Genomic DNA, 111,238 nt, shown 5'->3' with positions numbered 1-111,238 from the left:
TCATGCACGACGAGATGTTCCAGGACGGCTTCGACGGCAAGACGCAACTGACCAAGCTGATCACCGCGCTGAAGCTGCGCCATTACGCCTTTGGAAAAATCCCAAGCTATGACGACTGAGCCATCAGGCCGGCACTCCTAGCTCTCCACATTCTCCCGCAATACGGCCAGCACCTGCGCAAACTCCGCCAGACGCTCGTCGGGCAGTCCTGTGCGCAGCCGCTTGTCGAAGACAAGTGCCGCTTGCCGCAATCTCTCGAACAGCGCTTCTCCAGCCTCCGTCAACTCGACCAGATGAACCCGGCGGTTGACGGGATCGCGCCGCCGCGTCAGCAGGCCCTGCGCCTCCATCGCATTGAGATGATGGGTCAGCGTCGCACCCTGGATGCCGATCAAGCCGGCAAGTTCGCGTTGATTGGCAAGCTCGCTCGACTTGACCGACAGCAGCGTGAGCCAGACCGGCAATGTGCCGCCTGCCTCGACCAAGGCGGCGTCGAAAGCCTGAGCGACAAGCTTTGCGGTGCGGCCGAGATTCATGCCGACCGGCGGGCGTTCAAAAGGCGTCATCGCCGGACAGTAGACGGTGTTTTCGCAGGATGGAACAAGCTTCGCTTTGTACATTGACATCTAATGATTAGATATCTAACAATTGCCTATGACGAGCGAGAGAGGATAGCCGGCATGCAGTATGTCTACATCGTCGTGATCGGCCTTCACGTCCTGGCCGGAGTGTTCTGGGCCGGCACCACCGTCACGCTCGCCCGCGATCCCGAGATCAAAGCGGAACGCTTCATCCGGCCGCAATTGGGCGCGGCCGGCATGGTTTTCCTGACCGGAGCGCTGCTGTGGTATTTCTTTCACGGCGCCTATTTCGGCTCGATGGAAATGGTGCTGGCGCTCGGCATCCTGGCCGCATTCGCCGCCGCCGGCGTGCTCGGCGCCATGGTCAGGGCGTCCAGCCGGCAGCTTGCCGGCGCCAGTGCGGATATCGAAACCCAACTGCGCGCCAGGATGGCCATGGGCGAACGCATTGCCGCAAGGCTGCTGGCGATCACCGTGCTGTGCATGGCGGTCGCCAGGATGGTTTGAGCACCAACCCACAAGATCGCACGTTGCCCGGCGACAAGCCGATAACGTGCGGGCGCGCGGCCAAGCCGGCATACAAGGGCTCTCGTAAGCAGGTCCGACCGCGCGCCACCATTTTCTTGACGAGTTTCAGATCCGCAGGCCGAACCTGATCCCATCATAGATGGCGGCGTGGATGTTGCGCGAGGCGACAGCATCGCCGATGCGCAACAGCACAAAAGATCCTTCGGGGTTGCGCGCCGGAAAAATGTCGCCGCCGCTGACAAGACGTTCGTAGTCGACCGCCCCACCGTTCTTCGAGAGGGGTTTCAGCGAGAGATAAAGATCGTCGAGCGGCGCCGTGCCGTGTTCGACCACCACCTGGTCGACACGTCGTTCGCCGCGCCAACCATCGGCAAAATCCGAAGCGAGTTCAGCGACCAGTTGATTGCCCTCGCGCCGCACCGAGCGCAGGCGCGTGTTGATGGTGACGGTCACGCCCTTCTCATGGAAGGCCCTGACATAGGGCACGTGGTTCATGCCGCCCATTTCGGGAGCGAAGAACCGCTCCGGCGAAACCAGTTCCAGTCTCGAGCCGCTGTTGGCGATCAACTCGGCCGCCCCCATGCCCTGATGGCCGCCATTGTCGTCATAGAGCAGGACATTCTCGGCCGGCTTGACGCTGCCGGCCATGATGTCCCAGCTCGACGTGACGAGATTGTCGCCGGACACCAGCGGCGGGTTCTGCGGCAGGCCGCCGGTTGCGACGACCACCACGTCGGGCGCCTGGGCCAGAACATCCTCCTGCTCCGCCCAGGTGTCGTAGCGGATCTCGACGCCGAGCCGGTCGAGTTCGGCCAGGCGCCAGTCGATGATGCCGATCAATTCCTTGCGGCGCGGGTTCTGGGTCGCCAGACGGACCTGGCCACCGGCCTGGCTAGACGCCTCCAGCACCGTCACCTGATGGCCGCGCTCGGCCGCGACCCGCGCAGCCTCCAGTCCGCCGGCCCCGGCGCCAACGATGACGACCTTCCGCTTGGGCCCTTCGGCCTTGACGATGATATGCGGAATATCGGCCTCGCGGCCGGTCGCCGCGTTGTGGACGCACAGCGCCTCGCCGCCTTCATAGATGCGGTCGAGACAATAGGTGGCGCCGACGCAGGGGCGGATCTCGTGCTCGCGGCCCTCCATCACCTTCTTGATGATGTGCGGATCGGCGATGTGAGCACGCGTCATGCCGACCATGTCGAGCTTGCCGGTGGCGATCGCATGGCGCGCGGTGGCGACGTCGGAAATGCGCGCCGCGTGGAAGGTCGGAAATTTTGTTGCCGCCCTCACCTCGCCGGCAAAATCGAGATGCGGCGAAGAGCGCATGCCGGCCACCGGGATGACCTTGGTCAGTGCCGCGTCGCTTTCGATGGAACCACGGATGATGTTGAGGAAATCGACCTTGCCGGACGACGCGAGCCGCCTGGCGATCTCGACGCCTTCCTCCTTCGACAGGCCTTTGTCGAAATCCTCGTCGGCGACCATGCGGATGCCGACGACGAATTTCTCGCCAACCGCCGACCGCACCGCATCGAGCACCATGTTGGTGAAACGCAGCCGGTTGTCGAGCGAACCGCCATACTCGTCGTCGCGATGATTGGTGGCGGGCGACCAGAAGCCGTCCATCAGATGGCCGTAGGATTCGAACTCGATGCCATCCAGCCCGGCCGCCTGGCAGCGCTGCGCGGCCGAAGCATAGTCGGCGACGATGCGCTCGATGTCCCACTCCTCGATGGTCTTGGGGAAGGCACGATGCGCCGGCTCGCGCACCGGCGAGGCTGAAAGCACCGGCAGCCAGTCAGCCTTGTTCCAGCCGGTGCGGCGGCCGAGATGGGTGATCTGGATCATCACCTTGCAGTCGTGTTCGTGGCAGGAATCCGCCAGTTTAGCCAGCCACGGCACGATGCGGTCGTCATAGACATGGAGATTGCCGAAAGCGGCCGGGCTGTCGCGCGACACGATGGCCGAGCCGGCGGTCATGGTCAGCGCCATACCGCCCCTGGCCTTTTCTGCATGGTAGAGCCGATAGCGTTCCTTCGGCATGCCGTCCTCCGAATAGGCCGGCTCGTGGCTGGTCGACATGACCCGGTTCTTCAGCGTCAGATGCTTGAGCTGGTAGGGTTGGAGAAGCGGGTCGTTGCTGGTCATCGTCTTCCTGCCGTTTTAATTTGTGCTAATGAGCGGCAAATCCAAGGAAACCGCTCATGATCGATACCAAAAACCTTACCCAGCTCGGCACCCACGTCGAGACGCCACAGAGCCCCGAAGTCGCGGTCCTGGAAACCGTGCCGTTTCAGCGCGGTGACGGATCGCCGGCGATCGTGCGTTTCACCGTTCCGGAATTCACCTCGCTCTGTCCGGTGACCGGACAGCCGGATTTCGCCCATATCGTCATCGACTACGCACCCGATGCGGCCCTGGTGGAATCGAAGTCGCTCAAGCTGTTCATGACCTCGTTTCGCAACCATGGCGCTTTCCATGAAGACTGCACGGTGATGATCGGCCGTCGCATTGTCGCCGCGACCAAGCCGCTCTGGTTGCGTATCGGCGGCTATTGGTATCCGCGCGGCGGCATTCCGATCGATGTCTTCTGGCAGACCGGCGCGCCGCCCGAAGGCGCCTGGCTGCCGGATACCGGCGTGGCTCCCTATCGCGGGCGGGGATAACTCGACGATCATTCGCACTGGTACTGGCTGAGCGCCCATTCGCCGGTCACCGACAACAGGTCCGATATCTTCCACTCGCCGCCAACCTTCTTGAACTTCCATTCGAGGCGATGCGGGTTGCCGGCGACGACGAAGGCGACGATGACCTTGGCCTGGTCGCCATTGATCGCCTCGAGCGTCTTCAGGCTCTTGTCGATCTCGGCCTTGTCGTAGTCCGCATTGTCGAGCGCCATGTTGGGGTCCAGGCATTCGCCTTGCCCGGACTTGCGCAAGGCATCGCTCTTGTCGAGCACGGTTTTTGCCGGATCGACGAAATGGCTGCGTTGCGACGGATCGATCTCCAGGTTGACCTGATCGTAAAACGGCCGCACGACCGCCGTCGGCGATCCCGGCTGAATGGGGGCGGCTGGTTCGCTTGGCGGCCATGCGACAGGTGGCGTTGCCGGTTCGGCGGCGCCGCCGGGTGCTGTTGCCGGCGGCGTCCCGCTCTCGGCAGGTGCTGCCTCGGCCGGAGCATTCGCCGGCGGTGGACCCAACAGCCCCTGGGCGGCCGCGCCGTTCAAGCCCGCGGCCAGCAGGCAGATGGCCGACAAGAGCAGGAACGCGCGACCGGCCATCGCCTTACTCCGGATCCTGGCCGGCCACGCATTCGAGCTTGCTCAGTGTCCAGTCGCTGGTCTTCGAGGCGATGTCCGATATCTTCCACTTGCCGTCGACCTTCTTCAGCGACCAGTGCATTTCGCGCTGCGCATCGTCGCCTTCCGGAAACAGACTGAAATTCGCCACCACCTGCGCCGTGTCGCCATCCACCGTCTCGGACAGTTTCAAGGTCTTGGAAATGGTCTTCTGGTCGAAATCCTGCGCGTCGAGGCCAGGATCGAAGTCGATACAGGCGACCTGGTCCGGGTTCTTCTTGGTTGCCTGGTCGTTGAGGTCGAACAGTTTCGTCACCGGCTCGGTGAAGCGATCGCGGTATTGCGCGTCGGCCTCGAACTTGACCTGCGGAACGTAGAAAAACTTCACGGCATCGGACGCCGGGCCGGCCCAGGCCGCCGCGGGCAAAGCTATCGAAAGGGCGGCAAGGAGCACTGTCAGTCGCATGCAGAATCTCCGGCTTTTTCATGGCTTGAGGCAACCAGTACCACGCATCCTGCATATCGGCTTTTTTGCGGTTCATGAAGCCCGCGAGCGCGTCACGGCTAATGCGTGACGTCTCGACGGGACGCCCGGGGAAGGCCTCGCAATCAAAGACCAAAGGCTGCCTTGCGTCCGTCGTGGATGGCGAAAGCCGCCTGTCTGGAAGCGGTGCAATCACCGATCGAAGTGTGTGCAACGCCGCGCCTTTCGAGTTCGATGGACAGCATGTCGGCAGCCATATTCGTCGTGGCGAAGACCAGCGTATCGGCTTCGATCTCCTGCTCGGTTCCATCGAGCAGGGAAGCGACCCTGGCCGCCCTGCCATCCCAATGAACGACGGCGCTCTCGGTGACGAACCGCACCTTGAGCTTGGCAAGCGCCCGACGCAGCGGCGCGTCGACGGCCATTCGCTGCAACTCTTTGCCAACCAGGGCGTCCGGGGTCACAAGCGTCACATTGTGCCCGTCCTCGGCGAGTTTCCAGGCGGTGCCGCAGCCTTTCCAATTGCCGCCGTCATCCAGCACAAGCACACGTTTGCCCGGCCTCGCTTCCCTTGCCATCACCGCTTCGGCGGAGAAAACCGGGCCGCCGCCTGGAATCGTTTCCCACTGCGGCAAGGCCCGTTGGAAAGCGCCGTCTGGCGGCATCGAGCCGGTCGCGACGATGACGTGATCGACCCCCTCGCGCTCGACATCGTCGGCTTCGACATACTGCCCGTAGCGGATGTCGACCTGAAGCTGGCCGAGCTGACGCTGGTACCAGTCGATCAGATCCAGGATCTGGGCGCGGCGCGGCTGCAAGCCGGCGAGACGGAACTGCCCGCCGAGCCGGTCGGACGCCTCGGCCAGCGTGACGCGGTGTCCACGCTCGGCCGCGGCGCGCGCCGCTTCGAGACCGGCCGGGCCGCCACCGACGACCAGCACGCGCTTCGGCTGGGCGGCCGGAGCAAAGCGATCGCCGCCCCACTCCCATTCCCGCCCCGCGGAGGGATTGATGACGCAGCTGATCCAGTAGTCGCGGCTGCGCCGGCCCCAGCACATCTGGTTGCAGGACAGACAGCCGCGAATGTCCTGCGGCCGCCCGTCGGCGGCCTTTGCCGCCAAATGCGGATCGGCGATCTGGCCGCGCACGATGGAAACGAGATCGGCGCGGCCTTCGCTCAGCACGCTCTCGGCGTTCTCGGGGGTGCGGATGTGGCTTTCGGCTGTGATCAACGCGTGACGCACGGTGGATTTGAGGACGGCCGCCAGGTCGGCACCGAGCTTCTCGGGATAAACAAAGGTCGGGATGATCTTGTAGAAATCGAAGTAGGAACCCGTTCCGCAGGTGACATAGTCCATCAAGGCATCGCGGTCGTGGAGGTCGACTATCTCGGCCAGTGCTTCGCGCTTGAGCGCCACTTCGACTTCCGGCTCGTCGTTGATCGCAAGACCGACGATGAAATCGTCGCCGCATTCCCGGCGAATCCGGGTCATCACCTCGCGGCTCATCCGGGTGCGGTTTTCAAGGCTGCCGCCCCATCGGTCGTCCCGGCGGTTCGACCAGGGCGTCCAGAACTGGTCCAGCATCGAATGATAGGCCGCCCAGACCTCGACGCCGTCGAAGCCTGCCTCACGGCAGCGGCGCGCCGCCTGGACAAAGCCGTCGATCGTTTCTTCGATCTGGCGCTCGGACATCCGATGCGAACCGTCGGAGTCGTGGTAGCTCGGCAGGCCGGAAGGTGACCAACCGGCATGGAACGAATTGTCGGCGTCGGCGTGCTGGCCGACATGGTAGAGCTGCTGGATGGCGACGGCGCCGTTGCCGCGGATGGCCTCGGTCACCTTGCGAAAATGCGGGATGACGCTGTCGTCGGAAGGCCGGAAGTTGCCGCGCGTCAGCACCGCGGCCTGATGCACCGGCATCGGCTCGACCACGACCATGGCCGCGCCGCCTATCGCGCGTTCGGCGTAGTAGCCGACATGGCGTTCGGTCGGCAGGCCGTCCTCGGCCATATTGGCGGTATGGGCTCCAAACACGATCCTGTTGCGCAATGTTTTGCCGCGCAAGGTGGCGGGTTCGAACAGACGCTTGAAGACCCGGCCGGACATGCGAATTCTCTCCCTCATCGGCGGCATTGCGCCGGCGCACGGGCGCCGGCGCTGTGTGGCTGGACTTCGGGTGTCAGGCGTCCAGCCAGACGTTCTGGAGATCCATTTCGAAGGTCTGGTGAACGCCGTAGTTCTTCACCTTCTTGTTGGTGTGGCTGTAGAGCTTTTGCCAGAACGGCTGGATGATGACGCCGGAGTCCTGCAGGATCTGCTCGACATCCTTCATCACCTCCTTGCGCTTGGCGACGTCGATCAGCGACAGCGCCTGCTTGAGCTTGGCGTCGAAATCGGGATTGGAATAGGCCGATTCATTCCAGGCCTCGCCGGTGCGGTAGCCCAGCGCCAGCACCTGGACGCCGAGGGGGCGCATGTACCAGATGGTCATCGAATAGGGATATTTCGTCCAGTCGTTCCAGAAGGTCGAGCCCGGCAGCACCGTGCGCTTGACCTTGATGCCGGCGTCACGCAACTGGCCGGCGATCGCGTCGCCAGTGTTCTTCTGCCAGTCGTCCTCGATGGTGATCAGCTCGTGCTCGAAGTCGGCCTGGCCGGCGTCCGCCATCAGCTTCTTGGCGCCGGCGGCATCGCGCTCCTTCTTGGGCAACGGATAATATTCAGGATGGATCGGGCTGACATGGTGGTTTTCACCGACGGTGCCGCGCCCATTGTAACCGAGCTGCAAGACGGCATTGTTGTCGACGGCCATTTGCAAGGCATTGCGAACGCGCTGGTCGTCATAAGGCTTGTGGGTGATGTTGGTGCGGGCAACCAGCGTGGTCGCGGTCGCGACCTCCGATTTCTGCAGCCCCATCTTGTCGAGAATGTCGATGAAGTCGGCGGGGCTCTCAAAGTTGAGGTCGATCTCACCGGAATCGAACGCGTTGACCGTGGCGTTGAAGTCGGTGCCGTAGTCGATGAATTCGACGCCGTCGAGCGGCGCTTCGCCACCCCACCATTTGCCGTTCTCGCGGCGCTTGACCACAGCCTTCTGGCCGACGTCATACGACACCAGCTCAAACGGTCCCGTGCCGATCGGCTTCTTGATCGGATCGGCGCCATCGGCGTCGAAATTGCGGTGCACGACGAGTGCCGGATAATCGGTGAAGTTTGGAATGAGCGAAATGTCTGGCTCCGAGAGCTTCAGCTTGACCGTGTTGTCGTCGACCTTGGTGATGGCGCCGTCCCTGGCCTTGCCGGTTTTGGCATCGATCAGCGCACCGACGCGCGCCGCCATGGAGTTGCCGGCGACGCCCTTCTCGCACCAGCGCGTCACATTGTGCACCACGTCATCGGCGTTGAAGGCGTCGCCATTGTTCCAGGTGACGCCCTTACGCACATGCAGCGTGTATTCCGTGGCGTCGTCGTTGATGTCCCAGCTTTCGAGCAGCACCGGCTCGAAGGTAAACTGCTTGGTGTAGCGCACCAGCGGCTCCAGCCAGCTGCGCGATATGTTGGCCAGCTCCACCCAGTCGTACGTGCGTGGATCCTTCTGCGCCTTGACCGCCATCGAGACGTGCAGCGTTCCACCTTTCTTCGGCTCCTCGGCAAGGGCCTGTCGTGGCGCGGCGAGACCGATCATGGCGTAGGCCAAAGCCGTCGATGCGCCAAAGGCGCTGGCCAGCGCCAGGAATTCGCGCCGGTCGATGCGGCCCGCACGCGCCTCCGTCGCCATCGCTTCGATAGCGGGCGGCACACGATCACCGTTGCTTCTGAAAACCGTCATGTCATTCTCCCCTTGTTGTTCCCGTGAGGTCTTTGTCTGTTGTTTTTCAACTAACGCTGTCGGGCAATTTCTCCTCGCGGCGCGCGATCAAATCCTTGAGACCGTCGGCGATGCCCTCGTCGAGCTTCGGCTCCTCATAGTCGGCGAGCATGTTGCGCGCCTTCTCGCGGCCGCGCGTGTCATGGTCCTTCGCCCCTTCGGCGTTCCACTGTTCGTAGGAGTTGAAGTCCATGATGCTCGGCATGAAGAAAGCCTTCTCGAAATGCTCGAGCGTGTGCTGGGTGCCGAGGAAATGGCCCTGCGGCCCGACCTCGCGGATCGCCGCCATCGCTTCCTTGAAATCGTCGAAAGGCAGGCCGCCGGCATATTTGTACCAGCCGACAAGCTGTTCGCAGTCAGTGGCGAATTTCGAGTAACCGCAGGTGAGACCCGCCTCCAGCCATCCGGCCGAGTGCCAGATATAATTGGCGCCGGAGAGAATGGCGGCATGCATCAGCATGTTCGCCTCATAGCCGGCCTGGGCATCGTTGAGCTTCGAGCCGACATGGAAGCCGGAGGTGCGCCACGGCAGCTTGTATTTCCGCGCCAGCGCACCCATCAGATACATCATCTGCGCGGCCTCCGGCGTACCGCCCATCGGCGCGCCGGTCTTCATGTCGACCGTGACCATGAACTGGCCGTAGATTTGCGGAGAGCCCGGGCGGATGAGCTGGGTCAGGGCCACGCCCGCGAGCGCCTCGGCGTTGACCTGCGCCACCGCGCCCACGGCGGAGGCCGAGGTCGATGCGCCGCAGAGCGCGAACGGCGCCAGGATCAGCGGCTGGTTGTGGCTCGCATAGACCCGCATCGCATCGATCATGGTGGCGTCCCAGACCAGCGGCGAATTGCAGTTTGTGATCGCCACCAGCACCGGGTTCTCTCTCACGAATTCCTCGCCGAAGACGATTGCAGCCATCGCCATCGTGTCCTCGGCGCGCTCCTTCGACGTCACGATGCCCATGAATGGCTTGTCGGAATGCTTCAGCGCCGAATGGATGATGTGCAGATGCCGCTTCGGCACGGCGATTTCCATCGGCTCGCAGATGACCGAACTCGACGAATGCAGAGCCGGCGCCATATAGGCGAGCTTGTGGAAATTGTTGAGGTCGGCAAGCGTGCCGTAGCGCCTGTTGTTGTCGAGGTCACGGATATAGGGCGCGCCGTACATCGGCACGAAGATCGAGTTCTTGCCGCCGACACGGACCGTGCGTTCGGGATTACGCGCGTTGAGCGTGAATTCCGATGGAACTTTCGAGACGAGCTCCATCAGCAGCGCGCGGTCGATACGCACGCGCGTTTCCCTCACATCGGCGCCAGCCGCCTTCCAAAGCTCGATGGCGCCGTCGTCGCGGAATTCGCAGCCCACTTCTTCGAGGATCTTGAGCGACTCCTCGTGGATCAGTTCCACCGCCTCATCAGGAACGATCTCATAGACCGGAATCTGGCGAACCAGCGTCGGAAACGAGGCGATCGGAGCCCCACGAAGCGCCTTGCGCCCGAGGCGGCCACCACCCCGGCGATGGGTCGGTTCGGTCAGTTCGGCGGCGGGTGCGTTCATGAGACCTCCAAGCGTCCGTTCCAGCCAAGTTAGCGAGGCGAAATATGGCTGTGACGCTGGAAAATCCTGATCTCTTGTATAAGCTCTGCTTATGCGAAGCCTGCGCCACCTCCTGCCCTCCGCCGGCAGCCTGATCGTCTTCGAGGCGGCCGGCCGGCTGTCGAGTTTCACAGCGGCCGGGCGCGAGCTCGGGATGACGCAGGCGGCCGTCTCCTACGCGGTGCGCGGGCTTGAAGAACAGCTCGGCGCCAAGCTGTTCCAGCGCCGCCACCGGCAGGTCAGCCTGACGGAAGCCGGCGAGCGGTTCCACGCGGATGTCTCGCTCGGCCTGTCGCATATTCGCAAATCCGCCGAGGACCTGCGCCTGCAAGCGACCGGCGGCCATGTGACGCTTGCCGCCTCGACCGCTTTCGGCTCGTTCTGGATGATGCCGCGCCTGCAGCAGTTCCGCGACGAATTGCCGGGCATCGACCTGCGCATCCAGACCGCCGACCGTGATCTCGACATCATCGCAGAGGGGATCCCGCTCGCCGTGCGCGGCGGTGAGCCGCGGGAATGGCCAGATTATTTTTCACTGCCCTTGGCCGACGAGGAGATCTTTCCGGTTGCAAGCGCCAGCTATCTCGCAAAAGTTGGCACGCCGGGGAGCGTCGAGGAACTGGCAAGGCACCGCCTCATTCACCTTGAGGAACCCTACCGCGAAGCCGCCAGCTGGGACGAATGGTTCCGATCGGCCGGAGGTCGGCTCGACGATACGGCGCGCGGCCTGCGCATCAATGACTATGGCCTGGTGATCCAGGGCGTCATGGAGGGACAAGGCATTGCGCTGGGTTGGCGGCACCTTGCCGAGCGGCTGCTGGCGACGGGCCTGCTGGTGCCGGTGACCGGTCATGTGCTTAAAACCGGCAAGGCCTTCTATGTCGTGTGGCCGAAGAACCGGGAATTGAGCGAGAATGCCCGCAAGGTCAGGGATTGGCTGGTGGCGCAGGCGTAGAGTCGTTTCATTGTTTCGGCCGCAGTTCGCCCTCGCCCGCACGATACGAATCCGCCTATACTGTCGTCATGCCCATCCGCCAGCTTTCCGAAACGATGATCAACCAGATCGCCGCCGGCGAAGTCATCGAGCGTCCGGCGAGCGTGGTCAAGGAACTGGTCGAGAACGCGCTCGATGCCGGCGCAAGCAAGGTGGAGGTCGTCACATCGGGCGGCGGGCTGAACCTGATCCGCGTCACGGATGACGGTTCCGGCATTCCCGAACGGGAATTGGCGCTGGCCATCGCGCGCCATTGCACCTCCAAGCTCACCGAGGACATCAACGACATCCGCTCGCTCGGTTTTCGTGGCGAGGCACTGCCGTCGATCGGCTCGGTGTCGCGGCTGTCGATCCGCTCGCGCACGGCTTCCGGCGACAGCGCCGCCGAGATCGGCATCGAGGGCGGTCGCGTCCTGCCCGTCAGGCCGGCGGCGGCCAATCGCGGCACCACGGTGGAGGTGCGCGACCTGTTCTTCGCCACGCCGGCACGGCTGAAATTCATGAAGGGCGAACGCGCCGAAAGCTCGGCCATCAGCGACGTGGTCAAGCGCATCGCCATCGCCTTCCCCACGGTGCGTTTCACGCTGGCCGGATCCGATCGCACGACGCTGGAACTGCCGGCGACCGAGGGCAGCGCAGAGGGCAGCCTGCGCCGCGTCGCGCAGGTGATGGGCGCCGACTTTCCCGACAATTCCATTGCCATCGATGCGATGCGCGAAGGCGTGCATCTGGCCGGCCATGTGTCGATCCCGTCCTTCACCCGCGCCAACGCGCTGCAGCAATATGCCTATGTCAACGGCCGCCCGGTGCGCGACAAGCTGATCGCCGGGGCCATTCGCGGCGCCTTTGCCGATGTCCTGCCGCGCGACCGCCACGCGGTGACGGTGCTGTTCCTGACGCTCGACCCGGCGATCGTCGACGTCAACGTCCATCCGGCCAAGGCCGATGTTCGCTTCCGCGATCCGGGCCTCGTGCGAGGGCTGATCGTCGGCGCGATCCGGCAGGCATTGGCCGAGGCCGGCATCCGCTCGGCCACCACGGGTGCCGCCGGCATGATGGCGGCGTTCCGCCCAGGCGCGGCCTCCTATGGTCATGGCGGCCCGACAAATGGCCATCGCAGCTACGACGCGGCTTTCCGTGCGTCCGGCCCGACGGGCTTCGACCCTTCGCGCTCGTCGCAGCGGCCGCTCGACATGCAATTCGACGGTGCCGGCTTTGAACGCGGCAACGCAGGAACCGGCGGCTTCGGCGAAAGCGACCAGGCGGCGTTCGATGCCGGCCCGCTTGCCAGCGCCGATGCGCGCGCCGGGCAAAAAGAAGCAACCGAGACGCTGCTTGGCGCGGTGCTGGGGGCCGCCCGCGCGCAGGTGCACGAGAACTACATCGTCGCCCAGACCCGGGATTCGCTCGTCATCGTCGACCAGCACGCGGCGCATGAGCGGCTGGTTTACGAGGCGCTGAAGAACGCCCTGCATTCGCGGCCGGTGCCCTCGCAAATGCTGCTTCTGCCCGAGATCATCGACCTGCCGGAAGAGGACGCCGAGCGGCTCGCCATGCATTCCGAAACGCTCGCCCGCTTTGGCCTCGGCATCGAGCGTTTCGGCCCGGGCGCGGTTGCCGTGCGCGAGACGCCGTCGATGCTGGGCGAGACCAATGTCGGTCAACTGGTACGCGATCTCGCCGACGAGATCGCCGACAACGACACGGTCGAAACGCTGAAGGAGCGGCTGGACAAGATCGCGGCGACCATGGCCTGCCATGGCTCGGTCCGGTCAGGCCGGCTGCTCAAGGCCGAGGAGATGAACGCGCTGCTGCGCCAGATGGAAGCGACGCCGGGCTGCGGCACCTGCAACCACGGCCGCCCAACCTATATCGAGCTCAAGCTGGCGGACATCGAGCGGCTGTTCGGGCGGCGGTGAATACGAAGTCCAGTCACGCAATAAGCTCAATTAACCAACAGGCGATAGTCCTTGAACCTATGAGAGAAAACGTAATCTCTGGAATAGCCAGCGCCACCGCCTCGAAAATTCACGGAGATTATCTCGAAGCTCCCACCAACCTGCTTTTGAACGTTCATGTAGATGGGCGTCATCAGCATGCCGGCACTGCATGAGCCGTCGTCCTTGAAGGCGATTTCCTGAACGACCTTCCCGCTGCGCTTTTTGATGACCTGCAGCTTCGCCATGCAAAGGCCGAGGCTGGTGTTGGTGTAAACGCCGGCGAACCTCTCACGGGCCGTCTGGGCCCAGAATGGAATTTCGACGGTTCCCTCGATCTTGCCCTCGCCCGTATCGTCGAGGCTCGCGACTTTTCGAAGGTTGACGGGATAGGTGTCCGCCCCCTTGCTCCAGCTTCCGGTCGCGCCGTCTTTGCCGACATCTAGGGAGAACGGGCACCCGGTGGTGTCGACCGGTGTCTTCGACCCCATCACCAGCACGCGTTCAAATTCCTTGTCGTCCGCGATCTCGCAAAGCATGATTCTGGCGCCGTCGGCCTTGCCGTAGATCGCGATGGGGCTTTGCTTGGCATCGTAGAAGTAGCTTCCCTCGACGGTAATGCCACTGCCGAAGCTGTCGTACCTCTGCAGGGAGAGATGGACCGGATTTTTTCCGATGGAGCCTTCGTAGTTCTCCACCTGATACCAGCCCGCGACTGCTTTCCCGCTCAGCATCAGCAAGCAGAAAACCACGGCTACAAAGCCTCTTCCCATCGCGTTCCCCCCATCAAGGCCGGCAAGATAGCCTGGCTGATGCCTGCATCACAGGCCCAAGGAACGCCACTTATCATTCTGAGTCGACAAACGACCCCAACTCTATGATTTATCGCTTCAAATTCACCACGATGACGCCGCCCAGCGCCAGCGCGCCGCCGAGGATTCCGAGCAGAGTCGGCACTTCGCCCAGCCAGAAGAAGCCGATCAGCGCCGACATCGGCGAGACCAGGTACAAGAAGTTCGATGCACGCGCCGCCGGGAGGCGCGACAGGGCAGTCGCCCATGCCGCATAAGCGATCAGGCTCGGCACGATGCCGAGATAGATGACGGCGCCGAGGCCGGCGGTGTCGGCGACAGCCGCTTGCTGCAGAGCGGCGGGCAGGAAAGGCGCCAGGCAGAGCGCGCCGAGCACCATGTTGGACGCCGCGATGGTCAGCGGATGGTGGCGGGCAAACAGCGGCTTCTGGACGATGGTGTTGACGGCGGAGCAGAGCGCCGAGCCAAGCACCAGCAGCGCGCCGGCGTTGAAATGCAGGCCATTGCCGTCGGCGACCGCAATGATGCCGATACCGGCGAAGGAAATGGCGGTGCCGATCCAGGCCAGACCGGAGAACCGCTCGCCAAGCAGCGCCATCGCCATGATGGCGGTGAAGATCGGGCTGACATTGATGATGAAGCCGGCGGCTCCGGCCGAAACCGTCAGCTCACCGAAATTGAGCATGGCCGTGTAGAGCGCCACGAAGATGGCGCCGCCGAAGGCGAGGCGCCACAAATCGCCGATCCTGGGCAGCGCCGGGCGCTTGACGGCAAGGTAGATCGCCGCGGGCACGGCGGCGATGGCAAAGCGCAGGGCGCCAAGTTCCAGCGGCTGGAAGGCGGCAAGCCCGGCCCGGATCGCCGGGAAGGCCGAGGCCCAGCCGATCACCGTCAGCGCCACCGCGATGGCGGCCGTGGTATCCATCCGCTGTGTCGGATTCGACGTGGTGGTCATCGCGCTCATCTCGCTGCCCTCGGATTCTTCAGGTTCGGGAAGCAGAAAACGCCTTTCCCGATCAATTGACAAACGACCAAATCGAGGGTCACCTGTGAGTATGGATCACAGCTTAAACAGTCTGCTGCCGCTGGAAACGTTGCGCGCCTTCGACGCTGCGGCGCGCACGGGAAGCTTTTCGGCTGCCGCGGAAAAACTCAACCTCACCCATGGCGCCGTCAGCCGGCAGATCGCCAAGCTCGAGGACTGGCTTGGCCTGAAGGTTTTCGAGCGCGGCGCGCGCGGCGTGACGCTGACCAACGAAGGCAATCGCCTGCATCTCAGGACCACCGAAGCCTTCGCCCTGATCTCGGTCAATTCGGACCGCTGGGTGGAACCGCGCGGCACCGCCGTGGTACGCCTGGCCTCAATTCCATCGGTGAGCGGCCTGTGGCTGATGCCACGCATGGCAGCGCTGGAGAATGATCCTACCCGCCTGCGCATCGTGCTCGACGTCGACAATCGCCAGGCCGATCTCGCCGACGAAGGCATCGATCTGTCCGTCCGCTGCGGCCGCGGCCGCATCCCGGGCCGCGTCTCGGTGCAGCTGTTCGAGGAACATCTCTTCCCCATCGCCTCGCCGGGCCTGGCACGGGAGATCGGGGGGGGCGACCCGGCAAGGGTGCTCAAATTCCCGCTGATCAACGATTCCGACGCGTCGGGGTGGCGCGCCTGGTTCGCCGCGCAGGACATGGACTACCGGCCGCGTCCGCAGGATCGCCGCTTCGAGGACTACAATCTGGTGCTCGATGCCGCGGCGCACGGCCTCGGCATCGCGCTGGCGCGGCCGCCGCTCACCGAACATCAGATACAGTCGGGGCGTCTCGTCGCCGTCGACGCTCGCACGGCGCTCAATCCGGTTTCCTATTGGCTGGATCGTCCGGTCGGCCGGCCGCGCGCGGCCGCCGCCGATCTCGCCAGGCGCATTGCCGAACAGGCCGGGCTTGCGTCGGCCAGGCTGGACGCTTTTCTGCAGGATGACGATTAGGCTTGAAGGCGTCGGCCATCGCCGGCCCGCTTTCAGGACATATGCACTCCAGTGCAATTCCCCGGGGGAAAATGCGTGGCGTTTCCCTGTCGGGAATCGCGTGCACCCTGCTTAACGGAACAGCAAAAGCACGATCGTGGTGGTCACGGCCGAGACGATGGCGGTCACGATCGATATCGTCCACAGCGACGGCGGAACTGGCTCGGATCGTGGGGCATGGCCCGCCGGGCGGCTGGAGGCGCCGCGCGGTCGCGGCGCGTTGGCATTGGCCGCGACCAGCACCGCCGCGGAAGCGACGGCCGGCGAGAATGTGGACAGGGCCGGCACCGCCCCCAGTTTGGGCGTGCTGTCGGTGGCCGTCGTCGGCGGCGGGACGAAGCCGCGCGAAGCCTGATCCGCGTCCGTCCCTGCCCCACCCGTCGAGGCGCGTCCCGGTGCATTGTGGGTGGCGGCGTCAGGTTCCATGACGGCCCGGTAAGCGTCCTCGATCTCCGGGGACGACAGGCGTTGCGCGGTTTGAGCGGCCGGGCGCGGCAGCGAGCCTTGCAGCGCCTGGGTGGCGAACTGCGCCGATTGCACCATCGCCGGCGCCGGCGGCTGGACGAGCGCCTTGACCAGTGCGGCGGTCGCCGGATCGGCCTTGGGCGAAGGCACCGGCTGGGGCGTGAGCGCTTCTCTCAGCAAAGGCGGCATGCTTGCATTGGCGATGTCCATGGCGCTTCCTGACAACCATTGTGCCATAGGGCAATATTACATGAGCATTGCGCCAAGCTTGACCTTGCCCACGATTTATGGCGATTGAATCCCGATGAACTCAAGTGCCATTGCATGATGAACCGTTTCGAAGGCCCCGGCGGCAAGGAAGCCCGCATCCGCTATCTCGATGGCGATTTCCAGGTCACCAGCCCCGGCGCGTTCGTGCGCTGCGCCGTGACCGGCGAGAGCATTCCGCTGGATGAGCTAAAATACTGGAGCGTCGCCAGGCAGGAGCCCTATGTGAGCGCAACGGCTTCGCTGCGCCGTGAAATCGAGGTGCATCCGGAGTTGCGCAAGCGGGGTTAGCCTCTCAACTTGCGCTGCCGCCAGGCGTCGAGCGTTTCCTCGATGATGCGTTCGGGCACGTGGTCGAGTTCGAACACAGTGTCGATTTCCAGCACGTCGAGACGCCCGAGGAAGTCTTTTGAGGCGCCATGGCGAAGCCGGGCGGCGTCCTTGGCGGTGGTGATCAGCCCGAGGCCTTCGTCGCTCGCCGTCGCGGCCAGTTCGGTAAGCTCGTCCTCGGCGTAGAAGTGATGGTCCGGAAAGGGCTTGGACAGGACCACCTCGCCGCCGGCGCCACGCAGGGTGTCGAAGAATTTTTCGGGATGACCGATACCGGCAAAGGCCAGAAACCGCTTTCCGGCAAGCCCGGCCTTGCTGCTTGGCTCCGTGTGGGCCTCGAAGATCGGCCGGCCGGCACGCGCCGCCTGGCGGACCACGGCGTCGGCGGCCGTGCCCTCGCCCATCTTCAGCAGCCCGCTGGTGAAGACCAGTTGGTCGACGATTTTGGCCCTGAGCGGACCGCCCGGGATGACGCGGCCATTGCCGATGCCGTAGCGGGCATCGACCACGACCAGCGCGTAATCGATGTGGATCCGCGCGCTCTGGAAGCCGTCGTCCATGATCAGGAAATCGCAGCCGTGTTTTTCCAGCAAGAGCCGGGCGCCGGCGGCACGATTGGGCGTCACCGCCACCGGTGCATGTTCGGCCAGCAGCAGCGGTTCGTCGCCGACATGCCTGGCGCTGTCGTGGTCGATGTCGACGACATGCGGCTCGGCGAAGGAACCGCCATGGCCGCGCGACAGGAAACCGGGCTTCAGCCGCATGCGCTTGGCCTGCTGGGCGAGCGCGATCGCAACCGGCGTCTTGCCGGTGCCGCCAACGGTGAAATTGCCGACGCACAGAACCGGCGCTTCGATCTTCTCGCGCCTGGCCCGGCGCATGCCGCGGCCGGCGGCAAGCGCATAGATAGCCGACAGCGGCGACAGCGCCAGGACCTTCCAGTCCGGCTCTTCCCACCAGAATGGCGGTGCTTCGGAGGCCATTTTAGCGCCCGTTGGCGCCCTTCAGGCGCGCCTTGACCACCAGCGGCTGGATATAGGGTTCGAGCGATTTGAGCGTGCGTGCGAGCGCGCCGCGCATCTCATCGACGGTCGCGATTCCCGCCGCCATCATCTCGTGGCGCGCCACTTCGTTGGTCAGGAGGAAATTGACGGCGCCAGCCAGCATGTCGCGGTCGCGCACCAGCTTGGCGCCGCCGCTGTCGAGCAGGCGCTGATAGGCCTCGCGAAAATTCTGCACGTTGCGCCCGGCAAGAACCGCGGTGTCGAGCATGGCCGGCTCGAGCGGGTTCTGCCCGCCCTCGGAGGTCAGCGAGCGGCCGACGAAAGCGATTTCGGTCAACCTGAGGTATAAGCCCATCTCGCCGATCGTGTCGCCGAGCAGGATATCGGTGTCAGGCCCGATGCGGTCGCCCTTGCTGCGCCGCGCGACCTTCAGGCCCATGCCGGAAATCTGCGCGGCAAGGGCTTCGGCCCGATCGGGATGGCGCGGAACGACGATCGTCAGCAGGCCGTGGTGGCGCTTGTGCAGCGTCGCGTGGACTTCCGCGGCGACCACTTCCTCGCCATCATGGGTCGAGATCGCCGCCCAGGTCGGGCGATCTCCGATCTGCCGCTGCAAGGTGCCGAGAGCGCGGTCGTCGACCGGCGGCGGGTTGGTGTCGACCTTGAGATTGCCCGACACCGTGACCGGCCGGGCGCCGAGCGCGCGAAAACGCTCGCCGTCGACATCGGACTGGGCAACGACATGAGCAAGGTTTTCGAACAGCGCCTCGGCGATGTTGGCCCGCTTCTTCCACGATGTGAAGGAGCGGTCGGACAGCCTGCCATTGACCAGCACCTGCGGCACGTGGCGGGCACCGAGTTCGAGGATGGTCATCGGCCAGATCTCGGATTCGGCGATGATCGCCAGATCGGGTTTCCAGTGATCGAGGAAGCGGCTGACCGCCGGCTTCAGATCGAGCGGCACATATTGGTGGATGATGCGGTCGCCGAGCCGCTCGTCGACGACCTGGGCCGAGGTCACCGTGCCTGTCGTCAGCACTATGTTGACGCCATAGTCGAGGATGCTTTCGACCAGCGGCACGACGGCCAGGGTCTCGCCGACGCTCGCGGCATGGATCCAGATGACCGGCCCCTCGGGGCGCGGCCGGCCGGCGACGCCGTAGCGCTCGCGCCGACGGTTGCGGTCTTCCTTGCCGCGCGAGGTGCGCCAGGCAACATAGGGGCCGACCAGCGGATAGGCGGCCGCGCCGGCAAATCGATATGCCGACAGCATGGTGCGGGCCCAGCGACCGCTCATCGCGGACCATCCACGAGACGATAGGCCTCGGCGGTCGCCGCGTTGAGGGCGGCCGTCACTTCCTGGCGCTTGCGCTCCATTTCGGCGTCGTCGGCATCCGCCGCCACGAAGATCGGTGCGCCGATGGTCACGGCGGAGCGGCCGAAGGGCAGATTGATGGTGGTCTTGTCCCAGCTCTTCTCCAGCACCTTGCGGCGGCTGGTGGCAATGGCGACAGGCAGCAGCGGCCGGCCGGAGAGGCGCGCCAGAAGAACGATGCCAAGCCCTGCATCGCGCGGCGTACCGTGGGGGATGTCTGCGATCATGGCGACGTTCTTGCCTGCGGTGAGCGACTTTTTGAGGGCGATGAGCGCCTTGGCGCCGCCCTTGTCGAGATGCCTGGCATTGTCGCGCCCACCCGAACCGCGCACCGCCTCGATGCCGAATTTCTCCAGCATCAGCGCGTTGAGCTCGGCATCGGCGCTGCGCGACACCATGGCGACCAGCGGCTTGCGCTTGGGATAATAGGCTGGCGTCAAAAGGTGCTGGCCATGCCACAGGGCGATGATGCCGGGCTCGAACTCGGCGTAGCTGCCGCCCGAGAAGCGCGCCGATCCGGCGACCAGGGGGCTGGTCAGGCGCACCAGCCGCACGAACTGCGCGAGCAGGCTGGCAATGGCGTTCTTGACGAATCGGGACTGCGCGAGCGGTTCGCGAACCCTGCGCCAGAATGCCTTGGTCTTGCGGCTGCCGCCCCTGCTCGTCGGCACGGCGTCGCTGGCTGGCTCTTTCGCCAGGTCATTCTCCATCGAAGTCAACCGGCGACCTTGCTATCGGGGTCCAGCAGACGGTGCAGATGAACGACGAAATAGCGCATATGGGCATTGTCCACGCTGGCTTGCGCCTTGGCTTTCCACGCCGTGTGCGCGGATTGATAGTCCGGATAGACGCCGACGATGTCGAGTGCGTCGAGATCGCGGAACTCCGTGCCGCCAAGCTTCTTCAGTTCGCCGCCGAACACCAGATGCAAAAGCTGTTTCTTTCCGTCTTCCGCGGCCATGTCCGTCCTTCACATATTGTGAGTTTGTGACAGGTCTAGACCAAAGCCGCCGACTTTGGAACCTTTGAAAATGCTTTCAGGCATCCAGCCCGGCGATGACATCAACAAGCACCGCCAGCAGTTCGCCGCTGCCGGCTGCGAGCGCGCCATGGCGGGTCACCTCGCCGGCATAGAGCGGCGCGTGGCCTTGCGGGTTGAGCAATTGGCCGCCGGCCTCGCGCAGGATGAGATCGGCGGCGGCAATGTCCCAGTCATGCGCGTTCGGCTTGACGAAGGTGCCGTCGAGCGTGCCGTTGGCGATCATCGCCAGACGATAGGCGAGCGAAGGGCTGTACGGCGCTCGCACCAGCCGCTGCTGCCAGCCGGCCGGCATCAGGTCGATCAACTGCTTCAGACCGGAAATCTCAGGCCTGTCCCCGAGCTTGCGGACCGCGATGCGTTTGCCGTTGCGGAATGCGCCCTGGCCGGGCAACGCGGAATAGGTCTCGTCCATCGCCGGGCATTCGAGCACGCCGGCGAGCGTGCGGCCGTTCTCGACGACGGCCACACTGACGCACCAGGCGCGCTGGCCTTCGAGGAAGCCGCGCGTGCCATCGATCGGATCGACGACAAAGGTGCGGCGCGCCGAAAGTCGCGCTGGATCGTCGGCGGTTTCTTCCGAAAGCCAGCCATAATCCGGCCGTGCCGCAAGCAGCGTCTGGCGCAGATACGCATCGGCGGCATGATCGGCTTCGCTGACCGGCGAGGTGCCGCCCTTCATCCAGACCTGCGGGTTGTTGCCGAAGTAGCGCATGGCGATGAGACCCGCCTCACGGGCGGCGTCGCGCAGCAGCGGCAGGTCCAGATCCGCGCCCGCGTTGGTCAGGTCATGCTCCGGCAAGGGTCATGCCTTCGATCAGGAGCGTCGGGGCGGCGGTGCCGAAATTGCGGTCGAGGTCATTGCCCGGCACCATGTTGAGGAACATCGTCTTCAGGTTCGAGGCGATGGTGACTTCGGCGACCGGATAGGCAAGCGCGCCATTTTCGATCCAGAAACCGGAGGCGCCGCGGCTGTATTCGCCGGTGACCATGTCGACGCCCTGGCCAAACACCTCGGTGACATAGAAGCCGGTCTTGAGCGAGCCGATCAGATCCTGCGGCGAGCGTTCGCCCGCCTCGATGGCAAGGTTTGTCGACGACGGCGAGACGGAGGAGCCGCCGCGCGCGCCGCGGCCGTTGGTGACGAGCCCGAGTTCCCGGGCCGCCGATGTCGACAGGAACCAGTGGTTGAGGACACCCTTTTCGACCATCAACAGCTTCTCGCCCTCGACGCCCTCGCCATCGAACGGGCGCGAGGCCTGGCCACGGCGCCGCAGCGGCTCGTCGGTGACGGTGATTGCGGCAGCTGCCACCTGCTTGCCCATCATGTCGCGCAGGAACGAGGTTTTTCGCGCGACCGACGCGCCGTTGATGGCGCCGGCGAGATGGCCGGCAATGCCGCGCGCCACGCGCGGATCGAACACGACGTCGACCGGTCCGGTCGCCGCCTTGCGCGCGCCAAGGCGCCGCACGGCCCGTTCGCCGGCCATGCGGCCGATATCCTGCGGCGCGTCGAGATCGGCGAAATGCTGGCGCGAAGAGAATTCATAGTCGCGCTCCATGCCGGTACCCTCGCCGGCGATCACGCTGGCCGAGCGCGAAAAGCGCGAGGCGACATAGTGGCCGAGAAAACCGTGCGAAGTGGCCAGGACCAGCCCACCCAGCCCGGCACTGGCGCTGCTGCCGGCCGAATTGGTCACGCCCTTGACGGCGAGAGCCGCCGCTTCGGCCGCAAGGGCTGCTTCCTTCAACGCGTCGGCCGAAACCTCGGTCGCGTCGAACAGGTCCAGATCGCGCGTTTGCCTGACGAGCAGCGCGGGATCTGCAAGACCCTGATAGGGATCCTCGGGAGACACCTTGGCCATGGCGACGGCGCGCTCGGCAAGCGCCTTCGGATCGGACGCGGCGGTGGCCGACACGCTGGCCACGCGCTGGCCGACGAAGACCCGCAGCGAAACGTCATCACCCTCCGAGGCTTCGGTATTTTCGACCTTGCCAAGCCGCACCGAAACGCCGGTCGAACGGCCGCGCACCGCGACCGCGTCCGCGGCATCGGCGCCGGCACGTTTGGCGGCCTCGACGAGGGCCGCGACGCGGTCCGTCAATTTCGCGGCGTCGAGCTTGTCGGTCATGCACTTGATCCTGTTTCTTCAGCCTGTTCGCAAGGCGGATGCTGTCGCACCATCTATTGTTCCAGTGCCGCTTGTGCAATGGCAGAAGGGCAATCAGGATGCCGTGACCCAATCGCCATCGAAGCGGCCGCGAAGAGCGCACGTCGCAGCTTTTGCCTATATGGAGCCCTCGCCATGACGCCTTTCCATCTTGCCTTTCCGGTCCGTGATCTCGATGAAACCCGAACTTTCTATGGCGAGGTGCTGGGCTGCGCGATTGGCCGCTCCTCGGCGACCTGGGTGGATTTCGACCTTTATGGCCACCAGATGTCGGCGCATCTGCGGCCGCGGGCCGCGCAAGCCGCCAGCGACGGCAAGGTCGACGGCATTTTGGTGCCGATCCCGCATTTCGGCGCCGTGCTGTTGATGGACGACTGGCAGCGCCTGGCGGCGCGGCTGGAAGCGCGCGACGACATCGACTGGCTGGAGCGGCCGATGGTCCGTTTCAAGGGCGAGCCCGGCGAACAGGCCACGCTCTTCATTCGCGACCCCTCGGGCAACGCCCTGGAATTCAAGGGTTTTCGTTCACTGGAGCAGGTTTTCGCGCATTGAGGCGATAGAGGCCACAGCGACCTGTCCTCAAGATGTCGCGACCGGCGTCCAGATCACATCCTCGATCTTGTGTGCTCCGGTCGCCAGCATCGCCAGCCGGTCGAAGCCAAGCGCGATGCCGCTGGCTTGCGGCATGATGGCAAGGGCGGCCAGAAAATCCTCGTCGAGCGGATAGCGCTCGCCATAGATCCGCTCCTTCTCGTCCATCTCGATGATGAAGCGCCGGCGCTGCTCGGCCGCGTCGGTCAGTTCGCCAAAGCCGTTGGCGAGCTCGACACCGCAGCAATAGAGTTCGAAACGTTCGGCGACGCGCGGATCCCTGGGGCTCGGCCGGGCGAGCGCCGCCTCGGCGACCGGATATTCGCACAGCATGGTCGCGCGCCCCTGCCCGAGGAACGGCTCGATCTTTTCCACCAGCACGCGGCTGAACAAATCCGCCCAGCTGTCGTCAGGCGCCGTGCGCAGGCCGGCCTGTATCAAGGCAGCATGAAGCGCGTCCCGGTCGGTGCCGCCATCGGCGGCGACCGTGGCCAGCAGATCGATGCCGGCATGGCGCGAGAAGGCGTCCGCCACGGTCAACCGCTCCGGTTCAGCGAACGGATCGCAGTCGCGGCCGCGGAAAGAGAAGCGCGTGGCCCCTGCCCTCGTCGCGGCCAGCGCCAGCAGATCGGCGCAATCGCGCATCAGGCTCTCATAGGTCTCGCCCACGCGGTACCATTCGAGCATGGTGAATTCGGGATGATGCAAGGGGCCGCGCTCACGGTTGCGGTAGACGGCGCCCAGGCTGAAAATGCGCCGTTCGCCGGCCGCAAGCAGTTTCTTGCAGGCGAATTCCGGCGAGGTGTGGAGATAAAGCGGCGAATGGGCGCCATCGGGCCCGATCACTTCGGTGGCGAAAGCCGCCAGATGCGCCTCGTTGCCGGGCGACACCTGCAGCGCCGCCGCTTCCACCTCGACGAAGTCGTGGCGGGCAAACCAGTCGCGCAAGGCGGCCGTCAGCTTGTTGCGCAGCATCAGGCGCGGGCGGCGGTCGGCGTGGACATGCGGCGTCCACCAGGCCGAAGCAGCGGTCATCAGCGCGCTTCGGTTCGCCGAGGGGGCTGGCGGTTCGCGCCAAGATGCGCTAGGCCCCCATCCAGCGCCGCGCAAGCCGGCAAACGCCCGTCAACTCTCGCAGGATTTAAAACCGTGGTGAAAGTCATCGCCAGTTCGCTCCGCAAAGGCAATGTCGTCGACAAGGACGGCAAGCTTTATGTGATCCTCTTTGCCGAAAACATCCACCCAGGCAAGGGCACGCCCGTGACGCAGCTCGACATGCGCCGCATCGGCGACGGGGTGAAGGTGTCGGAACGCTACCGCACCACCGAGCAGGTGGAGCGCGCCTATGTCGAGGAGCGCGAGCACACCTTCCTCTACGCCGACGGCGAAGGCTATCACTTCATGAACCCGGAAACCTACGACCAGGTGGCGGTGTCGGAAGCCGTGGTCGGCGACGCCGCTCCCTATCTGAAGGAAGGCATGCCGGTACAGGTGTCGCAGTTCAACGGCATCGCGATCGCCCTGGTGCTGCCGCAGCGCGCCACCTTCGAAGTGGTCGAGACCGAGCCGACGACCAAGGGCCAGACGGCGTCGTCCTCCTACAAGCCGGCCGTCCTTTCCAACGGCGTGCGCACTAACGTGCCACCCCACATCGCGCCCGGCACCCGCGTGGTGGTGATGACGGCCGACGGGTCGTATGTGGAGCGGGCGAAGGACTGAGGCGGCTCCTGAGGCGTGATCGAGGATCGAACAACGCTCCGAACCTCACCGGGAACGCATTTTAGCTTCGGGACGGCCGCATAGGCAACCGCACTGGGGCATGCAGCGCCAAAGTCAGTCTTGGGAGCCTACTGCAGCATGTCGCGGCGAATAGGATCGCTCGACCCGCTGTGAGCTTCCGATTTATGCATGTCGTTGTCCCTGAACCGAGGACACTTCCGGGCGGCATGCGGTAGGCCGGAGAAATTCCTCCTCCGGCAAGATTGTCCTCGATATTTTCTTACGCAGCGTAGCAAAAGGCGCGCACGGTTCGTCCTTTGAGCGAAGGGAGAACGCCATGCGGAAACTTATCGTCACCGAATTCATCAGCGTCGACGGCGTTGCCGAGGTCGAGAGGCTTCCGGCCGTTGTCTGGAACGACGAGATGAACAGGTTCAAGGAGGATGAGCTTGCCGACAGCGGCGCCATGCTTTTGGGACGCACGACCTATGAGATTTTTGCCGGCTCGTGGCCGAGCGAAACCGGAGATTTCGCCGACCGGTTCAACGCGCTGCCGAAATATGTCGCCTCGACCAGTCTGAAGGCGCTCGATTGGAAACCGGCGGAGTTGCTCAAAGGTCCCTTGCCGGAAGCCGTGAGGGCGCTGAAGCACGGCAGCGGTGGCAACATCTATGTGCATGGCAGCCTCAGCGTCGCGCGGGAATTGCTGCGCCACGGTCTGGTCGACCGCATCAGGCTGCTCAGCTACCCCGGCACCGTCGGCCAGGGCAAGCAGCTGTTCCCGCTGGGCGAACAAGTGCCGCTCAAGCTGATTTCAGCCGCCCCCTTCACGAACGGCGTAGTGGCGATCGAATATGCGCCTCTGGCTGCGAAGCCGTAAGCTGGTCAGCGCCAACGTTACCCGGCCTTCTTCCGCCGCTTTCCCTTGACGGCGACGCCTTCTCGCACCTCCACCGCCCTCTCGACCTGCCGCTTCAGCTCATCCTTGATCTCGGCCGTCTCGCTCATTAGGGCGTCGATCTTCATAAAATCGAGCACCCTATATTTGGACACCGCCGGGCGGACCAGTATGTCAGGCTGGCACTGTTTCAACTTGTTGGCGATGATCGACTGCATCATCAATTGCGTGGCGCCGAACATCAGGTCGACGGAGGTCGGCTGCTTGCGGTCGGCCTCTTCCGGCGCGCCGACGACGTCGACGCCGATGATGATGTCGGCATCCTTCTCGATCAGGTCGAAGGGCACGGGGTTGTAGATGCCGCCGTCGATCAGCAGCCTGCCGTCGCGCGTCACCGGGCGGAACACGGCGGGAATGGCGGCCGAAGCGGCAAGGGCCGAGTGCAGGTCGCCATCGTCGAACACGGCGAGCTTGTGGCCGAAATAATCGGTCGCCGTCACCTTCAGCGGGATTTTCAGTTCGGCGAAGGTCTCGGGAATGGCCTCGGGCAGGAAGGCCTTGAGGATGCGCTCGACGTTGAACTGGCTGACGCGGATGCCGTTCTGCATGGCTTCGGCGATCGTGCCCGGCCGCGCCCGCCACATGCGGCTCGCCACCTCGGCGCGGCGGCCGAGGATCGATCGGGCATAGTCGTGGATGTCCTTGCCGCTCATGCCGGCGGCCATGCCGGCGCCCATGATGGCGCCGATCGACGAGCCGGCTATCGCCACCGGCTTGATGCCGAGCTCGTCCAGCGCCTCGATGACATGGATGTGCGCCAGACCGCGCGCGCCGCCGCCGCCGAACGCTATGCCGAAGGTCGGGCTCATCCCTTGCCGGCTCCCGCCAGTGGGGGGCCGACCACCATGATGGTCGGTTCGGTCGTCAGCAGCTTCTTCGCCGCCGCCTTGACCTCATCGATCGTCACCGCGTTGATATAGCCGGCCCGGCGCTGCATGTAGTCGATGCCAAGGTCGTCGAGCTGCAGTTCGACCAGCGTGGCGGCGATCGAACTCGACGAATCCAGATTGCTGATGGCATAGGCGCCGATCAGATATTTCTTGGTCGCCGCCAGTTCGGCCTCGGTCGGACCGTCCACGGCCAGCTGCTTGACGACGTCGCGCACGATGCCGAGCGTCTCGGCCGCGCGATCCGAGCGCGTCCCGGTGGTGACGATCAGTGCGTTGGCATGGTCCTGGTTGACCAGCGAGGAATTGACGCTGTAGGCGAGACCGCGCTTTTCACGCACCTCCTGGAACAGGCGCGAGGTGAACGTTCCGCCGCCGAGGATCTCGTTCATCAGCACGGCCGGGAAGAAATCCGCCGCCTTGCGCTTCACGCCTGGCCAGGCAAGCTGCAGCGAGGTTTGCGGCAGGTCGTAATTGACCTCGATGTGCTGCGCCAGCTTGGGCTCGATATCGGCAACGGGGCTGAGCGCCTGGTTTTGCGGCAGGTCGCCGAACACCATATCGAGCTTCTTCCCAAGCGTCTCGGGGTCGATGGCGCCGACCACCGCGATATGCAGGCCACCGCGCGCGAAGACCGCCTTGTGCAGCGCCTTGAGATCGGCCTGTGTGATGGCGGCGATGCTTTGCCTGGTGCCCTGGTCCGAACGCGAATAAGGGTGGTCGCCATAGACGGCGCGCGCCCACCGGTTTTGCGCCACCGTGTCGGGATCGTTCTCGTTGGCAATGATGCCCGACAGGACCTGGGCACGGATGCGGTCGATAGGCTCCTGGTCGAAGCGCGGCTCGTTGACCGCCAGACGCAACAGGTCGAACGCCTCGTCGCGCTGTTCGGCCAGCATGCGCATGGAACCGTAGATGCCATCGCGGGTCTCGTCGAAGCTCATCTCGGCGCCGGCATCGTCGAGCCTGATCTGGAAGGCTTCCGAATCGAGCGGACCGGCACCCTCGTCGAAGAGACCGGTCATCAGATTGGCGAGACCTTCCTTGCCCGGTGGATCCTGCGTCGAGCCGCCGCCGAAAACGAAACGGACGGCGACGATCGGCACGGAATAGTCCTCCACCAGCCAGGCTGTGACACCCTTCGGCGAGGTAACGGACTGGATCTCCATGGCACGGGCGGCAAGCGCGGGCAGAACCAGGAAGAGGACGGAGAGGAAGAGGGTTGCGAAAGTGGTGGCCACGCGCGGTCTGCCCTTCTCCCCTTGTGGGAGAACGGAAGACACTGTCGCCGCCTCGCGCATATGTATGGCGTGCATCATCAATTCCCCGCCTGTTGCTGCGGCAAGAGATAGCCTGATGTCGAGCGGGCCAGCACGAGATAGCGCGCGGCAACGGCCTTGACCTCATCGGCAGTCACCTTGCGGATGCGATCCGGCCATTGCTCGACGTCCTGCACATTGCCGCCGGTGGCGAGCGTCGAGCCATAGATGTTGGCCATGGAGTCCTGCTTGTCACGGGCAAAGATCATCGACCGGACATAGCGGTCCTTGGCCTTTTCGAGTTCATCCGGGGTGACGCCGTCGCTGGCGATACGCGCCACCTCCGCGTCGACCGCGGCCTCGACGTCGGCCAATTTGGCGTCGCCGCGCGGCGCGCCGTAGACGGTGAAATTGGTGTCGTCGAGCATGGTGCCCTGGAAGTACGCGCCGGCGCTGGAAGCAATGCCTTGCTTGACGACCAGCGCCTGATAGAGCCGGCTGCGGTTGCCGCCACCGAGGATTTCGGCCAGCAGGTCGAGCGCCTCGGCCTCGCCCGGCTTGGCCGTATGGTAGGACGGCACGACCCATTGTGTCGAGAAACTCGGCACGCTGACGCGGGCGTCGGAAAGCGTGACCGTGCGCCTGGTGTTCTGCTCAGGTTCGACCGGGCGGACGCGCGGCGGCAGGTCAGGCCCGCGCGCCACCTTGCCATAGGTCTTCTCGGCCAGCGTCTTCACCGTGTCCGGTTCGACGTCGCCGGCCACGATCAGCACGACATTGTTGGGCCGGTAGTATTTATTGTAGAAGTCGGTGGCATCGACGCGGTTCAACTGCTCCATCTCCTGCATCCAGCCGATGACCGGAATGCGATAGGGCTGGTTCTGCCACAGCGTGGCATCGACCTCTTCGTCGAGCACGGCCTGCGGATTGTTGTCGATGCGCGAGCGGCGCTCCTCGAGGATAACGTCGCGCTCGGTCTTGATGACATCGTCTGTGAGGATGAGGTTGCGCATGCGGTCGGCCTCGAAGCTCATCATCAACTCGAGGGCGGACGGCGCCACTGTCTCATGGAAGGCGGTGTAGTCGTAGGAGGTGAAGGCGTTGTTGGAGCCACCAATATCGGAGACGGCGCGGTCGAACTCGCCGGCCGCGTGGTGGGCCGTTGCCTTGAACATCAGATGCTCGAAGAAATGGGCGATGCCGGATTTGCCCGGCGGCTCGTCGGCGCTGCCGATCTTGTACCACACCATATGGGTAACGATCGGCGCGCGGTGATCGGGAATGACGACCACTTCCATGCCGTTGTCGAGCAGGAAATCCGTGACCTTGAACTCGGCGGCCTTGCCATTCGTCGGAGCGCTGTCGGCCAGTACCGGACCGGGCGCTACAAAAGCCAGGGAGGTCGCGAGCAGCGTTCCACGCAGCCATTCAGTTCTGGATGTCATCGATGGCTCCGGTTTCATGCAGCGGACGATAGGCAAGGTGCCGGCGACAAGCAAAGTGAATTGTTGGTCATGTTGCCGGCAAAGGCGGCGGCAAAGAGGCCACGGCGGAAAGCAGGCGTATCAGGCAGCCTCGATGAAACGGATGATAGTCTCGCCGTAGTTGCGCTCATCGAGCACGGAAAAGCCCGGCCCTGGCTCGAAGGGCGCCACTGCCGCCTCCTCGACCACACAAAGCGCGCCGGGGCGCAGCCAGCCGCCGGCCCTGGCGGATTGCAAGGCAAGCTCGCCAAGGCCCTTGCCATAGGGCGGGTCGGCGAAGACGAGGCTGAATGGCGCCAGCGTGCCGGCCTCGCCAAGGGCGGTCGCGTCACGACGGAAGATCTTGGTGCGTCCGGTCAGGCCGAAAGCCTCGACATTGTCGCGGATCAGGCCACGGCCTTCGGCCGATTCCTCGATGAACACGCCATAGGATGCGCCGCGCGACAAGGCTTCCAGGCCAAGCGCGCCGGTGCCGGCGAACAGATCGAGGACGCGGGCCCCGTCCGATTGTCCGGCGAAGCGATGCGCCAGAACGTTGAAGACGGCCTCGCGGGTGCGGTCGGTCGTCGGACGGATGGCGCTGCCGCGAGGCGTCGCCAGCGGACGCCCGCGAAACTCGCCGCCAACGATTCTCATCTTGTGCGGGGGCCCTTGGGGCCGCCGCGCGGCCGCTCGCCGCCACCGGCCGGTCGCTCGCCACGCGGCTTGCCGAACGGCTTGTCGCCGCCCGGTTTGCCGCCGGGCTTGCCATAGGACGGCTTGAACGAGGCCTTGCGCGCCTTTGCTTCCGCTGCCTTGGCGGCATCCGCTTCCGCCCTGCCCTTGCCGATCGGCCGGGCGCCCGGCGCCATCCAGACATTGGCTTTGCGCTGGCCCGGCGGCTCGATCGGCCGCTGCTCGCGTTCGGACTTCTTGCCGCCGCCCCGAGGCTTGTCGCCGAAGCCGCCCCGAGGCTTGTCGCCAAAACTTCCACGCGGCTTATCGCCAAAGCCGCCACGTTCCGGTCGCGGACCGCGATCGCCGAAGCTCTTTTCCGGTCTCTCGCCCCTGTCGGGGCTGGTCGACAGTTTGCCCAGCGCCTCGTCGCGGCTGCCTTCCCGACGCTTGCGGTTCTTGATCAGGCCGCCCTCGCCGATCGGCCGCCGCTCGCCGTCGCGCGTGAACTTCGGCCGTTCGGGTTCGGCCTCACGGACTTCGGTGCGCCGCACGGGCTGGTTGGAAAACGGTTTTGTTATCTCGGCGTCGAAATTGGCGCCGGATTCCTCGACCAGACGCTCGCCGAGCTGATCGCGCAGCACCCTGCCCTTGATCTCCAGCACATGACCTTCGGCGAGATCCTCGAGCTGGAACGGGCCGTAGGAGATGCGGATCAGCCGCGTGACGTCGAGGCCGAGCGCGCCGAGGATGTTCTTGACCTCACGGTTCTTGCCCTCGCGCAAACCGATCGTCAGCCAGGCGTTGGAGCCCTGCTCGCGATCCAGGCTGGCTTCGATGGCGCCGTAGAAGACGCCGTCGACGGCAATACCTTCACGCAGGCCGGCGAGCGCGCTTTCCTCGACCTTGCCGTGGACGCGCACGCGGTAGCGGCGCAGCCAGCCGGTGGCCGGCAGTTCGAGCACGCGCGACAAGCCGCCGTCGTTGGTCAGCAGCAGCAGGCCCTCGGTGTTGATGTCGAGCCGGCCGATGGTCATCAGCCGCGGCAATTCGGCCGGCAGCACGTCGAAAACGGTCTTGCGGCCTTCGGGGTCGCGGTTGGTGGTGACGACGCCGGCCGGCTTGTGGAACAGGAACAGGCGCGTGCGTTCGATCGGCGGGATTTCCATGCCGTCGAGATGGATGATGTCACCCGGCATGACGTTGAAGGCCGGTGAAGACAACGCCCGGCCATTGACCTTGACGCGGCCGGCGGCGATCAGTTCCTCGGCGTCGCGGCGCGAGGCGAGGCCGGCGCGCGCCAGCCGCTTGGCGATCCGCTCGCCGGCTTCTTCCGGGGCATCGGCAGGCCGCGGACGCGGCTTGAAACCGCCGCCCGATGCGCCTTGCGGCCGATCACCGAAATCACGCTTGGGTCTGTCGCCGCCAAAATCCCGCTTCGGACGATCGCCGAAATCACGCTTGGGACGGTCGAAGCGCTTTTCGCCGCCCGCCGCCGAAGCGGAAGCCGGGCGATCGCCACGCGGGGCATAAGGCTTGCGCGGCCCTTCGCGCTTCTCATAAGGCTTGCGCTCGCCCTCGGCCGCCATTGGACGGTCGCCGCGCGGGGCGTAGGGCTTGCGCGGCCCTTCGCGCTTCTCATAAGGCTTGCGTTCACCCTCGGCCGCCATTGGACGGTCGCCGCGCGGGGCGTAGGGTTTGCGCGGCCCTTCGCGCTTTTCATAAGGCTTGCGCTCGCCTTCAGCCGCCATCGGACGGTCGCCGCGTGGTGCATAAGGCTTGCGCGGGCCCTCGCGCTTTTCGTAAGGCTTGCCTTCGGGGCGCGGCCCCTTGCTGAACGGCCTGTCGCCGCCCTTGAAGTCTCGCTTCGGCCGGTCGCCATCGGCGGCCATCGGCCGATCGCCACGCGGGGCATACGGCTTTTTCGCACCAAAGGACGGCTTGCCGCCCTTGCTGGCATCGCGGCCACGTGCACCTGCCGATTTCGGGCCACTCCTGCCCGGGCCGCCTTTGCGCGGAGATTTCTTGTCGTTGTCGTCCATGTGGCCTTTGTCCGTTTGCGCTGCTACAGCGTGGCGCATCCGTTCGGCGCGCAACGAACGCTGTAGCATTTTTGATTTGGCGCATGATCATTCCCGAAAATCGAGTCCGATTTTCAGGTTGATCCGCTCCATAACAGGATCACCGCCGGGTGGCGAGGATATAATGGGAAGACAAACCGCTTGAAGAACCCGGATTTCATGGCCCTGGCTCTGCAGGAGGCCGAAGCAGCGGCCGCGCGCGGCGAAGTGCCGGTCGGCGCGGTCATCGTCAACGGCGGCACGGTCGTTGCCAGTGCCGGGAACCGCACGCGCGAGCTTGCCGACCCGACGGCGCACGCCGAAATGCTGGTGATCCGCGCAGCCTGCGGCAAACTCTCGAGCGAGCGGCTCATCGGCCACGATCTTTATGTGACATTGGAACCTTGCGCCATGTGCGCCGGGGCGATCTCCTTCGCCAGGCTGCGCCGTCTCTACTTCGGTGCTAGCGACGAAAAGGGCGGCGCCGTGGTCAACGGCGTGCGCTTCTTCGCTTCCTCGACCTGCCACCACACGCCCGACGTCTATCCGGGCATGGCCGAGACCGAGGCGGGCCTGCTGCTGAAGGATTTTTTCAGAGGACGTCGAGACTGAGCCAAGCCCGCCGCAAGACCAAGCGGCGCGACTGTTCTTACCGCAACCAGTCGAACCAGCCGCCCTTCTTGCCCTCGGCCTTTGCCTTGAGGGCGCGTTCTTTCTTGTATTCGTCCTCGCCAAGTTCGTTCTGCGGTGCGGCATCGGAGGCGACACGGTAGGCCAATGGCGGCTCGCTAAGGTATTTGCGCGTGTTCGGATCGCCCTGCTTGCTGTCGGCAAGGCGGCGCTGGATCTCGGCGGCGCGGCCCTTGTCGGAATCGGCGGGTTTCCACGCCGGCGGGTGGCTGGATCCTGATTCCTCCATCGCCCTTTTCACAGAAGCCGGATCCGTCTGCACGTCGTCGACGATCTCCGACTGGTAGGCCGGGTCATTCTGGTGCGCGGTGGCGTCGGCGCGCAGGCGCGCGCGGCGCTGCTCGGGCGATTCGGGCCAGCCGGCGTTTGCCGTCTGAATGCTTTCCTGCGGGGCAGGCAGCGCTTCCTTCTGGCCAGGTGCAGGCTTCACCAAGGTAGGACGCGGCTTGTAGTCGATCGGGTCCCTGCGCTTCGGCGCGAAGGAAACGGCGCCTGTCAGATCGCCGGCCAGTTGTTCGGCGGCGGTCTTGTCGGTGCCATAGGTCGGAGAGCCCATGCAGCCCGATAGAGCGAGGCCCGATGCGACAAGCGGCGCCAGCAGCGCAAGGCGCGCGTTATATCTTTCGGTCATGCCAAAAAGTCCCACTCTAGACAGCCTCTCGATCGCACCGGCTTTGCGTCCGGTCCCCATCGTGCAAGCACTTGCGACGGAAATCCGGCGACAATTTGTCTTCCGGAGTTTCGCGTGTTTACCTCAACCACTCGTTAAGGGCAACGCGCGGGCGGATTTGCACCGCCCGGCGTGGCATTCGTGCACTATTGATTGGTGCATGCCATTGTCCCAAAACCGCTATGCACTTTGGGCGACATGCATCAGACCCTTCCGAGCGCCTTCAACTCGTGCAGCACCGCGGCATCACGGGCCGAGAGATCCGGGAACTCCGGATCCTGCCCGACATCGGCCGTATAGCGCCAGGAACGCGCGCATTTGACCAGACCGCGATTCTCTGCTTTCTCCACCACCACGGCGACGCCCTTGACGTCGTCGAGGGCAAAGGCGGTTTGCGGCGCCTGGCCATGGGCAATGACGAGATCGCTGGTGATCGCCATCTCGGCCATGTCGACGTCCGATATCGCCGCTTCGAGCGCCGCATCGTTGATCGTCACCACCGGTACAGCCTCCAGCGAGGAGCCGATGACCTTCTGGGCACGCGCGATCTCGAGCGCGCCGGTGACGACGCGACGCACCTGCCTGACCTTGCGCCATTTCTCCGCCAGCGCCTCGTTCTTCCAACCCGCCGGGATGAGCGGGAACTGGTCGAGATGCACCGAGACCGCATCGGGGTGACGGTCGAGCCATGCCTCTTCCATGGTGAAGGGCAGCATCGGCGCCAGCCATTTCACCAGGCAGTCGAAGAGGTGGCGCACCACCTGGACCGACGCCTTGCGCTTCACGCTCGACGGGCCGTCGCAGTAGAGTGCGTCCTTGCGGATGTCGAAATAGAAGGCGGACAGCTCGACCACCATGAAATCGAGCAGCGCGCGCGTGACGCGCTTGAACTCGAAGGCGTCGTAGCCCTGGCGGACCACCTCGTCCAGCTCCGCCAACCGGTGCAGCATCAGCCGCTCCAGCTCCGGCATCGTCTCCAGGGGCACATCCTCGCCATCGTCGTGAGCGAGCGTGCCCAGCATCCAGCGGATGGTATTGCGCAGCTTGCGATAGGCGTCGATGTTGGTCTGCAGCACGTTCTTTCCGAGCCGCTGGTCTTCCCAATAGTCCGTCGTCACCACCCAGAGCCGCAGGATATCGGCGCCGGACTGTTTGATCACATCCTGCGGCACGACCGTGTTGCCGAGCGATTTCGACATCTTGCGGCCATCCTCGTCCATGGTGAAGCCATGGGTGACGACGGTGTCGTAAGGCGCCCTGCCCCTGGTGCCGCAGCTTTCAAGCAGCGAGGAGTGGAACCAGCCGCGATGCTGGTCGGAGCCTTCGAGGTAGACGTCGGCCGGCCATTTCAGGTCGGGCCGGTCCTCCAGGGTGAAGACATGGGTCGAGCCCGAATCGAACCAGACGTCGAGAATGTCCATCACCTGCCGCCATTTGGAGGCGTCGTGATTGCCGAGGAAGCGTTCCTTGGCACCCGGCGCGAACCAGGCGTCGGCGCCTTCCGTCTCGAAGGCGTCCATGATGCGCTGGTTGACCGCCTCGTCCTTCAGCACATTGCCGTCCTCGTCGGCGAAGACGGCGATCGGCACGCCCCAGGCACGCTGGCGCGACAGCACCCAGTCTGGGCGCTCCTCGATCATGGCGCGGATGCGGTTCTGGCCGGCCGCCGGCACGAAACGCGTGTCGTCGATCGCCTTCAGCGCGCGGCTACGCAGCGTGGTGCCGTCGCCGAGGTCCTTGTCCATGTAGACGAACCATTGCGGCGTGTTGCGGAAGATGACCGGCTTCTTCGAACGCCATGAATGGGGATAGCTGTGCTTCAGCCGGCCGCGCGCGAACAGCGCGTTGCGCTTGATCAGCTCGTCGATGACCGCCTGGTTGGCGTTGCCCTTCTTGCCATTGTCGTCGATGACGCGCGTAGCCCCACCCTCGCGATCCGGGCCGAAGCCCGGCGCGTCCTTGGTGAAGAAGCCGGCATCGTCGACGGTGAACGGGATTTCGGTGTCGATACCGCGTTGGCGCAGCGCGGGCGCGGCGTCCATCCACGCATCAAAGTCCTCGCGGCCATGGCCCGGGGCGGTGTGCACGAAGCCGGTGCCGGCATCGTCGGTGACATGGTCGCCCGCAATCATCGGCACCGGAAATTCATAGCCGCCACCGAGGCCCTTGAAGGGATGCGAAAGCACAAGGTTTCCAAGCTGTTCGGCGCTGATGCCGTGAAGGCGCTTCAAGGTGACCTTGGCCTTGGCCTGGCTTTCCTCGGCCAGCGCATCGGCAAAGATCAGCTTCTCGCCTGGCTGCGGGCCAAACGCATTCTCGGCCGCCGTCACCTCGTAGAGGCCATAGGCGACGCGCGGCGAATAGCTGACGGCGCGGTTGCCCGGGATGGTCCATGGCGTCGTCGTCCAGATGACGACATGGGCATCGAGCAGATCAAGCGAGCGTCCGCTCAGGCCCGGATCGAGTTCCGCCGGCTGGCCGTCCACGACGCTGGCGACAGCGAGATTGGCCACCGGAAACTTCGCCCAGATCGTGTCGGACTCGTAGTCCTGGTACTCGATCTCGGCCTCGGCGAGCGCCGTGCGTTCGACGACGCTCCACATCACCGGCTTCGAACCGCGGTAGAGCTGGCCGGACATGGCGAATTTCAGCAATTCGCCGGCGATGCGCGACTCGGCGTGGAAGGCCATGGTCGTGTAAGGGTTCTTGAAGTCGCCGATGACGCCAAGCCGCTGGAACTCGCCACCCTGTACCGAGATCCAGTGCGCGGCGAACTCCCGGCATTCCTTGCGGAATTCGTTGACCGGCACCTCGTCCTTGTTCTTGCCCTTGGCGCGGTACTGCTCCTCGATCTTCCATTCGATCGGCAGGCCGTGACAGTCCCAGCCAGGCACATAGTTCGAGTCATAGCCGCGCATCTGGAACGAGCGGGTGATGACGTCCTTGAGGATCTTGTTCAGCGCGTGGCCGATATGGATGTTGCCGTTGGCGTAGGGCGGGCCGTCATGCAGCACGTATTTCGTGCGCCCCGCCGCGCCCTCGCGCAGCTTGCGGTAGAGGTCCATGTCCTGCCAGCGCTTGACCAGCACCGGCTCCTTCTCGGGCAGGCCGGCGCGCATCGGAAACTCCGTCCGCGGCAGGTAAAGGGTCTTGGAATAGTCGATCGTTGATTGGTTCTGGTCGGTCATTGGTCTGCCATGTGCATGCCGGGCCACGTGGCTTGCGGCTTGGAATTCTACTTTACACGCGTGCCGTTCCCCAAAAACGGGCCCACTCCTGGGCGGCACGCCTTGATGATCTGGCCTTGATGATCTGGAAAAGCGCGAGAGGCCGCGCGCAATAGTCCCGGCTGCTCCAACAGCCTTCAGGCTGCCGGGAACACCGGGCTGGTAATTCGTATTGTCGGCGCGTGAAGGCGCGAAAAGCTCGTCATTGCTGGGCTTTTAGCGGAGAAGAGCGCAGGAATAAAGCGTCTCGTTCGATTCACTTACATCTTGAAGTCGAAGCGATAGGTGGTCGACACGCCGACCATGAACTGGTTGCGGTCGCCGCGCTCCTTGACCAGGCTGGAATCGGCGGCAGGACCCTCGAGGCGGGAATATTCGCCAAACAGGCTGGCGGTCATCGGGTCGGTCACCTTCCAGGTCACGGCGCCGCCGAGGCCGACGGATTTGAGGCCGCCGCCGGGATTGTACCGGCTCAGGCCGGAGGCCACGGCTTCCTGCGCGTCGACGCCGTAATAGGCATCGAAATAGTTCGCCGAGGCAAAAGACACGCGCGGGCCACCCGAAATCCTGACAGTTGGCGTCACGTCGTAGAAGGCATCGGCGGCGATGTCGGCGACAAAGCCATTATGGGCACGGATGCCATGCCGCAATTCGGCCCGCGCACGCATCCAGTCCGTCGGATAGAATTCGAAGAAGCCGCCGACCTCGCCGCCCCAGCGCACCGGGTCGAGCCCCTTGAGTTCGTCGGCATCGCCGTCGTCACGCGAGAACAGGAACTTGCCGGTCAGGCCGGCGCGGACGCCGCCGTCGTCGATGAGCGCCAGCGAAATATTGTCGTTGCGCGACGTGAAACGCGCCTGGGGACCGGCCTTGCCCAGCGAAATGATGGGCTGGGCGCTCAGCATGTACTTCTTGCCGCCCTCGAAATTGGGCGCCACCAGGCCGGTCGCGCCGACGGTCAGATACCAGTCGCCGGACAGCCAGCCGAAAGCGCCGTCGCCGGCCTCGGCCGCGCCCGACGTCGCCAGCACGACAGTGGCCACGGCTAAAGAAATCTTTCCGACCTGACTCATGGTCACTCCACTAACACGATACAACCGTCCTGCGATGACAGCTTTGACGAGGCTTTGGTAAAATTTGATTTAAGGGCGAGACATCCGGCTGGAATTGCCTGCCAACGGGGCCTGCGCCATCGCCCCAGCGGCCGGCTGGACGCGGGTCGGCACCAAGCGTAACCTCACAGCATCCCAGCGGTCTTCAACGGAGGTGGCGACATGACCTTGCACGGCGATGCACTGGAGAACGCGATCGGCAAGACGCGGGACAAATGGGGATGGTTCGTCGGCCTCGGCGTGTTGCTGCTGATCCTCGGCGGCATCGCCTTCGGCAATCTGTTCATCGCCACGGTGGCTTCCGTCTATGTCGTGGGTTGGCTGATGCTGGTGGCCGGCATCATCGAGATCATGCATGCTTTCGGGGTCAAGACCTGGGGACGCTTCTTCTACTGGCTGCTCAGCGGACTGCTTTATGCGGTGGCCGGGTTCTTCGCGTTCGACAATCCGCTGCTGGCCTCGGCGGTACTGACTTTCCTGCTGGCCGTCGCGCTCGTCGCTTCCGGCGCGCTGCGGGCCTGGGTCGGCTACAGCCACCGTCCCGAGCGCGGCTGGGGCTGGATCGTCGCGGCGGGCGTCATCAGCGTGCTTGCCGGCCTGATCATCGCCATGGGCTGGCCGGTCAACAGCCTTTGGGTGCTCGGACTGTTCCTGGCGATCGACCTGATCTTCCAGGGCTGGACCTTTATCGCCGTCGGTTTGGCCCTGAAGAAGTAGCTCAGAACGCCACGGATGCGTCGAGGCCGGACAGCGGCTTGACGCCGCCCAGCAGGGCGCGGGCCTCGACTTCATCGCGCTTCATCTGCACGACCAGTGCGTCGAGCCCGTCGAACTTGATCTCGCTGCGCAGGAAGCCGAAGAACGAGACCTCGCAAGTCTCGCCATAGAGATCGCCGGAAAAATCGAAGACGAAGGTTTCCAGGAGCGGCGCGCCATGGTCGTCGACGGTCGGCCGGCGGCCAAAGCTGGCGACGCCGTCGTGCAGCGTACCGTCGGCGCGCCGGAAGCGTACGGCGTAAATACCTTCCTTGAGCGTGGCCGCCGCCGGAAGCCTCATATTGGCCGTGGGAAAGCCGAGCGTCCGCCCGAGCTGCTGGCCGCCGACAACCTCGCTTTCCACCGTGAAGCGATAGCCGAGCAGACCGGCGGCCTCGGCCACCTCGCCCTCGCAAAGCAGGGCACGGATGCGGCTCGACGAAACCACCTCGGCGCCTTCGTCGCGAAAGGCATCGACGAGGGTGACACCGAAGCCATGGCGCTCGCCCGCGGCCATCAGATAGGCCGGCCCGCCCTGGCGGTCCTTGCCGAAATGGAAATCGAAACCGGTCACGGCGTGGGTGATGCCGAGCGTCTTTTCCAGCACGTCGGTGACGAAGGCTTCCGCCGACAGCGAGGCGAAGTCGCGCGTGAAAGGTTGCTCGACCAGCGCGGCAAAGCCCAGCAGCGACAGGAGCCGCGCCTTCATCGGCGGCGGCGTCAGCACGAAAAGGGGCAAATCAGGCTTGAAAACCGTTCGCGGGTGCGGTTCGAAGGTCAGCACCAGCGCCGGCACGCCACGCCGCTCGGCCTCGCCCAAGGCGCGTTCGAGCACGGCCTGATGGCCACGGTGGACGCCATCGAAATTGCCGATCGCCACGACGCCGCCTCTCAGATCGGCGGGCAGCGGCGCGGTTGTCGTAAGATGCTGGAACGCGACCATCGCCACCTACCGCAGCCTTGCGATGACGGCCACCGGACGATAGCCGTGCCGCTCCAGGAAGAGCCCGAGCCTTGCCGGATCCGGCCGGGACGGGTCGCCATAGTCGCGGGCATGGATGCCGCCGGAGACATAGAGGACGTCGAAACCATTGTCGGCCGCGCCCTTCACGTCGGTCATCATGCCATCGCCGATCGCCAGTATTCGCGAACGCTCGACCGGCCGGCCGAGGATCTCGGCCACCTCCTTCATCGCGACCTCGTAGATCGGCGCATAGGGTTTTCCGGCGATCAGCGTGCGACCGCCGAGCTGCGCGTAGTCGCGCGCGAGCGCGCCGGCGCACCAGATGATCCGCTCGCCGCGTTCCACCATGATATCGGGATTGGCGCAGATGAACGGCAGGTTCCTGGCGCGCAAGCGGCGCAGCAGGTCGGCATAATCCTCGGGTTTTTCGACCTCGTCGTCGAACAGCCCGGTGCACACGACGCCGGCGGCCTCGAACTCCTCGACAAGTTCGACATCGAGGCCATCATAAAGGGTCAAATCGCGGTCGGCGCCGATGTGGAAGATTTTGCGTGGACCCTCCGCGATCAGGTCACGGGTCACGTCGCCGGAGGTCACCACACGGTCATAGGCCGACGGCGGAACGCCGATCACGCTCATCTGCGCCACGACATCGGCGCTGCGGCGCGGCGAATTGGTGATCAGAACGACAGGAATGCCGGCCGCCCTTGCCGCCGCCAGCGCGGCCGCGGCCGCCGGAAAATGCCACTCGCCATTGTGCACCACGCCCCAGACATCGCAAAGAATTGCCGAATAGGCTTTCGACACGTCTTCGAGCGAGCCGACGATTTCAGGCGAATCCGCCATGCCGTTTCCTTCAGTATGATCGTTGCGGGTGCGGCGGCCGACGGTTCGCCGCAGCCGGTTCGAATTATCCGAACCGGCCCATGCTGTCACCAGCTTTCGCCGCATCGGCACGAATTGCGGCGCAAGCCGCGGCCTTTGATTGGTTAGCGGTTGGTGAAGCGGCAACCAGGCAATCGAGCGGTTTCCCCAACCCGTCCTTCAGCGTTTTATGGAAAGCTGGCGTAGACCGGAGAATCCGCCGGCGGGGGCCGCTGCAAGACATGTTTGAAATCTGCCGTCAGTTCGGCCGCAACAGGCGCGGCAACTATGCTCTTGTGACGGTGGTGGCGATGGTGCCGCTGATGGGCGGCCTGGCGATCGCTGTCGACTACACGGAAATGAACCGTGAAAAGCAGATGGTGATGAACGCGCTCGACGCGGCCAACTTCGCCACGGCCCGCCGACTGACGGAAGGTGCGACCGACGACCAGTTGAGGGCGTATGCGCTCGACTTCTTCAATGCCAATCTGAACGATATCGACCCCGCCAGCACGACACTCAACGTCACCTTGCCCAGCAATACCACCGGCGGCGGCCTGCTCACCATGACCGCACAGCTCAACTACAAACCCTATTTTTATCCCGCCTTCGCCCAGCTCACCGGCAAGTCGGCGACCGATGCGAACCAGAGGCTCAGCTTCGACGTCATCTCGCAGGTGCGGCTGAAGAACACGCTGGAAGTTGCCCTGGTGCTCGACAATTCCGGATCGATGACCACGCTCGGCACGGGCTCGGGGCAAAAGCGCATCGATCTTCTCAAGACGGCTTCAAAGCAGCTCGTCGACACGCTGGCCCAGCAGGCGATCATGATCAAGCAGGTCGACAAGCCGGTGCAATTCGGCCTCGTGCCTTTTGGCGCCTCGGTCAATGTCGGCCCCGCGAACAGCAACGCGTCATGGATGGACACCGAAGGGCTTTCGCCGATCTCGAACGAGAATTTCGACTGGTCGACGCTGAACGCCGCCGACAAATACGCCCAGCAGGCTAACGGTATCTGGTACAAGCGTGGCACTGGCTGGGGAACCGCGGAAGGCCAGATGCTGACCCGGTTTTCGCTCTACCATGACATGCAGGTCGTGACGAACCACGAACGGGTCGTCAACAGCAAGCGCGTCGTTTGTGTCGAATACTATTCGAACAATACCTGCAAGCGCAGCTATGACGCGTATGATTATGTGGACACCTATGGTCCGTTCGCCAGTTGGCAGGGCTGCGTCGAGGCACGGCCCTATCCTTACAACGTCAACGACACCGCGCCATCGGGCGGTTCGGCAAACACCGGCATCGGCGTCGGCGATCCGGCGACGATGTTCGTGCCGATGTTCGCGCCGGACGAACCCGGCAACCACTGGAAGGTAACGCAAGACCCCAAGGAGGCGACACCCACGACCTATGGCGCCGTCAACAGCTGGTGGAACGACGATCCATCGAGCAGCAGCGGCCAATCCCAACTGCGCAACATGGCCAAGTATTTCCAGCCGCGGCCGATCGATGCGCCGGCACTGCCCGCCGGGAACGGGCCAAATTACAGCTGTACCACCAACCCGATCACGCCGCTGACCGATGTCAGCACCGCCGACGGGCTCACCTCGATCAAGGCGGCGATCGACCTGATGCAGCCCAGTGGCGGCACCAACGTTCCCGAGGGCATGGCCTGGGGCTGGCGGGTGGTCTCGAGCGGAGAGCCGTTCACCCAGGGGCGCCCGGAAACGGAAAGGGGCAACGACAAGGTGGTGATCGTGCTGACCGACGGTGCCAACACCTATTATACACCATCCTCGCTGGGCTATTCCGACCCCGCCAATTCGAAATCGACCTATGCGTCCTTCGGCTACCTCAACCCCGGTTACAACGGCACCTCGGTCGGGCGCCTGTTCATGGGCACATCGAGCGCCATCGGTCAGTTCGATTATTCGAATGGCAACTACACCAACGCACTCAACGAGCAGATGGCCACGCTCTGCAACAACGCCAAGGCGGCCAACATCATGGTGATGACGGTGGCGCTCGACCTGTCGACGACCAAGGCCAGCGACCAGCTGGCGATCGATGCGCTGAAATCCTGCTCGTCGAATTCACGCTTCCGCAAGGATGCAACGGATCCGAGCAAACCGGCAAAGCTGTTCTGGAACGCGACCGGCGCCAGCCTGGCAAACGATTTCAAGGAAATCGGCAACGAATTGTCGAACCTGCGGGTGGTCGGCTAACCCGAGACCGTCCCTCTGGCGCAACGCCTGGCGCCGCCAAGCCCTTGCAGACGCTCGTCGTGACAGGCACAGATTGGCCGCTCGCATGGTCTCTCATCCATCGCGGCGCGCTGGGGATCCAAGCAAATGCCCGACACCGCCAACCATCTCGCCTTCGCGCTGGTCTGCCTCGGCATGGTGCTGACGCCAGGCCCCAACATGATCTACCTGATCTCGCGCTCGCTGTCGCAAGGGCCGAAGGCCGGACTGATCTCGCTTGGCGGCGTCGCGGTCGGCTTCCTGTTCTACGTACTGTCGGCCGCCTTCGGCATCACCGCGCTGCTGATCGCGGTGCCCTATGCCTATGACGTGTTGCGCTTTGCCGGCGTGCTCTATCTCCTGTGGCTGGCCTGGCAGGCCGTGAAACCGGGCGGGCGCTCGCCCTTCCAGGTGCGCGACCTGCCGAAGGACCGACCGCGCAAGCTGTTCGCCATGGGTTTGATGACCAATCTGCTCAACCCCAAAGTGGCCGTCCTCTATCTGTCGCTGCTGCCGCAGTTCATCAGCATCGAGAAAGGCCATGTCCTGTCGCAACTCCTGGTGCTGGGGGCGACGCAGATATCGATCAGCCTCACCGTCAATGCCGTCATCGCGCTGACCGCCGGCTCGATCGCCACCTTCCTCGCCGGTCGGCCGTTGTGGCTGGTGATCCAGCGCTGGATGATGGGAAGCGTGCTGACGGCGCTGGCGCTTAAGATGGCGACCGACGCCCAGCGCTGAGTCGTCACATCGGCCGGCGTGGAGGCCTGATCTGGGCCGGCTCGACCACCTTGCGGTAGAGATGCCAGGTGGCGTGGCCGAGGATCGGCATGACGACGGCCAGTCCGGCAAACAGTGGGATCGATCCGACCACCAGAAGGGCCGCGACGATGAGGCCCCAGAGCGCCATCTGCAGCGGATTTGCCATGACCGCGCGCGCCGAGGTCTCTATGGCCGAAACGGCCCCGACATCGCGATCGAGCAAAAGCGGAAAGGCAACGACCGTGGTCGCCAGCACCACCACGGCGAAGACCAGGCCGGCGGCGTTGCCGAGAAGGATCAGCGTCCAGCCCTTGCCGGTCGTCAGCACGTCGCGCAGGAAGGCCCCGACCGAAGCCGGCGGCTCGCCGCCGAAAAGGCTGGTGTAGATCGACTGCGCCGTGAACAGCCACAACAGGAACAACGCGAACAGCATGATGCCGATGACCGCTATCGAAGGCAGCGCCGATGAATGGCGAACATCGAGCGCATGGCGCCAGTTGGTGTTCATGCCGAGCTCGCGCCGGCGGCTGATCTCGTAGAGTCCGATCGCGGCGAACGGGCCGACCAGGGCAAAGCCCGACATCAGGGGATAGACGAGCTGGATGGCGTTGGAACCCGACGTCCATTGCGTCAGGATCAGCCCGACGACCGGATAGATCAGGCACAGGAACACGTAATGCGAGGGCCTGGCCCAAAAATCCTCGGCGCCAAGCCTAAGCGCGTCCCAGAGGTCCGATGTGGAAATACGGCGAACCGCGGGTTGCACATGCATCCCGTACGCGTCCGCCATGACATGAAAGCCGGCCATAACCTTCCTCCCGTGTGTCGGGGCGGCCACCGCCTGGATGGCCGCCTTTAGCTGCCACTGAAAGAGCAAGCGTGACGATAGCAGATCTGGCGGCAATTGTCGCTACGTCAATGGCGGTAATCAGTCCGACTATCGCCTCCGGCCGGCGGTAGCAGAGCGTTGGTTTGGCGAACCATGATCTTCATTTTAGAAGTTATGCATTTTAGCGATTGCTTAAATTACTCGGAGAGACCCCGTGCCGTATTGGTCGAGCCTACAACATGGCGAGGGGCAATGTTCACGTTGAAGGACTTCTGGCCTTCGGAGCGCGGCAATTTTGCCGTGGCGACCGCCATAGCGATGCTGCCGATCATGGTTGTCGTGGCCGGCACCATGGACGTGACGGGCACGAGCGACGACGCGGCGCAATTGCAGAACTCGCTGGACGCGGCTGGGCTTGCCGTCGGCACACAGTACCTCCCCAGCATGACCGCGGGTGATGTGCAGGCGCTTGGGCTGACATTCTTCGCGGCCAATCTGAGCGTCGCCGACCAGCAGGAATATTCAGACAGCGTCGCCGCGTTTTCGGCAAGCGCCAGCGGCGACCCGAGCGCCTATTACATCTCGCTTGCGTCCAGCATCAACCGTCCGAGCTTCATCAACGGCGCGGCCCCTTGGCCGGCTCACCGCTCGGCCACGGTCAAGATGAACCCCGGTGCGCAGGCCTGTGTGCTGGCGCTCGATCCGCATGCGTCGGCCGCCATAAGCCTGCAGGGCTCGACCAGTGTCTCCATGAGCAACTGCGTGATCGCGGCGAACTCGGACGATTCCAGTGCCGTCAGCAGAGGCGGTTCCGCGCAGGTCTCGGCCGGCTGCGTCTCGACCGTCGGCGGCACTTCCGGGATTTCGCCGCCCAGCGCCAATCTCGCCTGCGGAACTCCGCTCGAACACCAATATGCGTCTTTCGATCCCCTGGCGGACGTTGTCCCTCCCGCCTACTCGTTGTGCCTGCCGGTCCCGAACGGCAAAACCTACACGCTGTCGCCCGGAACCTATTGCGACAAGACGTTGTCGGGAAACATCACGCTCAATCCGGGCGTCTACATCATGCGCGGCGTGACCATAAAACCGGGCGGCAACGGCAGCCTGACCGGTCAAGGCGTGACCATATTCCTGATGGAGGGTGCGCAGATCATCATAAATGCCAATGAAAAGGTGAACCTTTCCCCGCCCACAAGTGGCCCCTATGCGGGCATCACCATTTTCGAGAACCATGGCAATACATCAGCCTTGACGCTGAACGGCGGCGCGAATTCCGTGATCAGCGGGTTCGTCTATGCGCCTGACGCTGCCGTCACCTTTGCCGGCAACTCGGATATGAGCGGTCAGGGCGACTGTTTGAGGCTTGTTGGCCTGACGGTGCAAATGACAGGAAACTCGTCCATCAAAACCGACTGCTCGGCCGTGTTTGGAGATCGCGAAATGTATGCCGGCCGCTACATCACGCTTGTGAAATAGCGGCTAACCGCCATTTCGATCTCGGATTTTCACCGCCCTGCCCGGCAAAAGCCATGATCGCGGCTATCTCAGGCAGGCATGACCACTTCAAGACTCGAAAGCGACCAGATCGCGAAGCTGAACAGGCGCACGTGGCTCAAGGTAGCCGGCCTCGCGGCTCTCGCCACACTCGCCGCCTGCGGCACCATTTCGCTGCCGACCGGGCAAGGTGCTGGTGTATCGTCCTCCGCCACAGCCACTTTGGCCGACTTGCGTGCCACGGCCGGGCGCGGCCCGCTGACACCCGACGCGCAACTCGAGCAGGCCGCTTTGCAACAGGCCGGCTACATGGCCTCGCGCGAGCGCATGAGCCACACCACCGGCTGGGGCAAGGATTTCGCCTCGCGCATGAAGGACAATGGCGTACGAGGTGCGGCGGCCGAGAACATCGCCGAAGGCCGTTTCGATCAGCAGAAGCTGTTCGACATCTGGATGCATTCGCAGGGCCACCGGCGCAACATACTCGACCCGGACTTCAGCCGCTTCGGCCTCGCCTATGTGCGCGACGGCCGCGACCCGAACCTGCGCTATTGGGCCCTGGTGCTCGGGAAATAGGATCCCAACCTATTTCGTCGTCGCCTTGAATTTCGCCATCAGGTAGGGGCCGGAGCGCACGGGACCATATTTCGGCGCTTCGCCGTCGGCAAGGCAGGCATCCAGCACCTTGATCTCGGCATCCCAGTTCGGCTGGTGGAAGAAGGCCAAGGACTGGCGCCGATCCCGCCCGCCCGCTTCTGGATTGACGACACGGTGCACGGTGGACACCCAGCGGTCATTGGTCCAGCGCGCCATCAGGTCGCCGATATTGATGACAAAGGCGCCCGGGATAGGCGGCACTTCGGTCCATTCTCCGTCCGGGGTGATGATTTGAAGTCCCCGCGACCCGGCCTGCGGCAGCAAGATAGTCAGGCTGCCATAGTCGGTGTGAGCGCCGGCACGGATCTGTCCGGGCTTCGGCGCGGCATGCTGCTCGGGATAGTTCAGTGCCCTCAGCGCGCTGATCGGCGCATCGAGATAGCTGTCGAAATAGGTCTCGGGCAGGCCAAGCGCGGTGGCGAAGACGCGCATGATGCGCAGCGCCAAATCCTCCAGGGCGGCATAATAGGCTTTCCAGGCGTCGACGAACCCGTCCGGCGCTTCAGGCCAGATCGTCTCGGCATAGCAAAAGGCGAGCGCCTCGGGATCGGACATGCCCGGTGGCACGCCGAGCGGGCCGCCATTGAAGCTCTCCTTGAGGTCCGGCGGCGTGTCGACATTGCGGGATTTGGCCAGCGCTTCGAGTTCTGGGCCGAGGTAGCCGTAAGGATAGCCCTTGTAGGGCGCCTTGGACCGCTGCTTCTGTTCCGGCGGCAGGTCGAAGAAGGCGCGTGCCTTCGACCAGGCGGCATCGATCACCGCTTGCGAAATACCATGGTTCTTGATCGCCAGGAAGCCGGTGCCGCGGCAGATGCGGTCGACCTCGGTGCCCAGCGCCGCCTTCTCCGTGGCGCTCGCTTTCTCGAATTGGCCGAGATCGAAGACCGGAAATGTCGCGTTCTGCATCGTCCTGGCACTCGTTCGTCAACTGACGAAACGATGCCGGCTCGCCCGGCAACCGGCTAGGACCACCCGATGCGGCGGTATGGTCCATATCCGGCACAGGCGATCTGCCTGCGTCGGCCTAATCCATATGCGCTGCAGGCGCCCCGCCGGCCGGCGCCGTTTTCGGCTTGCGCAGCAGGAAGACAAACGGGATGGCGGCCAGCGTCATCATCATCAGTATTTTGAAGTCGTTGACGTAGGAGATCATCATCGCCTGGACATTGACCATGCGGTCGACCTGCGACAGTGCCGTCGGATCGCCGCCAGCGGCCGCTGGCGAGACCGCCCACAGATTGGGATTGAACGGGTTGATGAAGGTGGAAAGCTCGGCGTGGTTGATCTGCGTGTTGCGCACCAGAAGCACCGTCACGACAGATACGCCGATCGACGAGCCAAGGTTACGCACCAGGCTGAACAACGAGGTTGCATCGGTGCGGTAGCGGGCGTCGAGCGTGGCGAAGGCAACAGTCGACAGCGGCACGAACACCATGCCCATGCCCAGCCCCTGGATCACGCCAGAGCTGAGGATCAGCCAATTGTCCATCTGCGGCGAAAAGCTGGCCATGGTGTAGAGCGACTGCGCGGTCAGGAGAAAGCCGAAGACGACGAGAATTCTGGCGTCGATCCTGCTCATGAGCCGCCCGACGACGAGCATCGAAATCATCGTGCCGACGCCGCGCGGCCCGATGACGATGCCGATGGTGACGGTGGGGTAGCCGAAGATGGTCGACAGCATCGGCGGCAGCAGCGACATGGAGGCCAGGATCAGCACGCCCATGACGAAAATGAACGCCAGCCCGGTGACGAAGTTTCGGTCGAGGAAAATCTTCGGATCGATGAAAGGATGCTCCGATGTCACCGTGTGAATGATGAACACCCAGAAGCCGGTGATCGAAAGGCCAAGTTCGATCCAGATCTCGACCGAGGAAAACCAGTCGACCTCACCGCCGCGATCGAGCATCAGCTGCAGGGCGCCGACGCCGAGCGATATCATGGCAAAGCCGAAGAAATCGAAGCTTCGCACCCGCCGGGCAACGGCCGGCAGATAGGCGACCATGCCAAGCAAGGCGACGATGCCGACCGGCAGGTTGATGAAGAACACCCAGCGCCAGTTGAAATTCTCGGTCAGCCAACCGCCAAGCGTCGGGCCGAGGATCGGTCCCAGCATGATGCCGGCGCCCCATATGGCCATGGCCTGGCCATGGCGTTCCTTGGGATTGATGTCGAGCAGGAAGGTCTGCGACAGCGGCACGATCGCGGCGCCGAACACGCCTTGCATCAGCCGGAAAAACACGATGCTTTCCAGGCTCCACGCCAGGCCGCACAACATCGAGAAGATGGTGAAGCCGACCACCGCCATCAGGAACAGTTCCTTGCGGCCGAAACGGTCGGCGAGCCAGCCGGTGACAGGCGTCATGATGGCGGCGGCGACGATGTAGGAGGTCAGCACCCAGTTGATGTTGTCGGGCGAGGCGCCGAGATCGCCAGTCATGGTTGGCAACGCGACGTTGGCGATGGTGGTGTCGAGCGCCTGCATCACCGTCGCCAGCATGAGCGCGACCGTGATCAGGCCACGATGCGGCACTTCTTTGAAGGGTTCGGACGTACTCATGGCGTAGAACTTCCAGAAAACAACAGAAACGTGTAGAACGGGTTTCCGGGCGGCTATGCCTTCCGTCGAGAGACCTTCGTCGCGGTGGGACGCGATTATCGATGTGGGGGTTACATCGACTGAAAGTCTCTGATGAGCGGATGCCTGCCGCCCGGAAACCTGAGGACCGACGGGTCCGTGCCGAAGATTTCAGATTTTGGACAGCTGCCACGCGGCGCGGCCCAAATGCTGATTTTCGCCACCCCTCCCATCAGACCAATCCTGCAACTCGTTTCCAACCCGCCTGGTCCCCGCGGGCTTCCCTTGACTTACCGCGCGGGCTCGCCAGCCGTGGCGTGGCCGAAGATCGACGGCCAGCCGCGGGCCACGCCCGTATCGACGGTAACCGAAGCACTCATACCGGTACGCAGCGCCATCTTGGCGTCGGGATCGGTCAGTTCCAGACGCACCGGGATGCGTTGGGTAACCTTGACCCAGTTGCCGGTGGCGTTCTGGGCGGGCAGCAGCGAGAAGTCGGCGCCGGTGCCGGCACCGATAGCCTTGACCGTCGCTTCGAATGTCCTGCCCGGATAGGTATCGACCACGATCTCCGCCTTCTGGCCCGGCTGCATGTTGGTGAGCTGGGTTTCCTTGAAATTGGCGTCGATCCAGGTGTCGCCGGTCTCGACCAGCGCGAACAACGGTGTGCCGGAGCCGACATACTGGCCGACCTTGAAGGACGCGGCCTGATAGACGACACCATCGGCGGGCGCCTTCACCGTGGTCTGTGCCAGGTCGTAGGCTGCCTTGTCGCGCGCGGCGAGCGCCGACATCACGGTCGGGTGCCTGTCGGTTTCAATATCGGGATTGCCGCCGAGTGCCGCCTTGGCGCTGATGATGCCCTGTTCCGCAACAGCCAGTTGCTGCCTGGCCTTGTCGAGATCGTTCTTGGCCTGATCCAGCGACGACTTGGCGTTGATGCCCTTCTGGGCAAGATCGGCGGCGCGATCGAATTGCGACTGGGCATAATCGACCTCGCTGGCATCGGACTTCCGCTGCGACAGCGCCTGGCTATAGGCAGCACGCAACTGCTCGACATTGAGGCGGGCGGTGGCGACCGCGGCGTCGGCCTGGGCGAGCGCGATCCGGTAGGGCTCGGGGTCGATAGCGAACAGGAGATCGCCCTGCTTGACCGTCTGGTTGTCCGATATGGCGACCTGGACAATGCGGCCGGCCGTATCGGAGGCAATCGACACCTTGGCCTGCTGCAGATTGGCGTTCTCGGTCTCCTGGTAGCGACCGCCCGTGACCCAGACATAGCCGCCGCCGATGATCAATGCCGCCGGCAAGGCAACCATCAGCAACAGGCGGCCGATGCGGCGCTTCTTCTTCGGCGCCGGGACCGGCTGCACGGGGGGAGCTACCGCGACCGGGGCGACCGCCGGCTGGGCCGGCGCTTCCATCTCGACCTTGGGAGCGTTTTCTTCCACCTTGGCTACCGCGTTCATGCTGCCGCACCTTCCGCACTCTTGATCTTTTCAAGCGACGAAGCTTCTCCGTCCGTCAGATTCCGGACGATTACATCCAGCGCCCGGATCAGGACGCGCCGGTCTTCCGGCGAAACGCCGCTGAGCGATTCCTCATAGACTTCGCCAGCAAGGCTCTTGACGTCCGCATAGGCCGCGTTCGCCTTCTCGGTCGGGAAGATCATGCGCACGCGCCGGTCGGTCGCGTCGGAACGGCGTTCGATCCAGCCGCCCTCTTCCATCCGGTCGACCAGGCGCGAGACGCTGATCGGCTCGATTTCGAGCAGTTCGGCGAGCCGCGCCTGCGGAACGCCCGCCTCCTTGGCGACGCGCACCAGAAGCCGCCATTGCGCCGAAGACAGGCCGAGCCCGCTGGCGCGCGCTTCAAAGCGCTTGCGCATCAGGCGCTGCACGTCGTGGATCAAAAATCCCAATCTGTCGATGCCATCTGAAACCATGAGCGATATATATAATAAGCGTGCTTACTATTCAAGATACCATAGCGCGATGAAAGCCGGCAAAAATCCGCAGGACAGGCGCGCAACGCTATCCTGGTTAGCGGCAGGTGAACGTCGTGCCCACCCGAAACCCCGCTTGCAGCGGCACAAGGAGCCGCTTCAAAGGCGGTTTCGAACGACCATGGTGACGACGAAGAATGCGCCGAGCGAGCTGGTGATGATGCCGATCGGCAGTTCCTGCGGCGGCAGCAGGGTCCGCGCCAGAAGATCGCCTGCCAGCAAGAGCACCGCCCCGAACAGCGCGCAGCTAGCGATCAGGCGAAGATGCAAGGGACCGGCCAGCGGCCGCGCCAGATGCGGGATCATCAGGCCGACAAAGCCGATGACGCCGGCGACCGAGACGAGGATTGCCGTGGAGAAGGCGGCGACGAGAAATGTCGCCCTGCGCATGCGCGCCACCGGCACGCCAAGACTTTCGGCCGCACTTTCACCGGCGAGGAATGCATCCAGCCTACGGTGGTTCCACAGCCCGTAGGCCGCGATCGTGCCCGCGCCCACCGCCCCCAACCAGACATTGTCCCAGCGCGCCAGGCCGAGCCCGCCCATCGTCCAGAACAGCACCGAATGGGCCGCGCGCTGGTCGCCGGCAAAGACCAGATAATTGGTCAGGGCGGTGAACATGAAGGAGACGGCAAGGCCGGCGAGGATCAGCCGTTCCGGGCCCTGCCCCCTGACCCGCGCGACCAGCAAAAGCACGATGCATGCGGCCAGTATGCCCCCGGTAAAGGCGGCGACCGGCAGGGTCCAGATACCGAAACTGTCACCGAAGACGGTGATGACGGAAACCGCGCCGGCGGCGGCCCCCGAAGACAGGCCGAACAGGAAGGGATCGGCAAGATCGTTGCGGGTCACCGTCTGCAGCAAGGCGCCGACAATGCCCAGTCCGCCGCCGACACAGATCGCCAGGATCGTCCGCGGCAGCCGCAGATCGACGACGATCTTGCCGACCGGGCCCGATATTCGCGGCTCGTCCAACCCGATGGCACGGCCAAGCGCGGCGATGACATCGCCCAGAGGTATCAGCGTCGAGCCGTAGGCGATCGACAGCACCGCGAGAGCGACGAGCGCCACCGTGCCCACCGCCATGGCCAGCGTGAAGGCGCTGTGCCCTGAAAGCGCGACCGGTTTTTGCTCTCGGGCAAGATGCATCAGAACGCTTCCGGATGCATCGCCCTGGCGATCTTGCCGATGGCTTCGATGTTCGCTGGTCCCGGCGTCAGCTCGGCATAACGAAGGGCGACGAAACGCTCGTTCTTGACCGCGTCCGTCTCTTTCATTGCCGGGTGCGCCTTCAGGAAATCGAGCAGTTTCCTGTAGCCGCCGCCGTCCTGATAATCGAGCAGGATGAGGAATTGCGGATTGCGCGCCGCCACCGTCTCCCAGTCCGTGTTGCCCCAACTGGTTTCCATGTCGGCCATGATGTTGTCGCCGCCGGCGGCCGATATCATGGCGCTGGGGATGGCGAATTTTCCGGCTGTGAACGGCTTGTCCTCGCCGGAATCGTAGAGGAACACGCGTGTTCCCTTGCGATCACCAACCTTGGCGGTGATATCGGCGAGCTGCGCTCTCCAGCCGGCGACGAGCTTGTCCGCTTCCGGCTCCTTGCCGAAAATCTTGCCCAGCTTTTCGACGTCGCCATAAAGCAGGTCCATGGAGGCGGCCGGGCGGCTCTTGTCGAGATGGACGCAGCTTTCGGTCAGCACCAGCGTCTTGATGCCATGCGGTGCGAGCGTGTCGGGGGTCACGTCGCCGCCGGGCTTCATACCGTAGTACCAGCCGGCGAAGAAGAAATCGGGCTCGACCGCGACGAGATTCTCCAGCGTTGGATATTTCGGCGCCAGTTCTGGGATGGAACCCTGTTCTGCCTTGAATTCGGGGCCGACCTTGTACCATCCGGTGATTCCCGTCAGGCCGACGATCGAGGGCTGCAGTTTCAGCGCGAAGGCCATCTCGGCCATGTTGAGATCATGGATGACCGCACGCTTCGGTGGAGCGTCGAAAGTCAGCGGGTTGCCGCAGCTGTCGACGGTGACGGGGAAGGCGAAGGCCGTCGAGGCGAGCAGCGAGAGGACGAGCGAGATGGCAAGGCGTTTCACGGATTTGCTCCTTGGTTGAACCGTATCGGATGATGAGAGGGCGATCAGGATGGCGGCGCGGCGCGGTTCGGGAGCTCGAACACCGTCAGCTCGCGATCCTCGGTGGGATGGCGCAGGCGGAACACGTCGACGCCGAAAATCTCGCGGATCAGCTGCTGGGTCAGCGCCTCGTGCGGCGGCGCCAGAGCCTGCAGCCGCGCCTCATTCATCACCGCGACCTTGGTGGCAAAGGGCGCCACCAGCGTCAGATCGTGCAGCACGGCGATCACCGTCATGCCCAAGCCGGCCACCAGTTCGAGCAGTTGCGCGCGAGCGCGCGGGTCGAGGTGGTTGGTCGGTTCGTCGAGAAACAGGATCTTGGGCACCTGCGCGATGGCTCGGGCAAGCTGGGCGCGCTGGCGTTCGCCACCCGACAGCGAGCCGATGGTGCGGCCGAGCAGCGGCAACAGGCCCGTCCGGCGCAGCGCGTCCACGACAATGTCGCGCTCCTCGCCCCGGCGCCCCAGGCCGGCATGCGGGACGCGGCCGAGCTCGACATAGTCGATCACCGCCAGACGCGGATCCGGCTGGTCGGTCTGGCCGACGACGGCGATATGCAGGGCCCGCTCGGCCGGCGAAATCCTGTCCAGGCGTCGCCCGCCAAGCCTCACCTCGCCCGAACTTGGCCTTAGCATGCCGGACAACATGCGCAGCAGCGTGGTCTTGCCGGCGCCGTTGGGACCAATGATGGCGAGGCGGTCGCCTGATGTCACCGACAGGCTGACGGCATCGACCAGAGTCCGGCCATTCGCCGTCGCGCTCAGGTCGCGCGCATCGAGAAGCGGCGTTGTCATCGATTGCCATCCGCCGGCTTGCCCGGTGCCGGGATGCGGGCCAGCGTCTTGCCGGCCAGGCGCGGCGGACGTTGTCCGGAATTGCACCAGCCGTCGGCAAGCGAAGCGTAGAGCCTGGCAAACCGCACGAGATCGCCAGCGTCGGCCTCTGCATCGATCGAGCCGAAGAGATAGGCGGCTTTGCCCGGCGCCTGGAAGGCCACTGCCAGGGGGCGCGCGCATCCCGCCATGCAAGCCACGCCCTCGACCGTGAAATCACGCATCAGGTCAGGCTGGGCCGAGAGACGGGAGCGCAATTCGGCGCACAGAGCTTCGCCAGACCTGACGCCGGTCGGCACGTCGCGGCAAAGCGTGCACACGATGATCTGGTGCCTTTGGGTGCGGTGAATACGATCGATTGCGCCGTACAACGTCCCGTCACTTTCACAACTGGCGACGGAAGGATGTTGGTCGACCGGCCGACAAGACCGATGTCCACGTTTCCTCCCGGCACACCCCGTCCGGTCAACTCGGTGATGGCAGGTCTCCTGGCTCACGGGTCTCCGCGCAATCCTGCCTTCCCAGCCTTGCCGGCCAGTGGCGTTCCGGATCTTGCTCGCCGCTTACAGTTGCGGGGGCAGCCGCGGCCTCGACCCAAATCGGATCCCACCGCGTTCCCTTTTCACCCCTCGCCTTTCGGCTCGGGGACCATCACGAGTCGCAGCCTAGGCCGCGAGCGGCGCCGAGGCAAGACGATCATTATGTTCTGTTATAACAATACATGCACTCAGTCAATCGCTGCCGACACGGCCATCACCGTGCTGTTCGACGGTACCTTGCCGACACGGCCATCCGAGCCGATCACAGCAGGCACCCAATGAGAACGCGCGACCGCTTGCCCATTTGCGCCATGCGCAATTTCGATCAAACTGGGCGGGCTGCGAGGCGCCAGGATGCGGATGCCAAATGCGAGGAGCACATGAACCCGACCGAGAAAGCGCTATGGTTTGTCGAAAGCCATCTGCCTGACGTCGTTACGCTCGACGACGTCGCGCAAAGCAGTGGCGTGTCGCGCTTTCATGTGACGCGCGCCTTCGGCGCCGCCACCGGTCGCTCCGTCATGGGCTACATGCGCTCGCGCCGGCTGACCGAGGCGGCGCGCAAGCTGGCTGGCGGAGCGCCCGACATTCTCAGCATCGCGCTCGAAGCCAGCTACAACTCGCATGAGGCTTTCACCCGTGCCTTCCGCGACCAGTTCGGCACCACGCCGGAACTGGTGCGCGCGCAAGGCTCGACCAAGTCCCTCGACCTCGTGGAGCCTATCCTGATGGACAGTTCACTTCTCACCACACTCCAGCCGCCGCGCTTCGAGACCAGCCGGCCCTTCCTCGTCGCCGGGCTCGGCGAGCGCTACAGCTGCGAATCCAGTGCCGGGATTCCGATGCAGTGGCAGCGCTTCGCTCCATACATCGGTAACATACAAGGCGAGATTTCAGGCGTTTTCTACGGCGTCTGCCTCAATGGCGACGATGCCGGCAATTTCGACTATGTCGTCGGCGTCGAGGTGCGCGACTTCGCGGATCTGCCGAAGGAATTCTACCGGGTGCGGGTGCCGGCACAGAAATATGCCGTGTTCACGCATCGCGAGCACATCTCGACCATCCGGCGTACGATCAACACGATCTGGAACAGCTGGCTGCCCGCCTCAGGCCATGAAATCGCCGACGCGCCGGAATTCGAGCGCTATGGCCCTGAATTCGACGCCCGCACCGGCAATGGTGGGCTGGAGATCTGGGTGCCGGTCAAATCATAGGGGCTGGATGCCGAATGGGCCACGCCCCGGCAGCAGCCGAGGCGCGGCCCGCCGGCTCGCCTATTCCACGGTGAGCGCGACCTCATAGAGGCCGGGATGGGCCTGCCCCAGAGCCTGGTTGCGATCGAGGAAACCGCTCGTCCGCAGATGCTCGAAGACGCGCCGCATGGCCGCCTGATCCCGCGCCTGCGCATAGTTGACGACGCGTGTGCCGTCGAGTTCCCTGTGCAGGCTGGCCGACATCCAGCCGGGAATGCCACGACAACTCATTGCCGCCTCCCGCAAAAGGTCGATCAGCGCCTGCTGTCCGCCCTCGGGCACGGTGAAGACGTTGATCTGGGTGATGACGCCGGTGTCGGCGCGAATGATGGGCATTGTCTCTTCTCCTTCGTTGGCGCCTGGCACACGAAGGAACGCCGATCGGCGGGACCCCGAACGCCAAGCCCGGCGTCAAAGCACGCCGTGGCTTGCCGTGGGTTCCCATTCTGGATGGGAACGGAGCTTCCATCTGACGGAAGGGAGCGGGCTTACCGTTTGCCGCTCCAGGGTCCTTTTCGACCCGTATTCGATACCATTGGCGCAAACCGCCAGCAACCGGGCATTGCCGGACAGCTCGCTAGAGATCGAGATCCCAGTTCTGGCCAACCAGATCCTTGCCGAAGGAATGGTGGGGTTCTTCCTCGGTCAGCCTGAAACCCGCTGCCTGGTAGATGTGCCGGGCGGCGGTCAGAATGTCGTTGGTCCATAAGGTCAGCGTCTTGTAACCCCTGGCGCGGGCAAAGCCGATGCATTCCTCGACCAGGCGCTTGCCGATGCCGAGGCCCCGCGCCGAAGGTTCGACATAAAGGAGCCGCAGCTTGGCCACCTGGTCGGACTTGCGCACGACGAAGACCGAGCCGACGACCTCGCCTTCCCGTTCGGCGATCCAGCCGCGCTCCCATTTCGGATCGTAGGATTTTACGAAATTGGCCAGGATTTCGGCGACCAGCGCTTCATAGGTTTCGTCCCAGCCATAGTCCTGGGCGTAGAGCATCCCTTGCCGGCGGGTGATCCAGCCGATGTCGCCGACCTGCGGCGGCCGCAGCAGGTAAGGGATTTTCGGCTCGGCACCGTCATCCAGCAGTCGCTGTACCGTGCGCATGGACTTGACCAGCCGGTCTTGCTCCGAGGCAGGCAGCCGATCGAGCAGCGCCGCGACCTGGTCGTGCGAATCCTTGTTCAGCGGCGCGAAGGCGTTCCTGCCCGCCGGCGTCAGCGCGATCGTCGACTGCCGCGCGTCCGAAGCAAGGGTGGCCCTGGAGATGAGGTGAAGGCGCTCGAACTTCTTCAGCAAACGGCTGACATAACCGGCATCGAGGCCGAGATCGCGCCCGAGGTCGGTCGCGGTCAGTCCGTCACGATGCGCCAGCTCGTACAGCACCCGCGCCTCGGTCAACGAGAAGGCGCTCTTCAGCAGCCCTTCGTCGAGCAGCCCGATCTGACGCGTGTAGAACCGGTTGAAGGCCCGAACCGCATCGATCCGATCCTTGTTGGGCGCAGCGTTGTCGGGCTGATGGTGAATGGTCATGGACATCTCCTGTCCAAACACGATCGCCCATTTAGTTGACGCAGTCAACTATTAGAGACGGTCTGCCCCATCACATCATCGGCAATACCGGCCAGCGATCCACGATCTTGCCACGGGAAAGAACCGCGATCGGCCCGAACTGCTGCAGCACGGCCTCGCTCTGCGTCGGCCGCAGGAAAGCGTAGTCGTCGGGCTTTGCGGTCGAGTCGGTTGGCAGGCCCATGAATTGCTGGTTGGAGGACAGGCCGAGCAGGCCGTTCGTCTTCATGCCCTCGGGAAACACCGGCTCGGCCATCCATTTGCCGCCATAGAGGTAGCAGCCCTTGCGGGGAAACCGGCCGAGCGCCTGCAGCAGGCGCGAGACCGCCGGTGGGCCGGGCAGCATCGGCTCGACCACTTTCAGGATCGGCGTCGCGATGAAGGCGGCCGGCTGAAAGCCATCGAGGCCTGGCGTGTCGAAATCGCCAGGCAGCACGAAGGCAGAGCCCATCGACACTTCATTGGCGGTACCGCCATGATGAAGCAGCGCGGTCTTGCTGCCGCCAATGTTGAGAATGCTTCGCTGGTCGGCGCCGAGGCGCGCCACGAAAGCCGCAACTCGTTCCGAGGCTTGCACCAACGCCTTGGCCGGCCCGCCGAACAGGCCCGGTATGTGCGGCGCATGCGCCTCATAGGCCATGACGCCTTCGCAGCGCAGCCCTTTGTGGGTCGGCAGCAATTTCAAAGCCCGCGACAAGGCCTCCGGTTCGGCGAAGCCGCCACGATGCAACCCGACATCGATTTCGAAAGCGATGCGCAGCTCGACACCGAGTTCGTCGGCGAGCGCGCCATACTCCGCCAGCCTCTCCTGGGTATCGATCAGCCAGCAGACGCGCGACCAGGCCGTATCGCCCCTCGAAAGCACCGCCCTTGCCGCGCCTACCGGCATCGGCTTGCCATAAAGGAGATCGGCGTGCGAAAACGCCGTCAATACCGCCTCGCTGATCGGCGGATGGAAGGTCATGAAACGGTGGGTTCCAAGCGTCTTGCCGATATGGGCAAGCAGCGGCAGGCAAGCGAGCGACTTGTCGACCAGCCGCACGGCGAGGCCGGGATCGAGCCTCTCCCTGACCAGGGCGATGTTGTTGTCCAGCCGGTCACGGTCGAGCAGCAGGCAAGGCTGGAAAATGCCCGCCTCTCTCAGCGCATCCGAAAGCGTCGCGAAGTAAACCTTCATTGATCGATGCCAAACAGCTCGGCCATGTAGGGCGAGACGAAACGGTTTTGCGGATCGATGTCGCGGCGCACCGCCATGGCATCGTCCCAGCGCGGATAGAGCTTTTTCAGGTCGGCCGCCTTTAGGCTGTGCATCTTGCCCCAATGCGGCCTGCCGCCATATCGGCGGAAGATCGGTTCGGCCGCGCGCATGAACGGCAGCGGATCGCTCGCCGCGTCATGGTGGATCGCGATGGAACAGGTGAGCCTTTTGTGAAAGGGCGAGAGCCAGAATTCGTCCGGTGCCACCGACCGCACTTCCATCGGGAAATAGACCTCTGGAAAATGCTTCTCGGTCAGGTCGATGATCTCGGCCAGCGCCTTCGGCCCCTCCTCGAAGGGAAGGTGATATTCCATCTCGTTGAACCGGGTCTGCCGGTCGCTGGCATAGACGTTGAGCCAGTCCTGCACATAGTCCTCGGCCGGCACCTTGGCGACCGCGCCCAGGATCAGCCGGCGGCGCAGCGACGGCAGCCAGGCAAGCCCGGTGCGCAGGCGGCGCAGTGTGCGCAAGGAGCCCTCGTCATCGTCGGTCGGGCGCGTCGTCGTCGCTTCGGTGCTAAAGTCGCTGGCGATGAACTGCGCGTAACCGGAAAACGGAATGTAGTAGAATTCGGCCGAGCGATGGGCGGCCATCATCGTTTCGAAATCGCGCAGCATGTCGGCGATCGGCAGCACCCATTTGCGGCGGCGCAACCGGTAGGTCGCGATGTTGTTCAGCGTCACGTCGCTGAGCACACCGAAGGCGCCGAGCGCGACGCCGATGGCATGGATCGTCTCCTGGTCCCCGTCCCGCTTGAATTCACGGACCTTGCCCAGCCCGTCGACGATCTGCACCGTGTCCAGTTGCGTGTGATAGGCACCGAGCGTCGGCCCAGAGCCATGTGTGGCCGTGCCCAGCGCGCCGCCTATCGCCTGACGGTCGATGTCGCCCATATTGGGCAGGCCCTGGCCGATGCCTTGCAGGATGTGCATGAGCAAACCAAGCCGCGTCCCTGCCCGCACGCGTGCCTGATTTTCTTTCGCGTTATGCGAGACCAGGCCTTCGAGCTTCTCCAGCGACAGGATCGTGCCTTGCGACTTGACCAGCGGCGTGAAGGAGTGACCTGCGCCGACGACGCGGACCGGAGCGGGCGCGGTGCGGATGAGATCGCCCAGTTCGCCGGCATCGGCGGGGCTCGCCATCAGCCGTGGCTCCGCGGTGACAAAGCCCGACCAGTTGCTCCAGCTGTTCGACATGGCCGCTCACGCAACCGCGCGGCGACGCCGCGCCACGAGGACAAACAGACCGAGCAGCGCCACGCTGGCGACGGCGCTCGCGGCGGCGAATTCGGGAACCGGGCGAAAATCCTTGCCGTCGATGAGCAGCGACGCCGCGACCGGCCCGATCGCCAGGCCGAAAAGCTGGGCGGCAGGGACAAGCAGCACGGCGGTGCGCGTCTCATCGGCGGTGATCGCCAGCCGGATCTGGTAGGGCACGATGAACAGCAGGATAAAACCCATGACCAGGGCGGCGACCCAGAATGTCGTGAGGCCAGGTCCGCTGGCAAGCACGAGCGAGGCGGCAAGCGCGACGATGCCGATCGCCGCGATGGCAAGGCGATAGTCGATGCGCGCCTCGAACACGGTCGCCGTCATCGCGCCCAGCACCTGCACCGCAAGGCTGGCCGAGACGATCAGCCCGACGGTGCGGCCATCGATGCCGAACTGGGCGCCGAGCGGCTCCAGAAACGCCCATACCGCACCGAAGAACATGAAGTAGCAGAAGACGCACAACAGCGCGGTGATCGAAGGAACGGTCAGCACATTGGCGAGGTTCTCGTCCTTCGGCAGGTCGGCATAGTCGGAGGGGACAGCGAAGGCGACCACCAGCGACGCGACACAGACGGCGGCAAGAACGAGGAAGCCACCGGCCGACCCGGCGGCAGGGATGACATAAAGGGCCAGCAGCAGGGCCAGAGCGCATTGCGCCAAGGTCTGCATGGTGACGAAAAAGCCGCCGATGCGTTCGGCGCGCCGCGAGCGGGCAATCAGTTCGGTGGCGACGGCGACGAGGCCGCCTTCGGCAAGACCGGCCAGGGCGCGTGCCGCCATCAACGTGTTGGCGCCGGCGGCATAGGCCGTCCACACATTGGCCAGCGCCAGGAGCAGCAGGAGGATCGCACTCTTCCAGCGCATGTTGTGCGCCGAGAGCAGCATCGCCACGATCGCCGAACCGATCGCGATGGCGATCATCTCGGCGGTGGCGACCAATGCCAGTTCGTCACCGCTGACATGGCCCTCGGTATAGAGGGCGCCGAGCAGGACAGGCTGCAGACCAAGAATGAGCAGGCCGACCGACCCGATCCACAAGGCCGAAGCGAGTTGCGCGCCGGTCGGGTTACCGACCAGCCAATCGCCATCGCCCTGAACACCGGTGCTTGTCGAAGTCAAAGGCGCCTCCCAACGTCCTTGCCGCGCGGCGGAAAAGCTGACAATCTGTCAGCATTTCAGAAACTGATACTTGATCATATTTTTTGTCAACCGGAATTTGGGAACTCGTGCGAAAGATCGGTGCATGACGCAAGCAAATCGGACGGCCACCGAACCCAGGCGTCGACCCAAGCAGGAGCGCAGCCGCGAGCGCATCGACGCCATCCTGTCGACCACCATGCGGCTGATCGGCGAGAAGGGCATCGACGCCGTCACCATGAAGGAGGTCGGGGCGCTGGCGGGCGGGCCGATCGCCACCGTCTACCACTACTTCCCCAACAAGTCGGCGATCCTGGCGATGCTCTACGAGCGGTTTTCAGAGGTCAGCCGCGCGCGCTTCGGCGCGATCATCGCCGAAATCCAGGAGCCGGGCGACGTGACCGCTGCCGCGGACCGCCTGCTCGACGACTATTTTGGCCGTGTCTCGGCGGACCCGGCCATTCAGGATCTGCAGAACGCCATCCAGGCCGACAAGGCGCTGCAGCATCTCGACATCGCCGAGACGCGGCATCAGTCGAAGATATTCTGCGACCATGTCGGCCCGATGCTCCAGGCCGGGCAGCGCGAGCCGTTCGCGCGCCTGGTCTTTCTGATATTCCAGCTTGCCGGCGGTGTCGTGCGCCTGGCGCTGACGCAGGACCAGGAAGAGGGCCGGCGCACGATCGAGGACTACCGGTCAATCATCCACACCCAGTTGCGGGGGTTTTTGTAGGCCCTGGTGATCACAGTGAACCTGCCCGAGTAAGACGTGTCTGCCGGCATGAAGGTCCAAACGCCGGTCATGTTACCTCGCGGATGAGGCTCTCGAAGCCGTCCGCAAGATTGGCATTGCCGGCGGCAAGAAAGGCGGAAAGGTTGCGGGCGCCGCCGGGTGTCTTGTTGGCGTCGAGCAGCACCGCCCTGCCCTCGTGCATGACAAAGTCGAACTTGCCGTAGTCAAAGCCAAGCTCGCGCCTCAGCGCGCGAAGCTCCTCAGGGACCGGAACCGCCTCACGACGGATCGTGTCGTCGCCCTTGACGAGGCTTTGCGGCGAGACATGGCGGGTGCAGCGCTCGCGCTCCCCGCAAAATATCCAGAAGCGGGCGCCAAAGCCGTCCGGTTCAGGCTCGGGAATGAATTTTTCGACGACGAGGTCCCCACGGTCGAACACCGCGGGCTCGACATCCGAAAGGGACGCACAGACGCGGTAACCCTCGACAAGCTTGGTGCCGGGAAATGGCTCCGGCTTTCCGGCACGTCGCGATCGCCGGTTAAGCGACTGCTCACGCATTCCCAGATTGTTGAGATTGCTCTTGACGATGACCGGCCCTGGCCAATCGTCATCCCTACCGATCACGGCGCCGCTGACACGGCGCTTGGAGATGTCGGCTGCCCCGACGTTCAGGCAGAAGGGAAAAGCACGCGCGTATTCGACATATTCGGGCGGCGTCACGGTCGCATCGACATGCAGCACCGCTATATCCGCCTCGGGCTTCGCCGACGTTCCTGACAGTATGCGGACGGAATGGCCGCGCCGCTTCAGTTCTTCCAGCAGATCGAAGAGCATATAGGGACTGTCGCGGCGCAACAGTGGGCCGCGCCAGCGTTGGAACCTGTCGAACTCATGCGTAATAACCGCGATGCGTGTCATGCGCCCCCGCACTTGGTTTCATAAGCGTCCTCGATTATGCGTTTGAATACAATGCTGGCTTGGGGGCCAGGGATGACCGACCATTGGAATGCCATTCGCCGGCACTGGGAATTGCTCGGGCCACCGCTGCGACCGCCTGCCGAAGCGGTGGAAACTTACCAGCGTGAACTCTACCTTTCGGAGGCACATGTCGTTCTGCTCGGCGTGACGCCGGAACTCGCCGGGCTCGGCGCGACCATGATAGCCGTCGACGAATCCTCCGACATGATCGCCGGAATTTGGCCAGGCGATACAGCGTCGCGAAGAGCCATCATCGGCAACTGGCTCGACCTGCCGGATTCCGGCGCAAGCGTCGACGCGGTGATCGGCGACGGCTGCCTGTCGGCGCTAGGCTTTTCAGCCGCGCGCGAGGCGCTGTTCGCGGCGATCGCCAGGGTGCTGCACTTTGACGGGCGCGCGGGCCTGCGTCTCTTTGCCTGTCCCGAGACACGGGACCATCCGGCAGCGATGCAAGCGCTTGCGCTTTCTGGCGGTGTCTCCACTTTCCACGAGCTCAAATGGCGCATCGCCATGACGGCGACAGGCCCCGCTCCCGACCATGCAATTCCAGTAAAGACGATAGCGGAAAGGTTCGACGCACTATTCCCTGATCGCCAAGAGCTTTCCGCGCGTACGGGCTGGGAAATGCCCGTCATCGCCACAATCGATGTCTATCGGAACTCCCCGGCCATCTACAGTTTTGCGCCAACCATGACGCTCATCGGCGAGGCGGAAGCGTTCTTCGATAACGTCTGCATTGTTCCAACCGGCAGCTACGGGCTCGCCGAGCGATGCCCGCTTCTGGTGCTGCGGTCGCCGAGGTGCTAAATGACCTGATGAAATTCTCCGCTTTCGCTACCGGTATCCGCCGCATTCTTCGCCACGATACAGCGAGAGCAAAATTTCGCGCGACAGAGCAATTGCGAGCGCCTTGACTCTCACGGGTCACCAGCCTATTTCAGCGCCACGTTAGCACTCGCCATCAGTGAGTGCTAACCACGTGTCCGGCACCGCCGGACGGAGGAACTGTTCTCACCGTTCTCATTCGAGGAAGAAAAAATGGCAAAGTCGAAGTTCCGCCCGCTTCATGACCGCGTGGTCGTTCGCCGGGTCGAATCCGAATCCAAGACCGCCGGCGGGATCATCATCCCGGATACGGCGAAGGAAAAGCCGCAGGAAGGCGAGATCATCGCCGTCGGCTCCGGCGCCCGCGACGAAGCTGGCAAGCTGGTCCCGCTGGACGTCAAGGCGGGCGACCGCATCCTGTTCGGCAAGTGGTCGGGCACCGAAGTCAAGCTCAATGGCGAAGACCTTCTGATCATGAAGGAATCCGACATCATGGGCATCATCGGCTGATTATCGGCCTCATCGTCAACTGAATTCGGGCTTGACCCCAAGCCCTTGCCAGGAGCTAAAACATGGCTGCCAAAGATGTAAAATTCTCCCGCGACGCCCGTGAGCGCATGCTGCGCGGCGTCAACATCCTCGCCGACGCGGTGAAGGTCACGCTCGGCCCCAAGGGCCGCAACGTTGTCATCGACAAGTCGTTCGGCGCCCCGCGCATCACCAAGGACGGCGTCACCGTCGCCAAGGAAATCGAGCTTGAGGACAAGTTCGAGAACATGGGCGCGCAGATGGTCCGCGAAGTCGCTTCGAAGACCAACGACATCGCCGGCGACGGCACCACGACCGCGACCGTTCTGGCGCAGTCGATCGTCCAGGAAGGCCACAAGTCGGTTGCCGCCGGCATGAACCCGATGGACCTGAAGCGCGGCATCGATCTCGCCGTCACCGAAGTGGTCGCCGCTCTCGGCAAGGCCGCCAAGAAGATCAAGACCTCCGAGGAAGTCGCCCAGGTCGGCACGATCTCGGCCAATGGCGACGAGTCGGTCGGCAAGATGATCGCGGAAGCGATGCAGAAGGTCGGCAACGAAGGCGTCATCACCGTCGAGGAAGCCAAGACCGCCGAGACCGAGCTGGAAGTCGTCGAAGGCATGCAGTTCGACCGCGGCTACCTCTCGCCCTACTTCGTCACCAACGCCGACAAGATGGTTGCTGAGCTCGAGGACGTCTACATCCTCCTGCACGAGAAGAAGCTCTCCAACCTGCAGGCGATGCTGCCGGTTCTCGAAGCCGTCGTGCAGACCTCGAAGCCGCTGCTCATCATCTCGGAAGACGTCGAAGGCGAGGCTTTGGCCACGCTGGTCGTCAATAAGCTGCGTGGCGGCCTGAAGATCGCCGCCGTCAAGGCGCCGGGCTTTGGTGATCGCCGCAAGGCCATGCTGGAAGACATCGCCATCCTCACCGGTGGCCAGGTCATCTCGGAAGACCTCGGCATCAAGCTCGAGAACGTCGGCCTCAACATGCTCGGCCGCGCCAAGAAGGTGTCGATCTCCAAGGAGAACACCACCATCGTCGACGGCGCCGGCAAGAAGGCCGAGATCCAGGGCCGCGTTGCCCAGATCAAGCAGCAGATCGAGGAGACCACCTCGGACTACGACAAGGAGAAGCTGCAGGAACGTCTGGCGAAGCTCGCCGGCGGCGTTGCCGTGATCCGCGTCGGCGGTGCGACGGAAGTCGAAGTCAAGGAAAAGAAGGACCGCGTCGATGACGCCCTCAACGCGACCCGCGCGGCCGTGGAAGAAGGCATCGTTGCTGGCGGTGGCGTTGCCCTGCTGCGCGCTTCGGCCAACATCAAGTCGACCGGCGCCAACGCCGATCAGGCCGCTGGCATCAACATCGTGCGTCGCGCGCTGCAGGCTCCGGCCCGCCAGATCGCGGCCAACGCCGGTGCGGAAGCATCGATCGTTGCCGGCAAGATCCTCGAGAACAAGGGCGCGACCTTCGGTTACAACGCCCAGACCGGCGAATATGGCGACATGATCGTCATGGGTATCGTCGATCCGGTCAAGGTCGTGCGCACGGCTCTCCAGGACGCGGCCTCGGTCGCCGGCCTGCTCGTCACCACCGAAGCCATGATCGCCGAAGCTCCGAAGAAGGACTCGGCTGGCGGCGGCATGCCTGGCGGCATGGGCGGCGGCGGCATGGGCGGCATGGGCGGCATGGATTTCTAATCCAGCCAACCTCGCTGAGCTTACGGAAGGGCGGCCCTCGGGTCGCCCTTTTTGTTTCACCAGACCCTTAGAATAGTCGGGCGACTATGGATTGACGGCATTCGCAAGCGTTGATTTCACTCAGAGTGTGTATTATCTTACACGGGGAAATGCAGCTGTGGAACGCGATAGCCGAGCCCTGATCAAACTGCTGGAGGCTGATGGCTGGTTCAGAATTGGCGTCACCGGTTCTCACCATCATTTCAAGCACCCAACGAAATCGGGCAAGGTTACAATTCCGCATCCGCGTAAGGACATACCGACAGGGACCGTGCGCGCTTTGTTGAAGCAGGCGGGTCTTCTGAACCAAAAGTGAGAAGCTTGCGCTACATCGCCTTCATCCACAAAGAGCCGGACAGCATCTACGGCGTGAGCTTCCCGGACATGCCCGGCTGCATCTCGGCCGGAGATACGATCGACGAAGCGGTGCGCAATGCCGTCGAGGCGTTGTCGGGCCATGTCCGCATGCTGGAGGCCGACGGCGATCCGGTTCCGCCGCCTCGCGACTTTGACGCCATCATGGACGATCCTGAACTCGCTAAGAATCGCGACGGAGCCATGACGACGGTCATTCCGCTGATCCGCGATCGCGGTTCGACAACGCGGATCAACGTGTCCTTCGACCTTGGCCTCCTCGAAGCCATCGATGCCGCTGCCCGTGAGCGCGGACAAACGCGCTCGGCCTTCCTTGCTTCAGCCGCTCGCAAAGAAATTGTAGACTGATCTACGCGGCACTCTCCGCCCGCTGTGCCACCTTGCCGGCCAGCACGGCCTGTTCGACAAGCGCCGCCACCTCGTCGGCCACCGCCTGTAGCGGGGCGCGGTCGCGGGTGGCGCGCGCGATCACCATCAGCCCTTCCAGCGACGATTCGACCAGCAGCGCCAAAGCACGCGCGCGGCGCTCGGGCACCCCTGCCCTGACGAAGGCCTCGCGGAGCAAGCCGATCCACTGCTCGAAAGCGGAGCGGCACAATTCAGCTAGCTCCGGCACATCGGTTGGCGAATCCAGGACCACGGGTGCGATCGGGCAGCCTAGCGTGAATTGGTTCTCCTCGAGCATGTGTCCGACCTCCTGATAGATATGATGGACGGCCACCGCCGGATCTCGCTCGGCGGACAATGCCTCGCCCAGTCTTTGCGTCACCTTGTCGACGCTGTCGCGCGTCACCTCGACGACCAGCTGGTCCTTGCCGCCGGGGAAATGGAAGTAGAGCGAGCCTCGCGGCGCGCCGCTGGCGCTCAATATGTCGTTGAGCGAAGTGCCGTGATAGCCGCGCCGCCGCAAAAGCAGTGCCGTCGCCTCGATCATACGGTTGCGTGTGTCTGTCGCCATGTCAGCCTCTGTCAGGAAATCGCATTATAGGGCTTGCATCGAATATGACAATCGGTCTACATAATATGTAAATCGGTCTACATATTTTGAGAAGGTCAATGCGCTGTTGGCTGGCAGCGAGAGGAAGTGGTTCCGGCGCATGAACTCGAATCATCAGCACAGGAGAAAGAGCAATGACAATTCGCGACGCATCGGCCGAATGGCACGGCACACTCAAGGAAGGATCCGGCCGGCTCAGGCTGGGCAGCGGCGCTTTCGAGGGCGCCTACTCGTTCCCGTCACGCTTCGAAAACGGCCCCGGCACCAATCCGGAAGAGCTGATCGCGGCCGCCCATGCCGGCTGCTTCTCGATGGCGCTCACCGCCATGCTCGGCGCTGAAGGTTATATCGCAACCGATATCCACACGATCGCCAAGGTGCATCTGGGCGCAACCTCGGCCGGCCCGACGATTACCCGCATCGAGTTGGAGACGCAGGCGAATGTCGCGGGGCTCGCCGCCGACGACTTCGAGCGGCTGGCGCAGTCGGCCAAGGCGGGCTGCCTCGTCTCGCGGGCGCTGGCTGGCGTGGCCACGATCACGCTGAAAGCAAACCTCGTAACACCATGAAAGGAAGGAGAAAAATCCAGTGACCCAGGAATTGATCATCGACATGGCCGCGGCCAACCGTTCCGGCGCAACGGCCGAAATCATGCGGCGCTTCAACGACGTGTTCCAGCGTCATGATCCCTCGTCACTCAACGATCTGGTGGCGCAGGATTGCGTGATCGAAAACACCACACCGGCCCCGGATGGCGCGCGCCGCGAGGGCAAGGCCGCGTGCGTGGAGCTATGGTCGGCGATCGCCACCGGACCCGGCACGCGATTCGATCTCGAGGAGACTTTCGTGGCCGGCGACCGGGCGACGATCCGCTGGCGCTACTGGATGGCCGACGGCCATTCGCTGCGCGGCGTCAATTTGATGCGCGTCGCGGACGGGCGGATCGTCGAGGCAATGGGCTATGTGAAGGGCTGAACCGGGTCGATCATCTGTCGGCCAGCGCCAGCTTGGCGCCGAGCATGACGAAGGCGCCGGCAAAGGTCCGGCGCATCCAGGTCAGCACCATTGGCCGCGACACGATATGGCTGCGGATCGAAGCGGCGAAAATGCCGTAACCGACGAACACGACAAAGGTAAGCAGCATGAACACGCTGCTCAGCTCCAGCATCTTCGACAGCGCGTTGGGTTCGGTGGTGCTGACGAATTGCGGCAGGAAAGCAAAGAAGAAGATCGACAGCTTCGGGTTGAGCACGTTGACGAGGATGCCGGTGGCGATCACCTTGCCGGGAGAGCGCGGCGCGACATTGTCCTCGACGCTCAGGCCGCCCTTTTCCTTCAGCGTGTTCCAGGCCATGTAGAGCAGATAGGCGACGCCGAGATATTTCAGCGTCTCGAAGGCGACGGCACTGGTGTGCAGCAGCGCCGCAAGGCCGGTGATGGCGGCCGCCATATGCGGGATGATGCCCAGCGTGCAGCCGAAGGCCGCGATGATCGACGCACGCGCGCCGCGCGAAAGCCCGGCGCTCAGCGTGTAGAGAACGCCGGTGCCGGGCGAAGCCACGACGATCAGCGACGTCAACAGAAATTCGATGCTCAAGCCATCCTCCACAGCCCTGCCCGCGAAGAGCAAAGTACCGGGAGGCGCGGATGTCGGCAAGCGGCGCATTGCCCCGCGAGGCATTAACTTACCGGCAGCCCATGCGCCTTGCGCGCCAACAGGCACTCGGCATCGCCGGGCATGCAGGCACGGCAGACATCCGGTCGCACTTCATAGATGCCGCAAGCGGTCGACTTGCCGACTTCGCCGGAGAGGGCCGAACAGCGCACGCCCTCACAGCGCATGCCGGACAGGTCGGCCGCCACGTATTTTTCAGGAATACGGTCGAGCTGCGCGTCATCCTCGGTGGAGAAGCGCGGCCATTCGGCCGAATAGGAACAGCATGCCCCGCAACTCTGGCAGTCGAAGGCAGGAGGGCTGGACGTGGCCACCGGGGCCGACAGACCCGGAGTGGCAAGGTTGCGCTCGGCGTCCGGCGGCAAGGCGCTACTTCTTCTTCTTGCCCTTCGGTGCGTCGACCGGCGACTTGAACAGATCGGTCGCTGGCTCGGCGGCCTTCGGTGCGGCGGCCGGCTTGGCCGGCTTCGCGGCGGATACCGGCGCCGCGGGCTGGTCCTTGGCGGAGAATTTTATGGCCATGTCAGTCCTCGTTGTCGGAACGCGACGGCGCGCGTGGATTGCGCAAGCGGCCGATCAGGGCCGAAACCGCCGTGATGTTCATCTCCTCGGGCGACCAGTTCCTCGCTTCCGCGATGTGATGCGGTGCCAGCTCACGATGGGTGCTGCCGCTGTAGGCGGCGTCCTGGTAGGTCACCCGCTCCTGGGTCTTTTTGTCCTCGCGGACATATTCGATCAGGTAGTTCGGGGCTTCGGCGCGGCCGCGCACGCCGACGCGCACCTGGGCATCGCCATGGGCGCGCTTGCAGCGCTCGAGTTTCTCCAGCACGCGCCGGACATATTCGACCGGCTTGTCCAGGGTCTCGACCATGTCGGCGATGGTCGCATCGGCCGCGATCGGCGTTGGCGGTACGCGCTTGGTGGCCATCAGCGTTTTCCGGCTCGTTTTGGCAGCGCCGCGAGCGCGGCGGCGGCGGCCATGTCGTCGGCCTCCTTCTCCAGCCGCAGTTCGCGCAGGCGCGCGGTCTTGGCTTCCCGCGCCTGGCTGACGGCGTCGCGCTCGGAGATAATACGGTTAAGCGACATCGACTGGGTCTGCGTCTTGCTGAACAGCGACACGGCCGGATCGACGGCTGTCTTCGAATGGGCGGTCAAAATCTTTCTCCTGTCAGGAGCCTGGCACCGATAGGGGGACACCGGGTCTTCGGTCAGAACCATGCACAAGGCAATGCTGCAGCGTCCCTTAGCACGTTCAGCCCGATGCGCAGCGCATTTTCGGCGGCAACAAGCGTAAAATGAAAAAGGCCAGGCACCGCCTGACCTTCCCTGGAGCGCCGCGCATCCAGATGGACGCACAAGCAGGCTCCTCATGGGCAAAGGCCTTGGAAACTCAGGTTCCCGCGGCCATGCGCCCGAATTCGCCGTTCACCGGTGCCAGTACATCCGTGGTCACCGGGACGGCTGAATTCTTTCTTCAGGCCGCCTTCAACTGGTCGGCCGACATCTTGCCCGACTTGTTGTCGCGGACCATCTCGTAGCCGAGCTTCTGGCCCTCGACGATGTCGCGCATGCCGGCGCGTTCCACGGCCGAGATGTGGACGAAAACGTCGGCGGAGCCGTCGTCAGGCTGAATAAAACCAAAACCTTTGGTGGCGTTGAACCACTTAACCGTGCCGGTGCTCATGACGAACCCTTTCCATGGCAAATATTCGTTCGCCGTCATGCGGATGCACAACGCCGTCTGTCCCGATTTTTGATGTGGGAAGTTCGTCAAAGGCGCGCTCAAAAGCGCGAATAACAAAAGTCAGTCAAACAAATATCGATGATTTGCTTGTAGAGGCATTTTGGCACGATGTCAAATTTTGCTGCAAAGGGCAGCGGATCCCATTCATTCAAACCCGCCCGTTCGCCACAAGATGATCTCTCACCAGTTGTAGCGCAGCACGCCCTTGCCGGCGTAGCTGCGCGTGGTGTCGGAGAACTCGCCTTCGAAGGTCGCCGCAAGGGAAAGGCCGTTGTGCCAGCTCATCTCGGCCGACAAGCTGGTCAGCGCCGCATCGCGCGCCTCGGCAGCGCCGCCGACCGTAAACAAGGTTCCGGGCAAAGTCTGGAAAGTGGCGGAGACGCTGCGATCCGGATCCAAATTGTGAGCCCAGGCGGCACGACCACGCAGCGTCAAGATAGGGCCGTCGAGCTGCCAGGATTTGTCGGCGCGCAGTCCGATTTCGCCGCGCGTCGCGGTGATCTTCTTCGCATTGTAGCCAAGCCCGAAAGTGTCGGCGCCGGCAATTGCCTGCTCGCTGTAAGCCGGCATGTCGAAGCTGGTGAACTGGCCGGCCGCATAGGGGCTGAGCCCGATCCACGGTGTCGGCATGCGATAGCCGCCTTCCAGCCGGCCTGAGAAGGCGTTGGCATCGAAGCGCGCCCGCAGCCGGTCGCCTCCGATGGTGCGGTCGGTGGTGATATCCTGCCAGCCATAGGCCAGCGCAGCGGTGATGTAGGCCGGCCCGGCATTGTGGCGGAAGAAGGCACCGGCCTGGAACAGGTCCGAGCGGCCAGAGCCGCCATTGTCGACGCTGAAGCTGGTGCCGCCGCCGGCCAACGCAAAGCCGGCGACCGTATCCGGCGACAGCCAGTAGTCGCCTCCGAAGGCAGCTCCGTGGATATTGCCATGAGCAGCGTTGGAGCCAAGCGCCGTATCGCCGTCGCTGGCCTGCGATCCACCGAAGCCGGCCGTCCACATGCTCCAACGCGGCTCCAATGACGCCGCCGCGAAAGCCTGCGCGGACGGGCCCGCCGCCTCGTCGACATAGGCTAGCGCAGGCACGTCGCCGGCCTCCATGCCCGTGGCCGACAGCCCGCCACGACCAGCAATGGCCGGGTCGGTGAGCAGCGACAGGAACAGATCCATGGCGTTGAAAGTCGTCTGCTGCGTGCGGGTGGCGAGCTCGCCCGAGACTTCGGTCAACCCGGCGGGCGAGAGTGTGCCGAAAGCGGCCGGAATGCCGCCGTTGATGTTGAAATAGCCAGTCAGCGTGTCGGCGACAGCCTGCTGGTTCTGATTGAGGCCGCCTGGCGCGAAGGCCAGACTGAGATCGAGATAGGCGTGGTTGGCGTCGTAGCCGAGCGAAGCAGAAAAGTTCCGCGGCAGGTTTGCATCGCTCAAGGTGCCGAAAGTGCCGGTCACGCCGCCATCGGCGGTCAGGATGACGTAGCGGCGCTCGATGTAACCGCCGTTGGCGTAGACCGCGTCAACCGTTGCCCCGCCGAGCGCGGCAGCGCCGCCGACATTGGCCGCCGAAGCCGTCTGCGGATCGAGATCGACGCGGTATGTCGCCGCGGCAGCCATGGTCAGCGATCCCGACACTGTCATCGACGAGCCAGGCGTGCCATCGCCAGGCGCGAACGTGCCGCCGGTGACGTTGATATCGGCGGCGCTGCCGGTGCCGCTCAGCGTCCCGCCATTGAGCGTGGTCAGCCCCGCGATGCCGCCGTTGTTGATGGCCACGCCGGCATTGTTGATCAGCCCGTCCTTCAGCGCGCCGGCATTGGTCAGCGTACCGCTGTTGACGACAAGTCCCGAGAGCGTGCCACCGGCTGCCACCTCGATCGATCCGGTCGCCGCGTTGGCGATGCCGGCAGCGGTCGCGGTCAGCTCTCCACCTCCTGCCACGGTGAGCGAACCCGAGTTGGAAAGGTTGCCCTGCAGCGTGTAGTTGCCGGCCGTGCCGATCGCGAGTGTCGCGCCACTGGCGTTGACGAAGGTCGAATTGCCGGTAACCGCTCCGGTGACATTGAAGATGCCGGCGTTGTTGGCGATCACGCCGTCGATCGAGCCGGCGGTCGCGGTGACCGTGCCGCTGTTGGCAAAGCCGCCGGAGACGGCCCCAGCGCTGGTGAAAGTCGCGGCGTTGTCGACACCGCCGACAATGCGTCCACTGGCCGCGAGCGCAAGCGTGCCGGCACTTATCGTCGTAAGGCCCGTGTAGGTGTTTGCACCCGACAGCGTGAGCGTGCCCGGCCCCAGCATCGTCAACGCACCATTGCCGGAGATGACGCTCTCGACGGTAAGCGTGGTGTTCGCGCCCGGCGCAAAGCTACCGCCGCCGGCGCCAAGCACGATGTCGCGATTGGTCGCGAAGCTCGCGGTCGTGACCAGCGTGCCGCCGTCGAGGGTCACTCCACCGGCGATCGCACCGAGATTGGCGTCCTGCGAGATCGAGAGCGTGCCCTGGCTGATGGTCCACGGTGTCAGTGCCGTCGTCGTGCCGGTGAGCATCCAGGTGCCGGTGCCGGTCTTCTGATAGATGCCGAAGCCGCGATACTGCGCCGACGCGCCGATGGCCGAGACATTGAACGTGCCGTCGGTGTCGCCGCCCAGCGCGAAAGTATCGGCAGTCGAAAAGGCGACGACGCGGCCACTGATGACGGATGTGGAGGCGAGGGTAAGGCTGTTGACGCCACCGGTGAACTGGATGGCGCTGGTCTGTGTCACGCCGTTTCTGGCAAAACCGCCGGTGATGGTGCCGGCGTTGACGATCGCCAAGGAACCGCCGGTGATGGCGACTCCGCCGCCGCCATCCGCGCCGTTCGTTCCCCCGGTTGTGGGCGCGCCACCGGAGCCGCCCTGGACCGAGCCGCCGGCGCCGATGCGAAGGTCTGCGCCTTGCCCAACTATGCCGGCGCCGCCCGTTCCGCCTGAGCCGCCGACCGATGTAGCGAAGCCGTTGCTACGCCCGCCGGCGCCGCCGACGCCGCCGCTAACCTGGCCGGAAATTGCGATGGTGACGCCGGCCGCAACCTGCAGGCCGGTGCCGCCTGTGCCGCCGGTGCCGCCCTTACCGCCAAGATTCGGTGTCGTGGCGGCGCCGCCTATGCCTCCCGCACCACCCGTGATGCTGCCGGTGCTGGTCCCAAGACTGCCCCCGGCGAAAATTGCCCCGGTGCCTCCGGTGCCTCCGGTGCCGCCGGTGCCGGTGAACGCCTTCAGAACAACGTTGCCGCCGTTAGAGCCCGGAACGCCGGATGAGGCCTGTCCGCCTGTCCCTCCGGCCCCGCCGGTGATTGCGCCGCCATTGAGCAGCGTGGCGTTGGCGTTCGAGAACAGGACGCCGGCGCCGCCGGAGCCGCCGGAGCCGCCATTGCCGCCGATACCCGTCACTGTGCCCGTATTGAATGTAGGCCCGCCTTGTCCGCCAATCCCGCCGGCGCCGCCCCTGGCTCCGGTAACGCTGCCGGCGACCTGATTGGTGAAGGATGCGCCGGCCCCTGAAAACAACAGGCCGGCACCACCGCTACCGCCCATGCCGCCGGTTCCGCCCGTGGCTGTCTGGGCGGTCGGATAGGCAGCGCCGCCGTTGCCGCCATTCCCGCCGATGCCGCCCGCCGCCGACAGGGCGGCGTTCGTGAACGTGCTGCCGGGAGCAACGAACTCGCGCCCGGCGCCTCCAGCGCCACCACCACCGCCGCCTGTGCCGCCGTCGGAATAGCGGTTGCCGCCCTTGCCGCCATTGCCCCCATTACCCGCAGCGACAACGCCGTTGCCGTCGAAGCCGCCACCGCCGCCACCGCCGGCCGTCTCGTCGCCGCTGTTGCCGTTCGATCCCGGCTTACCGTTGGCACTGCCGGCGGTGCCTCCGAGGCCGCCAGGCGTGCCACCGTCGCCGGCACCGCCGGCGCCGCCCGCGCTGCTGCCCGCCGCACCGCCGCCACCGCCGCCGAAGCCGGTGCCATCCGTGCCAGCGGCACCGGAGTAACCGACACCGCCCGCGCCGCCGCCGCTCGTTGCCACGCCGGAATTGCCACCATCGCCACCACCGGCATCGATAACCGTACCGCCGCCAGCGCCATTGCCGCCGGAGCCGCTTGCCCCGTCATTGCCGCTAGCGCCACCTATGCCGCCGTTCCCGAAGATCAGACCGCCGCTGCCACCATCGTCGGCATGCGCGGAAGCGGTGAACAGCGATGCCATGACGACGCCGCAGGCGATGGTCATTAGAAGGTGGTCCCGAACCGCGACCGTCGGGCGCGCATACCTTTCGATCTTGCAGTTCATTTGGCCCCCGGCTTTGCATACTCAAAAAACTTCAAACGCCGGCTCGATTCATGCATCGGCATGGCTCGCGCGAGAACGGACTCTTTTGCGTGTATTTCGAAGCGCTCGCGGGTGTCGCATCCGAGCCACTACCTGCACGTGTGTTGTTGACGCGATCGGCTATGTGGGTAAAGCCGGGTCGTCGGGGACGACGAGTGCCCTACATTTTGGCGCAGTCGTATTGGTAACAACCGGCGTGGATGGCATCGCATGATCCAGCAAGAGCTTCGCTTTCATTCGCCAGACGAGATCCTCGCGCATCCGGCCTTCGCCGAGGCACGCGCCGTCTGGATCGAAGGCATGCTCGGCCTTTACGAAAACAATCCATTTCTCAGCCGGCTGCTCGCCGCGACCCAGCGCTCGGCGGTGTTCTTCAACACGCTCGTCCTGGATGCCGCGCACGACCCGACCGACCGTTCTACCTGGCCCACGATCGCCCTCGTGCAGGAGGTGATGGCCCCCTATGGCGTATCGAGCCGCCGCAACATCGAGACGATCGTCGCAAGGTTCGTCGAGACAGGCTTTCTGTCCCGCCATGAAGTTGCCGCGGACAGGCGCGTGCGCCTCTTGGTGCCCACCGAAAAGATGGTTGCGCACGACCTCGATTGGGTCAGGGTCTATTATTCACCGCTGGCGGCGATGTTTCCTGGCTGCGGCTACGCACCGCCGATGCGGCGCGATCCGATATTCAGGACTGCCGTGAGGCGCGCGAGCAGCCCCGGTCTTGGAGACGCGGTGAAGCTGCTGGCAAACAATCCGGCGATCACCTTCATCATGAACAGGGATGCCGGGATGATGGTGTTGATCAAGCTGGTGCAGACCGGGGCCGCCGCGGGTCCAGCCCCTCTAGACTTCAGCGACCTCGCGAAACGGTTTGGCATCTCGCGGACACATGTCCGCCGGCTGCTGCGGGACGCCGAACAGGAAGGACTGCTTGGATTGTCGAAGGCCAGCGTCACCCTCGAACCGCGTCTCGTCGCGGCCTTCGATCGTTTCCTCGCCGACTGCATGGCGGGATTCCACGCCCTGTTCCAGTTCGCGATGAGTTCTCCCGAGATGGCAAGCAGCACCGCGATCGGGTGCAAAGATCCTACAGGATCGCGCTGATCAGCAGGATCTCGCGGTGGAAACCACGCCCCGAACACGACACGGGATCGCCGTCGATCACGGCCCTTGCCTCGGCTTCGCCGCCTGCGCACAGCACCGATTAGCCTATTCGTCCGGTCCCGGCTCCGGCCATGTCTCCCTGGCTGCTTCGGCATACCATTGGCGCATGGCGGGCGTTGCCAGAACCGCATCGACATAGGCCCTGGTGTCGGGCGCCAGATCCCCGCCATAGGTGTCGAAACGGGTGACGACGGGCGCATACATGGCATCGGCGGCGGTGAAATGGCCGAACAGGAATGGGCCGCCCTTGCCGTACTTCTCCCGGCATTCGCGCCACAGCGCCTCGATGCGCGTCCGCTGCGCCTCGCCTTCGGCATCGAGCGGCTTGTGCGCCTTTGGCCGGCGCAGGTTCATCGGCCAGCCATAGCGCACCTCGCGAAAACCGGAATGCATCTCGGTCGCCGCCGCGCGCGCCAGCGCCCGGGCGCCGATATCGGCCGGCCAGAGGTTTTTGTCCGGAAACAGGTCGGCGAGATATTCAAGGATGGCAAGGGTTTCCCAGACAATCCTGCCCTTGTGATTCAAGACGGGCACCTGACCGGTCGGCGACACTTTCGCCAGGTTGGCCGCGGTTTCGGGCGTGCGCAGCCGCACGAACCCTTCTTCGAACGGTATATCCAGGTGCCGCATCGCCACCCAGGGCCTGAGCGACCAGGACGAAAAGCACTTGTTGCCGATATGGAGCGTGAATTCCGACATGTGTCCCCCTTCGAATTGTTACTCGCACCCTAGCTTGCCGGCCCGGCGACCGAAAGGCACCAGTTTTGCCGGCACGGGCAGCCACCGTTGGAACCGAAACCGCGCCGGCTCGTTTGCTCAGGCGAACCAAACCCGGGAGATGCGAAATGGTGAACAAGGATCAGGTCGCCGGCGTGGCCAAGCAGGTAAAGGGCTCGGTCAAGCAAGCCGCCGGCAAAGCGACCGGCGACAGGCAGACGCAGGCGGAAGGCACGGCCGACAAAGCCACCGGCAAGGTGCAGAAGGCCTATGGCGACGTGAAGGACAAGGTCAAGAAATCGCTTTGACAATTGTGAAAAGGGCCGCGTCGAGCGGCCCTTTTCATGTCCTCAACGATTTGCTGAAGGCATTGGTGAAAATCACATCGCCATGATCGTCGCTGGCTTCGCCCAGCACGACGTCCAGGCTGTCGCCGGTGACACGGGCCAGGGCGAAGCCGCCCATATAGGCGGCCTTTGGCTTGAAGAGATCGAGACCGTCGCGCTGATAGATCATCGGCACCTCGTGCTGATGACCGTGGAAGACAGCAATGACGTTGTAGCCTTTCAAGGCCGCCAGCAATGCCTGGCGATCCGCATCGCTCCACCAATGCGGCGCGCCCTTGCCGTCGTCGTCGAATGCTCTTTTGACGGGGTCCCATCGCTCGGTCGAAAAAACGTCCCAACCATAGTGCTGGAACACGATGACCGGGCGGCCGTCCGCCGCATAGGTCGCCAGATCCTGCTTGAGCCAGGGCAGGCTGTTGTCGGCGCCATGGCCGCTGTCGCCGGCGAAGCGATGGGTCTGCACCAGATGCAGGCCGCCCCAGTCCCATGAATAGCAGTCGGTGTCGACGTCGTAGCTGGTGGCCGGCACCGGCGGCTTGAAGAACACGCCGGCACGGTGATTGACCTCGACATAGTCGCGCATTTCGCGTCGGTACCAGTCGACATGGTGCGGCGGGCCATTCTGGTCGAGGTCATGATTGCCGAGCCCGACATAAACCGGAACATGCACACGGTCGGGCCCCATGCCTTGCTGATAGCGCTGGCTGAACTGTAGGAGCTGGGTGCCCTCGCTGGGTTCGGTGATCTGGCCGCCGCCGTCGTCGGTGATGTCGCCGCCGACGACAAGGCCGAGCGGCGTGCCGATGCGGCTGCCGGCCGACCGCAGGCCCGTGGCGATGCCGTCGATCTGCGCCGGCCAGTCCTTGTCACCGATGGCGTTCAACGCCGCGACGTTACGCAGCAGCGCCGCGTCCGTCTTGCCTTCCTGCTGGCAATTGGGGCTCAGGCCGCTCGCCATGCGGCAGGCATGGACATCGGCGACGAACAGGAAGGTGGCGTCGATGGCCTGGACGCGCTGCCCGGTCTGGCCGAGTGCCGGATGTGAAAGCGCACCGGTCGCGGCGAGACCGGCGGCCTGTATCAGAAACCTGCGGCGTGAAAGCAATTTTGGCGGCCAGTGATTCATCATCGGCGGAATTTCAGCACAAGCGGCGTCTGTCCGTCCAGTTTGGTCACGACATCCGGCCGCAAAGCCCGGCCTGTAGCTTGCCTCAACTCGTGCCGAACCGGCGCAGCACCCTGCGCCGTCGCCTCGCGCCCGGCTCGCCCGGCGACGATGTGGCTTGCGAGACGCTCCGCTCCAACGCCGCAAGGCAATCGCGCAGCGGGCCGGCGTCCTGCGCCGTCTTGGCCATCGACATGGCGCCGGAATAGGCGGCGACCGCGAATACCGCGAAATGCTGGGGATCCGTGCCTTGCTCCCTGCCCTCCTGCTGGTCGGCGCTGACCTTGTCGGCGATCGCCTGGCGCCATGCCGAAAAGATGCCGGCAAGCGCGATCCGGAATTCGGGATCGGCGAGCGAGAGTTCATGCGCCAGATTGTTGAGCGGGCAACCGCGCACGAAACCTTGCCGTTCCAGTTCCGCGGCAACGGCCTCGAACACCTGACGCACGCCCTCGCGCGCCGTAGCCGCCTGCCGCACCGGCGCGATCCACGTCTCGTCGACAGCCGCCGCCACGCGCTCTTCGATGACGGCCAGCGCCAGCGCCTTCTTGGTCGGGAAATGATGATGCAGCGCGCCACCGCTGACGCCTGCCGCCGCCATCAGGTCGCCAAGGCTGGAAGCATGGTAGCCGCGTGCCTGAAACGCGGCTTCGGCGACATCGAGCACTTTCCTGCGCATGCCTTCGGGGTCGTTGCTGCGTTTGCCCCGAGCTCGTCTCGGCCTGTTTTCGATCTCTGCTGACATGCCGAACAGTAGCATGTTGACAAAACAGGGCAATCGGTCTGTTTTGTCAAACAGGACGATCACCCTGTTTTGGAGAACGCGGATGAGCCAGACACCGAATGCCACGCCGAAGCCGGCGGCAGCACGCGCCTCGCCGATCGTCGAATTGCGCCAGTACACGTTGAAACCTGGCCGGCGCGAAACGTTGATCGAGATCTTCGACACAGAGTTCGTCGAAAGCCAGGAGGACGCGGGGATGACCATCATCGGCCAATTCCGTGACCTGGACCGCCCCGACATGTTCGTCTGGATGCGCGGTTTCGAGAGCATGGAGGCCAGGAAGGACGCTCTGGTCGCGTTCTATGACGGCCCGGTATGGGCGGCGCACCGCGATGCCGCCAATGCGACGATGATCGATTCCGACGATGTGCTGCTGCTACGGCCGGCATGGCCGGATGCCGGCTTCGGTCTCTCGAGGTTGCGCCGGCCAACGGCCGCCACGGCCAAAAGCACAAGCGATCGGAATCGCTTGCCCGGTGTGGTTGAGATTTCGATTCATCATTTGCGGACGGGCGCCGAGGCCGGCTTTGCCGAGCACTTCCGGGTCGAGATGGTCCCTCGGCTTGCCCAAAACGGCGCCCGCCTGCTCGGCGCCTTGCTGAGTGAGCCGGCCGCGAACACCTTCCCGCGGCTTCCCGTACGCGCCGGAGAAAACGTCTTCATCGACGTCATCGGCCTCCATGACGCCGATGCCAGCCATCGCTTCGCCGCTTCGCCGGCGTGGCGGGCGCTCGGCCAGAGCATGCAAGCGGTTTGCACAAAACCGGGCGAGACGTTGCGGCTGGTGCCCACGGCCCGATCGCTGTTGAGGTGATCAGCGGCCGGACGACATTGCCGCGATCGCCGCAAAGGCCGGATCTTGGCCGGTCGACCACCGAAGTTCATACCTTGCGATAGCCTGATGGCTTGACCCCGTCGCGCACATGCGGTGGGATCCCTCCGTTTGATGCCAAGTACATGGTGACAAGTGCATGGTGACAAGTGCATGGTGAGGTGAGCGATGAGGCTTCGCGGCAAGCGGGCGGTGATCACCGGTGGCTCGGACGGCATCGGCCTGGCGATCGCCGAGGCGTTTCTGCGCGAGGGCGCCGAGATCCTGATCGTCGGCCGCGACGCGGGCAAGCTCGAAGCCGCTCGCGAAAAGCTGACGGCTTCTGGTCCAATCGGCAGCGTTGAGACAGTGTCGGCCGATCTCGCCGCCAGCCCCGGCGTCGCTGCGGTGGTCGAGCACGTAAAGGCTGCCGCCCGGCCGCTCGACGTTCTCGTGAACAATGCCGGTGTCGCCTATCTCGTGCCGTTCGAGACCGTCAGCGAGGCGCAGTTCCAGCACTCCTTCGCGCTCAATGTGTCGGCTGCCTTCTTCCTCACCCAGGGGCTGCTGCGGTATTTCGGCGCCGGCGCATCCGTCATCAACATCTCGTCCTATTTCGCCAACAAGATGATCCCGAAGCGGCCGTCCAGCCTCTATTCCCTGTCCAAGGGCGCGCTGAATTCGCTGACCAAATCGCTAGCCTTCGAACTCGGCCCGCGCGGCATCCGCGTCAATGCCATCGCGCCCGGCACGGTCGACACCGCCATGCGGCGCAAGACCGTCGACAATCTGCCCGTCGAGGCGAAGGCGGAGCTGAAAGCCTATGTCGAGCGCAGCTATCCGCTGGGCCGCATCGGTCGACCCGCAGACATCGCCGGCATGGCGATCTATCTCGCCAGCGACGAGGCCGCCTGGACCAGCGGCGCGATCTTTGCCATCGACGGCGGGTACACGGCCGGGTGAACTGCCTGGCCGCTATGGCGCGGCAACTTCACCAGCGGCGCTCTCCACAAATCCAAGAGCGCCCACAACGTCCAGGATCTGAAGGCGAATCCAGCGATGAGGGAGCTCGTCGTCTCGGCGTGCGTGCCAGTACATCCTGATTTCAGGAACGGCAATGGGAAGTGGCGGCTCGAAGATGGCGAGAGGCAGGGTCTTGGCTGCCCAAACCGCGAACTGCCTGGGAACCGCGGAAAGGTAGTTTCCGTTTGCGACGGCCAACGCGACAGCCTGAAAGTGAGGCAGTGCCAGGCTTACACGGCGGCTTCGCCCGATTTTACGGAGCGCCTCGTCGGTGGAGCCTGACATCGATCCGTCGATAGAGCGAAGAACGTGCGGCAATTCGCAAAAAAGCTCAAGCGGAATCGGCTCGCCGCCTGCGATCCCCGCCAGTCTGATCGCAGCATTGTTTTGCGCCGCAATGATTGCGAAGGGCGAATGGAACAGCGGTACACTGGAGACCCAGTCCAAGACCTCCAGCGGACGTTCGAGAGCCACATCGATTTCATCGTCCTGGAGCAGCCGCGAAACATCGCCGCGCGCGCTGTCGAGAAACCGTAACGACGCATGCGGCGCGGTAGCCGCGACGCGCACCGCCAGTGTCGGCATCAGCAGCATGGAAAAGAAGTCCGCCCCCATGAGCGTGAAGGTTCGCTCAAGTTCCGCCGGATCGAACGAATACGCCGAATGAAAGGCGCGTTCGATCTCGCGCAGTGCCGCGCGCACCGGCTCCGTCAGGCTTTCGGCGCGCGGGGTCGGCACCATGTCGTTGCCGCGCCGCACGAACAGCTGGTCGTTGAGGACATGACGCAGGCGATTGAGCGCGGCGCTCACGGCGGGCTGGCTCAGCCCGATCTGCTCGCCGGCGCGCGTCACGCTTCGTTCGCGCAAAAGCGCATCGAGCACCCTAACCAGATTGAGGTCGAGCGCATTTAAATTCATGGCATCAATCCGCCCCATACGATCATTGGATTTCCATCGGCGGCATGCACCTGATCAGATCCCTCCGACGGCGACCCGTCCGAGGGCAACAAAGGAGGAAGAACCATGACAATGACCGTCGGGACCATTACAGGCAAGGAACTCTTCTGGTTCAACAACACACTGGTTGCCGTTCGGATCTCGTCGGCCGAGGGCGAGGACGCCATCTGTGTCGTCGAGCACCGTATGCCCCATGGCGACTCTCCGCCGATGCATGTGCATCGACACGAGGACGAGGTGTTTCATATCCTAGAAGGACAGCTGCGCTTTCGGATCGACGGACAGGAGCGGGTCGCTGGTACCGGCGAGACCCTCATTGCGCCGAAAGGCCTGCCCCACACATACAGGGTCGAATCTCCAGAAGGTGCGCGCGCTCTGACCGTCACACGCGGCCCCGGGTTCGAGACGATGCTGCGTCAGGCGAGCCGCCCCGCCGGAAAGCCGGAGTTGCCGCCGCTGTCGGAGCCGACGCCCGAGATGATCGAGGCTCTGGTGCGGATCTGCGCGGAAAATGGCATCGATATTGTCGGTTCGCCCATGAGTTGAGAACGCGAAGCCGCCGATCTCTCCTCGAAGGGTTCCAGTGGGGAGATCGGAAGCATCTTCAACCGATTTGCATCCGCAGCCGCGTTATTCTCCGCTTGAAGCCATTTGTGCAACGCGATACGCCCTTCCGCAAATCGACAGACCGGAGACTTGCCGTGAGCGCGCCAAAGACCAGAACCGAAACCGATACGTTCGGCCCCATCGAGGTTGCCGCCGACCGTTATTGGGGTGCGCAGGCGCAACGCTCGCTGGGCAATTTCAAGATCGGCTGGGAAAAGCAGCCGGCTTCGATCGTGCGCGCGCTGGGCATCGTCAAGCGGGCGGCGGCGGAAGCCAATATGGAGCTGAAGCGGCTCGACCCGGCCATCGGCAAGGCGATCATCGAGGCCGCGCAAGAGGTCATCGACGGCAAGCTCAACGACCACTTTCCGCTGGTGGTCTGGCAGACCGGCTCGGGCACGCAGTCCAACATGAACGCCAATGAGGTGATCTCGAACCGGGCGATCGAGATGCTGGGCGGCGTCATGGGCTCGAAGAAGCCAGTGCATCCGAACGACCACGTCAATATGAGCCAGTCGTCGAACGACACCTATCCGACGGCCATGCACATCGCTTGCGCCGAGCGGATCATACATGACCTGATCCCGGCTCTGCACCATCTGCACAAGGCGCTCGCAGCCAAAAGCCGGGACTTCAACCACATCATCAAGATCGGCCGCACCCACACGCAGGACGCCACGCCGCTGACGCTGGGCCAGGAATTTTCCGGCTATGCCGCGCAGGTCGCCTCGTCGATCAAGCGCATCGAGCAGACGCTGCCCGGCCTGCAGGAACTGGCGCAGGGCGGCACGGCCGTCGGCACCGGCCTCAACGCGCCGGTCGGCTTCGCCGAGCGGGTGGCCGATCGGATCGCCGCCATATCGGGCATCGCCTTCGTCACCGCGCCGAACAAGTTCGAAGCGCTCGCCGCCCACGATTCCATGGTGTTCTCGCACGGCGCCATCAACGCGGCGGCCGCGGCACTGTTCAAGATCGCCAACGACATCCGCTTCCTTGGCTCAGGTCCGCGCTCGGGCCTTGGCGAGCTCTCTCTGCCGGAGAACGAGCCCGGCTCCTCGATCATGCCCGGCAAGGTCAACCCGACCCAGTGCGAGGCAATGACGCAGGTCTGCGTGCAGGTATTCGGCAACAATGCGGCGCTGACCTTCGCCGGCAGCCAGGGCCATTTCGAGCTCAATGTCTACAACCCGCTGATGGCGTATAATTTCCTGCAGTCGGTGCAGCTGCTGGCCGACGCTTCGGTCTCCTTCACCGACAATTGCGTCGTCGGCATCGAGGCGCGGGAGGACAACATCAAGGCGGCGCTCGACCGCTCGCTGATGCTGGTGACGGCCCTGGCGCCGAGCATCGGCTACGACAACGCCGCCAAGATCGCCAAGACCGCGCACAAGAACGGCACGACGCTGCGCGAGGAAGCGCTGGCCACCGGACTGGTCAGCGAAGCCGATTATGACCGGCTGGTGCGGCCGGAGGACATGACGCATCCGGGATGAAGCGATCCACCTGTTTGTCTTCGCAGCCATCGCAAACGTTCGACATTTGCCGGGACCTCTCGTCATCGTTGGCGCAGCGACGCGAAGCGGCGCAGACCCTAGGATGACGACGGGGTGAGCGTTTCGGCCTATTTCCAAGGCAAGCGATGCGACGATACAAGCGCCATCCTGTCAGGCCGAGTAACCAACATTTTTCGGGGTGAGAATTTTCTCCCGTCGCCACATCGTCCGATACAAATTTCGCGCATCCTGTCCGGTCACGGAAATGTATGCCCTGTGAACAATGTGTCGCCGCATAGCCGACTTTGGTGAACAGTCGGCATCGTCTATCTCTGGGGTCATTCAAACCCCTTCGGAGAGTCACTCATGTCCATCAACGCTTCCGCCGCCGGCGCCGGCACCACGTCCAACAGCGCTGTCACCATCCTTATCGGCCGTATCCTGCTCGCGGTCATTTTCCTGCTTTCCGGATTCGGCAAGCTCACGGCCATTTCCGGCACCGCCGCCTATTTCGGCGGCCTCGGCCTGCCGGTACCGACGGCCACGGCCGTCATCGTCGGCCTGATCGAACTGCTTGGCGGCCTCGCCGTACTCGTCGGTTTCCAGACCAGGATCGCCGCCTGGGTGCTCGCTGTCTTCACGATCGCGACCGGTCTTGTCGCCCACACCGGCTGGGCCGACCAGATGCAGATGATCCAGTTCCTCAAGAACGTCGCCATCACCGGCGGCTTCCTGCTGCTGGCCTCCTCGGGCGCCGGTGCCTATTCGATCGACGCCAAGCGCGGCTGAGCCCTTCCTTCCAAGGACCTGAAAAAGCGGCGCGGAATTTTCCGTGCCGCTTTTTCGTTGTCCGATTGCAGGCGTAGACTGCGATTGGCTGCCGGTGGCCCGCGCCGGCAAGGGAGGTCGCCATGGTCCGCAACGCATTGCTTCTGGTTTCGCGGCTGCTGTTTGCCGTGCTGTTCGTGCCGTCCGGCTTCCAGGCACTCGCCAACATTGCCGGCATTGCCGGCACAATCAATTATTTCGCCGGCCTTGGCCTGCCGCTGCCGGCGCTCGCCGCCTGGGGCACCGGGCTTTTCGAGCTGATCGCGGGGCTGCTGATCCTCGTCGGGTTCCAGACGCGAATCGTGGCGCTGCTGCTGGCCGCCTTCTGCATTGCGGCGGGCTATATCGGCCATTATGGCCAGGGCGGCGGTGACGCGACGTTGGCTTTCCTGCACCAGCAGATGCTGATGAAGGATATTGCGATCGCAGGCGGTTTCCTGGCGCTTGCCATGGCCGGCGCCGGCGCATGGTCGGCCGACGGGCGGGGTGCGGCCTGAGGCCGCCCTATTTCACCGACACGCTCGGTCCGCCTTCGACCGACAGCACCAGCCGGCGGTTGGTGATCCGTGCCAGTTGCGCCAGCCGGCCAGCCGGACGCTCGCCATAGAGGTTCGAGAGCGAAGCCGGCAACACCAGCGCCAGCACGCCGTTGGGGCGGTTCTCCCATTTCAGCCTCGGCATGACGCCGGGCATCGCCGCCGTCAGCAGATAGACAACCCGCATCATCGCCGCCAGCACACGGGCCCGCTCCAGCAGGCTCGGCGGTGCCAGCGCCTTGATCTCGGGCGCGATCCCCTCGTTGAAGACGCCGTCATGGCGGTAGGCGTTGGTCAGCGCGAGATAGGCGCGGCCGGGATGATCGACACCGATGAAGGACGCATGCGCGATGATGTTTAGCGACTGCTTGCCGCGATATTCGGGATGGGCGCGCCAGCCGATATCGGCCAGCAGGCAGGCGGCGTGGCGATAGCGCGCTTCGTCTTCCGTCTCGTCGATGCCGAAGGCCTTGAAGGCCTTGCCGGTCCATTCGACCAGATCATGCGCGTGGTGGACCGAACGCGAGCGCAAAAGCGCAAGCTCCTCGGCGGCCGAGATCAGCGGATCAGCCTTCTGCTCGGCCGCGTCGAGCAACGAATAGAGAAAGCCTTCGCGCACGCCTTGCGCCGAAACGACGATCCTCGACGGCTGCATGGCCGTCATGATTTCCTGCAGGACGAGAGCGCCATATGGCAGCAGCGAGCGGCGGTTCTTGGAGACGCCCTCGATACCCCTCACCTTTTCGACCTCGCCCCTGGCCACCTGCTTGAGGAAGCTTTGTGCGCTTTCGGCCGAGATTTCGTAGTGGTGCATGACGCCGAGCGGGTAGTTGTTCATCTCCATGTGGAGCCTGGCGAGGTTTCGCCAGGTGCCGCCAACGGCGTAGAAGGTCCTGCCCTGCCCGCCCTTCAACAGCTTGGCCCGGGCGAGTTCCTGGCGCGCGATCTTCTGCGCCTGGACAAGCGAGTTCTTCGCCATGTCCTGCAGCCGCAGGCCGCCGAGCGGCAGCGTGATGCCGTCGCCGATCGCCTCGCCATCGATGTCGATCAGCTCCAGGCTGCCGCCGCCAAGGTCGCCGGCGATGCCGTTGGCCGGATGAAAGCCGGAGATGACGCCGAGCGCGGAATAATGCGCTTCCTGGCGGCCCGAGAGCACGCGGATCTCGGTCTTGAGCACATCCTCGGCGCGATGGATGAAATCGGGACCGTTGATTGCCTCGCGGGCGGCGGCGGTCGCCAGCACGTACATGTGTTCGGCGCCGGCCTGATCGGAGAGCGCGCGGAAACGGCGAAACTCGTCCATCGAGCGCGCCACACCCTCGGGGTCGAGTTTGCCTGTCGAAACGATGCCGCGGCCTAGGCCGGCCAGCATCTTTTCGTTGAACAGCGTGGTCGGCGAACGCGCCAGTCCCTCATAGACGACGAGGCGGATCGAATTGGATCCGATGTCGATGATGGACAGCGGTCGGCGGTCCTGCAGCCGGCCCTGGGAATTGGACAGCATCAGGTGGTGGCGTTCTTCTTGCGGCGCTTGAACTGCGCGATCCGCTTGGGCGCATGCGATTTCAGCGCGTCACCCCGTCCCGACAGGCTCGGATTGGTCATGAAATATTCCTGCGCGTTGAACGGTTCCTCGCCCTCCTCCAGCACCACGCGCCGGGAGGTTCCATCAGCCAATACGTCGAAACTTTGCTGATTGTCCATGATGTTGCCCAGCATGATCTGGCCCAAAATCTGTTCATGCACAGTTGGATTGGTGATCGGCACCATGGTCTCGACGCGGCGGTCGAGATTACGCGGCATGAGGTCGGCCGAGGAGATGTAGACGATCGCCTCGTCCGACGGCAAGCCATGGCCGTTGCCGAAACAATAGATGCGGCTGTGCTCGAGGAACCGGCCGACGATCGACTTGACCCTGATGTTTTCCGACAGGCCCGGCACCTGTGGCCTGAGACAGCATATGCCGCGCACGACGAGATCGATCTCCACACCGGCGCGGCTGGCGTCGTAGAGCGCGTCGATGATGATCGGGTCGACGAGCGCGTTCATCTTCATCCAGATGCGCGACGGCCGCCCCTCCAGGGCGTGGGCGACTTCACCGGAAATGTGCTTCAGGATGCGGCTTCTCAACGTGAACGGTGAGATCGCCAGCCGCATCTCATCGGTCGGCTCGGCATAGCCGGTGATGAAATTGAAAAGCTGGGCAACGTCGCGGGCGATCGTCGGATCGGTGGTGAAGAAGGACAGGTCGGTGTAGATGCGCGCGGTCACCGGATGGTAGTTGCCGGTGCCGAGATGGACGTAATTGCGCAGCTTGCCGTCCTCGCGCCGCACAACAAGCGACATCTTGGCGTGGGTCTTGAGCTCAAGGAACCCGAACACGACCTGCACGCCGGCGCGCTCGAGATCGCGCGCCCAGCGGATATTGGCTTCCTCGTCGAAACGCGCCTTGAGCTCGACCAGCGCCGTCACCGACTTGCCGGCCTCGGCGGCGTCGACCAGCGCGCGCACGATCGGACTGTCGTTGGAGGTGCGGTAAAGCGTCTGCTTGATGGCCACCACTTCGGGATCGGCCATCGCCTGGCGCAGGAACTGCACCACGACATCGAAGGATTCGTAGGGGTGATGGACGACGATGTCCTTCTCGCGGATGGCGGCGAAACAGTCGCCGCCATGCTCGCGGATGCGCTCGGGAAAGCGTGGGTTGTAGGGTATGAATTTCAGGTCGTCGCGGGGAACGGAGACGATCTCGGAGATCTGGCTGAGCGCCAGCGGACCCGTCAACACGCTGATGCGGCTGGACGAGACGCCCAGCTCGCCGGCGACGAAGTCGCGCAATTCGCCGGGCATCAGCATGTCGAACTCGATGCGGATCACGGAGCCGCGGCGGCGGCGCTTCAGCGCCGTTTCGAACAGCCGCACCAGGTCTTCCGATTCTTCCTCGACCTCGATGTCGCTGTCTCGGATGATACGGAACGTGCCGGAGCCCTTGACCTCGTAGCCGGGGAACAGCTTGCCGATGTAAAGGCCGACCGCCTCCTCCAGCGGAATGAAGCGGACATGGTGCTTGCGGTCCGGCAGACGGATGAACCGCTTCAGCGCCACCGGCAGGCGCAAGAGCGCGCTCATCTCCTCGCCGTTCTTGCGGTGTCGAAGCTGCAGCGCCATGGAGAAGCCGAGATTGGGAATGAACGGGAACGGATGCGCCGGATCGATCGACAGCGGGGTGAGCACAGGAAATACCTGGTCCTGGAAATGTTCTTCCAGCCAGACTTTCTCGTCCTTGGTCAGCGCATCCCGGGTAATGGTCTCGATGCCTTCCTTGTTGAGCAGCACGGTGAGTGCCGAAAGGCTCTTCTGCTGGTCCTCCTGCAGGCGCTCGACTTCACGCAGCAATTGTTCGAGCTGCTGCTCGGGGGTGCGCCCATCGGGGCTCTTCAGCACGATGCCCTCGCGCACCTGGCCGGCAAGGCCGGCGACGCGCACCATGAAGAACTCGTCGAGATTGGCGGCCGAAATCGACAGGAAGCGGACGCGCTCCAGCAGCGGGTGATGGGTGTTCAGCGATTCCTCGAGAACGCGGCGGTTGAACTGCAGCCAGGAGAACTCGCGGTTGACGAAACGGTCCGGATTGCCTTCCGGGCTCGCTGCCGCGACATTGTTGAATTCGCTCTGTACCGGCTTCAATTCGTTCATGATTCCTGCTCTTCCGCGCGCCTTGGCCGGTTAACCGGCTTAACTTATCCTGTGGCAGGCTTTTGCGACAGTTCTCTGACAGGGTTTTGCGACAGTTTGATTTCATCGAACTTGCAAACAGGCCTGATATGATCCAGATGCAGAAGAGACTGCGTTAAGGAGACGACGATGGCAGGCGGTTCCATTCCCCATTTCCAGAACGATGCGGGCCATCCGGCGATCGACATCGGGGTCAAGGAATTCATGTGCACGGGCGCAAACCCGCCTTTCGACCATCCGCATGTGTTCCTCGACATGGGCGACGACAATGAGAAAGTCTGCCCTTACTGCTCGACCCTCTACCGCTATTCGCCGAAGCTGAAGGCGACGGAAACGCTGCCGGCGGGCTGCCTCTATATCGACCAGGCCGCCTGACCTCCCGATCATGAGCGAGACGCGGTCCCGGCAAGTCGTCATCGCCGGGGCTGGCATCGCCGGGCTGACAGCGGCGATTGCCTTCGCCGAACGCGGCTACTCAGTGAGGGTGTTCGAACAGGCGCAGCGCCTGGAAGCAGCCGGCGCCGGCATCCAGCTCTCGCCCAATGCGACACGCATACTTCGCCAGCTTGGCGTGCTCGACACGCTTGTCGCCAACGCCGTCAAGCCGGAAGCCGTGGTGCTGAGGGACGCAGCAAGCCTACGCCAACTGGCGCGCGTGCCGCTGGGCGGAGCCGGCGAGCAGCGGTGGGGCGCGCCCTATCTCGTCACCCACCGGGCTGATCTGCAAGACGCCCTGATGGCGCGCGTCGCGCAAATGCCCGACATCCACCTCACCACCGGCGCGCAGGTCAGCAGCGTCGCCTCCGGTTCACTCGGCATCACCAGGACGGACGGAGTCGGCCGCAAGATCATCGACACCGAAGGCTCTCTGCTGGTCGGTGCCGATGGCGTTTGGTCAGCGGTGCGGAGGTTTGCCAGCCCAGGCAACGGAGCCGGCTTCGCGAACAGCCGCTTCTCGGGCGAACTGGCCTGGCGCGCGACGATAAGCGCCGACAGCGAAGCCGGGCAGGCCTTTGCCGCGATCGGCGCCGGCGGCTGCGTCACCACCTTGCTGCACCCAGGATTCCACATGGTCGCCTACCCCGTCAGCGGCGGCCGCGCCTTCAACCTGGCCGCCTTCACCCCAGGCGAGCGCATTGCCGAGGGTTGGTCAGGCCATGCCGATCCCGTCATCCTTTCCGGCGCCATGCGCCGCACCGCGCCGGCACTGGCGAGGTTGGTGGAACTCGCCGAACCGTGGACCGCCTTTCCCATCCACACGGTCGAACAGCGACGCTGGACGGCGCCGGAAGGCATCGCGCTGATCGGCGACGCCGCGCACGCGATGACGCCATTCGCGGCACAGGGCGCTGCCATGGCGATCGAGGATGCGGCGACGCTTGCCAACCTCGTGGCCGACTTCCCCGGCGACCTGGCGCAAAGCCTTACCATCTGGGAGAAGCTGAGACGGCCGCGCATCGAAAAGGTCATCCGCCGCGGCGCGCTCAATCGGCTTGCCTGGCACGCGCGCGGTCCGGTGGCGTTGGCGCGCAATCTGGTTCTGGCGGCGCGGTCAGGAGAGAAGCTCGCGGCGGATTTAGACTGGCTTTATGGCTGGGAACAGAAGCAGATCATTCGTCGCTGACAGGACTGCGGCAGAAACTAATTATACAGCCGCATCGACAGCCCAAGCGATGCCGGCAGCGGGTTCCACCAGCCAGTGCGCAGGCCGGCGGTGCGCAGGGCAGCCGCTGTCCAGGTGTTGCAGCCGATCAGCGCGTTGAAATGGCCATTGGCCTCATAGAAGCGGTCGAAATTGGAATAGGCGGCATTGTCGATGACGATCGGGCCGCCCGGTCCCTGCTGAAAACTCGCTTCGATGAAGTCGAGCAATGCGGCAAAATGGTCATCGCCGACGTCGAAGCCGGCGATATTCGGGCGCGGCTCGGTGATGTCGCCGGCGACGTCGACATGCATCACCGAGGCATCGAGGGTCAGCGCCTTGAAGACGGGCACCGCCTTCAATCGCGACCAGGTCGGCGTTTCCAGATAGAAGGCGCGCCCGCCCCAGCCGAAGACGAGGTAGCGCACTTCGGGTGCGTCCGAAGGCAGGCCGGCATCGGCCAGGAAACGGAAGCGCCGGCGCACCGCGTCGTCGACCGGAATGGCGATGTCGGTGTGGATCGGGTTCTTCAGCACAAATATGCGCCGCGTGCCCTCGCCGGCGGCCGCCGCCGGCCAGATTGGCCGTGGCACCAGCGTGCCGAGCGTCACGGCGAGCGCGACCGCGATCAACAGCAGACCAAGAAAACGGCCGAGCTTTTTCATCAATGGCAGCCTTGCAAACGCATCACGGCGCGAGGCGCACGGCAAAACCGTCTCACAATTTTCCCGGAATTGCTCTCACTATCCATAAGCGAAAGAGCCCGGCCCTGTTTCAGCCGGGCTCTTCGTAATCGTCCAAGCGCTCAGTGCAGGATCTGCGACAGGAACAACTTTGTCCGCTCATGGCGCGGGTGGTCGAAGAACTCGGCCGGCGTGTTCTGCTCGACGATCTGGCCCTGGTCCATGAAGATCACCCGGTTGGCGACTTTGCGCGCAAAGCCCATCTCGTGGGTGACGCACAGCATGGTCATGCCCTCTTCGGCAAGGCCAACCATGGTCTCCAGCACTTCCTTGATCATTTCCGGATCGAGCGCCGAGGTCGGCTCGTCGAACAGCATGATGCGTGGGTTCATGCACAGCGAGCGGGCAATCGCCACGCGCTGCTGCTGGCCGCCGGACAGCTGGCCCGGATATTTGTTGGCCTGCTCGGGAATCTTGACGCGCTTGAGGAAATGCATGGCGATTTCCTCGGCCTGCTTCTTCGGCGTCTTGCGCACCCAGATCGGCGCCAGCGTGCAGTTCTCCAAGATCGTCAGATGCGGGAACAGGTTGAAGTGCTGGAACACCATGCCGACCTCGCGGCGCACCTCGTCGATCTTCTTCAGATCGTTGGTGAGTTCCTTGCCATCGACGATGATCTTGCCCTTCTGGTGTTCTTCCAGCCGGTTGATGCAGCGGATCATGGTCGACTTGCCGGAGCCGGACGGGCCGCAGATGACGATGCGCTCACCGCGCATCACCTTCAGGTTGATGTCCTTCAGCACATGGAACTCGCCATACCATTTGTGCATGGCGATGATGTCGATGGCGACATCGGTGGTCGAGATATGCATCTTGGCGGCGTTGACCTTGATCTCTTCGGCGCTGACGGCGTTTTCGGTGGCCATGGCCAATTCCCCTTATCGTTGAATTTGATGCATGTCGTTATCCCAAAACCGCTACACACTTTTGGGCGACATGCATCAGCGTCTGTAACCGGTGTCGAGCCGGCGTTCGGTGTACATTGAATAGCGCGACATGCCGAAGCAGAACAGCCAGAACACGAAGGCGGCGAAGACAAGGCCGGACTTCGCGGTCTGCGCGGTTGCCCAATTGGCATCGGAGAAGTTCTGCTTGACGATGCCGAGCAGGTCGAACATCGAGATGATGAGGACCAGGCTGGTGTCCTTGAACATGCCGATGAAGGTGTTGACGATGCCGGGAATGACCAGCTTCAGCGCCTGCGGCAGCACGATCAGCCCCATCTTCTGCCAATAGCCGAGGCCGAGCGAATCGGCGCCTTCATACTGGCCTTTCGGGATCGCCTGCAGGCCGCCGCGCACCACTTCGGCCATGTAGGCGGCGGCAAACAGCGACACACCGATCAGCGCCCTCAGATACTTGTCGAAGGTGACACTGGCCGGCAGGAACAGCGGCAGCATGACGCTGACGAAGAACAGCACCGTGATCAGCGGTATGCCGCGCACGGCTTCGATGAAGATCACGCACAGCATTTTGATGATCGGCATCTTCGAGCGCCGGCCGAGTGCCAGCACGGTGCCCAGCGGCAGCGACACGGCAATGCCGACGAAGGACAGGCTGAGCGTGATCAGCAGCCCGCCCCAGCGCGAGGTTTCGACATGCGGCAAGCCGAATACGCCGCCGACCAGCAGGAAGAAGGAAACGACCGGCAGCACCAGGAAAAGCAGGATCGCGTTCAACCCCTTGCGCGGCACGCGTGGCATCAGCATCGGCACCAGCAGCGCGACGAACAGGATGGCGACCAGGATCGGCCGCCAGCGCTCCTCGACCGGATAGGTTCCAAACATGAACTGGCCGAACTTGGCGTTGACGAAAGCCCAGCAGGCGCCGCTCCAGCCGTCGGGCTGAATGCCGCCCTGCGCGACGGTGGCGCAGACCGTGCGGTCCGGCCCGGTCCACTGTGCGTTGATGAACGCCCAGTTGATGACTTGCGGCAGAACCCAAGCGACGATGACGATGCCCAGGATGGTGAGAATCGTGTCGCCGACCGAACCGATCAGGTTCCTGCGCACCCAAGCGACGGGACCGCTGACGCTCGCCGGCGCGGGCTGCGCCAGCGCCATTTCGGTGCGCACCCAGGACATATCGTGTTCCTGCATGGTCCTACCTCTCCACCAGCGCCATTCTGGCGTTGACCACGTTCATGACGGCCGAGGTCACCAGGCTGAGTATGAGATAAGCGATCATCATGATCAGCACGCCCTCGACCGCTTGTCCGGTCTGGTTCAGAACCGTGCCGGCGGTCGCCGTCAGGTCGGGATAGCCGATGGCGATCGCCAGCGAGGAGTTCTTGGTCAGGTTGAGATACTGGCTGGTCAGCGGCGGAATGACGATGCGCATGGCCTGCGGCACCACGACCAGCCGCAGGATCGATCCGGACCGCAGTCCAAGCGCGGCGGCCGCCTCGGTCTGCCCCTTGCTGACGCCCCTGATGCCGGCGCGCACGATTTCGGCGATGAACGCCGCCGTGTAGCAGGACAACGCCAGATAGAGCGACAGGAACTCTGGCTTGACCTGAAAGCCGCCGGTCAGGTTGAAGGTCGACTGCTTCGGCAGATCGAAGCTCAATGGAAAGCCGCTCAGCACGTAGGCCAGCAGCGGCAGGCCGACGATCAGCGCGGCGGAAGTCCAGAACACGGGAAATTGCTGGCCTGTCGCCATCTGCCGCTGACGCGCGGTGCGGGCGACGAACCAGGCCATGGCGATGCCGACAATGAGCGCAACCAGGATCAGCCAGGAGCCCTCGCCCCAGACGGCGCGCGGAAAATAAAAGCCGCGCTGGTTCAGGAAGGATCCGAACGGCAGATGATAGGAGTCGCGCGGCGCCGGCAGCACGGCGAGCACGCCCGAATACCAGAAGAAGATGACCAGCAGCGGCGGGATGTTGCGGAAAATCTCGACATAGACCGTGCAGATCTTCTGGATCAGCCAATTCTGCGACAGCCGCCCGATGCCGATGACGAAGCCGATGATGGTGGCGGTGATGATGCCGGCGACGGCAACGATGATGGTGTTGATGAGGCCGACGACGATGGCGCGGCCATAGGTCGAATCCGATGTGTAGGCGATCGGCGTGTCGGAGATGTCGAAGCCGGCGCGCCCCTTGAGGAAGCCGAAACCGGAGGCGATGTGCAGGCGCTGCAGATTGTCGATGACGTTCTGCACGATCCACCAGACGGAGCCGAACAGCACGATAACGACCAGCGTCTGGAAGAACAGACCGCGTATTCTCGGGTCATTGACGAAGGAGCCGCGGCTCGGCTCCTCGCGTAGAATTTCCTGCGATGCCATTTCACGTCCCCTGTGAAAGAGAAACCGGAAGGCAGGTGCCTGCCTTCCGGATCACATTTCGATCAGCGGATCGGCGGAGCGTATTGCAGGCCGCCCTTGGTCCACAGCGCATTGATGCCACGGGCGATCTTGAGCGGGCTGCCCGAACCGACGTTGCGGTCAAACATCTCGCCGTAATTGCCGGTGGCCTTGACGATGTTGACCACCCAGTCGTTGGAGACGCCGAGATCGGTGCCGATCTTGGTGTCGGCTTCCTGACCGAGCACGCGCTTGATCTCCGGGCTGGCGGAGTTCTTCATCTCGTCGACATTGGCCTTGGTAATGCCGAGTTCCTCGGCGTCGAGCAGTGCGAAATAGGTCCACTTGACGATGTGGTACCACTGGTCGTCGCCCTGGCGGACGGCGGGTCCGAGCGGCTCCTTGGAGATGATCTCGGGCAGCACGACGTGATCGGCCGGCGAGCCGAGCGTCAGGCGAATGCCGTAGAGGCCCGACTGGTCGGTGGTGTAGACGTCGCAGCGGCCGGCATCATAGGCGGCGTTGACCTCTTCCAGCTTCTCGAAGACGACTGGATTGTATTCCATCTTGTTCGCCTTGAAGTAGTCGGCGAGGTTGAGCTCGGTGGTGGTGCCGCTCTGCACGCAGACGGCGGCGCCCGAAAGCTGCAGTGCCGAATTGACGCCCGGCAGCTTCTTGGCGTTGATCATGAAACCCTGGCCGTCATAGTAGGTGACGCCGATGAAATTCAAGCCAAGCGCGGTGTCGCGGTTGATGGTCCAGGTGGTGTTGCGCGACAGGATATCGACCTCGCCCGACTGCAGCGCGGTGAAGCGTTCCTTGGCGCTGAGCGGCGTGAACTTGACCTTGGTGCCGTCACCGAAGACGGCGGCCGCGACGGCGCGGCAGAAATCGGCGTCGATGCCTTGCCAATCACCCTTGTCGTCGGGTGCCGAGAAGCCGGCCAAACCGGTCGAGACACCGCACTGGATGAAGCCCTTCGCCTTGACAGTGTCGAGCGTGCCGGCCGAAGCGGCCGACGCCATCAATCCAAGCGTGGCGGCGCCAAGAATGCCGATAGCAATATGTTTCATGACCCACAGACCCTTTTCTGTTTTCAGGCAAAACCCTGATCTTTTTCTCCCGTGTGAACGCAGCTCCCATCCCGGCCCATTCCCGAAACCCCGCATCGCAAATCGACGCGCCGCCTAGCATTCACGAACAGCATCGAAGGCGATAATTCCTGTGAGGTCAAGGAAAATGACCGAAACCGAACCCGTTTGAAAATCGATAGCCGGAAATGCCTGAATTGCAGACGGACGCGCCCCCGATTTAATCGGAAGCGCGAATTAAATCGGCAAAGCTCATTTGACGCAAAGGCGGGTCGCGGCGATGAAATCCGTCATCAGAAATACCTCCACGTTACTGAAGTGGGCGCGCATTGAATTGACGTACCGGAAGGTCGCCGTCTGACCGTTACCAGGCGATTGCCGGACAATATTGCTTGCGGACAAAAGCCGGTGCCCACGCTCAAAGCGGAGGAAAGACGAGCCAGACGCCGACCGCGGCCATCAATGCGCCGGAGAGGCGCGGGATCAATTGCCCGGTCGGGATCATCTTCTCCAGGAGAACGAGCATGGCGATGCCGGCGATCCACAGGACGTTCATGACACCGCCGACGAACAGCAGGGCCATCAGCGCCCAGCAGCAGCCGAGACAATAGGCGCCGTGATCGATGCCGAGCCGAAGCGCGCCGGGCGCGGTGGTGCGGAACCCACCGTGGCTGGCCAGGAACGCGATCGGCGCCTGACATTGGCGCAGGCAAACGCCCTTGATCGGTGCCCATTGATAGAGGCCGGCGGCGATCAGGACGAGGCCTCCGAGGACCGCGCTGTCGGTCGCCATCGAGGCATTGAGCAAAGCGAAATGGGCGAGCAGCCATTGCGCACCGGTCGCCACGATGCTGAAGGCGACCCAGACGACGAGATAGCCGGTAAAAAACCACGCCGTCGAAGCGATGGGGCGGCCATCCGCCAGCGCCTTGCGGCCGACGCCGGCATAGAGCAGCAGCATCGGCGCGACCGAAGGCGTCATCATGCCGACCATCATCACCGCCCACATCGTGAAAATGAAAGCGAAATCGGCCGTTGCCCAGGCCCGCAAACCCGGCTCCATGGCGGCGCCCATATCCATGCCGCCCATGTCATTGCCGCTCATGTCCTTGCCGCTCATGTTCGACATGTCCATCCCTGCCATGTCGCCCGCCGCGCTATCCGAGGCGGGATTAACAGGCATGACCATGTCGGCGGCGAGCCACAAGACATAGGCCCAGGCGAGCACGGTGATCACGACGAGCGCGGCCGTCACGACCGCGCGGTCGCGCCGCAGCACCGCCTCGAGAGCCGTGTCGCCCATTGCGTCAGGTCAATGCACGACGCCGCTCTGCGTGAGATGCAGATTGGCGAAATGGCTGTGCGTGTCGGCCACCTCGAACTTGATCGGCCCCGTCGCCTTGGTCCAGCCGCGCCCAATCTCGGCGATCGCGTATTCGAAGCCATGCGGCAAGTCGATGCGCGCCCGGTGCTCGGCGCCGGTAACGGGGTTCTTGATCGGCTCGCCATGGCCGTCGGTTACGCCCTTGACGTGCAGCCGGCCGGTTCGCGCGCCGACGTCGACCTCGAAATCGATCGCGGCGAAGATCGGATCGTGGAATTTTTCCAGCGTGGTCGAAAAGACCTGGAATATCGTCGCGCCCGGCTCGGTGTCCTGACCGCCCAGTATGCGAAGCAGGGCTTCACGCTGAGCTTCGCTGGCCCTCTCGTCGATAACCACCGCGGCCTGACCTCTGCCCTGGTGTATGGCGCCGGGCCAACTGAAAATGCCGACGAAGCGCAACCCGTCGAGCTTGGTGTCGCCATGATGGCCGGTTTCGATCTCCATGCCGGCGACGGCCTGGCAGAATCCGTATGTCGGCATGGCGTTGAACTGGCACGGGCAGCCATAGGCGCAATTGCAGTTGATGAATTCGCGCGCCTTCATTGTCCATTTGACGTCAGGCATGGCATTCCTCCCCTTGCCGCGCTCGGTGAGCGCGAACCCGGATCGGAGACCAGGAGGTAGCCGGCGAAGAACCATCCGGCGCATCTGATCGAGGCAATCCGGCGATTAGTATTAGGAATTGATTATATATCTTTCGCAGCCGGCTACAATAGGTTGCCCGGTTGATAACCGAGCTTCCGACGACGCCCGCGGCCGGTGGCTGGAAAGGTTCAGGATGTGATCACGGAGGTGTCTTTCAGCCCGGGAATTGGCATATTCGAAGTCCATTCCTGGCGGGCGGAGGGCTGTTGCACGGCCCACGAGGTCGCATTATGGCTAGCGCCTTGTCAAAACAAGGCGACCAAGAATGGCGAAAGACGGCGGCGAGCAGGGTTCCGGCAAGGTGGGCATCAACACGCTGCTTGCCCATTCAGGCAACAACCCGCATGACTATTTCGGCTTTGTCAACCCGCCGGTGGTGCATGCCTCGACCGTGCTGTTTCCCAATGCCGCGGCGATGGCGGCACGCAGCCAGAAATACACTTACGGCACGCGCGGCACGCCGACGACCGATGCCCTTACCCAGGCCATGGACGCGCTGGAAGGCTCGGCCGGCACGATCGCGGTGCCCTCGGGCCTGGCGGCGGTGACCATCCCGCTGCTCGCCTTCGTGTCGGCCGGCGACCATCTGCTGATCGTCGATTCCGTCTATCACCCGACGAGGAACTTCGCCGACACGATGCTGACGCGGTTGGGCGTCGAGGTCGAGTATTATGCGCCCGAAATCGGCGCCGGCATCGCGGCGTTGATCAAGCCGAACACCAAGGTCGTGTTCACCGAATCGCCGGCCTCCAACACGTTCGAGGTGCAGGACATCCCGGCGATCGCGAAGGCGGCGCACTCAGCCGGCGCCATCGTCATGATGGACAACACCTGGGCCACGCCGCTCTATTTCCGGCCGCTCGACCACGGTGTCGACATCTCTATCCACGCGGCGACGAAATATCCGGCCGGCCATTCCGACGTGCTGCTCGGTACCGTCTCCGCCAATGAGGCCTGCTGGAAGCAGCTCTACGAGAGCTTTTGCACTCTGGGCTGCTGCGCGGGTCCCGACGACGTCTATCAGGTGCTGCGTGGCCTGCGCACGATGGGCGTACGCCTCGACCATCATCAGCGCAGCGCGTTGGCCATCGCGTCGTGGCTGGAAGGCCAGAAGGGCGTGGCGCGGGTGCTGCACCCCGCCCTGCCCAGCCATCCGGACCACGATCTCTGGAAGCGCGACTTTTGCGGTTCGAGCGGCATCTTTTCCATCGTGCTTGCCGGCGGCGACCAGAAGCAGCAGCACGCCTTCCTCGATGCGCTGAAAATCTTCGGGCTCGGCTATTCCTGGGGCGGCTATGAGAGCCTCGCGGTGCCGGTATGGCTTGGCGACCGCGTCGTCGCGAAAGCCTCTTACGAGGGTCCGTTGATCCGCCTGCAGATCGGCCTCGAGGATGTCGACGACCTGAAGGCCGACATCATGCGCGGGCTGGCGGCAGCGGCACGCGCGGATTGATCTCAAACAGAGTCAGCAAAGGGCCGCAAGCCCTTGACGCTGATGACAAAGCGCAAGCCGCTGCGAGCACGCCGGCGAAGGCCGGCGCGCAATATTATTCTCTCACGTCATGACTTTGCGGATTTGTTTGACTTTCAAATCGGCGAATTCGGCTGCATTGCGTGCCGCACGCATTCTCGACAGATCCAGTCCTCGCAAAGTTTTCCAATGGCCTTTCGTCTTTTTGTCCCCATCCTTGCCGGCGCGACGCTGCGCGAACGCCTCCTGGCGTGTATCGGCGCCACGATCGGCATTGCGCTGACCGGGGTGATCAGCGGGCTGGCGATGGGCGGCGGGCCTCATGTGGCCCTGCTGGTCGCCCCGATGGGCGCGTCGGCCGTGCTTCTGTTTGCCGTCCCCGCGAGCCCGCTGGCGCAGCCCTGGTCGATCATCGGCGGCAATTCGATATCGGCGCTGGTCGGCGTGACCGTCGCGCATTTCATCCATGACCCGGTGGTGGCATCGGGTCTCGCGGTGGCGCTCGCCATCGCCGCGATGTCGTTCACGCGCTGCCTGCATCCACCAGGCGGTGCAGCCGCGCTGACGGCGGTGCTTGGCGGACCGGCCGTCATCAGCGCGGGCTTCCTGTTTCCGTTCGTGCCGGTGGCCCTGAATTCGACCATCCTGGTCGCGTTGGGTTTCCTTTTCCACAAGCTGGCGCGGCGCAACTATCCGCATGTCGCCGCTCCCGCCGCGAACAGCCACGGCACCGCCGATCCCCCGGTGCAGCAGCGCGCCGGCTTCCGGCCCGAGGACATCGATGCCGCGCTGACGGCGCTCGATGAAACCTTCGACATCGACCGTGACGACCTCGAAAGGCTGCTGCGGCAGGTTGAGTTGCAGGCCATGGTACGCTCGCACCGGACGCTGTTGTGCGAGGACATCATGTCGCGCGACGTGGTTTCGGTGGCCGAGCAAGCCTCGGCCGACGCGGCACGCCAGCAACTGCTCGATCACAATATCCGCACCTTGCCGGTGGTCGACGCGGATGCGCGGCTGGTCGGCGCGGTGGGCCTGCGCGAGCTGACGAAAGCCACGGACACGGTGAAGGGCGTGATGGCGAAAGCCGGCACCGCCTCGCCCGAGACACCGGCGATGAGCCTGCTTCCGATGCTGACCGATGGCCGCAGCCATGCCGTGGTCATCGTCGACGCAGAGCGGCGCATTCTTGGCCTAATCACGCAGACCGACCTTTTGGCGGCGGCCGCGCGCGTGCAGACGGCGGACAAGGGATTGGCCGCGGCCTAGAATAGCGAGCCTGGATCGATCCTGCCGATCCGGAACCTTTGGACGCCTATGTCAGCGCCTTCGCCAATCCGGCGGCGGCAAGCATCGACTATTTCCGCCGCTTCCCTCCCAATATGAAGGGACGCTTGCTGGTGGCGCCGTGATCCAGGGCCGAGGAGGCCCGCCGTGCCTCATCGGGTCGCGCGACATGCGTCCACGAACCGTCGTGTCCGGGCCTCTGTCTGCTGATCCAGGTATCCAGCGCCTCGCGCAAATCGGCTGTCGGGGCCATGCGGGCGAACTGCTCTGCCTCGACCAGCAAGCCTTCGGCAATGCTGTGATTGAGCCCGCGCGCCACCGCCGCAAGGATCGCCGCGACCGCCAGCCCGGAGTGCCGAAGGATCCGCCTGGCCAGATTGAAAGCAGCCGGCATCAGATCGTCATGGGCAACCACCTGGTTGACGAGGCCAAGTTCGAGGGCCCGCGGTGGCGGGAACCAGTCGCCGGTCAAGAGAAGTTCGAGCGCGCGCTTGCGCCCGGCGAGCCTGGGCAGGCGTTGCGTACCGCCGAAGGTCGGCGGCATTGCGAGGTTGATCTCCGGTTTGGCGAACAGCGCGCGCTCGCTGGCGATCGCCAGCGGCACGGCCTCGGTGATCTCGCAGCCGCCGCCGAAGGCAATCCCGTTGACGGCTGCGATGACAGGCTTGCGAAAGGCTTCCAGCCTTGCCGTCAGCCGCTGTCCGCGCATGACGAAGTCGCGCAGCGCGACGTCGGTGCCCAGCGCCACGCTGGCCGAGAACTCCCCGATGTCGGCGCCCGCCGAGAAGGCTCGCTCTCCCGCTCCCGTCAGAATGACCGCGCGGATGCCATCGTCGACTTCGATATCGTCGAGGATCGCGAGCAAGCGGTCGATCAGGGCATAGTTCAACGCGTTCAGCTTTTCCGGCCGGTTGAGGGACAGGACGGCAATGCCATCGCTGGCTTGGTTCAGGACAAGATCGGTCATTTGGCTTCCTTCCAGCATGTTGACGAGATGGAAGGTACGCCGTTCGCGCCTTGTGTATATTCACTAGTCGGTATACTTAGACCCATGCCAGAAGCACAAAGCCCCACCCGCAACCGCATCGTCGATGCCGCCACCAGGTTGTTCTACGCGGAAGGGATCGGCCGTGTCAGTGTCGACGCCGTCGCCGAGGAAGCGGGCCTCACCAAGCGGACGCTCTACTACCACTTCAAGAGCAAGGACGACCTCATCGCGGCCTATCTCGACGGCCGCGATCAGCCCAATCTGAAACGGATGGCCGGCTGGTTCGAGGCCGGACAAGGCGGCGTGGACAAAAAGGTCGAAGCCATCTTCACCAATCTGGCCCGCGCCACGCGCCATCCGAAATGGAAGGGGTGCGGCTTCCTGCGCACCGCCGCCGAACTTGCCTCGATGCCTGGACACCCGGCGGTCAAGGCCGGGGCGCGGCACAAAATTAACTTCGAGACATGGCTGGGCACGGAATTGTCCGGGCACGATATCGAGGAGCCGCGGGCACTGGCCCGCGAAATCGTGCTGCTGATAGACGGCTGCTTTTCAATCATGCTGATCCATCGCAATCCCGACTACGTCGAAGCCGCGGGGCAAGCCGCGGCGACGCTGGTCAGGGCGCGGATGTCGGTCAGCCAGGTCCAGGGCTAGAGCAATTCCAGGAAAAGTGTGAAAGGGTTTTCCCGGGAGAAGCGCGTAGCGCTTCCCCTTGGGATTGCGTAAAAACAAAGAGTTAGAGCCGTTCGGCGATTCCGTGAAATGCGGAACGGCTCTAGGCCCCGAACGCCAGCCATGCCGTGCCGGCCAGGAGCGTGATCAGCGTCAGTGGCAGACCGACCTTGAAGAAAGCGCCAAACGAAAGCTGCGTGCCCGAGGCACGCGCCTGTTCGGCAACGATCAGGTTGGCGACCGAGCCGAGCAGCGTGAAGTTACCGGCGAGCGTCGAACTCATCGCCACGACCAGCCAGGCGCGCTCGGGGTTTTCCAGGCCGGGTAAGAATGGCCTGAGCGCCAGCACGGCCGGAACATTGCTCATGATGTTGGACAGCACGGCGGTGAAACCAGACAGCCTCCAGACGTCGTCGAGCCCGATGTTCTTGGCCGAGGCGATCATGTCCGGCGTCAGCAGCGTCTTTTCGGCGCCGGCAACCACCACGAACAGACCGGCGAACATGAACAGCAGCGGCCCGTCGATCTCGCGATAGATGCGTTCCGGCTTTATGGCGCGGGTGAGCAGCAGGATGGCGCCGCCGATGAGCGCCGCCTTGGCCACGGGAACGCCGGCGAAGAAGGCGATTGCCAGTCCTATGCAGACGACCACCGCCTTCAGCACCTGGCCGCGATGCATGCGGCCACGCGAGACATGCGGCGTCAGTTCGCCGTTGCGCGTGAATTCGGCGCGGTAGACGATGCGCACGATGACGATGACCGCGACGAGGCCGAACAGAGCGACCGGCGCCAGCGCGGCCGAAAAGGCCGGATAGGAAATGCCCGACAATGCGCCGATGACCATGTTCTGCGGATTGCCGGTGATGGTGGCGACGCTGCCGCAGTTCGAAGCGGTGGCGGTGGCGATCAGATAGGGGATCGGGTTGCGGTTGATGACGCGGGTGACGTGGACGACGATCGGCGCCATGACCAGGCAGATGGCGTCGTTGACCAGGAAGGCCGACAGCACGCCGGTCAGAAGCGTCACCATCACCAGCAGCATGAACGGTGCGTGCGCGTGCTCGATGGCGATGGCGCCGAGACCACGGAAAGCGCCCGACACCTTCAGATGCGCCACCACGATCATCATGCCGAGCAGAAGCGTGATGGTGTCGAAATTGATGGCGCGGTAGGCGTCCTCCATGCTGAGCGCGCCGATCGCGATCATCGCCGCGCCGCCAAGCAGCGCAATGCCGGCCCGGTCGAGCCGCAAGCCGGGGATGCGGCCGATGGCGACGCCGGCGTAAGTCAGGACCAGGATCAGCAGTGCCGCCGCGCCCATCAGTGTCATCGGTAGAAGCCCTGCTCGATCTGTTGCGCACCGATGCCGGCCGCCCGTGATTCACGTGATGCCAGCTTTAGCCCGATGTCGGGATCGATGCCAAATGTGGATTGTTGGCCGCGAGGATCTGGCAGGCCAGACGGCCGACGCCGCTACCGCCGGTAGAAATCCAGCCGTTCCTGCAACGCCTGCGGCGAAAACAGCTGCTCGACGGTCTGCCGCGCCTTGCGACCAACAGTCGCCCGCAGCCCCGGATCGGCTTTGAGGTTCGCAAGAATCCTCGCCGCCTGTTGCGACGTTTCAAACAGGAAGCCGTTTTCACCATGGCGGATATGGTCGACGTAACCGCCATGCGAATGACAGACCACCGGCAGGCCGCAGGCCATCGCCTCCAACACCACGCGGCCGAACGTCTCCACATGCGAGCCCGTGCGATAGTAGAACACGTCGAGCGTCGGCAGGAAATCTTCCGCCGCAAATTGCCCCACCGGCAGGAGTTCGAGCCCAGGATGCGGCGCAAGCTTGTCCTTGAGCTGCATCCCGCCCTGGATCTTCACCGCGACCCCATCGGCCAGCAAGGCCTCGTAAAGCGCGACATCTTCGGCGTTGTGCTTGTCCGGTGTGTCACGGCTCATCCGTCCTATCGTGAACGGACCATCCGGCCGTGGCCGTGATGAAAACAGCCCGATATCGATCGGCGATGGATGCACGACGCCGTCGGCCCGCAACAGGCGTTTCTGAAAATCGGAGACGAGCACCAGCTCGGCTGCTGGCCAACCCAGCATGGCGGGCATGCGCGTCGTCAATGCCATGACTTTGGGATGGAAGGTGCTGAAATCGTAGATCAGCCGCCGCGGGCGCGGGATCAGGTAAGGCCACATCTTGTTGCGCCAATGCGCGCCTATGAAGACGTAAGTGCCGCCGTCCGGAACCCGTCGTGTCAGCGGCGATACGCGGCGAATCGGAAATTGGCGCGTCCATTCGTCCGACGCCCTGGACGACGCCGCCCAAAGACGCGCCTCTGCCTCGCCGCCGAGCAGCCGATAGAGTTCGAGAGTCTTGCGGTCACTGCCACCAAATCGATCCTGGAAGCCATTGAACAGGTGGATCATGCGCCTTCGCGCTCGCCTGGCTTGGCCATCTTTTGCCCCTAGAACAAAGTCCCGCAGCCGCACGCCGGCTCAGGACACCCCAACGCATGAGAAATAGGGACATCCCTGGAAATCGCCATAGCGGTGAGAGGAATAATTAGAATTCACGCATGTTTTAGGCCGCCGTTTTGCGTGGCATCCGAGAACGCCGTCGCACGGACGGTGAACGACGACCGGAACGATCAGACGATGCTACCCTCGGTAGAAGGTCAGCCGCTCTCGTTGGGCCTGCGGCGAAAACAGCTTTTCGACGGTTTGGCGTGCCCTGTCGCCGACTGCGGTCCGTAGCCCCGGGTCAATCTTGAGCTCGGCCAGGATCCGCGTTGCCTGTTGCGTCGTTTCGAAAAGAAAACCGTTTTCACCATGGCTGATGTGATCGGCGTAGCCGCCATGCGCATGGCACACGACCGGCAAGCCGCAAGCCATCGCCTCGAACACCACACGGCCGAATGTCTCCACATGCGAGCCGGTGCGATAATAGAAGACGTCGAGTGTCGGCAGAAACCGTTCGGCGGCAAATTCACCTTGCGGCAGGAGTTCGAGCTGCGAATGCGGCGCGAGCCTGTCCTTGAGCGGCATGCCGCCCTGAATCCGCACCGCGGCGCCATCGGCCAGCAATGCTTCATAGAGCGCCACATCGTCGGCATGATGCTTGTCCGCCGTGTCACGGCTCAACCGCCCCACCGTGAACGGACGATTCGTCCCTGCCGGTCGTGGCGAGAAGCGCTCAATGTCGATCGGCGAAGGATGGACGACGCCTTCGACTTGCAGCACGCGCCTCTGAAAGTCGGAGATCAGCACCAGTTCGGCAGCTGGCCAGCCCAGCAGCCGCTGTCTGCGCGTCGTCAGCGCCATGACCTTGGGATGAAAGGTGTTGAAGACATAGATCAGCCGGCGCGGCCGCGCGATCAGATAAGGCCACAGCTTGTTGCGCCAATGCGCGCCAAGAAAGACATAGGTGCCGCCATCCGGCACATTGCGTGTTGCCGGCGAGACGCGGCGTATCGGAAATTCCCGCATCAAGTCTTTGGACGCGCGTGACGAGGTTGCCCAGAGATGCACCCGCGAATCGGCGCTCAACAGCCGATACAACTCCAGCGTCTCGCGCTCGCTGCCGCCAAACGGGTTCTGAAAGCCGTTGAACAAATGGATCATGGTTGCGGTGCTTACCGAGCTCTACCTGGACGTCTCGCCATTCAGTTGCCCGCACCCAAGGGCCGTAGCCGAATATTTCCGGCGACGCCTCATACATCACTTGCGCTGAGAAAGCATAGAGGCAAGCAAGCGTCCGCTGAGTGCCAAGGCAGCGGCCAGTATCAGCCTGTTGCAGTCCTATCCCTCAATGCACGGTGGCGGCGCTGGGCTGAGACACCAGCGAGGCTTCCGCCGGATCGAAGCTGACCTGATCGCGTCCGTTCGACTTAGCGGCATAAAGCCTTCTGTCGGCGGCGGAGAATATCGCCTCGTAGGTGGTCGGCCCGCTGAAGCTGGTGCCGCCGATGCTGACGGAAAGCGGACAGGAGAGGCCGCCGGGCGAAAAGTCCATTTCGCGAATCCGTCGGCGGATGCTTTCTGCGATCAGCCAGGATTGCGAGGGGTCGACACCCGGCAGAAACACGCCGAACTCCTCACCACCGATCCGGCCGACGATGTCGCTGCCGCGCAGCTGACCCTTGATCGCCTGCGCGATCAGTCTGAGCGCCTGGTCGCCGCAGTCGTGGCCCAGGCGGTCGTTGATCGCCTTGAAGTGGTCGGCGTCGATGATCAGCAGCGCGCCGGAACGGGTCTCTTCGGGCTTGCGGGTCTGCTCGAGATAGGCCTCGACCAGCATCGAGAAGGCGCCGCGGTTCAGCACCGCCGTCAGGCTGTCGGTCGCGGCGATGACGCTGAGGTCGCGCTGGGCAATGGCCAGCTGACGGATCTTCCACATCAGGAAAAACAGAAACGAGCCACCCAGCACGAGGGGCAGCAGCAGGTCGGTCAGTTGCGCGCGCCTGACAGCCTCGGGCGAAAGATAGGGGAAATTGAACGAATCGACGAAAAACGCCACCGCAATGAAGAATGCCGTGCCGGCGGCGGTGACGGCGATCACCCTGCCCCAGCTGGTCGGCGACAGGTCCAGCTTCATCCTCTTCCACTCCGTTAGCGGCCCCTACTATGACGCGCCAACGCAAACAAAATGATAAGACTTTTCTTCCAATTCGAGATCGGGTGGCGGAAAGACGATGAGGAAATGCGAGCGGGGCACGATCGCTGACAGGCGGCCGTGCCCCGATGATGGAAGCGGATTTGTTCAGCGGATTTTCGAATAACGAAAATTCTGAAGTCAGTTGGACGCCGGACCAACCGCCTCGACCACGAAGGATGCCGCGATCAGATCGTCGGCATCGAGTCGCAAGGAACCGTCGCCAGCCCCCATGATGGTGGCGACCTTGTGAAATGTTTTCATCTCGTGGCCCGAAATTTCGGCATTCTGCATACGTTCCCTGAGTTCGGCGATACGCCGCCCCAAGGCAGGGGACGTTCCAATTTCACGTTTCGACATGGCTTATCCTTCCCAACCCGCGCTTGTTTGCCCCACCTCCTTCGCCGAACCGCACATGTCTTTATGAGGTCTTTATATGAGGCTTGACGAATACAACGCCCCCGAACGTGTAGTTTTGGCCAAGGTTCCAACGGGGCCAGATCACGAAATAATTCCAAGCGAGCCACGCGTGGGTCTGGCCCCGTGTGGCTTTCGTTACCTGCCGTGGCAGCACTGGTGGGAAAGGGTGAAATAAGTGACCGCATCGGCTCATGCGTTTGAAATCGAGGCGCGCTGGAATTGTGCCCCACCTCGGCACTCTGGATCATGTTTCCCCACCGGATGGCTATTTCGACTCCACGCCCGGCTCAGGCTCAATGGCGATCGTGTCGCCATCCCCATGCACGGCGTCACGGTCCCAATCGTTGGTTTTGTCAGGTGTTCTGGCAACCGCCTTTCGGGCATCCCTGTCTTTGTCCCTGCGGGGCTTTGGGCCTGGTATGTCACGTGACGACTTCGGTTCCACATGGGCCTCCTTTGGTTCTCCAGCCAGAAACAGGGTCGGGAGGATTGGGTTCCAAAACAGCCCGCTGCCTCGGGCGGCGGCTGCCATTTGGCTAGGAGTGAGCGCGACATCTCCACGCTGCGGAGACGACAGGCTCACCGAGAAGTGAATTCGCGCCGCGGCACACGCCAGATGTCAGCCTCGGCCGCGCGCATCCGGGAGAACGAAGAGGGGTGAAAAGTGTAACCTATATCTCCGGTATAAACCGTAACCCATGTGCCCGGAACGGACCCTTGAAATTATGGCGATCCCGACAGGATTCGAACCTGTGACCATCGGCTTAGAAGGCCGAAAGAGCGAAGGTTTCTCGACAACGTTCCAACTTCGGGCACAAGGCGAGGGCTTCGTCTTCCAAAAGTAGCGCGATCATATCAGCTAGGGCACCTCACCCTATCAAGCGAAGGCTCTGATATCGACAGGGGATCGGAACCTGGGTTTACCTGGCCCGCTTAGGCCAAGCATTCCTACTCTTTTAGCACTGGCACCGAAGGACCGGGACCAAGGGCCGTGACAGCCGAGAGACGTTCGCGCTTCACCAGTTCAGGCTTTCGTATGTCTTCTTCATGGGACCCCCGTTTGCCCTCAATGGGCAGAAACTGCCCTGTCCATGCGAATACTGTCAAGGGCATCAAAACGGCTCGATATCATCGCTATCGAGAAACATGCGCGGCCCGGTGGGATGCCTTTGGCCTGAGATCGCCAAAGGTGTCCTCCAAGAAGGCCAACAACTGGCGCACGGCGGGCGAATCGCAGGAGTAGTATATCCACTGGCTTTCCCGCCGGGTGCTCACCAGTCCGGCCCTACGCAGCTTGGCCAGATTTTGGGAGAGCGCCGCTTGGGTGTGGTTGCTACCTACCTTCTCCAACAGTTCGTTTACTGACTGTTCCCCATCGAGCAAATGAGCCAAGACCAACAGCCTGGTCGGGTTGCCAACTGCCTCAAGGAATTCACAAGCTTGAACGCATCTGCCCTTGGAGGTTTTCGAAACCATATGCGCCGATCTAGTCCGTCCGGTCCCTCACCCTTGGCCTGTACCGCTAAAGATCGAGAGCCCGTCACCCTGGCGGAGCGGTGGCGGGCTCTCCAATATACGCCCGATTGAGGGAACGACCGAGCTGCTCAACAACTTCGTCAGCAAAGGTCAGTTCCACAAAAAAACCCGCCGGCCGGAGCCAGCGGGCTGGTTTTATGGGACTGGCAAATTAAGTCAGCATCGGGATCTGGCTGGTTGGCACCGTAGCAGTCACTGCACTGAGGCGCTCGCGTTTTGCGAAGGTCGGCTTGGCATATGTCTTCTTCAGGCGTGACGCGAAGCCACGGCAAACGACGGCCAAGGTTTCGGCGACTTTTTGCGCCTTTATTTTTGGAACATGTGTGCAAAATCGAGGTTGGCCTATCAGTTCGCAATCAAGCGACGGTAGGAGAATAGAGATGGTAAGAGTTCTCGCGGCAGCAATGTTGACCTTGGGGTTGCTTGGCGGGGCGATGGCGCAGTCCAACGGTTCGGGCAACGGTGCCAGCGGTGGTACCAATGGTGCCAGCGGCGGAGCCACCAACAGCGGCAACACCAATGCAGGCACCACAAACGCTAGTGGTTCCGGTGATCAATCGGGCGCACCGGACAAGTGCAAGACGGGCGCCAACGGCACCACAACGACCACCGATGGCACAACGACCAAGCAGGAAGCGGCCAACTGCCCGAAGTGATCCTGCCCGATCGACGCGTTGAAGCCCCGGCCATCGAGCCGGGGTTTTTGCATAGAAAAAAGCCCGCTGTCCTTGGGGAGCAGCGGGCAGGGTCTGGAGTGTGCTCGGATCAACCAGCATAGGTCAACGGGTGGCGGGCCGGTTGGTGTCACCGTCAATTCACGTGCTGTTTGTCCCGTTGGTCGAAGTCCCTGCCACATCACAGTGGGCAACAGCTTTCACATCACGCTCTGGGTTGAAAAGCACACCTACTTCTTCGGTGTATACAGAGACGGTTGGAAGGACCAACCCGCATGTTGCACTTTTTCAAATGGACGACGGACGATGGAAATCCCTGCGAACAAGGGTGGAAATAGGGTCCACGTCTACGAAGAGGTGCCCACGGATTTGGCTTGGCGTAAGCCCGACCTCGTCGGGGTTATGACGCTCCGCGTGAAGTAGTGGCCGTTGCGAACGAGCGGCGAAGGGGTTGGTTGCGGGCCGGGCGGTGCGAAATATTGTTAGTGTACATCCGGCTTTTGAGTCGATTATTTCGGCAAAGGTTATTTTGCGTAAAGATCAACGGCGTGCTCGAAAGGCACTATCTGGCCGACGATCAGCAGGCTTCCGACGCGGTGATTTTGCGCATGGAGCGGAACACCAAACGAACAAAGCCTGTAAACGGATTGTAAACGGCTATGTTTTCGCCCCTGTCCATGCTATCTAAGATGTTGAAAAGATTGGCGATCCCGACAGGATTCGAACCTGTGACCATCGGCTTAGAAGGCCGGTGCTCTATCCAGCTGAGCTACGGGACCGTCGGCCGGCCAACGGCCGGCTGGATATTGGCGCTGGCCGAAGTTCAATGCGTCCAGGGCGTCCTGCGGTCATAGCGGAAATTCTCCGCATAGGAAATCTGGCGGCGCTTGGGTTCTTTCGGCTCCTCGACGCGGAAGGCAAGCCCTTCCTTTTCGGCGTAGGCCACGGCCTCTTCCTTGGTGCCGAAAGTGAGCCTGATCTGGCTCCTCATGTCGCCCGATGTCGTGTAGCCCATCAGAGGGTCGATCTTCTTGCGCATCTCGGGATCGAATTCCAGCACCCAATGGCCGGTCTTGGCCTTGCCGGACTGCATCGCGGTTTTGGCTGGGCTGAAAATGCGCGCGGACATGGCCACCTCATTGTTGTGCAAGGCGGCATCGCCGCCCCTGGGCCGTCATTACTGCGCATTGGCACCGGCGGCAAGGTTTTTGCACTTGCCATGTAACACCGAAATGAATAGGCAACAGACCGTTCGGAGTGTAGCGCAGGCTGGTAGCGCATCTGGTTTGGGACCAGAGGGTCGGGAGTTCGAATCTCTCCACTCCGACCATCCTTTCATATCTCACGCGATCTAGGCGCCCTCGCCG

Annotated in this window: 111 protein-coding genes, 2 tRNA genes and 1 riboswitch (2 of these 114 running past the window's edge); of the genes, 40 read left to right on the top strand and 73 right to left on the bottom strand. The window is 63.8% G+C overall.

The window, feature by feature from the left end; all coding sequences use genetic code 11:
• On the top strand, window positions 1-119 hold the 3' end of the coding sequence (locus LB564_RS23260; RefSeq protein WP_224541254.1) for a polysaccharide deacetylase family protein. 622 nt of this gene lie to the left of the window's left edge; only the last 119 of its 741 coding nucleotides appear in the window; the start codon falls outside the window, past its left edge; it ends in the stop codon at window positions 117-119.
• An 18-nt stretch (window positions 120-137) separates the two neighbouring features.
• On the opposite strand, the gene LB564_RS23255 is transcribed toward LB564_RS23260, so the two are convergent.
• The gene (locus LB564_RS23255; RefSeq protein ID WP_224541252.1) at window positions 138-620 is read right to left on the bottom strand and encodes a MarR family winged helix-turn-helix transcriptional regulator; all 483 of its coding nucleotides are present in this window, start codon (window positions 618-620) and stop codon (window positions 138-140) included.
• 60 nt (window positions 621-680) lie between these two features.
• On the opposite strand from LB564_RS23255, the gene LB564_RS23250 reads away from it, so the two are divergent.
• A complete protein-coding gene (locus LB564_RS23250) occupies window positions 681-1,088 on the top strand; it encodes a hypothetical protein (RefSeq protein WP_224541250.1) in 408 nt (135 codons plus the stop codon).
• Window positions 1,089-1,214: 126 nt separating this feature from the next.
• Here the strand turns inward: LB564_RS23250 and LB564_RS23245 are convergent, their stop codons facing one another.
• Window positions 1,215-3,260 (bottom strand): FAD-dependent oxidoreductase, encoded by a 2,046-nt coding sequence (locus LB564_RS23245; protein ID WP_224541248.1) that lies wholly within the window; start codon window positions 3,258-3,260, stop codon window positions 1,215-1,217.
• A gap of 56 nt (window positions 3,261-3,316) precedes the next feature.
• On the opposite strand from LB564_RS23245, the gene queF reads away from it, so the two are divergent.
• Window positions 3,317-3,778, top strand: coding sequence for a preQ(1) synthase (gene queF / locus LB564_RS23240; protein WP_224541246.1), 462 nt, complete (start codon window positions 3,317-3,319; stop codon window positions 3,776-3,778).
• A gap of 8 nt (window positions 3,779-3,786) precedes the next feature.
• Here queF and LB564_RS23235 read toward each other — a convergent pair whose 3' ends face one another.
• The 5 genes from LB564_RS23235 to LB564_RS23215 all read right to left on the bottom strand — a co-directional run bounded on the left by LB564_RS23235 (window position 3,787) and on the right by LB564_RS23215 (window position 10,325).
• Entirely contained in the window at window positions 3,787-4,395 is a 609-nt protein-coding gene (locus LB564_RS23235; RefSeq protein ID WP_224541244.1) for a hypothetical protein, read from the bottom strand.
• Between the two features lie 4 nt (window positions 4,396-4,399).
• Window positions 4,400-4,879 (bottom strand): DUF3828 domain-containing protein, encoded by a 480-nt coding sequence (locus tag LB564_RS23230; protein ID WP_224541242.1) that lies wholly within the window; start codon window positions 4,877-4,879, stop codon window positions 4,400-4,402.
• Between the two features lie 143 nt (window positions 4,880-5,022).
• Entirely contained in the window at window positions 5,023-7,005 is a 1,983-nt protein-coding gene (locus tag LB564_RS23225) for an FAD-dependent oxidoreductase (protein WP_224541240.1), read from the bottom strand.
• A gap of 73 nt (window positions 7,006-7,078) precedes the next feature.
• A complete protein-coding gene (locus LB564_RS23220; RefSeq protein WP_140707066.1) occupies window positions 7,079-8,728 on the bottom strand; it encodes an ABC transporter substrate-binding protein in 1,650 nt (549 codons plus the stop codon).
• A gap of 46 nt (window positions 8,729-8,774) precedes the next feature.
• The gene (locus tag LB564_RS23215; RefSeq protein ID WP_224541239.1) at window positions 8,775-10,325 is read right to left on the bottom strand and encodes a trimethylamine methyltransferase family protein; all 1,551 of its coding nucleotides are present in this window, start codon (window positions 10,323-10,325) and stop codon (window positions 8,775-8,777) included.
• Window positions 10,326-10,416: 91 nt separating this feature from the next.
• On the opposite strand from LB564_RS23215, the gene LB564_RS23210 reads away from it, so the two are divergent.
• Window positions 10,417-11,319: a LysR substrate-binding domain-containing protein gene (locus LB564_RS23210; RefSeq protein ID WP_224541237.1), complete on the top strand. Its 903-nt coding sequence runs from the start codon at window positions 10,417-10,419 to the stop codon at window positions 11,317-11,319.
• 68 nt (window positions 11,320-11,387) lie between these two features.
• Complete coding sequence (gene mutL, locus LB564_RS23205) at window positions 11,388-13,277, top strand: DNA mismatch repair endonuclease MutL (RefSeq protein WP_224541235.1); 1,890 nt, start codon at window positions 11,388-11,390, stop codon at window positions 13,275-13,277.
• Window positions 13,278-13,303: 26 nt separating this feature from the next.
• On the opposite strand, the gene LB564_RS23200 is transcribed toward mutL, so the two are convergent.
• Both LB564_RS23200 and LB564_RS23195 read right to left on the bottom strand, forming a co-directional pair.
• Window positions 13,304-14,035: a hypothetical protein gene (locus tag LB564_RS23200; RefSeq protein WP_224541233.1), complete on the bottom strand. Its 732-nt coding sequence runs from the start codon at window positions 14,033-14,035 to the stop codon at window positions 13,304-13,306.
• Between the two features lie 142 nt (window positions 14,036-14,177).
• Window positions 14,178-15,071, bottom strand: coding sequence for a DMT family transporter (locus LB564_RS23195; protein ID WP_224541231.1), 894 nt, complete (start codon window positions 15,069-15,071; stop codon window positions 14,178-14,180).
• Between the two features lie 91 nt (window positions 15,072-15,162).
• Here LB564_RS23195 and LB564_RS23190 point away from each other — a divergent pair, with 91 nt between their 5' ends.
• Window positions 15,163-16,089, top strand: coding sequence for a LysR substrate-binding domain-containing protein (locus LB564_RS23190; protein WP_224541229.1), 927 nt, complete (start codon window positions 15,163-15,165; stop codon window positions 16,087-16,089).
• Between the two features lie 111 nt (window positions 16,090-16,200).
• Here LB564_RS23190 and LB564_RS23185 read toward each other — a convergent pair whose 3' ends face one another.
• Complete coding sequence (locus LB564_RS23185) at window positions 16,201-16,803, bottom strand: hypothetical protein (RefSeq protein ID WP_224541228.1); 603 nt, start codon at window positions 16,801-16,803, stop codon at window positions 16,201-16,203.
• 114 nt (window positions 16,804-16,917) lie between these two features.
• Here LB564_RS23185 and LB564_RS23180 point away from each other — a divergent pair, with 114 nt between their 5' ends.
• On the top strand, window positions 16,918-17,151 hold the full coding sequence (locus LB564_RS23180; protein ID WP_140707082.1) for a DUF2093 domain-containing protein: 234 nt from the start codon (window positions 16,918-16,920) through the stop codon (window positions 17,149-17,151).
• Here the strand turns inward: LB564_RS23180 and lpxK are convergent.
• The 6 genes from lpxK to LB564_RS23150 form a co-directional block, all read right to left on the bottom strand.
• Entirely contained in the window at window positions 17,148-18,173 is a 1,026-nt protein-coding gene (lpxK, locus tag LB564_RS23175) for a tetraacyldisaccharide 4'-kinase (protein WP_224541226.1), read from the bottom strand. The genes LB564_RS23180 and lpxK overlap by 4 nt on opposite strands.
• Window position 18,174: 1 nt before the next feature.
• Complete coding sequence (gene waaA / locus LB564_RS23170; RefSeq protein WP_140707086.1) at window positions 18,175-19,491, bottom strand: lipid IV(A) 3-deoxy-D-manno-octulosonic acid transferase; 1,317 nt, start codon at window positions 19,489-19,491, stop codon at window positions 18,175-18,177.
• Entirely contained in the window at window positions 19,488-20,279 is a 792-nt protein-coding gene (locus LB564_RS23165; RefSeq protein ID WP_224541224.1) for a lysophospholipid acyltransferase family protein, read from the bottom strand. The genes waaA and LB564_RS23165 overlap by 4 nt, the downstream gene beginning before the upstream one ends.
• Window positions 20,280-20,284: 5 nt before the next feature.
• Entirely contained in the window at window positions 20,285-20,530 is a 246-nt protein-coding gene (locus LB564_RS23160) for a DUF4170 domain-containing protein (RefSeq protein ID WP_140707090.1), read from the bottom strand.
• 76 nt (window positions 20,531-20,606) lie between these two features.
• Window positions 20,607-21,410 carry a 3'(2'),5'-bisphosphate nucleotidase CysQ gene (locus tag LB564_RS23155; RefSeq protein WP_224541222.1) on the bottom strand — a complete coding sequence of 268 codons (804 nt, stop codon included), beginning with the start codon at window positions 21,408-21,410 and terminating at the stop codon, window positions 20,607-20,609.
• Window positions 21,397-22,740: a TldD/PmbA family protein gene (locus tag LB564_RS23150; protein WP_224541221.1), complete on the bottom strand. Its 1,344-nt coding sequence runs from the start codon at window positions 22,738-22,740 to the stop codon at window positions 21,397-21,399. The genes LB564_RS23155 and LB564_RS23150 overlap by 14 nt, the downstream gene beginning before the upstream one ends.
• Window positions 22,741-22,914: 174 nt before the next feature.
• Between LB564_RS23150 and LB564_RS23145 the strand changes: the two genes are divergently transcribed.
• Entirely contained in the window at window positions 22,915-23,331 is a 417-nt protein-coding gene (locus tag LB564_RS23145) for a VOC family protein (RefSeq protein ID WP_140707096.1), read from the top strand.
• 27 nt (window positions 23,332-23,358) lie between these two features.
• Here LB564_RS23145 and epmA read toward each other — a convergent pair whose 3' ends face one another.
• Window positions 23,359-24,405, bottom strand: coding sequence for an EF-P lysine aminoacylase EpmA (gene epmA / locus LB564_RS23140; RefSeq protein ID WP_224541219.1), 1,047 nt, complete (start codon window positions 24,403-24,405; stop codon window positions 23,359-23,361).
• 114 nt (window positions 24,406-24,519) lie between these two features.
• On the opposite strand from epmA, the gene efp reads away from it, so the two are divergent.
• On the top strand, window positions 24,520-25,089 hold the full coding sequence (efp, locus tag LB564_RS23135) for an elongation factor P (RefSeq protein WP_140707100.1): 570 nt from the start codon (window positions 24,520-24,522) through the stop codon (window positions 25,087-25,089).
• 337 nt (window positions 25,090-25,426) lie between these two features.
• Entirely contained in the window at window positions 25,427-25,969 is a 543-nt protein-coding gene (locus LB564_RS23130; protein ID WP_140707102.1) for a dihydrofolate reductase family protein, read from the top strand.
• A gap of 17 nt (window positions 25,970-25,986) precedes the next feature.
• Here LB564_RS23130 and LB564_RS23125 read toward each other — a convergent pair whose 3' ends face one another.
• The 5 genes from LB564_RS23125 to LB564_RS23105 form a co-directional block, all read right to left on the bottom strand.
• On the bottom strand, window positions 25,987-26,856 hold the full coding sequence (locus tag LB564_RS23125) for a patatin-like phospholipase family protein (RefSeq protein ID WP_224541217.1): 870 nt from the start codon (window positions 26,854-26,856) through the stop codon (window positions 25,987-25,989).
• A complete protein-coding gene (locus LB564_RS23120; protein ID WP_224559479.1) occupies window positions 26,853-28,235 on the bottom strand; it encodes a M16 family metallopeptidase in 1,383 nt (460 codons plus the stop codon). Before LB564_RS23120 ends, LB564_RS23125 begins: the two co-directional genes overlap by 4 nt.
• 17 nt (window positions 28,236-28,252) lie before the next feature.
• On the bottom strand, window positions 28,253-29,638 hold the full coding sequence (locus tag LB564_RS23115) for a M16 family metallopeptidase (RefSeq protein WP_224541214.1): 1,386 nt from the start codon (window positions 29,636-29,638) through the stop codon (window positions 28,253-28,255).
• A gap of 120 nt (window positions 29,639-29,758) precedes the next feature.
• Complete coding sequence (gene rsmD, locus LB564_RS23110; protein ID WP_224541212.1) at window positions 29,759-30,313, bottom strand: 16S rRNA (guanine(966)-N(2))-methyltransferase RsmD; 555 nt, start codon at window positions 30,311-30,313, stop codon at window positions 29,759-29,761.
• A complete protein-coding gene (locus tag LB564_RS23105) occupies window positions 30,310-32,373 on the bottom strand; it encodes a pseudouridine synthase (protein ID WP_224541209.1) in 2,064 nt (687 codons plus the stop codon). The genes rsmD and LB564_RS23105 overlap by 4 nt, the downstream gene beginning before the upstream one ends.
• A 180-nt stretch (window positions 32,374-32,553) precedes the next feature.
• Between LB564_RS23105 and LB564_RS23100 the strand changes: the two genes are divergently transcribed.
• A complete protein-coding gene (locus LB564_RS23100) occupies window positions 32,554-33,003 on the top strand; it encodes a nucleoside deaminase (RefSeq protein WP_224541207.1) in 450 nt (149 codons plus the stop codon).
• A gap of 37 nt (window positions 33,004-33,040) precedes the next feature.
• Here LB564_RS23100 and LB564_RS23095 read toward each other — a convergent pair whose 3' ends face one another.
• The 3 genes from LB564_RS23095 to LB564_RS23085 all read right to left on the bottom strand — a co-directional run bounded on the left by LB564_RS23095 (window position 33,041) and on the right by LB564_RS23085 (window position 38,051).
• Window positions 33,041-33,712, bottom strand: a complete 672-nt coding sequence (locus LB564_RS23095) for a hypothetical protein (RefSeq protein WP_140707115.1) — start codon at window positions 33,710-33,712, stop codon at window positions 33,041-33,043.
• 242 nt (window positions 33,713-33,954) lie between these two features.
• The gene (gene ileS, locus LB564_RS23090; protein WP_224541205.1) at window positions 33,955-36,939 is read right to left on the bottom strand and encodes an isoleucine--tRNA ligase; all 2,985 of its coding nucleotides are present in this window, start codon (window positions 36,937-36,939) and stop codon (window positions 33,955-33,957) included.
• Between the two features lie 299 nt (window positions 36,940-37,238).
• Window positions 37,239-38,051 (bottom strand): MipA/OmpV family protein, encoded by an 813-nt coding sequence (locus LB564_RS23085; RefSeq protein WP_224541203.1) that lies wholly within the window; start codon window positions 38,049-38,051, stop codon window positions 37,239-37,241.
• A gap of 201 nt (window positions 38,052-38,252) precedes the next feature.
• Here LB564_RS23085 and LB564_RS23080 point away from each other — a divergent pair, with 201 nt between their 5' ends.
• On the top strand, window positions 38,253-38,807 hold the full coding sequence (locus LB564_RS23080) for an HdeD family acid-resistance protein (protein WP_224541202.1): 555 nt from the start codon (window positions 38,253-38,255) through the stop codon (window positions 38,805-38,807).
• 1 nt (window position 38,808) lies between these two features.
• On the opposite strand, the gene LB564_RS23075 is transcribed toward LB564_RS23080, so the two are convergent.
• A complete protein-coding gene (locus tag LB564_RS23075; RefSeq protein ID WP_224541308.1) occupies window positions 38,809-39,789 on the bottom strand; it encodes a bifunctional riboflavin kinase/FAD synthetase in 981 nt (326 codons plus the stop codon).
• Between the two features lie 6 nt (window positions 39,790-39,795).
• The gene (locus tag LB564_RS23070; RefSeq protein ID WP_224541200.1) at window positions 39,796-40,656 is read right to left on the bottom strand and encodes a TIGR01459 family HAD-type hydrolase; all 861 of its coding nucleotides are present in this window, start codon (window positions 40,654-40,656) and stop codon (window positions 39,796-39,798) included.
• A gap of 260 nt (window positions 40,657-40,916) precedes the next feature.
• Here LB564_RS23070 and LB564_RS23065 point away from each other — a divergent pair, with 260 nt between their 5' ends.
• Window positions 40,917-42,902 (top strand): TadE/TadG family type IV pilus assembly protein, encoded by a 1,986-nt coding sequence (locus LB564_RS23065; RefSeq protein ID WP_224541198.1) that lies wholly within the window; start codon window positions 40,917-40,919, stop codon window positions 42,900-42,902.
• 126 nt (window positions 42,903-43,028) lie between these two features.
• Window positions 43,029-43,661 carry a LysE family translocator gene (locus tag LB564_RS23060; RefSeq protein WP_140707125.1) on the top strand — a complete coding sequence of 211 codons (633 nt, stop codon included), beginning with the start codon at window positions 43,029-43,031 and terminating at the stop codon, window positions 43,659-43,661.
• Window positions 43,662-43,665: 4 nt separating this feature from the next.
• Here the strand turns inward: LB564_RS23060 and LB564_RS23055 are convergent, their stop codons facing one another.
• Complete coding sequence (locus LB564_RS23055) at window positions 43,666-44,490, bottom strand: DUF2189 domain-containing protein (RefSeq protein WP_224541196.1); 825 nt, start codon at window positions 44,488-44,490, stop codon at window positions 43,666-43,668.
• Between the two features lie 273 nt (window positions 44,491-44,763).
• Here LB564_RS23055 and LB564_RS23050 point away from each other — a divergent pair, with 273 nt between their 5' ends.
• Both LB564_RS23050 and LB564_RS23045 read left to right on the top strand, forming a co-directional pair.
• Window positions 44,764-45,987 (top strand): TadE/TadG family type IV pilus assembly protein, encoded by a 1,224-nt coding sequence (locus LB564_RS23050; protein ID WP_224541194.1) that lies wholly within the window; start codon window positions 44,764-44,766, stop codon window positions 45,985-45,987.
• Between the two features lie 78 nt (window positions 45,988-46,065).
• Window positions 46,066-46,581, top strand: coding sequence for a CAP domain-containing protein (locus LB564_RS23045; protein WP_224541192.1), 516 nt, complete (start codon window positions 46,066-46,068; stop codon window positions 46,579-46,581).
• A 9-nt stretch (window positions 46,582-46,590) separates the two neighbouring features.
• Here LB564_RS23045 and LB564_RS23040 read toward each other — a convergent pair whose 3' ends face one another.
• From LB564_RS23040 to LB564_RS23005, 8 genes are all read right to left on the bottom strand, one after another.
• Window positions 46,591-47,568, bottom strand: a complete 978-nt coding sequence (locus LB564_RS23040) for an isopenicillin N synthase family dioxygenase (RefSeq protein WP_224541190.1) — start codon at window positions 47,566-47,568, stop codon at window positions 46,591-46,593.
• A 118-nt stretch (window positions 47,569-47,686) separates the two neighbouring features.
• Complete coding sequence (locus tag LB564_RS23035) at window positions 47,687-49,219, bottom strand: DHA2 family efflux MFS transporter permease subunit (RefSeq protein WP_140707133.1); 1,533 nt, start codon at window positions 49,217-49,219, stop codon at window positions 47,687-47,689.
• A 308-nt stretch (window positions 49,220-49,527) separates the two neighbouring features.
• Window positions 49,528-50,706 (bottom strand): HlyD family secretion protein, encoded by a 1,179-nt coding sequence (locus LB564_RS23030; RefSeq protein WP_140707135.1) that lies wholly within the window; start codon window positions 50,704-50,706, stop codon window positions 49,528-49,530.
• Window positions 50,703-51,182: a MarR family winged helix-turn-helix transcriptional regulator gene (locus LB564_RS23025; protein WP_224541188.1), complete on the bottom strand. Its 480-nt coding sequence runs from the start codon at window positions 51,180-51,182 to the stop codon at window positions 50,703-50,705. The genes LB564_RS23030 and LB564_RS23025 overlap by 4 nt, the downstream gene beginning before the upstream one ends.
• A gap of 159 nt (window positions 51,183-51,341) precedes the next feature.
• On the bottom strand, window positions 51,342-52,391 hold the full coding sequence (locus LB564_RS23020; protein ID WP_224541185.1) for a FecCD family ABC transporter permease: 1,050 nt from the start codon (window positions 52,389-52,391) through the stop codon (window positions 51,342-51,344).
• Window positions 52,391-53,338 (bottom strand): ABC transporter substrate-binding protein, encoded by a 948-nt coding sequence (locus LB564_RS23015; protein WP_224541183.1) that lies wholly within the window; start codon window positions 53,336-53,338, stop codon window positions 52,391-52,393. Before LB564_RS23015 ends, LB564_RS23020 begins: the two co-directional genes overlap by 1 nt.
• A 44-nt stretch (window positions 53,339-53,382) precedes the next feature.
• The gene (locus tag LB564_RS23010) at window positions 53,383-54,171 is read right to left on the bottom strand and encodes an ABC transporter ATP-binding protein (protein WP_224541182.1); all 789 of its coding nucleotides are present in this window, start codon (window positions 54,169-54,171) and stop codon (window positions 53,383-53,385) included.
• The gene (locus tag LB564_RS23005; protein ID WP_224541180.1) at window positions 54,168-54,530 is read right to left on the bottom strand and encodes a DUF1636 family protein; all 363 of its coding nucleotides are present in this window, start codon (window positions 54,528-54,530) and stop codon (window positions 54,168-54,170) included. The genes LB564_RS23010 and LB564_RS23005 overlap by 4 nt, the downstream gene beginning before the upstream one ends.
• Window positions 54,531-54,670: 140 nt before the next feature.
• Window positions 54,671-54,878: riboswitch (cobalamin riboswitch) on the bottom strand.
• A 251-nt stretch (window positions 54,879-55,129) separates the two neighbouring features.
• Between LB564_RS23005 and LB564_RS23000 the strand changes: the two genes are divergently transcribed.
• Entirely contained in the window at window positions 55,130-55,963 is an 834-nt protein-coding gene (locus LB564_RS23000; protein ID WP_224541179.1) for an AraC family transcriptional regulator, read from the top strand.
• Window positions 55,964-56,023: 60 nt separating this feature from the next.
• On the opposite strand, the gene LB564_RS22995 is transcribed toward LB564_RS23000, so the two are convergent.
• From LB564_RS22995 to LB564_RS22975, 5 genes are all read right to left on the bottom strand, one after another.
• A complete protein-coding gene (locus LB564_RS22995) occupies window positions 56,024-56,338 on the bottom strand; it encodes an antibiotic biosynthesis monooxygenase family protein (RefSeq protein WP_224541177.1) in 315 nt (104 codons plus the stop codon).
• A 241-nt stretch (window positions 56,339-56,579) separates the two neighbouring features.
• Window positions 56,580-57,530, bottom strand: a complete 951-nt coding sequence (locus tag LB564_RS22990) for a helix-turn-helix domain-containing GNAT family N-acetyltransferase (protein ID WP_224541175.1) — start codon at window positions 57,528-57,530, stop codon at window positions 56,580-56,582.
• 70 nt (window positions 57,531-57,600) lie between these two features.
• Window positions 57,601-58,746, bottom strand: coding sequence for a DSD1 family PLP-dependent enzyme (locus tag LB564_RS22985; protein WP_224541173.1), 1,146 nt, complete (start codon window positions 58,744-58,746; stop codon window positions 57,601-57,603).
• A complete protein-coding gene (locus tag LB564_RS22980; protein ID WP_224541171.1) occupies window positions 58,743-60,023 on the bottom strand; it encodes a D-arabinono-1,4-lactone oxidase in 1,281 nt (426 codons plus the stop codon). The genes LB564_RS22985 and LB564_RS22980 overlap by 4 nt, the downstream gene beginning before the upstream one ends.
• 6 nt (window positions 60,024-60,029) lie before the next feature.
• Window positions 60,030-61,217 carry an MFS transporter gene (locus tag LB564_RS22975; RefSeq protein WP_224541168.1) on the bottom strand — a complete coding sequence of 396 codons (1,188 nt, stop codon included), beginning with the start codon at window positions 61,215-61,217 and terminating at the stop codon, window positions 60,030-60,032.
• 124 nt (window positions 61,218-61,341) lie between these two features.
• On the opposite strand from LB564_RS22975, the gene LB564_RS22970 reads away from it, so the two are divergent.
• Window positions 61,342-61,968: a TetR/AcrR family transcriptional regulator gene (locus tag LB564_RS22970; protein ID WP_224541166.1), complete on the top strand. Its 627-nt coding sequence runs from the start codon at window positions 61,342-61,344 to the stop codon at window positions 61,966-61,968.
• A gap of 67 nt (window positions 61,969-62,035) precedes the next feature.
• On the opposite strand, the gene LB564_RS22965 is transcribed toward LB564_RS22970, so the two are convergent.
• Complete coding sequence (locus tag LB564_RS22965; protein ID WP_224541164.1) at window positions 62,036-62,887, bottom strand: hypothetical protein; 852 nt, start codon at window positions 62,885-62,887, stop codon at window positions 62,036-62,038.
• A gap of 72 nt (window positions 62,888-62,959) precedes the next feature.
• Between LB564_RS22965 and LB564_RS22960 the strand changes: the two genes are divergently transcribed.
• From LB564_RS22960 to LB564_RS22940, 5 genes are all read left to right on the top strand, one after another.
• Entirely contained in the window at window positions 62,960-63,754 is a 795-nt protein-coding gene (locus tag LB564_RS22960) for a class I SAM-dependent methyltransferase (RefSeq protein ID WP_224541162.1), read from the top strand.
• Between the two features lie 231 nt (window positions 63,755-63,985).
• Complete coding sequence (gene groES, locus LB564_RS22955) at window positions 63,986-64,282, top strand: co-chaperone GroES (protein WP_006203049.1); 297 nt, start codon at window positions 63,986-63,988, stop codon at window positions 64,280-64,282.
• 62 nt (window positions 64,283-64,344) lie between these two features.
• On the top strand, window positions 64,345-66,000 hold the full coding sequence (gene groL / locus LB564_RS22950; protein WP_140707162.1) for a chaperonin GroEL: 1,656 nt from the start codon (window positions 64,345-64,347) through the stop codon (window positions 65,998-66,000).
• 91 nt (window positions 66,001-66,091) lie between these two features.
• Window positions 66,092-66,355, top strand: coding sequence for a type II toxin-antitoxin system HicA family toxin (locus LB564_RS22945; protein WP_318012841.1), 264 nt, complete (start codon window positions 66,092-66,094; stop codon window positions 66,353-66,355).
• A 5-nt stretch (window positions 66,356-66,360) separates the two neighbouring features.
• The gene (locus tag LB564_RS22940; protein WP_224541160.1) at window positions 66,361-66,762 is read left to right on the top strand and encodes a type II toxin-antitoxin system HicB family antitoxin; all 402 of its coding nucleotides are present in this window, start codon (window positions 66,361-66,363) and stop codon (window positions 66,760-66,762) included.
• 1 nt (window position 66,763) lies between these two features.
• Here LB564_RS22940 and LB564_RS22935 read toward each other — a convergent pair whose 3' ends face one another.
• Window positions 66,764-67,372 (bottom strand): TetR/AcrR family transcriptional regulator, encoded by a 609-nt coding sequence (locus LB564_RS22935; protein ID WP_140707166.1) that lies wholly within the window; start codon window positions 67,370-67,372, stop codon window positions 66,764-66,766.
• 173 nt (window positions 67,373-67,545) lie between these two features.
• On the opposite strand from LB564_RS22935, the gene LB564_RS22930 reads away from it, so the two are divergent.
• Complete coding sequence (locus LB564_RS22930; protein ID WP_224541159.1) at window positions 67,546-67,980, top strand: OsmC family protein; 435 nt, start codon at window positions 67,546-67,548, stop codon at window positions 67,978-67,980.
• Window positions 67,981-67,999: 19 nt separating this feature from the next.
• The gene (locus LB564_RS22925; protein ID WP_140707168.1) at window positions 68,000-68,386 is read left to right on the top strand and encodes a nuclear transport factor 2 family protein; all 387 of its coding nucleotides are present in this window, start codon (window positions 68,000-68,002) and stop codon (window positions 68,384-68,386) included.
• 10 nt (window positions 68,387-68,396) lie between these two features.
• Here the strand turns inward: LB564_RS22925 and LB564_RS22920 are convergent, their stop codons facing one another.
• From LB564_RS22920 to LB564_RS31530, 7 genes are all read right to left on the bottom strand, one after another.
• Window positions 68,397-69,008, bottom strand: a complete 612-nt coding sequence (locus LB564_RS22920; RefSeq protein WP_224541157.1) for a LysE family translocator — start codon at window positions 69,006-69,008, stop codon at window positions 68,397-68,399.
• Window positions 69,009-69,091: 83 nt separating this feature from the next.
• A complete protein-coding gene (locus tag LB564_RS22915; RefSeq protein ID WP_224541155.1) occupies window positions 69,092-69,451 on the bottom strand; it encodes a YkgJ family cysteine cluster protein in 360 nt (119 codons plus the stop codon).
• A gap of 4 nt (window positions 69,452-69,455) precedes the next feature.
• Window positions 69,456-69,608 (bottom strand): hypothetical protein, encoded by a 153-nt coding sequence (locus LB564_RS22910; RefSeq protein ID WP_140707171.1) that lies wholly within the window; start codon window positions 69,606-69,608, stop codon window positions 69,456-69,458.
• Between the two features lies 1 nt (window position 69,609).
• Window positions 69,610-70,014, bottom strand: a complete 405-nt coding sequence (locus LB564_RS22905) for a hypothetical protein (protein WP_140707173.1) — start codon at window positions 70,012-70,014, stop codon at window positions 69,610-69,612.
• Window positions 70,014-70,241 carry a hypothetical protein gene (locus LB564_RS22900; protein ID WP_224541154.1) on the bottom strand — a complete coding sequence of 76 codons (228 nt, stop codon included), beginning with the start codon at window positions 70,239-70,241 and terminating at the stop codon, window positions 70,014-70,016. Before LB564_RS22900 ends, LB564_RS22905 begins: the two co-directional genes overlap by 1 nt.
• Window positions 70,242-70,560: 319 nt before the next feature.
• The gene (locus LB564_RS22895; RefSeq protein WP_010915421.1) at window positions 70,561-70,770 is read right to left on the bottom strand and encodes a cold-shock protein; all 210 of its coding nucleotides are present in this window, start codon (window positions 70,768-70,770) and stop codon (window positions 70,561-70,563) included.
• 240 nt (window positions 70,771-71,010) lie between these two features.
• Complete coding sequence (locus LB564_RS31530; protein WP_263491504.1) at window positions 71,011-75,081, bottom strand: autotransporter domain-containing protein; 4,071 nt, start codon at window positions 75,079-75,081, stop codon at window positions 71,011-71,013.
• 309 nt (window positions 75,082-75,390) lie between these two features.
• Here LB564_RS31530 and LB564_RS22885 point away from each other — a divergent pair, with 309 nt between their 5' ends.
• Window positions 75,391-76,287 carry a helix-turn-helix domain-containing protein gene (locus LB564_RS22885; protein WP_224541152.1) on the top strand — a complete coding sequence of 299 codons (897 nt, stop codon included), beginning with the start codon at window positions 75,391-75,393 and terminating at the stop codon, window positions 76,285-76,287.
• A gap of 105 nt (window positions 76,288-76,392) precedes the next feature.
• On the opposite strand, the gene LB564_RS22880 is transcribed toward LB564_RS22885, so the two are convergent.
• Window positions 76,393-77,046: a glutathione S-transferase family protein gene (locus LB564_RS22880; RefSeq protein ID WP_140707179.1), complete on the bottom strand. Its 654-nt coding sequence runs from the start codon at window positions 77,044-77,046 to the stop codon at window positions 76,393-76,395.
• Window positions 77,047-77,192: 146 nt separating this feature from the next.
• On the opposite strand from LB564_RS22880, the gene LB564_RS22875 reads away from it, so the two are divergent.
• Window positions 77,193-77,372 (top strand): CsbD family protein, encoded by a 180-nt coding sequence (locus LB564_RS22875; protein WP_140707182.1) that lies wholly within the window; start codon window positions 77,193-77,195, stop codon window positions 77,370-77,372.
• A 34-nt stretch (window positions 77,373-77,406) separates the two neighbouring features.
• On the opposite strand, the gene LB564_RS22870 is transcribed toward LB564_RS22875, so the two are convergent.
• Window positions 77,407-78,540, bottom strand: coding sequence for a metallophosphoesterase (locus tag LB564_RS22870; protein ID WP_224541150.1), 1,134 nt, complete (start codon window positions 78,538-78,540; stop codon window positions 77,407-77,409).
• Window positions 78,541-78,622: 82 nt separating this feature from the next.
• A complete protein-coding gene (locus tag LB564_RS22865; RefSeq protein ID WP_224541148.1) occupies window positions 78,623-79,255 on the bottom strand; it encodes a TetR/AcrR family transcriptional regulator in 633 nt (210 codons plus the stop codon).
• 13 nt (window positions 79,256-79,268) lie between these two features.
• Here LB564_RS22865 and LB564_RS22860 point away from each other — a divergent pair, with 13 nt between their 5' ends.
• A complete protein-coding gene (locus tag LB564_RS22860) occupies window positions 79,269-80,174 on the top strand; it encodes an NIPSNAP family protein (RefSeq protein WP_318012840.1) in 906 nt (301 codons plus the stop codon).
• Window positions 80,175-80,360: 186 nt separating this feature from the next.
• Complete coding sequence (locus tag LB564_RS22855) at window positions 80,361-81,134, top strand: SDR family NAD(P)-dependent oxidoreductase (RefSeq protein WP_224541145.1); 774 nt, start codon at window positions 80,361-80,363, stop codon at window positions 81,132-81,134.
• A 12-nt stretch (window positions 81,135-81,146) separates the two neighbouring features.
• Here the strand turns inward: LB564_RS22855 and LB564_RS22850 are convergent, their stop codons facing one another.
• On the bottom strand, window positions 81,147-82,112 hold the full coding sequence (locus tag LB564_RS22850; protein WP_224541143.1) for a LysR family transcriptional regulator: 966 nt from the start codon (window positions 82,110-82,112) through the stop codon (window positions 81,147-81,149).
• 105 nt (window positions 82,113-82,217) lie between these two features.
• Here LB564_RS22850 and LB564_RS22845 point away from each other — a divergent pair, with 105 nt between their 5' ends.
• From LB564_RS22845 to LB564_RS22830, 4 genes are all read left to right on the top strand, one after another.
• On the top strand, window positions 82,218-82,697 hold the full coding sequence (locus LB564_RS22845) for a cupin domain-containing protein (protein WP_224541141.1): 480 nt from the start codon (window positions 82,218-82,220) through the stop codon (window positions 82,695-82,697).
• A 155-nt stretch (window positions 82,698-82,852) separates the two neighbouring features.
• A complete protein-coding gene (gene fumC / locus LB564_RS22840) occupies window positions 82,853-84,250 on the top strand; it encodes a class II fumarate hydratase (RefSeq protein WP_224541138.1) in 1,398 nt (465 codons plus the stop codon).
• 366 nt (window positions 84,251-84,616) lie between these two features.
• Window positions 84,617-85,039 carry a DoxX family protein gene (locus LB564_RS22835; RefSeq protein ID WP_140707197.1) on the top strand — a complete coding sequence of 141 codons (423 nt, stop codon included), beginning with the start codon at window positions 84,617-84,619 and terminating at the stop codon, window positions 85,037-85,039.
• A gap of 122 nt (window positions 85,040-85,161) precedes the next feature.
• Window positions 85,162-85,575: a DoxX family protein gene (locus tag LB564_RS22830; RefSeq protein WP_224541136.1), complete on the top strand. Its 414-nt coding sequence runs from the start codon at window positions 85,162-85,164 to the stop codon at window positions 85,573-85,575.
• A 7-nt stretch (window positions 85,576-85,582) separates the two neighbouring features.
• Here LB564_RS22830 and ppx read toward each other — a convergent pair whose 3' ends face one another.
• Both ppx and LB564_RS22820 read right to left on the bottom strand, forming a co-directional pair.
• Complete coding sequence (gene ppx, locus LB564_RS22825) at window positions 85,583-87,118, bottom strand: exopolyphosphatase (RefSeq protein ID WP_140707200.1); 1,536 nt, start codon at window positions 87,116-87,118, stop codon at window positions 85,583-85,585.
• Window positions 87,118-89,310, bottom strand: a complete 2,193-nt coding sequence (locus tag LB564_RS22820) for an RNA degradosome polyphosphate kinase (protein ID WP_140707202.1) — start codon at window positions 89,308-89,310, stop codon at window positions 87,118-87,120. The genes ppx and LB564_RS22820 overlap by 1 nt, the downstream gene beginning before the upstream one ends.
• 168 nt (window positions 89,311-89,478) lie before the next feature.
• Between LB564_RS22820 and LB564_RS22815 the strand changes: the two genes are divergently transcribed.
• Together LB564_RS22815 and LB564_RS22810 are read left to right on the top strand one after the other, a co-directional pair.
• Window positions 89,479-89,724, top strand: a complete 246-nt coding sequence (locus tag LB564_RS22815) for a zinc-finger domain-containing protein (protein WP_015318409.1) — start codon at window positions 89,479-89,481, stop codon at window positions 89,722-89,724.
• Between the two features lie 10 nt (window positions 89,725-89,734).
• Window positions 89,735-90,973 carry an FAD-dependent monooxygenase gene (locus LB564_RS22810; RefSeq protein WP_224541134.1) on the top strand — a complete coding sequence of 413 codons (1,239 nt, stop codon included), beginning with the start codon at window positions 89,735-89,737 and terminating at the stop codon, window positions 90,971-90,973.
• A 17-nt stretch (window positions 90,974-90,990) separates the two neighbouring features.
• On the opposite strand, the gene LB564_RS22805 is transcribed toward LB564_RS22810, so the two are convergent.
• The 7 genes from LB564_RS22805 to LB564_RS22775 all read right to left on the bottom strand — a co-directional run bounded on the left by LB564_RS22805 (window position 90,991) and on the right by LB564_RS22775 (window position 98,082).
• Window positions 90,991-91,656, bottom strand: coding sequence for a TIGR02117 family protein (locus LB564_RS22805; protein ID WP_224541132.1), 666 nt, complete (start codon window positions 91,654-91,656; stop codon window positions 90,991-90,993).
• Window positions 91,657-91,796: 140 nt separating this feature from the next.
• Window positions 91,797-92,546, bottom strand: a complete 750-nt coding sequence (locus LB564_RS22800) for an amino acid ABC transporter ATP-binding protein (protein WP_031240865.1) — start codon at window positions 92,544-92,546, stop codon at window positions 91,797-91,799.
• Window positions 92,547-92,675: 129 nt separating this feature from the next.
• A complete protein-coding gene (locus LB564_RS22795; protein ID WP_224541130.1) occupies window positions 92,676-93,833 on the bottom strand; it encodes an amino acid ABC transporter permease in 1,158 nt (385 codons plus the stop codon).
• A 4-nt stretch (window positions 93,834-93,837) separates the two neighbouring features.
• Entirely contained in the window at window positions 93,838-95,025 is a 1,188-nt protein-coding gene (locus LB564_RS22790; protein ID WP_140707211.1) for an amino acid ABC transporter permease, read from the bottom strand.
• A 62-nt stretch (window positions 95,026-95,087) separates the two neighbouring features.
• Window positions 95,088-96,116: an amino acid ABC transporter substrate-binding protein gene (locus LB564_RS22785; protein ID WP_140707213.1), complete on the bottom strand. Its 1,029-nt coding sequence runs from the start codon at window positions 96,114-96,116 to the stop codon at window positions 95,088-95,090.
• Between the two features lie 436 nt (window positions 96,117-96,552).
• Window positions 96,553-97,437 carry a DUF2182 domain-containing protein gene (locus LB564_RS22780; RefSeq protein ID WP_224541128.1) on the bottom strand — a complete coding sequence of 295 codons (885 nt, stop codon included), beginning with the start codon at window positions 97,435-97,437 and terminating at the stop codon, window positions 96,553-96,555.
• Between the two features lie 9 nt (window positions 97,438-97,446).
• Window positions 97,447-98,082, bottom strand: coding sequence for a DUF1326 domain-containing protein (locus LB564_RS22775; protein ID WP_140707217.1), 636 nt, complete (start codon window positions 98,080-98,082; stop codon window positions 97,447-97,449).
• A 346-nt stretch (window positions 98,083-98,428) separates the two neighbouring features.
• Here LB564_RS22775 and LB564_RS22770 point away from each other — a divergent pair, with 346 nt between their 5' ends.
• Window positions 98,429-99,616, top strand: a complete 1,188-nt coding sequence (locus LB564_RS22770; protein ID WP_224541126.1) for a cystathionine beta-lyase — start codon at window positions 98,429-98,431, stop codon at window positions 99,614-99,616.
• 207 nt (window positions 99,617-99,823) lie between these two features.
• The gene (locus LB564_RS22765; RefSeq protein WP_140707220.1) at window positions 99,824-100,903 is read left to right on the top strand and encodes an HPP family protein; all 1,080 of its coding nucleotides are present in this window, start codon (window positions 99,824-99,826) and stop codon (window positions 100,901-100,903) included.
• 88 nt (window positions 100,904-100,991) lie between these two features.
• Here the strand turns inward: LB564_RS22765 and LB564_RS22760 are convergent, their stop codons facing one another.
• Window positions 100,992-101,888 carry a crotonase/enoyl-CoA hydratase family protein gene (locus LB564_RS22760; RefSeq protein ID WP_224541124.1) on the bottom strand — a complete coding sequence of 299 codons (897 nt, stop codon included), beginning with the start codon at window positions 101,886-101,888 and terminating at the stop codon, window positions 100,992-100,994.
• A gap of 84 nt (window positions 101,889-101,972) precedes the next feature.
• Here LB564_RS22760 and LB564_RS22755 point away from each other — a divergent pair, with 84 nt between their 5' ends.
• On the top strand, window positions 101,973-102,566 hold the full coding sequence (locus LB564_RS22755; RefSeq protein WP_224541123.1) for a TetR/AcrR family transcriptional regulator: 594 nt from the start codon (window positions 101,973-101,975) through the stop codon (window positions 102,564-102,566).
• A gap of 121 nt (window positions 102,567-102,687) precedes the next feature.
• On the opposite strand, the gene LB564_RS22750 is transcribed toward LB564_RS22755, so the two are convergent.
• From LB564_RS22750 to LB564_RS22725, 6 genes are all read right to left on the bottom strand, one after another.
• Window positions 102,688-103,914, bottom strand: a complete 1,227-nt coding sequence (locus tag LB564_RS22750) for an anion transporter (RefSeq protein ID WP_224541121.1) — start codon at window positions 103,912-103,914, stop codon at window positions 102,688-102,690.
• A 143-nt stretch (window positions 103,915-104,057) separates the two neighbouring features.
• Window positions 104,058-105,017, bottom strand: coding sequence for a glycosyltransferase family 4 protein (locus LB564_RS22745; protein ID WP_224541119.1), 960 nt, complete (start codon window positions 105,015-105,017; stop codon window positions 104,058-104,060).
• Window positions 105,018-105,248: 231 nt separating this feature from the next.
• Window positions 105,249-106,211, bottom strand: a complete 963-nt coding sequence (locus LB564_RS22740) for a glycosyltransferase family 4 protein (RefSeq protein ID WP_224541117.1) — start codon at window positions 106,209-106,211, stop codon at window positions 105,249-105,251.
• Window positions 106,212-106,395: 184 nt separating this feature from the next.
• Window positions 106,396-107,184 (bottom strand): GGDEF domain-containing protein, encoded by a 789-nt coding sequence (locus LB564_RS22735; RefSeq protein ID WP_140707228.1) that lies wholly within the window; start codon window positions 107,182-107,184, stop codon window positions 106,396-106,398.
• 198 nt (window positions 107,185-107,382) lie between these two features.
• Window positions 107,383-107,601: a hypothetical protein gene (locus LB564_RS22730; protein WP_224541115.1), complete on the bottom strand. Its 219-nt coding sequence runs from the start codon at window positions 107,599-107,601 to the stop codon at window positions 107,383-107,385.
• A 1,194-nt stretch (window positions 107,602-108,795) separates the two neighbouring features.
• Window positions 108,796-109,137 (bottom strand): ArsR/SmtB family transcription factor, encoded by a 342-nt coding sequence (locus LB564_RS22725; protein WP_224541114.1) that lies wholly within the window; start codon window positions 109,135-109,137, stop codon window positions 108,796-108,798.
• 290 nt (window positions 109,138-109,427) lie between these two features.
• On the opposite strand from LB564_RS22725, the gene LB564_RS22720 reads away from it, so the two are divergent.
• Window positions 109,428-109,853, top strand: a complete 426-nt coding sequence (locus tag LB564_RS22720; protein WP_224541112.1) for a hypothetical protein — start codon at window positions 109,428-109,430, stop codon at window positions 109,851-109,853.
• A 720-nt stretch (window positions 109,854-110,573) separates the two neighbouring features.
• Here LB564_RS22720 and LB564_RS22715 read toward each other — a convergent pair.
• Window positions 110,574-110,650, bottom strand: a tRNA-Arg gene (locus LB564_RS22715).
• 44 nt (window positions 110,651-110,694) lie between these two features.
• On the bottom strand, window positions 110,695-111,000 hold the full coding sequence (locus LB564_RS22710) for an ETC complex I subunit (RefSeq protein ID WP_127276639.1): 306 nt from the start codon (window positions 110,998-111,000) through the stop codon (window positions 110,695-110,697).
• Window positions 111,001-111,124: 124 nt separating this feature from the next.
• On the opposite strand from LB564_RS22710, the gene LB564_RS22705 reads away from it, so the two are divergent.
• Window positions 111,125-111,201: transfer RNA gene (locus LB564_RS22705), tRNA-Pro, on the top strand.
• Window positions 111,202-111,222: 21 nt separating this feature from the next.
• On the opposite strand, the gene LB564_RS22700 is transcribed toward LB564_RS22705, so the two are convergent.
• On the bottom strand, window positions 111,223-111,238 hold the 3' end of the coding sequence (locus LB564_RS22700; RefSeq protein WP_224541110.1) for an NAD(P)H-binding protein. The gene runs 851 nt beyond the window's last position; only the last 16 of its 867 coding nucleotides appear in the window; its start codon lies off the right edge, out of view — the gene reads right to left on this strand; its stop codon occupies window positions 111,223-111,225.

This window comes from Mesorhizobium sp. ES1-6 (assembly GCF_020164775.1).
GTDB lineage: Bacteria > Pseudomonadota > Alphaproteobacteria > Rhizobiales > Rhizobiaceae > Mesorhizobium.
This window is presented reverse-complemented; position numbering and strand designations above follow the sequence as displayed.

Bases quoted from the DNA above. Each gene is read 5' to 3' on its own strand.
- LB564_RS23255 (WP_224541252.1), bottom strand. From the start codon at position 620: ATGTACAAAGCGAAGCTTGTTCCATCCTGCGAAAACACCGTCTACTGT.
- LB564_RS23250 (WP_224541250.1), top strand. From the start codon at position 681: ATGCAGTATGTCTACATCGTCGTGATCGGCCTTCACGTCCTGGCCGGA.
- LB564_RS23245 (WP_224541248.1), bottom strand. From the start codon at position 3,260: ATGACCAGCAACGACCCGCTTCTCCAACCCTACCAGCTCAAGCATCTG.
- queF (WP_224541246.1), top strand. From the start codon at position 3,317: ATGATCGATACCAAAAACCTTACCCAGCTCGGCACCCACGTCGAGACG.
- LB564_RS23235 (WP_224541244.1), bottom strand. From the start codon at position 4,395: ATGGCCGGTCGCGCGTTCCTGCTCTTGTCGGCCATCTGCCTGCTGGCC.
- LB564_RS23230 (WP_224541242.1), bottom strand. From the start codon at position 4,879: ATGCGACTGACAGTGCTCCTTGCCGCCCTTTCGATAGCTTTGCCCGCG.
- LB564_RS23225 (WP_224541240.1), bottom strand. From the start codon at position 7,005: ATGTCCGGCCGGGTCTTCAAGCGTCTGTTCGAACCCGCCACCTTGCGC.
- LB564_RS23220 (WP_140707066.1), bottom strand. From the start codon at position 8,728: ATGACGGTTTTCAGAAGCAACGGTGATCGTGTGCCGCCCGCTATCGAA.
- LB564_RS23215 (WP_224541239.1), bottom strand. From the start codon at position 10,325: ATGAACGCACCCGCCGCCGAACTGACCGAACCGACCCATCGCCGGGGT.
- LB564_RS23210 (WP_224541237.1), top strand. From the start codon at position 10,417: ATGCGAAGCCTGCGCCACCTCCTGCCCTCCGCCGGCAGCCTGATCGTC.
- mutL (WP_224541235.1), top strand. From the start codon at position 11,388: ATGCCCATCCGCCAGCTTTCCGAAACGATGATCAACCAGATCGCCGCC.
- LB564_RS23195 (WP_224541231.1), bottom strand. From the start codon at position 15,071: ATGAGCGCGATGACCACCACGTCGAATCCGACACAGCGGATGGATACC.
- LB564_RS23190 (WP_224541229.1), top strand. From the start codon at position 15,163: ATGGATCACAGCTTAAACAGTCTGCTGCCGCTGGAAACGTTGCGCGCC.
- LB564_RS23185 (WP_224541228.1), bottom strand. From the start codon at position 16,803: ATGGACATCGCCAATGCAAGCATGCCGCCTTTGCTGAGAGAAGCGCTC.
- LB564_RS23180 (WP_140707082.1), top strand. From the start codon at position 16,918: ATGATGAACCGTTTCGAAGGCCCCGGCGGCAAGGAAGCCCGCATCCGC.
- lpxK (WP_224541226.1), bottom strand. From the start codon at position 18,173: ATGGCCTCCGAAGCACCGCCATTCTGGTGGGAAGAGCCGGACTGGAAG.
- waaA (WP_140707086.1), bottom strand. From the start codon at position 19,491: ATGAGCGGTCGCTGGGCCCGCACCATGCTGTCGGCATATCGATTTGCC.
- LB564_RS23165 (WP_224541224.1), bottom strand. From the start codon at position 20,279: ATGGAGAATGACCTGGCGAAAGAGCCAGCCAGCGACGCCGTGCCGACG.
- LB564_RS23160 (WP_140707090.1), bottom strand. From the start codon at position 20,530: ATGGCCGCGGAAGACGGAAAGAAACAGCTTTTGCATCTGGTGTTCGGC.
- LB564_RS23150 (WP_224541221.1), bottom strand. From the start codon at position 22,740: ATGACCGACAAGCTCGACGCCGCGAAATTGACGGACCGCGTCGCGGCC.
- LB564_RS23145 (WP_140707096.1), top strand. From the start codon at position 22,915: ATGACGCCTTTCCATCTTGCCTTTCCGGTCCGTGATCTCGATGAAACC.
- epmA (WP_224541219.1), bottom strand. From the start codon at position 24,405: ATGACCGCTGCTTCGGCCTGGTGGACGCCGCATGTCCACGCCGACCGC.
- LB564_RS23130 (WP_140707102.1), top strand. From the start codon at position 25,427: ATGCGGAAACTTATCGTCACCGAATTCATCAGCGTCGACGGCGTTGCC.
- LB564_RS23125 (WP_224541217.1), bottom strand. From the start codon at position 26,856: ATGAGCCCGACCTTCGGCATAGCGTTCGGCGGCGGCGGCGCGCGCGGT.
- LB564_RS23120 (WP_224559479.1), bottom strand. From the start codon at position 28,235: ATGCGCGAGGCGGCGACAGTGTCTTCCGTTCTCCCACAAGGGGAGAAG.
- LB564_RS23115 (WP_224541214.1), bottom strand. From the start codon at position 29,638: ATGACATCCAGAACTGAATGGCTGCGTGGAACGCTGCTCGCGACCTCC.
- rsmD (WP_224541212.1), bottom strand. From the start codon at position 30,313: ATGAGAATCGTTGGCGGCGAGTTTCGCGGGCGTCCGCTGGCGACGCCT.
- LB564_RS23105 (WP_224541209.1), bottom strand. From the start codon at position 32,373: ATGGACGACAACGACAAGAAATCTCCGCGCAAAGGCGGCCCGGGCAGG.
- LB564_RS23095 (WP_140707115.1), bottom strand. From the start codon at position 33,712: ATGACCGAAAGATATAACGCGCGCCTTGCGCTGCTGGCGCCGCTTGTC.
- ileS (WP_224541205.1), bottom strand. From the start codon at position 36,939: ATGACCGACCAGAACCAATCAACGATCGACTATTCCAAGACCCTTTAC.
- LB564_RS23085 (WP_224541203.1), bottom strand. From the start codon at position 38,051: ATGAGTCAGGTCGGAAAGATTTCTTTAGCCGTGGCCACTGTCGTGCTG.
- LB564_RS23080 (WP_224541202.1), top strand. From the start codon at position 38,253: ATGACCTTGCACGGCGATGCACTGGAGAACGCGATCGGCAAGACGCGG.
- LB564_RS23075 (WP_224541308.1), bottom strand. From the start codon at position 39,789: ATGGTCGCGTTCCAGCATCTTACGACAACCGCGCCGCTGCCCGCCGAT.
- LB564_RS23070 (WP_224541200.1), bottom strand. From the start codon at position 40,656: ATGGCGGATTCGCCTGAAATCGTCGGCTCGCTCGAAGACGTGTCGAAA.
- LB564_RS23065 (WP_224541198.1), top strand. From the start codon at position 40,917: ATGTTTGAAATCTGCCGTCAGTTCGGCCGCAACAGGCGCGGCAACTAT.
- LB564_RS23060 (WP_140707125.1), top strand. From the start codon at position 43,029: ATGCCCGACACCGCCAACCATCTCGCCTTCGCGCTGGTCTGCCTCGGC.
- LB564_RS23055 (WP_224541196.1), bottom strand. From the start codon at position 44,490: ATGGCCGGCTTTCATGTCATGGCGGACGCGTACGGGATGCATGTGCAA.
- LB564_RS23050 (WP_224541194.1), top strand. From the start codon at position 44,764: ATGTTCACGTTGAAGGACTTCTGGCCTTCGGAGCGCGGCAATTTTGCC.
- LB564_RS23045 (WP_224541192.1), top strand. From the start codon at position 46,066: ATGACCACTTCAAGACTCGAAAGCGACCAGATCGCGAAGCTGAACAGG.
- LB564_RS23040 (WP_224541190.1), bottom strand. From the start codon at position 47,568: ATGCAGAACGCGACATTTCCGGTCTTCGATCTCGGCCAATTCGAGAAA.
- LB564_RS23035 (WP_140707133.1), bottom strand. From the start codon at position 49,219: ATGAGTACGTCCGAACCCTTCAAAGAAGTGCCGCATCGTGGCCTGATC.
- LB564_RS23030 (WP_140707135.1), bottom strand. From the start codon at position 50,706: ATGAACGCGGTAGCCAAGGTGGAAGAAAACGCTCCCAAGGTCGAGATG.
- LB564_RS23025 (WP_224541188.1), bottom strand. From the start codon at position 51,182: ATGGTTTCAGATGGCATCGACAGATTGGGATTTTTGATCCACGACGTG.
- LB564_RS23020 (WP_224541185.1), bottom strand. From the start codon at position 52,391: ATGCATCTTGCCCGAGAGCAAAAACCGGTCGCGCTTTCAGGGCACAGC.
- LB564_RS23010 (WP_224541182.1), bottom strand. From the start codon at position 54,171: ATGACAACGCCGCTTCTCGATGCGCGCGACCTGAGCGCGACGGCGAAT.
- LB564_RS23000 (WP_224541179.1), top strand. From the start codon at position 55,130: ATGAACCCGACCGAGAAAGCGCTATGGTTTGTCGAAAGCCATCTGCCT.
- LB564_RS22995 (WP_224541177.1), bottom strand. From the start codon at position 56,338: ATGCCCATCATTCGCGCCGACACCGGCGTCATCACCCAGATCAACGTC.
- LB564_RS22990 (WP_224541175.1), bottom strand. From the start codon at position 57,530: ATGACCATTCACCATCAGCCCGACAACGCTGCGCCCAACAAGGATCGG.
- LB564_RS22985 (WP_224541173.1), bottom strand. From the start codon at position 58,746: ATGAAGGTTTACTTCGCGACGCTTTCGGATGCGCTGAGAGAGGCGGGC.
- LB564_RS22980 (WP_224541171.1), bottom strand. From the start codon at position 60,023: ATGTCGAACAGCTGGAGCAACTGGTCGGGCTTTGTCACCGCGGAGCCA.
- LB564_RS22970 (WP_224541166.1), top strand. From the start codon at position 61,342: ATGACGCAAGCAAATCGGACGGCCACCGAACCCAGGCGTCGACCCAAG.
- LB564_RS22965 (WP_224541164.1), bottom strand. From the start codon at position 62,887: ATGACACGCATCGCGGTTATTACGCATGAGTTCGACAGGTTCCAACGC.
- LB564_RS22960 (WP_224541162.1), top strand. From the start codon at position 62,960: ATGACCGACCATTGGAATGCCATTCGCCGGCACTGGGAATTGCTCGGG.
- groES (WP_006203049.1), top strand. From the start codon at position 63,986: ATGGCAAAGTCGAAGTTCCGCCCGCTTCATGACCGCGTGGTCGTTCGC.
- groL (WP_140707162.1), top strand. From the start codon at position 64,345: ATGGCTGCCAAAGATGTAAAATTCTCCCGCGACGCCCGTGAGCGCATG.
- LB564_RS22935 (WP_140707166.1), bottom strand. From the start codon at position 67,372: ATGGCGACAGACACACGCAACCGTATGATCGAGGCGACGGCACTGCTT.
- LB564_RS22930 (WP_224541159.1), top strand. From the start codon at position 67,546: ATGACAATTCGCGACGCATCGGCCGAATGGCACGGCACACTCAAGGAA.
- LB564_RS22910 (WP_140707171.1), bottom strand. From the start codon at position 69,608: ATGGCCATAAAATTCTCCGCCAAGGACCAGCCCGCGGCGCCGGTATCC.
- LB564_RS22905 (WP_140707173.1), bottom strand. From the start codon at position 70,014: ATGGCCACCAAGCGCGTACCGCCAACGCCGATCGCGGCCGATGCGACC.
- LB564_RS22895 (WP_010915421.1), bottom strand. From the start codon at position 70,770: ATGAGCACCGGCACGGTTAAGTGGTTCAACGCCACCAAAGGTTTTGGT.
- LB564_RS31530 (WP_263491504.1), bottom strand. From the start codon at position 75,081: ATGACCATCGCCTGCGGCGTCGTCATGGCATCGCTGTTCACCGCTTCC.
- LB564_RS22885 (WP_224541152.1), top strand. From the start codon at position 75,391: ATGATCCAGCAAGAGCTTCGCTTTCATTCGCCAGACGAGATCCTCGCG.
- LB564_RS22880 (WP_140707179.1), bottom strand. From the start codon at position 77,046: ATGTCGGAATTCACGCTCCATATCGGCAACAAGTGCTTTTCGTCCTGG.
- LB564_RS22875 (WP_140707182.1), top strand. From the start codon at position 77,193: ATGGTGAACAAGGATCAGGTCGCCGGCGTGGCCAAGCAGGTAAAGGGC.
- LB564_RS22870 (WP_224541150.1), bottom strand. From the start codon at position 78,540: ATGATGAATCACTGGCCGCCAAAATTGCTTTCACGCCGCAGGTTTCTG.
- LB564_RS22865 (WP_224541148.1), bottom strand. From the start codon at position 79,255: ATGCGCAGGAAAGTGCTCGATGTCGCCGAAGCCGCGTTTCAGGCACGC.
- LB564_RS22855 (WP_224541145.1), top strand. From the start codon at position 80,361: ATGAGGCTTCGCGGCAAGCGGGCGGTGATCACCGGTGGCTCGGACGGC.
- LB564_RS22850 (WP_224541143.1), bottom strand. From the start codon at position 82,112: ATGAATTTAAATGCGCTCGACCTCAATCTGGTTAGGGTGCTCGATGCG.
- LB564_RS22845 (WP_224541141.1), top strand. From the start codon at position 82,218: ATGACAATGACCGTCGGGACCATTACAGGCAAGGAACTCTTCTGGTTC.
- LB564_RS22835 (WP_140707197.1), top strand. From the start codon at position 84,617: ATGTCCATCAACGCTTCCGCCGCCGGCGCCGGCACCACGTCCAACAGC.
- LB564_RS22830 (WP_224541136.1), top strand. From the start codon at position 85,162: ATGGTCCGCAACGCATTGCTTCTGGTTTCGCGGCTGCTGTTTGCCGTG.
- ppx (WP_140707200.1), bottom strand. From the start codon at position 87,118: ATGCTGTCCAATTCCCAGGGCCGGCTGCAGGACCGCCGACCGCTGTCC.
- LB564_RS22820 (WP_140707202.1), bottom strand. From the start codon at position 89,310: ATGAACGAATTGAAGCCGGTACAGAGCGAATTCAACAATGTCGCGGCA.
- LB564_RS22815 (WP_015318409.1), top strand. From the start codon at position 89,479: ATGGCAGGCGGTTCCATTCCCCATTTCCAGAACGATGCGGGCCATCCG.
- LB564_RS22810 (WP_224541134.1), top strand. From the start codon at position 89,735: ATGAGCGAGACGCGGTCCCGGCAAGTCGTCATCGCCGGGGCTGGCATC.
- LB564_RS22805 (WP_224541132.1), bottom strand. From the start codon at position 91,656: ATGAAAAAGCTCGGCCGTTTTCTTGGTCTGCTGTTGATCGCGGTCGCG.
- LB564_RS22800 (WP_031240865.1), bottom strand. From the start codon at position 92,546: ATGCATATCTCGACCACCGATGTCGCCATCGACATCATCGCCATGCAC.
- LB564_RS22795 (WP_224541130.1), bottom strand. From the start codon at position 93,833: ATGCAGGAACACGATATGTCCTGGGTGCGCACCGAAATGGCGCTGGCG.
- LB564_RS22790 (WP_140707211.1), bottom strand. From the start codon at position 95,025: ATGGCATCGCAGGAAATTCTACGCGAGGAGCCGAGCCGCGGCTCCTTC.
- LB564_RS22785 (WP_140707213.1), bottom strand. From the start codon at position 96,116: ATGAAACATATTGCTATCGGCATTCTTGGCGCCGCCACGCTTGGATTG.
- LB564_RS22780 (WP_224541128.1), bottom strand. From the start codon at position 97,437: ATGGGCGACACGGCTCTCGAGGCGGTGCTGCGGCGCGACCGCGCGGTC.
- LB564_RS22775 (WP_140707217.1), bottom strand. From the start codon at position 98,082: ATGCCTGACGTCAAATGGACAATGAAGGCGCGCGAATTCATCAACTGC.
- LB564_RS22770 (WP_224541126.1), top strand. From the start codon at position 98,429: ATGGCGAAAGACGGCGGCGAGCAGGGTTCCGGCAAGGTGGGCATCAAC.
- LB564_RS22765 (WP_140707220.1), top strand. From the start codon at position 99,824: ATGGCCTTTCGTCTTTTTGTCCCCATCCTTGCCGGCGCGACGCTGCGC.
- LB564_RS22760 (WP_224541124.1), bottom strand. From the start codon at position 101,888: ATGACCGATCTTGTCCTGAACCAAGCCAGCGATGGCATTGCCGTCCTG.
- LB564_RS22755 (WP_224541123.1), top strand. From the start codon at position 101,973: ATGCCAGAAGCACAAAGCCCCACCCGCAACCGCATCGTCGATGCCGCC.
- LB564_RS22750 (WP_224541121.1), bottom strand. From the start codon at position 103,914: ATGACACTGATGGGCGCGGCGGCACTGCTGATCCTGGTCCTGACTTAC.
- LB564_RS22745 (WP_224541119.1), bottom strand. From the start codon at position 105,017: ATGATCCACCTGTTCAATGGCTTCCAGGATCGATTTGGTGGCAGTGAC.
- LB564_RS22740 (WP_224541117.1), bottom strand. From the start codon at position 106,211: ATGATCCATTTGTTCAACGGCTTTCAGAACCCGTTTGGCGGCAGCGAG.
- LB564_RS22735 (WP_140707228.1), bottom strand. From the start codon at position 107,184: ATGAAGCTGGACCTGTCGCCGACCAGCTGGGGCAGGGTGATCGCCGTC.
- LB564_RS22730 (WP_224541115.1), bottom strand. From the start codon at position 107,601: ATGTCGAAACGTGAAATTGGAACGTCCCCTGCCTTGGGGCGGCGTATC.
- LB564_RS22725 (WP_224541114.1), bottom strand. From the start codon at position 109,137: ATGGTTTCGAAAACCTCCAAGGGCAGATGCGTTCAAGCTTGTGAATTC.
- LB564_RS22710 (WP_127276639.1), bottom strand. From the start codon at position 111,000: ATGTCCGCGCGCATTTTCAGCCCAGCCAAAACCGCGATGCAGTCCGGC.